This is a genomic window from Cohnella soli, assembly GCF_042655525.1.
Taxonomy (GTDB): domain Bacteria; phylum Bacillota; class Bacilli; order Paenibacillales; family Paenibacillaceae; genus Cohnella; species Cohnella soli.
Map to the genome: position 1 here is coordinate 525566 of NZ_JBHSMI010000028.1, position 115343 is coordinate 640908.

Annotated in this window: 69 protein-coding genes and 1 riboswitch (2 of these 70 running past the window's edge); of the genes, 52 read left to right on the plus strand and 17 right to left on the minus strand. The window is 52.0% G+C overall.

From position 1 onward, the window contains the following. The 3 genes from ACFPOF_RS18495 to ACFPOF_RS18505 all read right to left on the minus strand — a co-directional run. Positions 1-553 carry the 5' portion of an acetamidase/formamidase family protein gene (locus ACFPOF_RS18495; RefSeq protein ID WP_378135289.1) on the minus strand. The gene continues 374 nt to the left of window position 1, outside the view, so only the first 553 of its 927 coding nucleotides appear in the window; it begins with the start codon at positions 551-553; its stop codon lies off the left edge, out of view. Between the two features lie 188 nt (positions 554-741). Beyond that, on the minus strand, positions 742-1269 hold the full coding sequence (locus ACFPOF_RS18500; RefSeq protein ID WP_378135291.1) for an RDD family protein: 528 nt from the start codon (positions 1267-1269) through the stop codon (positions 742-744). 130 nt (positions 1270-1399) lie between these two features. Next, a complete protein-coding gene (locus tag ACFPOF_RS18505) occupies positions 1400-4120 on the minus strand; it encodes a response regulator (RefSeq protein ID WP_378135293.1) in 2721 nt (906 codons plus the stop codon). A 143-nt stretch (positions 4121-4263) separates the two neighbouring features. On the opposite strand from ACFPOF_RS18505, the gene ACFPOF_RS18510 reads away from it, so the two are divergent. Together ACFPOF_RS18510 and ACFPOF_RS18515 are read left to right on the plus strand one after the other, a co-directional pair. Then, complete coding sequence (locus tag ACFPOF_RS18510; RefSeq protein WP_378135295.1) at positions 4264-4659, plus strand: DUF948 domain-containing protein; 396 nt, start codon at positions 4264-4266, stop codon at positions 4657-4659. 64 nt (positions 4660-4723) lie between these two features. Then, positions 4724-5506, plus strand: a complete 783-nt coding sequence (locus ACFPOF_RS18515) for a sigma-70 family RNA polymerase sigma factor (protein ID WP_378135297.1) — start codon at positions 4724-4726, stop codon at positions 5504-5506. Positions 5507-5572: 66 nt separating this feature from the next. Here the strand turns inward: ACFPOF_RS18515 and ACFPOF_RS18520 are convergent, their stop codons facing one another. Beyond that, a complete protein-coding gene (locus ACFPOF_RS18520) occupies positions 5573-5827 on the minus strand; it encodes a YtxH domain-containing protein (RefSeq protein ID WP_378135299.1) in 255 nt (84 codons plus the stop codon). Between the two features lie 106 nt (positions 5828-5933). After that, positions 5934-6275, minus strand: a complete 342-nt coding sequence (locus tag ACFPOF_RS18525; RefSeq protein WP_378135300.1) for a winged helix-turn-helix transcriptional regulator — start codon at positions 6273-6275, stop codon at positions 5934-5936. A gap of 139 nt (positions 6276-6414) precedes the next feature. On the opposite strand from ACFPOF_RS18525, the gene ACFPOF_RS18530 reads away from it, so the two are divergent. The 12 genes from ACFPOF_RS18530 to ACFPOF_RS18585 all read left to right on the plus strand — a co-directional run bounded on the left by ACFPOF_RS18530 (position 6415) and on the right by ACFPOF_RS18585 (position 30092). Further along, positions 6415-7053, plus strand: coding sequence for a carboxylesterase family protein (locus tag ACFPOF_RS18530; RefSeq protein WP_378135302.1), 639 nt, complete (start codon positions 6415-6417; stop codon positions 7051-7053). A 318-nt stretch (positions 7054-7371) separates the two neighbouring features. Then, a complete protein-coding gene (locus ACFPOF_RS18535) occupies positions 7372-12726 on the plus strand; it encodes an immunoglobulin-like domain-containing protein (protein WP_378135304.1) in 5355 nt (1784 codons plus the stop codon). Between the two features lie 892 nt (positions 12727-13618). Next, positions 13619-15322 carry a sensor histidine kinase gene (locus tag ACFPOF_RS18540; RefSeq protein WP_378135306.1) on the plus strand — a complete coding sequence of 568 codons (1704 nt, stop codon included), beginning with the start codon at positions 13619-13621 and terminating at the stop codon, positions 15320-15322. Beyond that, entirely contained in the window at positions 15315-16892 is a 1578-nt protein-coding gene (locus ACFPOF_RS18545; protein ID WP_378135308.1) for a response regulator, read from the plus strand. The genes ACFPOF_RS18540 and ACFPOF_RS18545 overlap by 8 nt, the downstream gene beginning before the upstream one ends. 102 nt (positions 16893-16994) lie before the next feature. Continuing rightward, positions 16995-18731, plus strand: a complete 1737-nt coding sequence (locus tag ACFPOF_RS18550) for an extracellular solute-binding protein (protein WP_378135310.1) — start codon at positions 16995-16997, stop codon at positions 18729-18731. An 89-nt stretch (positions 18732-18820) separates the two neighbouring features. After that, positions 18821-19720: an ABC transporter permease gene (locus tag ACFPOF_RS18555; RefSeq protein WP_378135312.1), complete on the plus strand. Its 900-nt coding sequence runs from the start codon at positions 18821-18823 to the stop codon at positions 19718-19720. Between the two features lie 20 nt (positions 19721-19740). Continuing rightward, entirely contained in the window at positions 19741-20634 is an 894-nt protein-coding gene (locus ACFPOF_RS18560) for a carbohydrate ABC transporter permease (protein WP_378135314.1), read from the plus strand. Positions 20635-20730: 96 nt separating this feature from the next. Beyond that, positions 20731-24078 (plus strand): hypothetical protein, encoded by a 3348-nt coding sequence (locus tag ACFPOF_RS18565; protein WP_378135316.1) that lies wholly within the window; start codon positions 20731-20733, stop codon positions 24076-24078. Between the two features lie 23 nt (positions 24079-24101). After that, positions 24102-26954, plus strand: a complete 2853-nt coding sequence (locus ACFPOF_RS18570; RefSeq protein WP_378135318.1) for a hypothetical protein — start codon at positions 24102-24104, stop codon at positions 26952-26954. Position 26955: 1 nt separating this feature from the next. Beyond that, the gene (locus tag ACFPOF_RS18575; protein ID WP_378136046.1) at positions 26956-28038 is read left to right on the plus strand and encodes an SGNH/GDSL hydrolase family protein; all 1083 of its coding nucleotides are present in this window, start codon (positions 26956-26958) and stop codon (positions 28036-28038) included. 27 nt (positions 28039-28065) lie between these two features. Continuing rightward, positions 28066-28983, plus strand: coding sequence for a phytanoyl-CoA dioxygenase family protein (locus ACFPOF_RS18580; RefSeq protein WP_378135320.1), 918 nt, complete (start codon positions 28066-28068; stop codon positions 28981-28983). Beyond that, positions 28983-30092 carry a glycosyltransferase WbsX family protein gene (locus ACFPOF_RS18585; protein WP_378135322.1) on the plus strand — a complete coding sequence of 370 codons (1110 nt, stop codon included), beginning with the start codon at positions 28983-28985 and terminating at the stop codon, positions 30090-30092. Before ACFPOF_RS18580 ends, ACFPOF_RS18585 begins: the two co-directional genes overlap by 1 nt. 78 nt (positions 30093-30170) lie before the next feature. On the opposite strand, the gene ACFPOF_RS18590 is transcribed toward ACFPOF_RS18585, so the two are convergent. Both ACFPOF_RS18590 and ACFPOF_RS18595 read right to left on the minus strand, forming a co-directional pair. After that, the gene (locus ACFPOF_RS18590; protein WP_378135324.1) at positions 30171-31703 is read right to left on the minus strand and encodes a sulfatase family protein; all 1533 of its coding nucleotides are present in this window, start codon (positions 31701-31703) and stop codon (positions 30171-30173) included. An 82-nt stretch (positions 31704-31785) separates the two neighbouring features. Next, positions 31786-32691 (minus strand): AraC family transcriptional regulator, encoded by a 906-nt coding sequence (locus ACFPOF_RS18595; protein ID WP_378135326.1) that lies wholly within the window; start codon positions 32689-32691, stop codon positions 31786-31788. Between the two features lie 81 nt (positions 32692-32772). Here ACFPOF_RS18595 and ACFPOF_RS18600 point away from each other — a divergent pair, with 81 nt between their 5' ends. After that, positions 32773-33645 carry a helix-turn-helix domain-containing protein gene (locus tag ACFPOF_RS18600; RefSeq protein WP_378135328.1) on the plus strand — a complete coding sequence of 291 codons (873 nt, stop codon included), beginning with the start codon at positions 32773-32775 and terminating at the stop codon, positions 33643-33645. Positions 33646-33660: 15 nt separating this feature from the next. Here the strand turns inward: ACFPOF_RS18600 and ACFPOF_RS18605 are convergent, their stop codons facing one another. The 3 genes from ACFPOF_RS18605 to ACFPOF_RS18615 all read right to left on the minus strand — a co-directional run bounded on the left by ACFPOF_RS18605 (position 33661) and on the right by ACFPOF_RS18615 (position 40338). Then, entirely contained in the window at positions 33661-36864 is a 3204-nt protein-coding gene (locus tag ACFPOF_RS18605; RefSeq protein WP_378135329.1) for a glycosyl hydrolase, read from the minus strand. A 133-nt stretch (positions 36865-36997) separates the two neighbouring features. Continuing rightward, on the minus strand, positions 36998-38506 hold the full coding sequence (locus ACFPOF_RS18610) for a response regulator (RefSeq protein WP_378135331.1): 1509 nt from the start codon (positions 38504-38506) through the stop codon (positions 36998-37000). Beyond that, a complete protein-coding gene (locus tag ACFPOF_RS18615) occupies positions 38503-40338 on the minus strand; it encodes a cache domain-containing sensor histidine kinase (RefSeq protein ID WP_378135333.1) in 1836 nt (611 codons plus the stop codon). The genes ACFPOF_RS18610 and ACFPOF_RS18615 overlap by 4 nt, the downstream gene beginning before the upstream one ends. Before the next feature lie 209 nt (positions 40339-40547). On the opposite strand from ACFPOF_RS18615, the gene ACFPOF_RS18620 reads away from it, so the two are divergent. From ACFPOF_RS18620 to ACFPOF_RS18725, 22 genes are all read left to right on the plus strand, one after another. After that, positions 40548-41447: an ABC transporter permease gene (locus ACFPOF_RS18620; protein WP_378135335.1), complete on the plus strand. Its 900-nt coding sequence runs from the start codon at positions 40548-40550 to the stop codon at positions 41445-41447. A gap of 15 nt (positions 41448-41462) precedes the next feature. Continuing rightward, positions 41463-42344, plus strand: coding sequence for a carbohydrate ABC transporter permease (locus ACFPOF_RS18625; RefSeq protein ID WP_378135337.1), 882 nt, complete (start codon positions 41463-41465; stop codon positions 42342-42344). Between the two features lie 31 nt (positions 42345-42375). After that, positions 42376-43962 (plus strand): extracellular solute-binding protein, encoded by a 1587-nt coding sequence (locus tag ACFPOF_RS18630; RefSeq protein WP_378135339.1) that lies wholly within the window; start codon positions 42376-42378, stop codon positions 43960-43962. Between the two features lie 104 nt (positions 43963-44066). Beyond that, a complete protein-coding gene (locus ACFPOF_RS18635) occupies positions 44067-45077 on the plus strand; it encodes a hypothetical protein (RefSeq protein ID WP_378135341.1) in 1011 nt (336 codons plus the stop codon). Between the two features lie 162 nt (positions 45078-45239). After that, on the plus strand, positions 45240-46781 hold the full coding sequence (locus ACFPOF_RS18640; RefSeq protein WP_378135343.1) for a DUF3800 domain-containing protein: 1542 nt from the start codon (positions 45240-45242) through the stop codon (positions 46779-46781). Between the two features lie 226 nt (positions 46782-47007). Further along, positions 47008-48219 carry a TerD family protein gene (locus ACFPOF_RS18645; protein ID WP_378135345.1) on the plus strand — a complete coding sequence of 404 codons (1212 nt, stop codon included), beginning with the start codon at positions 47008-47010 and terminating at the stop codon, positions 48217-48219. A gap of 277 nt (positions 48220-48496) precedes the next feature. After that, entirely contained in the window at positions 48497-52831 is a 4335-nt protein-coding gene (locus ACFPOF_RS18650; protein WP_378135347.1) for an AAA family ATPase, read from the plus strand. A gap of 91 nt (positions 52832-52922) precedes the next feature. Continuing rightward, complete coding sequence (locus ACFPOF_RS18655; protein WP_378135349.1) at positions 52923-63188, plus strand: S-layer homology domain-containing protein; 10266 nt, start codon at positions 52923-52925, stop codon at positions 63186-63188. A 743-nt stretch (positions 63189-63931) separates the two neighbouring features. Next, positions 63932-64642 carry a response regulator transcription factor gene (locus tag ACFPOF_RS18660; RefSeq protein ID WP_378135351.1) on the plus strand — a complete coding sequence of 237 codons (711 nt, stop codon included), beginning with the start codon at positions 63932-63934 and terminating at the stop codon, positions 64640-64642. After that, complete coding sequence (locus ACFPOF_RS18665) at positions 64635-65987, plus strand: sensor histidine kinase (protein ID WP_378135353.1); 1353 nt, start codon at positions 64635-64637, stop codon at positions 65985-65987. Before ACFPOF_RS18660 ends, ACFPOF_RS18665 begins: the two co-directional genes overlap by 8 nt. Before the next feature lie 78 nt (positions 65988-66065). After that, complete coding sequence (locus ACFPOF_RS18670) at positions 66066-67175, plus strand: ABC transporter ATP-binding protein (protein ID WP_378135355.1); 1110 nt, start codon at positions 66066-66068, stop codon at positions 67173-67175. 27 nt (positions 67176-67202) lie between these two features. Beyond that, positions 67203-70160, plus strand: coding sequence for an extracellular solute-binding protein (locus ACFPOF_RS18675; RefSeq protein ID WP_378135357.1), 2958 nt, complete (start codon positions 67203-67205; stop codon positions 70158-70160). Positions 70161-70240: 80 nt separating this feature from the next. Further along, positions 70241-71128: a carbohydrate ABC transporter permease gene (locus ACFPOF_RS18680; RefSeq protein WP_378136048.1), complete on the plus strand. Its 888-nt coding sequence runs from the start codon at positions 70241-70243 to the stop codon at positions 71126-71128. A 3-nt stretch (positions 71129-71131) separates the two neighbouring features. Beyond that, on the plus strand, positions 71132-72001 hold the full coding sequence (locus ACFPOF_RS18685; RefSeq protein ID WP_378135359.1) for a carbohydrate ABC transporter permease: 870 nt from the start codon (positions 71132-71134) through the stop codon (positions 71999-72001). Between the two features lie 39 nt (positions 72002-72040). After that, positions 72041-73579 (plus strand): 6-bladed beta-propeller, encoded by a 1539-nt coding sequence (locus ACFPOF_RS18690; RefSeq protein ID WP_378135361.1) that lies wholly within the window; start codon positions 72041-72043, stop codon positions 73577-73579. Beyond that, entirely contained in the window at positions 73500-74114 is a 615-nt protein-coding gene (locus ACFPOF_RS18695; RefSeq protein WP_378135363.1) for a YIP1 family protein, read from the plus strand. The genes ACFPOF_RS18690 and ACFPOF_RS18695 overlap by 80 nt, the downstream gene beginning before the upstream one ends. Continuing rightward, complete coding sequence (locus tag ACFPOF_RS18700) at positions 74111-76417, plus strand: DUF5696 domain-containing protein (protein ID WP_378135365.1); 2307 nt, start codon at positions 74111-74113, stop codon at positions 76415-76417. Before ACFPOF_RS18695 ends, ACFPOF_RS18700 begins: the two co-directional genes overlap by 4 nt. Then, positions 76414-77295: a carbohydrate ABC transporter permease gene (locus tag ACFPOF_RS18705; RefSeq protein ID WP_378135367.1), complete on the plus strand. Its 882-nt coding sequence runs from the start codon at positions 76414-76416 to the stop codon at positions 77293-77295. The genes ACFPOF_RS18700 and ACFPOF_RS18705 overlap by 4 nt, the downstream gene beginning before the upstream one ends. Positions 77296-77303: 8 nt before the next feature. Then, complete coding sequence (locus tag ACFPOF_RS18710; RefSeq protein ID WP_378135369.1) at positions 77304-78218, plus strand: carbohydrate ABC transporter permease; 915 nt, start codon at positions 77304-77306, stop codon at positions 78216-78218. A 31-nt stretch (positions 78219-78249) separates the two neighbouring features. Then, complete coding sequence (locus ACFPOF_RS18715; RefSeq protein ID WP_378135371.1) at positions 78250-79662, plus strand: DUF4874 domain-containing protein; 1413 nt, start codon at positions 78250-78252, stop codon at positions 79660-79662. A 218-nt stretch (positions 79663-79880) separates the two neighbouring features. Continuing rightward, positions 79881-81233, plus strand: a complete 1353-nt coding sequence (locus ACFPOF_RS18720) for an extracellular solute-binding protein (protein WP_378135373.1) — start codon at positions 79881-79883, stop codon at positions 81231-81233. A 109-nt stretch (positions 81234-81342) separates the two neighbouring features. Then, positions 81343-83589, plus strand: a complete 2247-nt coding sequence (locus ACFPOF_RS18725; RefSeq protein ID WP_378135375.1) for a glycosyl hydrolase family 28-related protein — start codon at positions 81343-81345, stop codon at positions 83587-83589. A gap of 175 nt (positions 83590-83764) precedes the next feature. On the opposite strand, the gene ACFPOF_RS18730 is transcribed toward ACFPOF_RS18725, so the two are convergent. The 4 genes from ACFPOF_RS18730 to ACFPOF_RS18745 all read right to left on the minus strand — a co-directional run bounded on the left by ACFPOF_RS18730 (position 83765) and on the right by ACFPOF_RS18745 (position 87289). Continuing rightward, positions 83765-84745 carry an ROK family protein gene (locus ACFPOF_RS18730; RefSeq protein WP_378135377.1) on the minus strand — a complete coding sequence of 327 codons (981 nt, stop codon included), beginning with the start codon at positions 84743-84745 and terminating at the stop codon, positions 83765-83767. Continuing rightward, on the minus strand, positions 84742-85389 hold the full coding sequence (locus tag ACFPOF_RS18735; RefSeq protein WP_378135379.1) for a D-sedoheptulose-7-phosphate isomerase: 648 nt from the start codon (positions 85387-85389) through the stop codon (positions 84742-84744). Before ACFPOF_RS18735 ends, ACFPOF_RS18730 begins: the two co-directional genes overlap by 4 nt. An 86-nt stretch (positions 85390-85475) precedes the next feature. After that, positions 85476-86321 carry a helix-turn-helix domain-containing protein gene (locus tag ACFPOF_RS18740; protein WP_378135381.1) on the minus strand — a complete coding sequence of 282 codons (846 nt, stop codon included), beginning with the start codon at positions 86319-86321 and terminating at the stop codon, positions 85476-85478. A gap of 68 nt (positions 86322-86389) precedes the next feature. Beyond that, positions 86390-87289: an AraC family transcriptional regulator gene (locus ACFPOF_RS18745; RefSeq protein WP_378135383.1), complete on the minus strand. Its 900-nt coding sequence runs from the start codon at positions 87287-87289 to the stop codon at positions 86390-86392. A 145-nt stretch (positions 87290-87434) separates the two neighbouring features. Here ACFPOF_RS18745 and ACFPOF_RS18750 point away from each other — a divergent pair, with 145 nt between their 5' ends. The 6 genes from ACFPOF_RS18750 (at position 87435) to tnpB (ending at position 99276) form a co-directional block, all read left to right on the plus strand. Beyond that, a complete protein-coding gene (locus ACFPOF_RS18750) occupies positions 87435-90332 on the plus strand; it encodes a family 78 glycoside hydrolase catalytic domain (protein ID WP_378135385.1) in 2898 nt (965 codons plus the stop codon). Between the two features lie 239 nt (positions 90333-90571). Continuing rightward, positions 90572-90670, plus strand: a riboswitch (cyclic di-GMP riboswitch). Positions 90671-90799: 129 nt separating this feature from the next. Further along, on the plus strand, positions 90800-92089 hold the full coding sequence (locus tag ACFPOF_RS18755) for a GGDEF domain-containing response regulator (RefSeq protein WP_378135387.1): 1290 nt from the start codon (positions 90800-90802) through the stop codon (positions 92087-92089). Beyond that, entirely contained in the window at positions 92086-93162 is a 1077-nt protein-coding gene (locus ACFPOF_RS18760; protein ID WP_378135389.1) for a HEAT repeat domain-containing protein, read from the plus strand. Before ACFPOF_RS18755 ends, ACFPOF_RS18760 begins: the two co-directional genes overlap by 4 nt. Beyond that, positions 93155-94600 (plus strand): glycosyltransferase family 2 protein, encoded by a 1446-nt coding sequence (locus ACFPOF_RS18765; protein WP_378135391.1) that lies wholly within the window; start codon positions 93155-93157, stop codon positions 94598-94600. Before ACFPOF_RS18760 ends, ACFPOF_RS18765 begins: the two co-directional genes overlap by 8 nt. Before the next feature lie 16 nt (positions 94601-94616). Further along, complete coding sequence (locus ACFPOF_RS18770; RefSeq protein WP_378135393.1) at positions 94617-97967, plus strand: hypothetical protein; 3351 nt, start codon at positions 94617-94619, stop codon at positions 97965-97967. A gap of 199 nt (positions 97968-98166) precedes the next feature. Then, positions 98167-99276: an IS200/IS605 family element RNA-guided endonuclease TnpB gene (tnpB, locus tag ACFPOF_RS18775; protein ID WP_378135395.1), complete on the plus strand. Its 1110-nt coding sequence runs from the start codon at positions 98167-98169 to the stop codon at positions 99274-99276. A gap of 115 nt (positions 99277-99391) precedes the next feature. Here the strand turns inward: tnpB and ACFPOF_RS18780 are convergent, their stop codons facing one another. After that, complete coding sequence (locus ACFPOF_RS18780) at positions 99392-100528, minus strand: amidase domain-containing protein (RefSeq protein ID WP_378135397.1); 1137 nt, start codon at positions 100526-100528, stop codon at positions 99392-99394. 80 nt (positions 100529-100608) lie between these two features. Continuing rightward, complete coding sequence (locus ACFPOF_RS18785; protein ID WP_378135399.1) at positions 100609-102090, minus strand: oligosaccharide flippase family protein; 1482 nt, start codon at positions 102088-102090, stop codon at positions 100609-100611. Positions 102091-102282: 192 nt separating this feature from the next. Here ACFPOF_RS18785 and pdaA point away from each other — a divergent pair, with 192 nt between their 5' ends. From pdaA to ACFPOF_RS18805, 4 genes are all read left to right on the plus strand, one after another. Continuing rightward, positions 102283-103092, plus strand: coding sequence for a delta-lactam-biosynthetic de-N-acetylase (gene pdaA, locus ACFPOF_RS18790; protein WP_378136050.1), 810 nt, complete (start codon positions 102283-102285; stop codon positions 103090-103092). 249 nt (positions 103093-103341) lie between these two features. Next, complete coding sequence (locus ACFPOF_RS18795) at positions 103342-106683, plus strand: AAA family ATPase (protein WP_378135401.1); 3342 nt, start codon at positions 103342-103344, stop codon at positions 106681-106683. A gap of 101 nt (positions 106684-106784) precedes the next feature. Further along, positions 106785-108674, plus strand: a complete 1890-nt coding sequence (locus tag ACFPOF_RS18800; protein WP_378135403.1) for an RCC1 domain-containing protein — start codon at positions 106785-106787, stop codon at positions 108672-108674. A gap of 72 nt (positions 108675-108746) precedes the next feature. After that, positions 108747-109502, plus strand: coding sequence for a hypothetical protein (locus ACFPOF_RS18805; RefSeq protein WP_378135405.1), 756 nt, complete (start codon positions 108747-108749; stop codon positions 109500-109502). A gap of 195 nt (positions 109503-109697) precedes the next feature. On the opposite strand, the gene ACFPOF_RS18810 is transcribed toward ACFPOF_RS18805, so the two are convergent. Continuing rightward, complete coding sequence (locus ACFPOF_RS18810; RefSeq protein WP_378135407.1) at positions 109698-110288, minus strand: transposase; 591 nt, start codon at positions 110286-110288, stop codon at positions 109698-109700. Positions 110289-110579: 291 nt separating this feature from the next. On the opposite strand from ACFPOF_RS18810, the gene ACFPOF_RS18815 reads away from it, so the two are divergent. The 5 genes in view from ACFPOF_RS18815 to ACFPOF_RS18835 are tightly spaced (at most 45 nt apart) and all read left to right on the plus strand, a layout consistent with a single transcriptional unit that may run on beyond the window. Further along, the gene (locus tag ACFPOF_RS18815; RefSeq protein ID WP_378135409.1) at positions 110580-111332 is read left to right on the plus strand and encodes an ABC transporter ATP-binding protein; all 753 of its coding nucleotides are present in this window, start codon (positions 110580-110582) and stop codon (positions 111330-111332) included. Positions 111333-111356: 24 nt separating this feature from the next. Continuing rightward, complete coding sequence (locus ACFPOF_RS18820; protein ID WP_378135411.1) at positions 111357-112157, plus strand: ABC transporter permease; 801 nt, start codon at positions 111357-111359, stop codon at positions 112155-112157. Positions 112158-112202: 45 nt separating this feature from the next. Then, positions 112203-113249, plus strand: coding sequence for an ABC transporter substrate-binding protein (locus ACFPOF_RS18825; RefSeq protein WP_378135413.1), 1047 nt, complete (start codon positions 112203-112205; stop codon positions 113247-113249). 19 nt (positions 113250-113268) lie between these two features. Next, positions 113269-114393: an acyl-CoA dehydrogenase family protein gene (locus ACFPOF_RS18830; RefSeq protein WP_378135415.1), complete on the plus strand. Its 1125-nt coding sequence runs from the start codon at positions 113269-113271 to the stop codon at positions 114391-114393. Next, positions 114390-115343: the 5' portion of an LLM class flavin-dependent oxidoreductase gene (locus ACFPOF_RS18835; protein ID WP_378135417.1), read on the plus strand. Its footprint extends 447 nt past the window's final position; only the first 954 of its 1401 coding nucleotides appear in the window; the start codon lies at positions 114390-114392; its stop codon lies off the right edge, out of view. Before ACFPOF_RS18830 ends, ACFPOF_RS18835 begins: the two co-directional genes overlap by 4 nt.

The window sequence follows — 115343 nt, forward strand, 5'->3', positions numbered from 1 at the left end:
TAGGAAGATACAAAACACTGCCTTTCACCAATTCCTTGCAGTCGATATTCCCGCCGCAGTTTCTCGGTGGGGAAGTAGAATGTATTCCTTCCTCATCTGGCGGCATCCCCATAATACCCAAAAAGGGCTTTAACGCAACCGTGAAAATTCTTCCATTCACTTCACACTGCCCAACCATATTCTTCTTGTCTAATCGCCAATCTAGCGTAATTTCATCATAACCAGTCAAATTCGTCTTGATATTTTGCCAGTTCGGCCATTGACCCGCAGAAGTAAACCCGTAGGATCCGGGAATGATTTCATTGATTTCCACTTCTAAAACCATTCCTTGTTTGGCGCCATTGATTTTAATGGGGCCGATTAATGCGTGTCCAGCGTTTTCATACCGTAAAAATTTCTTCGTTCGTTTGCCATCGATATCACTGCCCCAGCCCCCATCAAGAGTTTGAAATCGAACGGAATCCCCATCGTTAATCGTCAAAATCGGTGAGATATTTTTTGTAAACCAACCAAGTAATGCATCTTGATTTAAGACGATTTGATGAATAGCCATGAATTCGCCTCCGTTTTAGGGTGTTTTCTACATATTCGACAAAAAATGTCCCCAAACTCTTAAGGCTGACCTTTCTTTATGTATTTTCTTTGAACAATCCTGCCGTTAACGTACTAACGGCTGCTTCGTGGCAGCCGTTCAAGTATCCCGTTAGCGTATTTCTTTCTTAGCATGAGATCGATGAATCCTTAATTCTTGTATCTTATTACGGTCCCTGCGACAAGGTCATATACACTTTGTTTATTTTTGCTCCATAATGGACTTATCAAATAGATCAGCGCCAGAACGTAGACCACTGCCAATAATGAATTAACTAATGATTCGGGGTAATCAGAAGGAATTACCATGTGCCAAATGGCGAAATGGGCTAATTCCCAAGGGGCGAATTTAAGGGCTGAACGAAAAAGCGAAGAACCTAGTCCGATTGATTGACCGTTAATTCCAGTCACCATAACCCCCACTTTTCTTTTCCCCCATGTCGCGTGTGATTTCGATCCCTCACATATGGCAAAATAAAGATATACAGGCAGTGTAATGAATAGAAACCCAGTGAACTCGGCCGACAGAGGATTTGTCGTAAACAACGGAGTCAACAATGGCCGTATAAGAAAAGATAAGCCGATTAGTAGGATGATGTAGCCCGTAATGATAACATAATCCCATAAAAAGGCGATGATGCGGGTGCCTAAAGATACAGTTTTTAACTCTCCATGCATATGAACGACTTTCCCCCTCCAAAACAAAATAAGGAACATAATACTATTTGATTATTCGGGATTTTATTCAACTATCCTCCGTTAACGATTCTAACCTCTCCAACTCTGTCGCGAATTAGACAATGTTTCATCAATTGCCAATCTGCTTAGTCAGCCAAACCCGCAGTAGCGAGAATAATTGCTCCATTTGAAGAGGCTTACTAATGTAATCTGAGGCGCCCGCCTCTATGCATTTCTCGCGATCGCTCATCATGGCTTTGGCCGTAAGTGCAATGATGGGTATTTCCTTCATAGCCTTATGCTGCCGAATAGCTCTCATCGTTTCAAAACCATCCATAATCGGCATCATAATATCCATCAGCACCACATCATAATCGCTATTCTGCTGAATGATTTCTAAGCAATGCTTCCCGTTGTTTGCGACCGTAACAATGAACTCTTTGTTTTCCAGCGCTTTAACGAGTGCTAGAACATTTCGGGTATCATCTTCAACCAGAAGCACTTTTTTTCCTTTGAACAGAGAGGCGTCTGACGTTGAACTTGGAGCCTCCGATTCAAAAGCCGGTGCTGCCTCCTGATGAAAGGGGAGAGATACAAGCTTTTCTTTCTCCTTATCGGAGTAGCTTGGGATGTAAAGCGTGAATGTGCTTCCTTGCTGATCCTTGCTTTCAAGTACGATGCTTCCGCCCAGCAATCTCGCAAATTCGCTGCAAATGGACAAGCCGAGACCAGTTCCGCCGTATTGGCGATTCGTTTTGCCATCTGCCTGATGAAAGGCTTCAAAAATAACCTGTTGCTTGCTGGAGGGGATGCCTATTCCTGTGTCGGTTACCGAGATCGCTAATACAGTGTCACTCATTTTGGATGGCAGATACTTCCTGACATGCTCGGGGTCGGCATTTTGAATTTCAAGTGTAACCGTGCCCTTATTCGTAAATTTGAAAGCATTCGATAGTAAGTTTTTCAAAATTTGCAGAAGTCTCTGACCGTCTGTACGCAGAATGGGAGAGACATCTTCATGCACGATGACGTCGAATGCCAGATCTTTCTTCTTGGCTACAGGATTAAACATAAGACGCATATGATCTGGAATTTCCGAGACATTCACTTCATCCCACGTTAAGAGCATTTTACCGGCTTCGATTTTGGACAAGTCAAGAATATCGTCAATGAGCGTTAATAGATCATTACCGGACGAATGAATGACTTTAGCATACTCTTCTTCCTCATGGGACAGCGTGTCATTTTCATTTTCCAGAAGAATTTGCGATAAAATCAAAATACTGTTTAGCGGAGTGCGAAGCTCATGCGACATATTGGCTAAAAAATTGGATTTATATTGCGAGCTTTGTTTCAATTGCTCGGAATAGGTGAAGAGCTCTTCTCTCGCTTGTTCTAATTCCTTCGTTTTTTGCGAAGCGAACAGATTTTGCTTCTCAAGATGCTCGGTGGTCATGAGCAATTCTTCTTGCTGCATCTGAAGCTCTTCCGACTGTGCCTGAAGCGCTTCTGTTTGGGCTTGCAGCTTTTCAGTCAGAACTTGTGATTCGCTGAGCAGTCGCTCGACTTCCATACGGCTGGCAACATTGTTGATGACATCTCCAAAGTGAATCTCAATTTGCTCTAACAGCTTTAAGTGCTCTGATGTAAATGATTCTAAGGAAGCGAATTCAATAACTGCCACTACTTTGCCTTCGAACTCAACGGGTACAACCAAGATGCTATGAGGCTGAATATCCCCAAGGCTTGATTTAATGCTGATCGGATGATCTATGGTCGAGTTTAACAAAAAAGTTCGATTGTCTAATGCGGCTTGACCAATAAGGCCTTCACCCATGCGGAAGCTAGTTACACCTGTCTTATCATCAGATGCAGCATAAGATCCAATTTTGACAAGGCGCTTTTCATCTGCATATTCTCTTAGAATATAAAATAGTCCATAAGAAGCGTTAATCGTAGGTGCAAGCTTCGAAAGAAAGGAATCCGCCAACGTATTTAAGTCGTTTATTCCCTGACTCATATTCGCGACCTCTGCCACCTTGGTTTGAATCCGATTCTGTACGTTTATATTCTCAAGCAAGTTATTGGTAGCATCTGCGAGATCCTTGATTTCATCCTGGGATTCAACATGAATTCGGGCAGATAAATCACCTCCGGAAGAAGCGATATCCGTTATCGTCTTTACGACTTGTTTAATGGTTTTTACAATGGTACCGGACACGAAGAAGACAATGATAAAAGCAGCAACGGATACGAGGAACAGCATCGTATAAAGGCTGAAAATGAGAATATCATTTCTATTTTGTAATTGTAAAATTTGATCTTTTGTCGATTGGATCTCTTTTTGACGTAAGTCCTCAAGTTTTCCGCGCAGCGATTCTATGTCCTGTTTGGATATAACCTCATTAAAGAATGTAATGACCTCATCCATCTTATTTTCTCTTCGTAATGTGATGGCGGGCTCACCTATTGTGTTGATCCAGTTCTCAATCGCTACTTTTATTTCCTCTAGTTCCTTCCGTGAAGATGGGTCATCAGATACGTTGTCATAGAGCGTATTGTAATTAGCCAGCCACTCTGTTTTGCTTTTTGTATAGGGCTCCAAGTATCCCTCATCACCCGTAATGATATAGCCTCGCTGACTCGTCTCCATGTTCATGGCATTGTAACGAATCGATGTAATCAGATTAAAAACCTCTAAATCATGGCTGGTTATCGTTCTGACTTCTTCCTGTAAGGAAGAGATTCTTTCATGTACGACAAAAATGAATGCCCCTAGACAACAAATAATAAGAACGAAGCCTAGGGCCATTTTCGAACGAATATTAAATCGGATATCTCTTAGGATCATGAACTTTGAACTCCTTCCCAAGTAGATGTTTGGTCATAATTATCTTTGTATTATAGCACGCAAGAAGGAACGAACCTGGCTTGCCTGTTTCAATTCGCTTGATATGGGGTAACTAATGAAAAAAGAAAGCGGTGATGCTAGGTATGGAACTCACCATTCAGATTAGTGCTGCAGTTATAGCGATTGCCGTTATCGTTTTATTGTGCTTTCTAGTCTGGACCTTTAGAACGCTTACAGAAACGTTGAAGGAGACGAAACAAACCATTGTGCAAATCAGAACAGAGGTTACGCAAATGAGTATGGACGTAAAAGAGGCTGTTCATAATACGAATCTCATTACGAGAGATGTCCGCTTGAAGCTCAGCTCGCTTGATGGGCTATTTAACTCCTTTAACGATATCGGTAACGTCCTACAATCCTTTACCGGAGCAGCCAAAGAATGTGCGGCAAGTTCAGCAAAGGAGTCCGGTATTTTGGTTTCAATCTATGATGGAATCCTATCCGCAATTCGAATTTGGAATAAAGTCAAAAAGATATAAGCTATAATACTAGGCACAAGAGGTGATTCTCTCACCAAGCTATTTGGTAGGTAGGAGGAGATGTATGAAATCGAATTCATCCTGCTTGGATCAAAAAGAAGTCATCGAAAAGATGAAATATTATCAAAAAACGGGATGCAATGATACGGCAACTTTACTGCTTCAGCACTTTGAACCTATCGTTAAGATTGCTGCCAGCAAAATATCCCGCAGCCGGCATGATCTTTATGAAGATCTCTACCAGGTTGGCCAATTCTCGCTGCTTAGGCTGTTTAAGCAGTATGATCGATCACGGAACATTCCCTTCGAGGGCTTTGCAATGAAGAGCATCATCGGTCATCTTAAAAACTATTTGCGCGATAAATCATGGTATATACAAGTGCCAAGACGGATAAAGGAGAAAGGATTGCTTATTCAGCAGACGATCGATCACTTAACGGTGGAGCTCGGCCATTCACCCAAAGTAGAAGAAATAGCAGAGTATCTTGATCTTTCTGTGGAAGAAACGATTGAAATACTAGCCAGCCGCGAGTCCTATCACTATGTATCGCTCGATACGCCGCTATCAAGCGAAGGGGAAAATGCAGCTACCATAGTCGATCTTATCGGATCAGAGTCAGACGACTATCTCCATGTTGATAATCGACTGGATTTGGAAGAAGCGCTGGAGCAATTAAAGGATAACGAAAAAGAAGTACTGCTTCTAGGCTATTTCAATGGGAAGTCACAAAGAGACATTGCAAGCCAGTTAGGCATTTCGCAAATGAGCGTATCCCGTATTCAGTCGCGGGCTTTGGAGAAGCTAAAGACTTTGTTATCGGACATAGGTAGGGATTCGATTGATTGATTATTTTTTATAGCAAAAACCCTTTCCTTATTTTTAGGGAAAGGGTTTTTGGTCTATTGTGATGTTCTAGTTTGGTCTCTTCGCTTGGTCAACAACATCTGTGGCTTCCTCTTTGAGGGTGCCCGCGAGTTCTTTTAAATTTTTGCCTACTGTCGCAGCAACGTCTTTCGTCTTCCCGGTTATGGATTGGAATTTAGTCGAGAGATCCTCACGTAACTGCGTACCTGATTTTGGAGCTAGCAGAAGAGCTGAAATAAAACCGATTGCACCTCCTACAGCCATGCCTAGCAATACGCCATTGACATTGTTTTCTTTTGACATTTGTCATCTCTCCTTTTTTCTTAATTGCTGATCGGATGGACCAGGGGCTGTTCAAGTTCTTAATGATATGTACACATTAAATAGTTATTTGAAACAGAACTCGACATTAAACGTTCTGACTTTCCTCTTCGTTGTTAATAAGCTGATCGCTATACATTCCGCCCCACTCGGCAAGTGTCACCAGAATGGGATGTAACGAAAATCCAAGTTCGGTTAACGAATACTCTACTTTCGGTGGAACTTGATTATAGGTCGTTCTTTTTACAATACCGTCATTCTCCAACTCTCTTAATGATTGTATGAGCATCTTTTGCGTAATGTTGATAACGAGTTTTTGCAATTCGCTCGTTCGCTTTGGACCAAAATGCAAATGATACAGAATGAGTCCCTTCCACTTGCCTCCGATTACTTTTAAGCAGACTTCAAGCTGGTTGTAACAAAAAATCATCGGTATTCAACTCCTTAGTCTATGCAATTATTACTTTTAGGTTGGTATATCACAAATAAGTGCGTACTTCTCAAGACTTCACAGTCAATATACCATTAATTCGAAGCCGATGATTAATCGCAAGTAGGGAGGAATGAATATGACGCAACGAAACGTATTGGTGAATGACGGGCAAAACCTGAATTACCTATTGTATTTTCCGGAGACTATGGTGACGAATCAGATATTGCCCTTGATTATTTTTCTCCACAGTATAGATGAGAGGGGAAATGACTTAGAATTATTGAAAATTCATTCCCTTCCGCACATCTTGGACAACAAAAGCGACTTTCCTTTTATCGTTGTATCTCCGCAATGTCCTGCACAATCATTTTGGAACAATGAAACGGATAAAATAATCGCTCTAATTGACGAAATGATGAGTAATTACTCTGTAGACCCAACAAGGGTGTACTTAACGGGGATTAGCATGGGCGGTTATGGCGCTTGGGATTTAGCCACAAAATACCCCGAGAGATTCGCAGCAATTATGCCTCTTTGCGGTGGGGGAACACCCGAAAAAGCATCAGTTTTGGCCAAACTCCCGGTATGGGCATTTCATGGCGCCAAAGATGAAATCGTACCCCTGCAAGAAACGCTTAACATGGTTGAGGCGTTAAAACAATGCGGAGGAAATGTAAAGTTAACCGTATTTCCGGATGCTGGACATGATCTGACAGATACTTATAACGACCCGATGCTTTATGAATGGTTGTTACAACACACAATAGTGGGATGAGTGATTTCTTTCGCGGCCTGGAAGCGGCTAGACTGAAGAACATGATAATACAAAAAAACCAAGCTCTGATGCTCAGGAGCTTGGTTTTTGCATCTAGTCCAAAAATGTAAAAAAGTAACGACGAGTTTTGAGAGATTTTTGAGAGAATGCTTATGCTAGACTCAGGTGCCAAGTAAGTTTGGGTATTATGCCCAGGTGGGATTTCGGAGAGTAATCATTTTTTACTTTTAATTAAAGGAAGGAAGATGTGGATTGAAGCGGGGTAGACAAGGAATAAGATTAGGTATAACAACGATCAAATGTTGGATTTCTACTGTCATGGTATTTTTTTTAATTGCGGCCAATCTTCCCGGGTATGCCTTCGCAGGCTCTCTTGACAAATGGACTATCCAGAGTCCGCTGCCAACGGGTAATCAACTATCAGGCATCACTTATGGAAACAACACGTTTGTGGCGGTGGGGATCTCTGGAACGATTATAACTTCAAGTGACGGGACGAGCTGGACGAACCAAACGAGCGGCACTCCGAATCAACTAAACAGCATCACTTACGGAAACAACATGTTTGTGGCGGTGGGGGCAGCTGGAACGATAATAACCTCAAGCGACGGAATGAGCTGGACGAGCCGAACGAGCGGTATTGCGGCTATGTTGATCAGTGTCGCCTACGGCAATGGCATGTATGTGGCGGTAGGCGAAAATGGAACGATTGTGACTTCCAACGACGGAGTGAACTGGACGAGCCGATCGAGCGGTATTACGGATAATTTAAATGGCGTCACCTTCGGAAACAACACCTACGTGGCTGTGGGGAACTTTGGAAAGATTGTAACCTCCAGTAACGGAACGAACTGGACGAGCCGAACGAGCAACGTTACGTATCATATAAGGTCCATCGCCTACAAAGTCGGCAAGTTTGTGGCGGTGACACAGTCTGGACCGGTTGTACTCTCAAGCGACGGAATAAGCTGGATGTACGAATCCAGCGGCACCGCGAATGCTTATTATAGTATCATTTATGCCAACAACACGTTTGTGGCGGTGGGAGTCTCTGGAAAGATTATAACTTCAAGCGACGGAACGAGCTGGACGAGCCAAACGAGCGGCATTGCGAGTAATCAAAATCTATATGGCATCGCCTATGGAAATAGTACGTATGTGGCGGTGGGGACTAGTGGAAACATTGTAACCTCCAGTAACGGGGTGAACTGGACGAGTCAAAACAAAGGCACTACGATGGGAGTAAATGGCGTCGCCTACGGGTTAGGAAAATATGTGGCGGTGGGATTCTCCGGAGACAGTATTACCTCCAGTGATGGAGCGAACTGGACGAGCCTCATAAAAATCACTTCGGCTATCCTGAACAGTGTCACCTACGGAAGCAACATGTTCGTGGCGGTGGGGTCCTCTGGGGGGATTTTTACCTCCAGTAACGGAACAAACTGGACGATGAAGACAAGCGGGACTTCGAGTGATCTACTAGGCGTCACCTATGGAAATGGCACGTATGTGGCCGTGGGTGCAAGCGGAAAGATTGTAACCTCAAGCGACGGAACGAGCTGGACGAGCCGAACGAGCAATACTACGAATTATCTAACTGGCGTCACCTACGGAAATGGCATGTATGTGGCGGTGGGGTATAACGGAACGATTGTAACCTCCAACGACGGAGTGAACTGGACGAGCCGAACGAGCAATACTACGAATAATCTAACTGGCGTCACCTCCGGAAACAACACCTATGTGGCGGTGGGGAACACGGGGACGATTCTCGTCTCCAGTGACGGAGCGAACTGGACGAGCCGAACGAGCAATACTACGAATCACCTAAATAGTATCGTTTACGAGAATGGCACGTATGTGGCGGTGGGAAACTCGGGAACGATTTTAACCGCCAGCGATGAAGTGAGCTGCAACGCCGGAGTGAGCTGGGCGAGCTGGACGAGCCAACCGAGCGGCACTACGGGCCACCTAAAAAGTATTACGTACGGAAACGGCACGTTTGTGACGGCGGGTATGGGTGGACTCATAATGACAAGCGATATAGCGACACAAAATAGCGCCGTCAGTCCGAGCACGTGCAATTTCGACAAGAACACGGCAAATACCTCGGTTGGACACTATCAAGATGTATCCGCGACGCTGACGCTGAACGGCAATACGCTGAGCAGTATCTCGAACGGCGCTGCCGTATTGGTGCTGAACACGGATTACACAGTATCCGACAACACGGTGACGATCAAGAAAGAATATTTGGCGGAGCAGGCGCCCGGCACGACAAACTTGACGTTTATCTTCAGCGCTGGCAATACGCAGACGCTGACAATAACGATCAGCGATACGGGGCCGCAGAGCAGCACGATCAGCCCGAACACGGGCGGTTTTGACAAGAACATGGCAGACACCTCGACCGGACACTACCAGGATGTATCCACGACGCTGACGCTGAACGGCAACACGCTGAGCGGCATCGCGAACGGCGCGACGGCGCTGTTGCTGGACACGGATTACACGTTGTCCAGCAACACGGTGACGATCAAGAAAGAATACTTGGCGCAGCAGGCGCCCGGCACGACGAGCTTGACGTTTACTTTCAGCGCAGGCCATACACAGACACTGACGATAACGGTCAGCGATACGACGATGACCGACGCGGAAGCTGTAGCCGCTGATAAGGCTGCGCTAGAAGTTAGCTTTGGAAGTGGTGACAGCGCAACGAACGTGACGAAAGACCTGACGCTGCCTGTAACAGGAGCAAGCGGCACAACGATCACGTGGTCGTCTAGCGATGCGACTGTTGTAGATGAAGACGGTAAAGTGACCCGCCCGCCCTACACAGCGGGAGACAAAGAAGTAACGTTGACGGCAACCATTACAAAAGGCGGCGAAGTGGAGACCAAAATCTTCACGATCACGGTGAAGGCAAGCTTGCCGACCGACGCAGAAGCCGTAGCCGCCGCCAAGTTGGCATTGGTAGTCGGCTTTGAGAGCGGAGACAGCGCTGCGAGTGTCACCGCAGACCTGACTCTGCCTGTAACGGGAGCAAGCGGTACGACAATCAGTTGGTCGTCCAATGATTCGACCGTTGTAGATGAAGACGGTAAGGTGACCCGCCCATCCTACACAGCGGGAGACAAAGAAGTAACACTCACCGCAACCATTACAAAAGGTGGCGTAACCGAGACAAAGACGTTCACGGTAAAGGTGAAGGCAAGCTTGCCGACCGACGCAGAAGCCGTAGCCGCCGCCAAGTTGGCATTGGCAGTTAGCTTTGGAAGTGGCGACAGTGCAACGAACGTGACGAAAAACCTGACGCTTCCTGTAACAGGAACAAGCGGCACAACGATTACGTGGTCGTCTAATGATTCGACTGTTGTAGATGAAGACGGCATAGTGACGCGTCCATCCTACTCAGCAGGAGACAAAGAAGTAACGCTGACCGCAACCATTACAAAAGGTGGCGTAACGGAAACAAAAACGTTCACGGTAAAGGTAAAAGCGAATCCGCAAACCAACGCGGAGGCTGTAGCCGACGACAAGGCAGCGTTGGAAGTTAGCTTTGGAAGTGGCGACAGTGCAACGAACGTGACGAAAGATTTGACTCTGCCTGCGGCGGGAGCAAGCGGCACAACGATCACGTGGTCGTCTAGCGATGCGACTGTTGTAGATGAAGACGGCAAAGTGACCCGCCCATCCTACACAGCGGGAGACAAAGAAGTAACACTCACCGCAACCATTACAAAAGGTGGCGTAACCGAGACAAAGACGTTCACGGTAAAGGTAAAAGCGAATCCACAGACCAACGCAGAAGCTGTAGCCGACGATAAGGCTGCGCTGGAAGTTAGCTTTGGAAGTGGCGACAGTGCAACGAACGTGACGAAGGACCTGACGTTGCCTGTGACGGGAGCAAGCGGCACAACGATCAGTTGGTCGTCTAACGATGCGACTGTTGTAGATGAAGACGGCAAGGTGACCCGCCCATCCTACACAGCGGGAGACAAAGAAGTAACGTTGACGGCAACGATTACGAAAGGCGGCGTAACGGAAACAAAAACGTTCACGGTAAAGGTAAAAGCGAATCCGCAAACCAACGCGGAGGCTGTAGCCGATGATAAGGCAGCGCTGGAAGTTAGCTTTGGAAGTGGCGACAGTGCAACGAACGTGACGAAAAACCTGACGCTTCCTGTAACGGGAGCAAGCGGTACGACGATCACTTGGTCGTCCAACGATTCGACTGTCATCGCTCCTGACGGTAAAGTGACCCGCCCATCCTACACAGCGGGAGACAAAGAAGTAACACTCACCGCAACCATTACAATAGGTGGCGTAACCGAGACAAAGACGTTCACGGTAAAGGTGAAAGCACAAACGGCACCTGCCAATGATGGCGGTAATGCGGGATCAACGCCAAGTCCAAGCGGAGATACGGTTATCGTATTGGTGAATGGCAAACAGGAAAGCGCGGGAACGGCTACAACCGGCAAGCGCAACGACCAAACGGTCCTTACGATTACGGTTGACCAGAAGAAGCTGGGAGACAAGCTGGCTGCGGAAGGTCAAGGTGCAGTCATTACGATTCCGGCCAACAAGAAGTCTGATGTAGTCATTGGCGAACTGAACGGCCAAATGGTCAAAAACATGGAAAATCAAAAGGCCATTTTGGAAATCAAAACGGATCATGCGACTTACAAGCTTCCTGCGCAGCAAATGAATATTAACGCGATATCCGAACAAATTGGGAAGTCGGCGGCCCTGCAGGACATCAAGGTACAAGTTGAAATCGCCGCGCCAACGAACGACTCGGTGAAAGTGGTAGAGAATGCGGCAGCGAAAGGAACTTTCACGCTTGTCGTTCCGTCGGTTGAGTTCACTGTTAGAGCTACGTATGGAGAAAAGACAATCGACGTATCGAAATTCGATGTTTATGTCGAGCGGACGATCGCTATTCCGGACGGTGTCGATCCGAAAAAGATTACGACAGGCGTAGTGGTTAATTCCGATGGCACGGTACGCCATGTACCGACCAAGATTGTGCTGATCGATGGCAAATATTATGCCGTTATCAACAGCCTGACCAACAGTATGTATTCTGTTGTGTGGCATCCGGTTGAATTTAATGATGTTGCTGGTCATTGGGCGCAAATCGCCGTGAATGACATGGGATCGCGGATGATCATCGAAGGAACGGGAGGCGGCCAGTTCAGTCCGAATCGAGACATCACGCGCGCCGAGTTTACGGCGATTATCGTTCGGGCACTGGGGCTGAAGCTGGAGAACGGTTCAATGTCCTTCTCGGACGTAAAGACAACGGACTGGTATAGCAACGCAATCCAGACAGCGTATGCCTACGGTCTGATCGGCGGGAATAACGACGGGACATTCTGCCCGAACGACAAGATCACGCGTGAACAAGCGATGGTGATTCTCTCCAAAGCGATGAAGATTACCGGATTGAAAAGTAAGCTGTCCGCTCAATCGGGAGACGCAACACTTCGATTGTTTACAGATGCTTCAGAAGTATCCGCATGGGCGCAAAGCAGCGTCGCGGACAACATTCAGGCTGGCATTGCTTCGGGAAAAAGCGCTACTAAGCTTGCACCGAAGGATTTCATGACCAGGGCTGAGGTTGCAACCATTATTCAAAGACTTTTGCAGAAATCAGACCTGATATAACTTAATCCAGCTTCAGCGGTTTTTGCCCAATGTGGTGCAAAAACCGCTTTTTTCTGCGGCGGCACAAACAACTAACAATCATGTCGCTGCTGACGGAAACTGTACAACTCCTCGGGTCGTCACTCTAAGTGGGTTTCGCCTGACTGCAGCTCACCGTGCGGCGCTTCTCATCACTCAAAGTGGGTTTCGCCTGACTGCAGCTCACCGTGCGGAGCTTCACATCGCTCTAAGTGGGTTTCGCCTGACTACAGCTCACCGTGCGCCGCTTCTCGTCACTCTAAGTGGGTTTCGCCTGACTACAGCTCACCGTGCGGCGCTTCTCATCACTCAAAGTGGGTTTCGCCTGACTGCAGCTCACCGTGCGGAGCTTCACATCGTTCTAAGTGGGTTTCGCCTGACTACAGCTCATCGTGCGCCGCTTCTCGTCACTCTAAGTGGGTTTCGCCTGACTGCAGCTCACCGTGCGCCGCTTCTCGTCACTCTAAGTGGGTTTCGCCTGACTGCAGCTCACCGTGCGGCGCTTCTCATCACTCAAAGTGGGTTTCGCCTGACTGCAGCTCACCGTGCGGCGCTTCACATCGTTCTAAGTGGGTTTCGCCTGACTGCAGCTCACCGCGCGGCCTTCTCATCGCTCTAAGTGGGTTTCGCCTGACTACAGCTCATCATGCGCCGCTTCTCGTCGCGGAAGGCGGCGGCTGATTTTGCGCTTACTCGCTCCCTTGCATGCCCACAATCCACAATAATATTGGAAATCCGTTGTCTGCGGGGGCGTAATTGGCCCCCTGTATTTACGTCAATATTATGCACTCCACACATTGGAGTGCATGGTGCCGCTAACAAGTTAAATCAAGTATAATAATGGAAATCTTCCATGTCGAAGGCGGGGTACTTTGTGAGATTTACAGTTTTCCCCAAGCTGCTCTTGTCTTTCCTGTTCATCCTCGCGCCGCTGTATGTCATCAGTATCTTCATGATTAACTATGGATCCGACTACGTGCGGCAGCAAATCACCTACTCGATGCAAGAACGGTTGAATGCGTTCAACAGCGAACTGGAGAACAACGTTAGCAGAATGATTGCGATGATGAAGGAGCTGTCCACGTATGAGGAGTTGGATCGGCTGGCCAATATGGATGAGGTGCTGACCGTCTACGAGAAGAATTCATCGATCAGGCATGTGCAGAAGGAATTATCCGTTATTCGTTCGACCAGCAGCTTCGTTTCCAATGCAAGCGTTCACATCCCGGCGCTGAACCGGACGGTCGACATCAATCTTTACGACGAATTGCGTCAAGATGAATATGAGGCGCTTCATCAGGTAAACAACATCTACGAGACTCCCATCGTGTCCTGGAAGTCCGGCTTGTACATCAGTCTCGCTTACCCTTCGTTCCTGGGGCCGGCGCCCCCGCACTATATTATTTCGATTGAATTGTCCCGCGAAATGCTGATGAGCGCGTTATCGAAGCTGTCGAGCGGCGGGGAAGTGATTCTGCTCAGCGAGCGGAAAGGGTGGCGCATCTCGGAAGGACAACCCTTGGTCTCTGAGAGCTTCTCCGGCGTGCGAGAAATAGACGCTGGGGTGCAGGAGCTGAAGTTCGGCGGACAAACGTACATTGCAGCCTACCAGAACTCCGCGATGATGGGAACAACGTTAATGTTGGTTGAAAAGGAACAGAACATTTTGGGTCCGCTGCAGCAGTTCAGAGTCTGGTACTGGCGGTTCTCGGCGATCGCCATTCTGATCCTTGTGCTAGCCGCCTATCTCATCTACAAGCTCATCCATTCACCGACCCGCAAGCTCGTCCACGGCTTCCGCATGGTGGAGCAGGGCAAGCTCGATGTGGTTGTGCCCTTCCGCAGCAGCGATGAGTTCGGCTACTTGATTACACAGTTCAATCGCATGGTGCGCAAGCTGCAAGAGACCATAGTAGAAGTCTACGAGCAGAAGATCAGCACGCAGCACGCCGAGCTAAAGCAGCTGCAGTCGCAGATCAATCCTCATTTTCTGTACAACAGCCTGTTTATTCTTTATCGTTTGGCCAAAAAATCCGAAGATGAAGTGCAGATGGCGTTCACGCAGCATTTATCCGATTACTTTCAATTTATTACCCGGACCAATGCGGAAGAAGTGACGCTGCTGGAGGAAGTGAAGCATGTGACCAGCTATATTGAAATTCAATCGATTCGTTTTGCCGGGCAAATCCGCGTCGAGATGCAGGAGATTCCGGAGCCGCTCCGACAGTTTCCGGTACCCCGTCTCATTTTGCAACCGATTGTCGAGAATGCCTATAAATATGCGCTCGAGAACCGTGTCGGCGGCGGGCGACTGCAAATTACCTATGAGGAGGCGGATGAATTGCTGCGCATCCATGTGGAAGATAACGGGGATTCGCTGACGGATCAGAACATTTCCATGCTTCGCGGCCGGCTGCTCGATACCGGACAGTCCGCGCTGGAAACGACAGGAGTCATGAACGTTCATCAGCGGCTTAGGATCCGGTATGGCGCGGACAGCGGGCTTGCCGTGGAGCGAAGTGCGCTGGGCGGCTTGAAGGTCACAATCCAGATTTTCGTAGGAGGATCAAATGTATAGAGTACTTGTCGTGGATAATGAACCGATTATAGTAGACGGATTGTTCAGCCTGTTCCAGGAGCTTGATAGCTTGGAATTGGACGTCATGAAGGCCTATTCGGCCTTCGAAGCCATTGAATGCCTGAAAGAAAATAAAGTGGATGTCGTCGTGGCCGATATCCATATGCCAGGTCTGTCCGGAATCGAGCTTCAGCAGATCATCAGGGAGAGGTGGCCCAAATGCAAGGTGATTATGCTGACAGGCTACAACGATTTCAATTATGCGCAGACTGTCATCCGGCAAGGCGGCTTTGATTATATTCTGAAAACGGAGGGAGACGTCAAGATCATCGACTCCCTTAGCCGGGCAATCGGCGAGCTGCAACAATCGGAATCCATGGAAGACTACTTGAGTCTGGCCAAGGAACAGCTGCTTGAGGCGAGGCGGCTCCTGCAAAATGAGCTGCTTCTCCAAATTGTCGAGGAGATCGTTCCGTTCAACGAGAAGCTGCAGGAGCGGCTACTGGAGCTAGACATCGTGCTGCATGCCGACAGGCCGCTGTTCGCGGTTGCCTGTCGCGTGGACGAATGGGGGGAATCGTATTCGTTATCCGATCGGATGCTCATGATGTTCGCGGTAGAGAACATCGCGAGAGAGTATTTGGCAGACGCCAACTTCCAGTCGCTTTCGCTCGATCGGCACAAATTCATCTGGCTCGTTCAATATAAGCAGGAGCAGGAATGGGATGGTTTCGGCAAATATGTACGGAACATGCTGAGCGAGATTCAGACGACGTCTCAGAAGCTGCTGCGCACGACACTGTCATTTGCCGTTTCCGAGCATGCGATACCTTGGGGCGAACTGGCCCGTCGGACTCGCCTTCTCAGGCAGACGCTGGAGCAGGGGCTTGGTCTGGGCAAGGGCGTTGTGATTCGGGAGAACACAGCATCCATCGAGCACGTATCGCAGCAGATCCGGGTAGGCCGCTCGTTGGTTGAACTGGAGCGATGTCTGGAAGCAAGAGACGTCGCATCGTTCCGAAAGGGATGCAGGGCCGTCCTGGAGAAGGCCATCCAAAGGCACTCGCTCTACACGGAGGTCTACTACAGTATAGCGGTCATGCTGTGGGCGCATGTGAATCGTCTGAAATTGAACCCGGAAGAAGGGATGAAATCGATCGAATCCCTCCTGACATGGGAGGCGGCGGCTGATTACTTGACGGAAATTACCAGCCGAATCATCGAACAGCGGGGAGTCGAGCAGCTTCAGGAGTCTCATGAATTAATCGACAAGCTGCACCGCTATATCGAGGCGAACCTAGTGCAAGACTTGTCGCTTACCCGGCTGTCGGGCGTCGTTTATTTGAACGGGGCCTACCTGTCGCGTGTCTATAAACAAATGACCGGCATCGGATTAACGGAATATATCGCGGATAAGCGGCTGGACAAAGCGAAACAGCTCTTGATCGCGTCACAGTCCAAAATCAAAGACATTGCGGAAAGTGTCGGATTGGAGACGGGTTACTTCATCAAACTATTTCGCAAGCGCGAGCACATGACCCCGCAAGAATACCGCAAGCTAAAACTCTAGAAATATGACCATAAAGTATAAAGAGTTCTATATCTGCGAGAAACGTCTCCTTGTAACATAAAGGATGAAAGAATCGCACCAAGAAAAGGGGAGGCTATGAAATTGACCAAAAGATTGTCGTTGCTTATGGTATTGACAATGGCGGTGGTGCTCGTTCTCAGCGCTTGCGGCGAGGGCGGCAAGAACGGGGGCGACAACGCTGCGGCAACCGGGAGTCCGACGAAAGATGCAGCGTCAAGCGCCGGATCGAAGGACGAGCCGGTTAACCCGCTGGGTAAATACGATCCGCCCATTGAAGTTTCCACGGTTAAAATTTTTCAAGAAGTCGAGAAGTTTTACAACAATGAAACGGCAAACAACAGCATCTGGTCGCAAGGCGAACTGAACGAACTCGGCATCAAGATCAAGCTGCTCTGGTCGGTTATCGGCGCCAGCCCCGGCGGCCCCGGCGAGCAGAAGATGAACGTGACGATCGCTTCCAACGACTTGCCTGACATTTTTCAAGTTAACGGGAAGCAGCTTCAATTGCTCGTGGAAAGCGGCCAGGTGGAAGACTTGACCGAGGTCATTCATAAATACGCATCGCCCAAAATGAAAAAAGCGCTTGCCATCAACAACGGACAACCGCTGGATATCGCCAGCTTCGACGGCAAAGTAATGGCCTTGCCGGTTCCGCGCGGGAATGAAGACGCTTACATGATCTGGGTGCGGAAGGACTGGTTGGATCGGCTCGGTCTGCCGGAACCGCAAACGATGGACGACGTCCAGAAGATTGCGGAGGCGTTCACGAAACAGGATCCGGACAACAACAGCAAGAACGACACCTATGGCATTGGACTCACCAAGGATCTCTATACCGGCGGCATTCACGATCTGGCCGGCTTGTTCGAAGGATACCACGCATATGTGAACAAATGGGTGAAGGACGATGCCGGCAAGCTCGTATACGGCGGCATTCAGCCGGAAGCGAAAGCGGCGCTTGGAACGATCAAGAAGATGTTCGAATCGGGCTGGATCGACCCGGAATTCGGCGTGAAGGATGCGGCCAAAGTCAGCGAAATGCTCGTCAGCGGCAAGCTGGGTATGTTCTACGGCATGCATTGGGTTCCGTTCTGGCCATTGCCTGACTCGGTCAAAGCCGATCCGAAGGCGGATTGGCAGCCGTATCAAATCGTTTCCGCGGATGACAAGCCGGCCGTTCCTTCGGTAAGCATGGCCGTCGATACGAACGGAGCCTCCTTCTATGTCGTGCGCAAAGGATTCCAGCACCCGGAAGCGGTCGTGAAGCTGGCCAACTATACGCTTGAGAAATTTTACGGGTTCGACACGGGCATGTACGATAAGAACTTCATCAATGTGTACAATGAAGACGGCACCATAATGGAAGGCGGCTTCAAACGCCACCCGCTCGCCGCCGTCGTATTTCAGAGCCCGACGCAGAACTTCGATATTTACGAAGGCGTCAAGGCTGCGCTGGAAGGGAATCAGGACGCATTGAAGGATTTGAATGTCAAAACGAACTACGACGGAATTAAAGCTTATCAGGAAAAAAAGGATATCGCGAACTATTCGGCGATGAAGTGGGTCGGCCCGACGGGCTCCTCGTTCGCAACTCTCAGCAGCTATAAGGAGACGACGACCGATCAGTACACCGGCCCTGTGACCCCAACGATGGCGCAGAGGAAGTCGACGCTCGATAAGCTGCAATTGGAAACCTATACGAAAATTATCGTCGGCGGCGCAACGCTGGATGCGTTCGATAAATTCGTAGAAGACTGGAAAAAACTCGGCGGCGATGCCATCACGCAGGAAGTCAACGATTGGCTGAGTACAAAGTAGATAATCGGTATATTAAACAAGATGAAGGAGAAGCCGGGGTGACCTTACTTCTCCTTCGAAGTCTTGCCGGATAGGGGAGGCATCGTTCCATGGTTTCACCGAAGATTCGTCACATGCTGCCGCTGTATGTCATGATTTTGCCTCCGCTCATCGTGCTCATTCTGTTCAGTTATTTGCCGATGGCAGGGAACATCATGGCGTTCCAGCGATTCATTCCGAACAAGGGCTATTGGCATTCGCCGTTTGTCGGGTTGGATAATTTTACTTACATTATGGCGCTTCCGGATACGCGGCAGGTGCTGTTCAACACCATCATCATCGCGGTCCTGAAAATCATGTTTAATCTCCTCGTTCCGATCGTACTCGCCATCCTGATCAATGAGATTCGGTTGACCATTGTGAAACGCGGCGTTCAGACGCTGATCTACTTGCCTTATTTCCTCTCCTGGGTACTGCTGGGCGGGATTCTGATCGACTTGCTCTCTCCCTCGAACGGGCTGGTCAATGAAGTGATCCGCTTTTTCGGAGGCAAGCCGATTTTCTTCCTCGGCAAGCCGGAATGGTTCCGCTTTACGCTCATTGCCTCGGATCTGTGGAAGGAGAGCGGCTTCAACACCATAGTCTTTCTTGCGGCAATTACCGGAGCGAACCCGGCACTATATGAAGCGGCCATCATCGATGGCGCGAACCGGTGGCGTCAAACGCTTAGCGTGACCTTGCCTGCCATGGTGCCGATTATAGTCCTCGTTGCCACGCTTAGCCTGGGCAATGTATTGAATGCGGGTTTCGAACAAGTATTTAATCTTTACAGTCCCCAGGTATACAGTACGGGCGACATCCTGGATACGATGATTTACCGAATCGGACTGGTTGATCTGCAGTACGGCGTCGCGACTGCGGTCGGATTGTTCAAATCCGTAGTGTCCACGCTGTTGATCGGCATATCCTATTATGCCGCTTATAAGCTGGTCAACTATCGGATTTTCTGACGGGAGGAGCGCACAGGGTAATGGTTGCGAGAAAATCGCTAGGAAGACAGATTTTTGAGATTTTCAACTATACATTGTTAATCGGATTCGCGATTGCCTGCATATTGCCTCTCATCCATGTGTTGGCGATCTCGTTTAGCAACAAGACGAATGTGGCTGCCGGAGCGGTCGGGCTATGGCCTCTCGACTTTACGATCCATTCATACTCTTTTGTTTTTCAGCGGGAACAGTTTTTCAAGGCTTTATTGATTTCCGTGGAGAGATTGGTTCTGGGCACAGGGCTCAATATGCTGTTCATCGTGCTGACCGCCTATCCGCTCTCCAAGCAATCGCATGAATTCCGGGGCCGAACGGCGTTCGCCTGGATTTTCGTGGTCACCTTGTTGTTTAACGGCGGCTTGATCCCGATGTACATGAACGTCAAGATGTTCGGCATCATGGACTCGATTTGGGCGCTTGTGCTGCCGGCTGCGATCCCGGTCTTCAATTGCATCCTGCTGCTTAACTTCTTCCGGGGCTTGCCCAAAGCACTGGAGGAGGCAGCCTTTGTCGATGGAGCTTCCCATTGGCATACCTTGTGGAGCATCTATCTGCCCTTGTCGAAGCCGGCGCTTGCCACCATTCTCCTGTTCAACATGGTCATGCATTGGAACTCTTGGTTTGACGGAATGATCTTGATGAACTCTCCCGATCATTATCCGCTCCAGAGTTACTTGCAGACCGTTGTCGTCAGAGTCAGTTCGACGACCTTCGCCAATATGAGCGCGGATCAATTGGCTATACTCTCGGAAATTTCGGACCAAACGGTGAAGGCAGCACAGATTTTCATGGCCGCATTGCCGATCATGCTGGTGTATCCGTTCTTGCAGCGATACTTTATGACCGGAATTGTGCTCGGAAGCGTGAAAGAATAAGGATCGGGCAATCCTGACCGTCAAGTTTCCATGGCGCAAGCAAGCGAGAATCCTCGATCTTCAGGCAAGAGATTAATACTGATGGAGGAATGCACGATGAGAAGAATGATGCAATGGAGTGTACTCGCGGTCCTTATCTTTTTGATTTCCAAGCAAGGTTATGTCAGCGCCAGCACCTCCGGCGACGCCTATATCAACTACGATGCCGGCACCAAAACATGGACGCTGGGAACGGATAAGGTAGAGAAGAAGGTTCAGTTGAACGGCAGCGGCCAACTTCTGATGACCAGCTTCAAAAACAAACTGACCAATCTGGAATACGTGCAGGGAACCCAGAATTCGGACGAATTCCAGATCACGGTCGGATCGACTGCCTACAACGGCTCTTCGACGGGCTGGACCTACGATTCCTATTCTACGACTACCTTATCGCAAGGAGAACTGCAGTTGTCCGTGACCATTCATAACGCGGTTATCGAGGTCACGCGTTACTACATCGTATTCCCCTACACCGGCGCGATCAAGGAATGGTCGGTATTCAAGAACATCTCGGGAAGCGTGCAGAACTTCTCCTCGCCCTACATGTTCAAGCACCGGTTAATGCAGAATGACCTGGCCAACGTCGACTTGCAGTATATGACCGGCGGCGGCAACTTTACCGGCTCGGGCATTCTCAAGTCGGCGGCGATGACGTCGACCTACGCCCGTACATTCAATTCATACGACACTCCGGAAGTGATTACGGTGGATGGCCAGAATAGGAACAATTCGGGCTCCATCACGCAAGGGACGAGCGTTTACGACGCTTTCTTCGCCTTGCGCAACAAGTCACTGAACGAAGGGGTCTGGCTCTCCTTCGATTATAACGGCCACTGGTATGCTCAGATCGGCAACTACGGAACGAAGATCAATCTGGGCGGCTATATCAGCATGACCAACTATTCGGTGAATGCCAATGCTTCCATTACGGCGCCGAAAAGCATTATGGGCGTTTTCACCGGCGATGTGGACGATATGGGCAACACGATTCTGGACTACACGTACCGATACTTGTGGGATTATACCCGGGGCGGAGGCGGGGGGGCCTGGCAATGGCGTGTGAGTCCGCAAATGCCTTTCGCTTATGAAGCGGTAAAATACGCGCGATACGTAGGCGGCGGCACGGTTCATATCGATGCGGATTGGTACAATCGCAAGGGAGATTGGCAGCCGAGCTGGGCGAGCGACGATTTTCAGGCGCTGAACGCGTACCTGGCCAAGAGCGGCATGAAGATGAAGGTATGGTCTCCCTTCTGGAGCGCGGATTACGGTTCGGATGTCGTGAAGAACCATCCCGACTATTTGGTGGGCGGCGCAACGCTCGGCTTCTACGGGATGAGTCTGAATTTGGCCAACGAGGATGCATACAACTGGATGCTGAACAAGGCCAACTCGCTGCAAACCGCGTGGGGGGCCTATCAATGGCGATATGACGGCTATGCGGCCAATCAATCGAACGGCAGCGACAACGACATGCTGCAGCAGTCGAACAACTTTTTCCGGCTGCTGAAGGCATTCAAGGATGCGAATCCCAATGCGTTGATCGACGGGTGCTCGTCCGGCGGCGAAATTTTGCTGATGGAAGCGGTACGGTTCTCCGATACGCAGCAATTGACCGACGGCAACGCCATGCACTATGCAGGCTATTATCAATCGTTGAAGCTGCCTTTGGACAAGCTGGGACATACGTTCTATTCGGAGACCGGTCTGGCCTCCGCCCGGTTCAATTTTTTGGATGAAATTACGCCGACCGCCAAGGAAAATTCACGCAAGTTCATCGACTTCTACAAGTACTTGGGCGAGCAAGGCTTGGCTGGCCGTTGGGTCAAGGTTTACCGTCCTACCGTTACGGCGGGCTACGATCAGACCTATGTCATCCAGAAGACGAACAAAGACCAGGACAAGGCTATGCTGATGTTCAGCTCTTTTACGCCTTTCTTCGGTCAAAATTTGACGGTTTATCCGAAAGGTCTCCTGGATGGAACGACTTACACCGTTCGCTGCCCGAAAGGCAGCTGCGCCTCGCAAACCAATACCGGCGCCTATTTCAAAACCAATGGCATCAGCCTGAGCAATCTGCAGGCAGGAGAAGCGGTTCTGTTCAATGTGACGAATTATCCGGGATCGGGCACGGATTCCACGAATCCAACGGCGCCGGGTTCGGCAACGAAGAAAAGCGCGATTAATATGGGCAAATTCGGCATCGAACTGAACTGGACGGCGGCGACGGACAATAACTGGCTGTCCTACTATGAGATCGAGCGCAATGGCGTCGTCATCGATAAAGTGGCCAAGGGCACCTTCTACTTCTATGAAGGAGGCAGCACCGCCGATACGTTCAAAATCAGAACCGTAGACGGCGACGGCAATACGTCCGCTTACGCGACGGCTTCTCTGCTGACGGGCGGCCCGTCGGATCCCGGCACAACGCCGATTCCGAATGTGTACCAAGCTTCGACGGGCTTCAGCTCCGTGCAAGGTCAGGGCAACTGGGCTTATCTTCAGCAATATACGCCGATCGCCGGCATCTCTTACTGGACGAACATGGAATGGGATGCGGCCAACAGCCTTTGGAAAGGGGACGATCCGTACGCCAGAATTGCCGCCAGCTGGATGCATCCCGAGGACAAATATAATGCCGTGCGCAAATGGGTAGCGCCGAAGGCCGGCAAAATTATGATTAAAGGTTCGATCACGCTTTCCCAGCCTAACCAGGGAGGCGACGGCGTCGTCGTGCGGATCAAGAAAGGGGGAGAGTATCCGTTCCTGGACAGCGACGTATGGGGGCCGGTTACGATCCCGGGCACGAGTACGACGGCAACGAACCACCATATTTTGCTCGACGTCAGACAAGGGGAAGCGCTCTATTTTATCGTGAATAAAAACGTCAATTACTACTTTGACGGCGTGAACTGGGACCCGTTCATCGCATACGGGGACGATTATCAGGCCTCGGCGAATTTCTCGTCCACCCAGGGCAGCGCCAACTGGTACTATCAGGAATGGAACGGCACCGCCTACAGCAATTTGGCCACTTATGACGCGGTGAACCAGCAGTGGGTCGGAAGTCAGCCCTACGTGCTCGTCATGAAAAACGCCCAGCATCCCGACACGAACGATTCGGTGCGCAAATGGGTCGCCCCGGCGAACGGCTATGTCAATGTCAAAGGGAACGTCCGGATGTACGCTTCCGGAGGCGACGGCGTGAAGGTTACGATCAAGCAAAACAACACGACGGTCTGGGGAACGCAAACGATCGCGGGAACCGATACGACGACAGGCATCGATCATGATTTCACGGTGGCGGTCGCAGCAGGGGATGCTCTCTATTTCATCGTGAACAAGAACGGCAACAACTACTTCGATTCCACCTTGTGGGATCCGAGACTGTTCTTCTATCAATAAAGCCATAAAGGGGTTGTATAGCCATGTCCGGTTCTTCCGGCGACGCCTACATTGTCTACGATGCCGAATCCAGTCTGTGGACACTGGGGACTGAGACGGTAGAGAGAAAGATTCGACTGACCGACAACGGACAACTTCTGACGACCAGCTATCGGAATAAACGGACAAACCGGGAATATGTGCAGGGGGATGCGCTTCCGGACGAGTTCCGGATTGAAGCGAATGCCGTTGCCTATACCGGCGCTTCGACAGGGTGGACGTACCGATCGCACGCCGTCTCCACTCTGTCCCAGGGCGAATTGCAGCTGGCGCTGACGATCGGCAATGCCGTGCTGGATGTTACGCGGTACTATGTGGTGTTCCCGTTCACGGGCGCAATGAAGGAATGGTCGGTTTTCCGGAACCGTTCGGGCCGGGAACAGCGCTACTCGGCCCCGTCGATGTTCAGGTTTCGCCTGATGCACGCCGATATCGCCGATTTCGACATGCAGTATATGACGGGAGGCGGGCATTTTACCGGTTCGGGGATTCTGAAGACCGTGCCGCTGACCCCCGCTTATGTCCGCACGTTCGATTCGTACGATAAGCCGGAAGTGATCGAAGTCGACGGCGCCTGCCGGAATGAAACCGGATCGTACGAGCAGGGAACGTCCGTTTACGATGCGTTTTTCACGCTGCGCAACCGGAAGTTGGAGGAGGGCATCTGGCTCTCCTTCGACTACAACGGCCATTGGCTCTCCACGATCGAGGCGGACGTTGCCGGCGTTCAATTGAACGGGTCGATCAGCATGACGGAAAAGCCTATTGCGCCTGAAGCGAGCCTAACGTCGCCCGTAAGCATCATCGGCGTCTTCAGCGGCGATCTGGACGATATGGGCAATACCATTTTGGACTATACGTATCGTTACTTGTGGGACTATACCCGCTTTAACGGCTGCATGGGAGGAACGTGGCAGTGGCGGGTCAGTCCGCAAATGCCGTTTGCCTTCGAGTCGGTGAACTATAATCGTTACATCGGAGGAAAGACCGTTCATATCGATGCGGATTGGTATGGCCACAGGGGAGATTGGAAGGCTGCCTGGGAAGGCGACGACTTTGAGGAATTGAACCGGTATGTGAAGAAGAGCGGCATGATGATGAAGGTATGGTCTCCTTTCTGGCATGCGGACTACGGCTCGGATGTCATCGAGCGTCATTCCGATTATTTGGTTGGCGATGCAACGGTGGGATTTTACGGCCTCAGCCTGAATTTGGCGAACGAAGAAGCCTATCAATGGATGCTGGGCAAGGCGAACGAACTCCAGCGGGAGTGGGGGCCTTATCAGTGGCGATACGACGGGTTCGCCGCGAATCGATCTGGCGGCAGCGACAATGATATGCTGCAGCAGTCCCATAACTTCTTCCGATTGCTGAGGGCGTTCAAGGAGGCCAACCCTGAAGCCTGGATAGAGGGCTGCTCTTCCGGTGGAGAAATTCTCTCCATGGAGGCCGTTCGTTACTCCGATACGCAGCAATTGACGGACGGCAATGCCAAGCACTATGCCGGCTATTATCAATCGCTTAAGCTACCTCTGGACAAACTCATTCATGCGTTCCAAACGGAGCCGGGAATGGATCGCGCCACTCGCTTCAATGCTTTGCAGCCGGAAGAGTTAGAGCTTAAGGAGCGCATTCGCCGATACCATGATCTTCATCGTTACTTGACAGAGCAAGGTCTCTATGGAAGATGGGTCAAGGTGTACCGGCCTGCCGTCTCGGAACCGCACGACGCAACCTATGTGCTTCAGAAGACGAATCGGGACCATAGCCGTGCGATGATCATGTTCAATAGTTACGCGCCGTTCTACGATCAGCAAGTAAAGGTGTATCCCAAAGGTCTGTTGGACGATATGCAGTATACGGTAAGCTGCCCGAGGAGCGGGTATCGTTCCCCTGCGGAGACAGGCGCACATTGGAAGCTCAACGGCGTTGCGCTCCCGAATTTGCAAGCGGGAGAGCTCGTTTTATTCAATGTCCCCCATTACCCGGGATCGGGGTACGATTCGGAAGCGCCAAGCGCGCCCGGCTCGCCGACGATGCAGGAAGCCGTCTATATGGGGCGATTCGGCATCGAATTGAATTGGTCGGAAGCGACGGATAACCATTGGCTGTCCTACTATGAGATCGAAAGAAACGGCGTCGCGACGGATAAGGTGTCGAGAGGGACGTTCTACTTCTGCGAAGGAGCCGGCATCGTCGACGTCTTCCAAGTCCGCGCCGTGGACGGCGACGGCAATGCCTCGGCTTACGTGCGGGCGGCGCCGCTGCCGGGCGATCCGGTGAAGCCGGCGGCGGCGCCGGACATGCCGAGCCGTTACGAGGCTTCTGTCGATTTCAGCGCCGGACAAGGCCGAAACAACTGGGCGTATTTGCAGCAGTACGCGCCTATGACGGCTTATCCGGACTGGTCGAATATGGCGTGGGATGCGAACAGCCGCTGCTGGCAAGGCGTGGGGTCGCAAGCGAAGATCGGCGCGGATTGGATGCAGCCCGGCGAGAACTATCATGCGGTGAGAAAATGGGTCGCGCCTTGCGACGGCGTCGTGAGCGTAGCGGGAACCGTCTTGCTTCAGCACGGCGGCAAAGAGGGAGGCGCCATTGTTCGCATCAAACGGAGCGGCGAATATCCGTACCTGGATGAGAACATCTGGGGGCCGGTTGCCTTGCGGGCGGACGACTCCGCGTCGGCCGAACACGCGATGGAGCTTGACATGAAGCATGGAGATTGTCTTTATTTTATCGCCGGCAAGAGCGATCACGAACATACGGACAAGGTGATCTGGAACCCTCAAGTGACGATTGTAAATAAACGCAAAGGAGAGAATCACGGTGAATAAGATGACCGTACGAACGCCGCTTATCCGGACCCTGCATGCCTTAAGGGAAGGGGAAGTCCGCGTCGGCTTCCTGGGCGGGTCCATCACGGATGCCCGCCCCGGACACAATTGGTCCGATAAGATCATGAACTGGCTGGCATGGCAGTATCCGAACGCACGATTCATTGCCGAGAATGCCGCAATTGGAGCTACGGGGAGCGATTCCGGACTGTTCCGGATGGACAACGATATTATCCGTCGCAATTGCGACCTCGTCTTCGTGGAGTATGCCGTCAATGATTATTACGTCCCGGTGGAACAGCGGAAGAAAAGCCGTGAAGGGTTGATTCGGAGGCTGTTGTCGCGCAGCACCTGCGATGTCGTGTTGACCTATACCTTCCTTCAGGCTATGTATCCGGAGATGAAGGCCGGCAAAGTACCGGATTCCATCGCTGAATTCGAGGAACTGGCCGATCGTTATGCCATCAGCTCCGTCTGGATGGGGCTGCATGCATTCGAAGAAGTGCAAAGAGGCGCCTTGCTGTGGGAAGAGTGGCTGCCCGACGGCCTGCATCCTACTCATCGCGGCAGTCTTAGCTATGCCCAAAGCGTCATGAGGTTCCTGGAACAAGAATTGAACAGGTCCGATGTTTCAAATTTCACGGCATTGCCGAGGCAGCTCCCGGCACCTATTGAAGCGGATCATTGGGAAGATATCGATTTCGTTCCGCTCGATGAAGTGACCACCTCTGGGCATTGGGTCGTACATCGCAGCAGCACGATCGTATGGATCGATGAAATGCTGGTCACTTCCGCCGTCGGAGCGAAACTCCGTTTTTCGTTTGAAGGAAGAGGTTTGGTGCTCGGTTTCGATTTCGGCACGTATGCCTCCGAATTTACTTATACGGTGGACAATGGTGAGCCTGTGCGCGTCAAGCGGAACCGTGAATCCTGGTGCGTCGATGAAGGATGGTACCGATTTACGCTGCTGTCCGATCAGTGGGCCCGCGGTACCCATCGGATCGAAATCGAGGTGGTCCATGGCGAGGATGTCAATTGCCGCGGTACCCGGTTTAAATTGGCCTGCATCGGCGTCATTAAATAATGAATTCCATGGAGAGGGGACAAACCTATGAATAATCGCGAAGAACGCCTGGCATTCGTCGATTCAACGCCGTTGCTCGAACATCCGGAACAGCTGAGAGAACGGGCCGAACGGGATGGTTACCTGTTTATGAAAGGAATTGTGGATAAGGCAAAGCTGCTGCAGCTACGCCGGCAGATATTTGAATTGCTCGCTTCCCTCGGTCTTCTCGACGCCGAAAAGCCTCTGTTGGATGGAAAGGCTGACGTCGACGCGGTGAATCGACTGGAGCTGGATCGCGCCGATGTCGGCACGACAGCCGACATCTATTTAGCCGTACAGCGGCTGCCGTTGTTTCAGGAAATGCTGCACGACAAAGGATTGCTGCATGTCATGCGCCAACTGTTCGGAACCGAACCGTTCCCGCATCCGAAGACGATCGGCCGAATTATGCTCCCGCACGCTTCATTAAGCGCGACGCCGCCGCATCAGGATTTCATACACATCCAGGGAACGTCCGCTACCTGGACGACCTGGTTTCCGATCGGAGATTGTCCGAGGGAGCTCGGAGGCCTCTCGATGCTTGCAGGCAGCCACAAGCACGGCATATTTCAGGTGGCAGCGCACAGCGGCGCGGGAAACCTCGAAGCGATTCTGTGCGATCTTGATCTGGCTTGGGCGGAAGGAGACTATGAAGCGGGCGACGTGGTCTTGTTCAATAGCCTGACTGTGCATAAGGCGCTTCCCAATCAAACGCCGGGCGCCATACGGCTCTCCTGCGACTTCAGGTATCAGCCGGCCGATGAAGTCATCGATCCCCGCGCCCTGAAGCCGCATGTGGCGACTTGGGATGAAATCTATGAGGGCTGGGGCGACGAACCGCATCAATATTACTGGCGGGACACCAGCTTGTCCTACTCGGAATGGGATGAATCGATCCGCTGGCAGAAGGAGAAAATCTGCTAATGCAAAAATATGATGTTGCGGCCTATGTTTGGCCGGCATATACGGGGGACGAGCCCCGTACAAGGATGTTTTGGCCGGAGGGCATCGGCGAATGGCAATCGGTCAAAAATGCCGTGAAGAAGCGTGCGGATCACAACTGGCCGCGCAAGCCGCTATGGGGTTATGTGAACGAAGCGGATCCTTACGTGATGGAGATGCAGATCAATGCCGCCGCCGACCATGGCGTAAATGTGTTCATCTATGATTGGTACTGGTACGACAAGCGTCCTTTTCTGGAACAGTGTCTCAACAACGGATATTTGAAGGCCAAGAACAATGACCGGGTCAAGTTTTATCTGATGTGGGCCAACCACAATGTCAATAACGTGTGGGATATTCGAATTTCTCATCTGGACGACAATATCATCTGGGATGCGGCCGTCGATCGTCAACAATTCGAAAGGATCGCGGACCGCTTGATCGAGATGTATTTTAAGCATCCGTCCTACTATACGATCGATCGTAAACCGGTATTTATGATCTATGATCTGGCTAATCTGATGAAAGGCTTGGGGGGGGCGGACGAGACTCGAAAGGCGCTGGACTGGTTCAGAAATCGTACGGTTCAATCAGGTCTTCCCGGCCTCCATCTGCAGCTGACGCTTTGGAATGAGACGAACTTCGATCTTAGCGGCGTAGACGGGGACAAGACGGCAACGACAACCGAGATGGTGAGCCGTTTAGGATTCGACAGCCTATCGCACTATCAGTTTATTCATTTTGTCGATATCGACAGGGATTACACGGAAATCATGGAGGATGTCGTGAAGGAATGGAGGCGGATCGATGCGAATTACAACGTCCCGTATTACCCGCATATCTCGATAGGGTGGGACAACAATCCGCGATTCCAGGAGTTCCGTCCCGGGATTGTCAAAAACAATACGCCGGAAAACGTGCGGAAAGCTCTGATTAAAGCCAAGGCGTATGCCGATGCGCATCCTGGCCAACATCCGTTGATTACGATCAACAGCTGGAACGAATGGACGGAAACAAGTTATCTTCAACCGGACGACTTGTACGATTACGGTTATCTGGAAATGGTGAAAGACGTATTCGTCCAAAAGTAAGTCTGCAGGATAGATGGCAAAGGGTTGATTCGTCCAAGCTGTTTCATCAGCTTGGACGAATCAACCCTTTTTCAAGACTCAGGCTCCGGTAATTCGCGGCAGATCGAGCCGTCCGGTCCGGGCTAACTCCATCAGCAGCTGTTCGGTCAGTTCCGCGCGAATGTGCTGATATTGCGGATCGTCCCACAGATTGCGAGTTTCGTGCGGATCGCGCTCCAAATCGATTAAAATCCCTTCATGCACGAGCGCAAAAATCGCGAGTTTATATTGTCCAGTAACGATAGCTCGCATCCGGCACATGGAAGCCGGCAGCCAATCCTCATCATATTCGATATAGGCAGGCAAGTCGGGCAGCGGTCGGCCGTCTCTCAAGAATGGATATAGAGAGCGTCCCGGCAGTCCGAGAGGTTGGGAATGGCGAAAGCCGCGCGTGTCCATTTCACGCTGATCGATCCCGGCATATTCCAACACCGTCGGGACAAAATCGAGCAGGCTGACGACATGCCCGTGCGTGCGACCAAGCGCTTGGCTGCCTTGCGGATCCCGCCAAATATAGGGTACGCGAACCCCTTCTTCCCAAGGCCATTCCCCCTTGGTCAACAAATGATGCGAGCCAAGATACTCTCCATGGTCCGCCATAAATATGATCAATGTGTGTGGCAGTAGACCCGATTGTTCCAAAAAGTTAACCATACGGCCGATCTCCGTATCCACGTGTGTAATCGCGCCGTAGGTTTGAGCGATAATCTCGCGCAATGCCGACTCCGTGAAATGGCCAGCCTGCTGATACTGGGGCATATTTCGGTACGCAACCAAGTGTTCCAGCATATCGTTCTTCTGCTCCCAATTGTCGGGGAGCGAAAGGCTCGCGGGATCATACATCTCGCTGTAAGGATTGGACGCGACAAACGGGAAATGCGGGTCGGGAAACGAGCACCACTCGAAAAAAGGTTGTCCGCTGGATTGACAGTCCTTCATGAAAGCGATGCTGTGGTCGGCGATCCAGCGGTTATAGTGCAGTTCCTCCGGAACATCGATGCGGTAGCACATCGGAGCTTCCGGATGGGAATAATAAGCGCCTGCCTCCGAGTACTTCTTCATAAACCCGGGCTGCTTCCGCTCCATTTCCTGCGCGTATTCTCCCCATACGTCGATGTGACCGCCGATAAAATCCGCGGATTGATAGCCATAGTAGTTTTCCGGGAGCTTCGCGATTTCTCCGTTTTTCCATTTCCGGTTGTCCTCCATGGACCATGGCCGCTCCGGGTCAATCGGGTTGGCAGGAGACATATACGATTGATGATGCAGCTTTCCGGCAGCGTGTGTCCGGTATCCATGCCGGGCAAGCACCTGCGGCAAAGTGGGAATATGCTCCGGCAGATTCGTGCCGTTCGTAAAGCAGCCGTGCTGCTTGGGCGTGAGTCCGGTGAGCAGTGTTGCCCTGGAAGGCATGCAGACCGGATTGTTGCAGTAGGCTCTGTTGAAGTTCGCGCCCTCTGCCGCCAAGCGGTCGATGTTAGGCGTTTTGACGTCGGGATTGCCGTTTGCGCCAAGCGAGAAAGACTGCATCTGGTCGACGATCAGGACGAGAATATTCAGCGGCTCACTCATGAGAACACCTCCATCCCCCATGATACATGGAAGAAAGAGGCGGAAGGGAGGCAGATGTGGTGAAGTGAGGTGGACGAAACGATCAATTGATCGTAATGGCTTGACGGTATTGCTGCGGAGAGAGTCCTTCCCGATTTCGAAACAGCCGACTGAAATATTTGGCGTCCTCATAACCGCAGAGGAAGGAGATCTCCTCGATGGACAGAGAGGACTGCAGCAGCAATTCGCCGGCTTTCCGCATCCGCAGCATCGTAAAGTATTGATGAGGGGAGTAGCCGGTGTGCACTCGGAACAGCCTGCGGAGGTGGGACGCCGAGAAGTGCGATTCTGAACAAATCCGATCAAAATCGGATTTATCGAATGCGGATTCCTCTACGAGCCGGTGAACGCTTTCGAAGACACGCATGACCTCCTCCCGAACCTTCCGACTGTCGCTACCCTGCGGACGATTCAGTTCCATAGCACGAATGTCGCCCTGATAGAGCGCGGTTGCTAACGATTCAACAAACCGGAGGAAAGCGGCAGTGTGGGCAAGCTTGCGGTATGCGCCATTGCTCTGAAACGCCGCAACGACCTCCTTCAATTGTTGCTGGATGGAGGCAGGCAAGGAAGGGATGACGAGAATCTTCGGCACCCAGAAGGAGCCTTTGTCGACCGTAACCGTGTCCGTATGATGGCACCACAGCTCGGTTGAAAGCTGCGGGCGGGGTTCCCAATCGAAATGCACCGCATATTGCGCAAAGTCCGGACCTCGTTCATCCACAAAGGAATGGACGATTCCAGGGGGAATCAGCAGCAAGGCGTTTTTCTCGTAGGGCAGTTTTCCATTTTCCGATTCGACAGCTCCAGCGCCCTCCTCGATCAGAATCCATTCATGATCGTAGATATACCGTTTGACATGATGCCGCGGATGCTTCGTGAAATGGGCAAAGCGAATATGCGGATAGCAGGAGCGATAACGCAGCAATCTGGAGAAGCCAGGTGTCATGGAAATGCTCCTTTTTTTGTTTTTATGGAGGAGTAGCCGGATTGATCTTATAATAGTAAGAAAAAAGGGGGGGGGGCCGTCTTGTCCGTCCATTTGGGAGCTTTAAGCGGCCTGATGCCGCGCGTCAATTACGCCGAGCGATCGTTCAAAACCGGATTTGCCTGGGGCCCCCGGACGATTCCGGACTGTCAGCTGCTTTACGTTGCCGGCGGCGCGATCGAAGTCGCGCTCGGTCCCGAGTCGTTCGTGCTGGAGCCTGGGCACTGCGCCTATTACGGATCGGACAGCCCGCATCGGCTGACCATTGCCAAGGATACGTCCTATTTCAGCATTCATTTCGATTGGCACGTCGAACATCTGTCGCCCGTGCATCCGATCGAAGGATTGATCGAATGCTCCCCTCAAGATCTGTCGCGGCAGCCGGTTCCTTACGACATCGGTCTGGATGACGGACGGACGGTTCGCCTCCCCCACCGGTTCCAAGCGCTGTCGCTCGAACCGCTGTTCGCATCCATCGCGCTCGAGTATCAAGAGCAGGATACCGGGTATGAATTCGTTCTTCGCTCCCAGCTGATGGCCCTGATTGCCGGCATCGTCAGGCTGAGCATCCGGGTATTTCCGCCCGACTCCGAATACGGGAAAATCGCCCCCGCGTTGGAGACGATTCGGTTGAATCCCGGCATTCAGTGGTCGACCCCGCAGCTTGCGAAGATGTGCGGATACCATCCGACTTATTTCGCCGATTTATTCGGCAAGCTGATGGGTCAAAATCCGAAGGCCTTTCTGCTGAACGAAAGAACGAAGCAAGCGAAAAGAATGCTGCTGACAGGCGAGAAGCTCGCCACGATCGCAGAGCGGCTCGGCTACGGCACCGTCCATTATTTCTCGCGCAGCTTCAAAAAGATGACCGGCCTCTCCCCTTCCCAGTTCCGTATGTTCCCGGAGGAGGGTTAACGAAATCGCGCCCCGTTATTCCAGGCCGACAACCTCCACTTCAAAATCCCGGAACAAGCCGTAATCGATCCGGTCGTAGGATTCCGCGGGTGGCGGCCCGTAAACTGGGGCGTTCTTCCAGTTGCCCGGCCAAGCGACGTTCCTCGGATTCGAGGGGTCGAAATGCGGACCGAGCAAATTTTTGAAGCTGCCGCATACCCGCACGGAAATGTCGTTGACTTCGCCGGGACGGATGAAAGCCGTGACGTCGAGCCGGCTGCGGCGTTCCATACCGATCAATCCGGCCTGGTTCCCGTTGACCGCGACCGAAGCGATCGTGCCGCGCCAATCGGAGAGAACGACTTCAGCTGATCGGACCTGCGGGTCGATCCTGACTTGTTTGCGGTAAGTCATCGCCGATCCGTAGAACGGGTAGCCCTGCCCGTCCCAGGAGCCTGTCGAGAGCGGTCGGCCAGGGCCGATCGCCCACCGCCCTTGTTCCGCTTCGACCGTGAATTCCCCGGTCACGTACACGGGTTCGATTTCCATGAAAATAGAGAACCGCTTGGCTTCCAGTCGAACGATGTTTTCCCCGGCTTGAACGACGGCCCCGATGTCGGCCTGACCCATGCGATGATCCAGCCAGCACGTTCCCGGTTCCATCGGCACGAGCTGCCCGTTCACTGAAATGAGGTACAGCTCAGGCCTCTCCACGATCAAGCCGATGGGGGACAGAACGGCGTCTTGACGAATATGGAAGCGGTAGTCGACCGCCGGCCCGCTGCGGTCTCCGAATGCGCGATCCCGGTCGAGAAGCCGTCTCTTGAATTGAACCGCATTGTCCCAAGGATTCGTATCGAAGCCGTGATGCTCGAAAACGAGGCGTCCGGCATGCATGGTGCTCACGTTTCGGTACGTTTTCAAGCCGATTGTCGCATCGCAGTACATAATCGGCAGCATATTGCCGCGGTCGGGCGTTACCGTTGTCGCGGAAACGGCTGGCGCCGTATGGGAAGCCGGTGCTCTCAGGCTGGGGAAGCCTGCGGATTCGTCCTCCGCCGCTGTGGCATTTCCCGTTGCGGGCACGCGGATGAGCAGCGATCCGGAACCGTTGATCCGCACCGGTATTTCCATGCGTCCGTCTTCGGACCGCCGCATCGGCAAAGGATGGCATTCGCCCGTCATCGGGTCCCATTGCTCGGCCGCCTCGCCGTTTACGATCAGAACGTCCGCAAACGGTTCCGGCTTGCTGTTGACTAGGAAATAAACGGCGCTGCCGTCCTCCCACTCCCGCCGTAAGCAGGCGCTGCCTGCGATCTCCGTCCGTCCCGATGCCCATGCGATCCGCGGGGCGAACGAGCGCCTGATTGCCGCATCGAGCTGGTCGAAGCCGGAACAGTCGATCCAATTCGGATGCCCCGAAAGCGATAGCGCGTCGAATCGCTCGCCTTCCACCCGCTCGGGCGTTCCGCCCAAGCTCAACACTTTGCCCCCCTGATCCATATATTGCCGCAGCAGTTCAACCGTTCTTCGCTTCAACTGTACGACGCCCGGCGGAATGAGGACTAGTCCGTAAGATCGGGCTCCTACGGTTAACGTGCCGTTTGCAGCCTCCCCATGCCGCTCCAGTAGGAATTCGTCTCCCCAGTCGTAGTCCCACCAGCCGTCGCAAAGCCGCTGAGCCATCTGGGCCGTATCGGAAATTCCCCGCCGGTACGATTCGTTGTGTTCATAGTCATGCGGAGTGAACAGGAACGAGGACGTCGTCGGATTGAGCAGCAGCATCCGGTTGACCGTTTTTCCTTGGGACAGCGCATACGACAGACGGCCGAAATAATCGTTCACCGCGCCGAATGCTTCCCACCAGGGCTGACGCCAATCGAACGATTGCGGATGATCACGCTTGCGCGCTCCGACGATGGTGGAGAAGCTCAAGTGCGGATTCAGGAAGTTGATGCCATGGACGAATAGCCAGTCGCCGATCCGTTTGTAATCCTCAAAGGAAGAATCCCAGCCGCCGGCCCCGTACGCCTCGCAGAGCACCCGTGGACGGTCGAACTGGTTGGCCGCGCTATGCGCCTCGCGGATGCCCAGCATGAGCAAGGACTCGTTCGCGGGAAAATGCTGCTCATCTGCATGCTCGGGGTGGAGCAGCTTCGTCATGAGCATGTCGATGGCTGGCCAGTGCATGTATTCGTACATCGACATGACGGCCGGGGATGCGCGATGGAACGGGTGCGGCCAATTGTGCTCCAGGTAATGGCCGGTATAGGCGATGCCGTGCCGCTCGCACCATGCGGAAATCGGCTTTACGGCATTTTCGGTCCATAGATGATGCATCGTGCTGTAATAGTCGTACCTCACCTTTTGCGCGTCGTGCGGAAACCCCTTGACGACCGCATCGCGGAACAGACACGGCAAATAATCTTTGAGATCGTAGCCGTTGCGGTGCTCGAATTCCGCAGCGAACCAGAAGCTGAACGGGAGGAAGCGGTCCCCGTCCTGGAACAAGTTCCCCGGGGAAATTTCCGGTTCGTCCGTGAACAGCGCGGGAATCGATTGGCCGAATCGGTCGCCGAAACGCTGCCGATAGGCTTCGTGCGTCGTTTGCAGGAACCGCTCCGTCACTTCCGGCCGCAACAGATCGACGTAAGCGAAACCTCCGAGCCAGCTGTTCGTTTCCGGCGTCCCCAACTCGAAGAGCCAGAAGCGGTTCCCATGCAGCCCCCATTCGGATGCAGGCAGATGCGTCACGTCATGAAGCGCTTCCCACTTCGTACCACCGGTGGACGGCCGAACGGCAAAAGCGCGGATCGGATGGCCCGGACGGTTCAGCATCGGAGACGATACGGTCCCGAGCGCTTGGGCGGCAGCAAGGTCCAACTCCTTGAACAGAACGCAGTTGGCCAGACAGTCCGGGAGCTCCGAAGGAACGTGACCACCTGCGAATCCTGAAGGGTACGAGTTCTCGTCGTAAATGTACAGTTTCAGGCCGAGCCGCTCCGCTTCCGCAAGCGCTTCTCCCCATAGGGAGAACCAGTCGTCAGACAGGTACTCGGTCACGAGACCCGGTCGCGGATGGACGAAAGCCCCCCCGAACCCGTGTCCGGCGAACTCCCGAAGCTGCTCGCGGATTCGCGCAGGCTCCATGTCATCGTTCCAAACCCACAAGGGCGCGGGCCGATATTCGGCGGATGGCTGCTGGAACATTTTCTGAACGTCAGGCTGCTTTAACGTCATGCAAATAGACCCCCGGTCGGATGGATGTCGATAACACCTCCACCATAACAAATTCGCCGGGCGTCGTATTTGGCTTTTCCCCGTCTTCTTGATGCCATTTCGACAGATAAAGTATTAGGCGAGAAGAAGACCGCTAAATATCCGTTTCCGTCGCTTGCATGCCCACAATCCGGTTGCGGTAATCGCTCGGATGATAGCCGGTCGCTTCTTTGAATATTCTACTGAAGTGCTTCCAATCGCTGTAACCGACTTGCGATGCAATGTCGTACACCTTCGCTTTCGGATCCGCAAGCCGCTTCTTGGCTTCGGATACGCGAACGTTCGTCAAATATTCGAGAAACGTCGTATTTGTCCTTGCCCGGAACAAGCGGCTGAGATGGCTCGGGCTGACATAGACGGCCGCAGCCACTTCGCTTACGTTCAGCGCTTCCGAGAATCGGGAGTGAATGATGGACTTGGCGAGCGCCACGATACCATACTCGGAATGATCGGGAACGACGGCTTCCAACCAACTGTTGATTTCATGCAGGAACAATTGAACGAATTGGTCTTTCGTCCTTGACCATAAAATCTTTTCGGTGAGTTTCGGAATCCGGTTGAAGAGCGGGATGCTCGCCGACGGATAAAATTTGACCAGTTGGGCGTATAGAAACTGAAGCAGCTCCTCGACCGCGGGAAGCGGGGAAGCCGCTTCGCCACCGAAAATGCGCAGCAATCCTTCTTTGAGCTCCGAGAGAATCGTTTCCGCGTCGCCGACTTCGATTGCGGATTCAAGCGATGTTCGCGCCTGAATGGAAAGCGGCAGAGCCGCCTTCGAAGCGAAACGGTAGATGCCGCTGTGCTGATGAATGCGATACGCAAGCGCGCTGCATGCTTCTTTCTCCAAGGCGCGAAACGGCGCCGTCCCGCTGATAGCAGACAGGCCGAAGCTGATCTTAAGCTTGATGCTGGTGGACCAGAACTCGCGAATGGCTGCCGCCAGCGAATTCAGCTTGTCGTCAGCCGCTTCGTGGGTCTCGGCGCCGACGCCGATTAGCATATTAAAGCCGTCTAACGCGGAACTGGCCGTGATAAAATAAATATCCTCGATCGCATCCGCAGCCTCGTAAATGACCTTCCTGTACATCCAGAGGATCATTTCGTCGTTTCCGAGCTGAGACCGTCTTTCCCCGCCGCCTTCATCCAGATCGCACGCCATGATCATTTTCGCCGGATACGCAAGCGCGTCGAACTGATCCTCGCGGATAAATCTGCCGTGCTTGCGGTCGGTTGATATCCGTTGGTTGATCCTTTGAAACATGCTCGCGAGATCTTCCTTCTTCACGGGCTTGAACAAGTAATCTTCCGCTTTCAGACGGATCGCTTGCTGCATGTAGGAGGAATCGTTATAGCCGGTTAGCAGCACGACGGGTATTTCGGGATGACGGTACCGGATCGTTCCCGTTAACGATAAGCCGTCGATCCCAGGCATATGAATGTCGGTTATCACCAGATCCACGGGGCGAACAGACAGGATGTCCAACGCTTCGGAACCGTTCAAAGCGCTGAATATTTCACCGTCCGCCGCTTCCGGCAATTCGGCGATCAGCGCGGCCAAGCCCTTGAGAATCGTATCCTCGTCATCGACGATCAGCACGTTCATCGCGTAAGCCCCTCTCCGTAGTCGAATTTAAGCGGGATTTTCAACGTAACGATCGTCCCATTGTGAGGTTCGCTTCGGATATACATTTCTCCCTCTTCCTTGTAGATCAACCGAAGTCTGCGATACACGTTCAGCAAGCCGACGCTGCCCGATTGGCCCGACTCGGCTTCCAGATCGCTCCATATCTCGTTGAGCTTCTTCGGGGGGATGCCGCTCCCTTCGTCGATGACGGAGATCATCAGTTGACCATCGTTGGCTTTGATTCGAATGGTCACGGCGATCATTCCGAACGGGCTGCTGCCATGAATGATGGCGTTCTCGACGAGAGGCTGGAACAATAGACCCGGCAAATAGGCGGAAAGCGCCGCATCGTCGATATCGTATTCGATGTGCAATTGATCTCCGAAGCGAAGCTTCTGCATGTGCAAATAGTTTTTCATGAACGCCATTTCCACGGCCAGGGAAACCATCTCATGATCCCGGACGGCGTGATAGCGGAACAAATCGGCCAAAGCGATCAGCCCTTGCTCCGCGGATTCCGCTCGGCCGCTCTTGACGAGATAGCGGAGCGTTTCCAGCGAGTTATTCAGAAAATGGGGGTTGATCTGGCTTTGCAGCGACCGGATTTCCGCTTCCTGCTTCAAAATTTTCGATTGATACACTTCGTTGATCAGCACGTGAATCCTGCCCGCCATTTTGCTGATCGCTCCCCACACCCGTCCGACTTCGTCGGTCCGCATCGGGGGGATCGGCATCTGGAAGTCGTTTTTCTCCAGTCCCCGAAGGCTGACGACAAGCAGTCTGAGCCTCCGGGTCATGCTATACGCCAGCAAAATGGCGGCAATGACGGCCACGGTTGTTCCCGCCGCTATGCCTGAGATTGTCCACCATTTGACCTTGCTGACTCCTTTGGTGAGGTACTCGGCCGGGATGACGGCGATCACCTTCCAGCCCGTCTGATCGGATTTGGTATAGCTGACGAGATGCCGGACGCCGCCGATCGAGACGAATCGGGAACTCCCGGATCGCGACCAATCGCCTCCGTTCAGGCCGAAATCCCCTTTCCAAGCCTCGCCCGCCACGACGCTTCGGTCGCCCTTGGCGTACATGAGCCGATCGTGGTGATCGAGCACGAAGAGGCGGGTGTCCGGCCCGAAGTTCACGTCGAGCAGCATGGTGTTGATCAGCTGCAAGGAACCGTCAACCTCTAGAAAGCCGACAACGTTCTGGCTGTCTTGGCCGCGGATGGGCTGGACGATCTTGAACACGGCCGGGGAGCCCGGCGAATCCTTCAGCGCTTCGGTGCCATAAATGACGGGGACCGGATTTGTCTCGTCGACTTCCGGATACCAAGACTCTTTCCTGGAATTCCGTTGATCCAGCCACACCCCGCCGTCTCCGATCTGATAATAGAACGCGCCGGATTCGCGCGTATAGAGCGTCACTCCTCTTACATATTCCCTCTGCTCGATGTTCAACTGCCGAATGGCGTCGTTGAGCAGGATGGCAGTCCTCAGCGGCAGCGGTCCGGGCTCTCCGTCCGAGTCGGCTTGCTTGAGCGCCCGACGGATCGCGGCGATGTTTTGTTTTGCCAAAGCCGTTCGGGTGACGTACAGAAGCTCCCCTTGATAGGTATCCAAATGCCGGCTCGTCTGACTAAGAAGCTGAGGAATATACGCTTTTATTTGGTTCTCCATGGAAAGGCTATAGTAGTAATAAGAAACAATGCCTACAGTGGATATTGTTCCTGAAATCAAGAGAGAGTAGACGACGATCAGCTTGGTGGCGATCGGCCAATTGTCGATGGTCCATCGTTTGCCAGGACGTTTCAATAGATCCCCTCCCTGAACCGGAACCAACACAACGGTGCGGTTTCCTTTCTCTGTTGTCTTCAGTTAATCACGATCGACGGGAATACGCAATTTGCGGAACGCGACAAGATCGAATCGTCACCCCATGCGCAAGGATTGACCTATTTCCAATCGGTGTTCCTTTCCCTAACATTAAGCGTAGACAGTCGATTGCGGAAGGGGAGGGACGCGTGCTTTGGAAAACGATATGGAGACATAAAATTCTCTATCTTCTGTTTATACCGGTCATCATTTACTTTATTACGTTTCGTTATTACCCGATGTTCGTCCAGGTGCTGCTGGCGTTTAAGCAGTACAACCTATCGGGCGGAATCTGGGGGAGCAGTTGGGTCGGCTGGGACAATTTCAGTGCGCTGCTTCATCACAAGGATTTCAAGAGGGTCTTTTTCAATACGGTGGAAATCAGCCTTCTACGCATCGGTTTCGGATTTTTCCCGCCGATCCTGCTGGCCATTCTGCTGTTCGACCTGGCTTCCTCCCGCTTTCGTAAAGTGAGCCAAACCGTGCTTTACATTCCGCACTTCTTTTCCTGGGTTATCGTGTATGCGATCTCCTATGCGATGTTATCGAACACGGGGTTCGTGAATCAAGTTTGGCAAGGGCTGACGGGTCATACGATTTCCTTCCTGACATCCGAGTCCTGGTTTCGGCCGATTCTGATCGGAACCGGAATCTGGAAGGAGATCGGCTGGGGAACGATCATTTACTTGGCGGGATTAAGCGCCCTGGACCCTTCGCTGTATGAAGCGGCGAAGATCGACGGGGCAGGACCGATCAAACGGATATTCCATATTACGTTGCCGGGCATCTCCTCCATCATCGTTTTTCTGTTTACGATCCAGATCGGATCGATCTTGTACGCGGGCGGAGAACAGGTTCTGCTCTTCTACAATCCTGTTACGTATTCCGTAGGCGATATTATCGATACGTGGATTTACCGTCAAGGGGTTGCGCAGCTGCAGTACAGCATGGCAACGGCCATGTCCCTGTTCCAATCTTTCTTCGGCCTGCTGCTCGTCCTGGCGGCGAACAAAGCGGCCAGAAAATACGCCGGCACGGGCATTTGGTAGAAAGGAGGCGTGGCTATGAAACCGTTCCGGGGCGAACGCCTCTATCAGATTTTCTCTTTCTCCATCATCGGGCTTCTGGCGCTGGCTTCGGCGTATCCGATCGTATACGTGGTCTCCATGTCGCTCGTCAGCGAGCAGGAGTGGATTCAGCGCAACGGATTCATCTTCATTCCCTTCCATCCGTCTCTGATTGCGTACGAGCGGTTGTTCGCCGGAAGCGTGTTTACGGACGCTCTGACGGTCAGCGTGATGAGGGCCGTGATCGGTACCGCGCTTACGCTGACGATGACGATGATCGGCGCCTATGTAGTATCCCGCAAGCGGCTGCCGGGGCGGAAGGTGTTTCTGTTCCTTATCTTGATCACCGTCCTGTTTAACAGCGGGCTTATTCCGACCTACCTTGTCGTTAAAGATTTGCATCTGCTCGACACGTTCTGGTCCCTCGTTATCCCGGGGTTGATCGACAGCTGGAGCTTGCTCGTGTTGAAGCAATTTTTCGAAGGGATCCCAAAAGAGATCGAAGAGTCGGCCGAAGTCGACGGGGTGAACGACTGGACCTTGATGACCCGTGTCATCTTGCCGATGAGCAAGCCGGCACTGGCGGCCATCGGGCTGTTCATCGCCGTGGCCCATTGGAACAGCTGGTTCGACGCTTTTATCTATATCAACAGTCCGGATTGGATGCCGCTGCAATTGATCATGCGGAACATGTTCGCAAATGCGAACATCGGCTCCGATTTCAATCCGACTTCCGTGCTTAACCCCGCGCAGCGCGTCTCGACGGAATCGCTCAAGATGGCGGTCGCGGTAATCGGTACGGTACCGATCTTGCTGGTTTATCCGTTCCTGCAGAAACATTTCACCAAAGGAATGTATCTGGGCGCGGTGAAAGGATAAATGCAGAAATGAATAATGGGGGAGTAGCAAAATGACGAAAAAACTTACAAGCGCATTATTGACAGTGGCTTTGTTCAGCACGACGGTTTTGACCGCATGCAACAGCGACAAGTCCAATACGGGGAGTCCAAGTCCGTCGTCCGCGAGCCCAACAGCAAGTCAGGGAACTGCGGAGACATCGACTCCTCCCGAGAAGAAGGTCACGATTTCCTTTGTCGAGAACGGTTGGGTCAATACGCCGACCGACGATAACGATCCGTGGAGAAAGTGGATGAACGAAACGTACAATGTCGATTTCAAAATGTCCGCTTATCCCGAGTCCGATCTGGAAAGCAAGCTCATGGTGCAATTCGCTTCGAACGATCCGCCGGATATGATCTATGCCTGGGATCTCAATACGATCAAAAAGCTGTACAAGCAAGGCGTGCTGCTCGAGGATTGGACGCCGTATTTGGATAAGCTCCCGACCATGTCCGGTACTTTCACCAGCCAATCCAAAGCGTATGTGAACGAGGGCGGCAAAATGATCGGATTGCCGACGCTGCCGAATCCCAACACGTTTTCGTTCAAAATCAGGCAGGATTGGCTCGATAACTTGAAACTGCAGAAGCCGACAACACCGGAGGAGTTGCTTAACGTTTTGCGTAAATTCACGCACGACGACCCGGATGGAAATAAGAAAAACGACACCTGGGGAATCAGCTCGGCTGGCGCGGGCACCAATCTGGGCGAACTGAAAAACCTGGAGATGATGTTCGGCAAAAGTCGTATTTTCGCAGGCAACACTCAAGCGGAAAGCGGCATTGTTAACGGCACTCATAAAAAGTTGCTCGACTTCATCAAAACGATCGTGGATGAGAAGCTCATCGATCCGGACTGGTATACGCAAGGCTGGGAGCAGCGCAAGCCGAAGCTGTTCGCGGGCAAGGTGGGCGTAACGTTCTATCCGGGCGTACTCGTCAATGAGATCGAAGGTGGTACCGGATCGACCGGGTCGACCATTAACTGGTTCGAGAATTTGCCTATGCCGAAAGCAGGACCGGATGGCGGCAATCTCCCGCCAGGATCGATAAACAGCGGTATCATCACCATTTCTAAGGCGGCCGCGCAGGATCCGGAGAAATTGGAACGCATCCTGAAGATCATCGAAAACTCGACTTACCCGAACGACGGCTACTGGGCACTGAGGTGGGGAGTCGGCGTCAACGGTCAGAAGGTTATGGATGTCGAAGGCGGCGGCAAGTTCGTCAGCCTCAAGGGAGAATTATATCGTCAGGACAACAAAGGCGCATACGATTGGGGAACTTGGGTCGCCACGGGCAAGGACGGCGTAGTGGAAAGCACGAACGAACAGCCGGCAGAGTCGGACAAAAAGCAGATGAGACTGGATAGCGAGACGATGCAAATGCCGGCCAATCCGAACGATATGGCGATGCTGTCTCTAGATCCTCAGATCGTGTCCGACTTGGATACGCTGCAGAACGAGTTCGACATCAAGTACATTCTAGGCGGAAGCAAGGATTACGACGGGTTCGTGAAGAAGTGGCTGTCCTCCGGGGGACAAACTTTGCTTGACGAGGCGACTAAGCAGTTCAAAGCAGCCGGACTGATTAAATAACCGGATAAGCTTGATGATGCCCAAGGCTCTGGAGCTGGCAGACTCCAATTCCGGCCTTGGGCATTGCCCTTCGCGGGGAAATGATTGAATGGGAAGGAGCGCGATTGAAGTTGGAAGACGGAATGAATTTTACGGCGTGGCGCACGGATAATAAATTGGGAGCTCCGGTCATCGCGCCGTCCGGCGTGTCGGGCCAATTCGACAGTCATGGCGTCGATAGCCCTTTCGTGTTTTACCATCAGGGCCGCTACATGATGACCTACGTCGGATTCGATGGCTTAGGTTATCAGACCGGACTGGCGGAAAGCGACGATTTGATACATTGGAGAACCCTCGGAACGATTTTGCGTCGCGGCGAAGGCAATGATTGGGACCGTGTCGGAGCGGCGGGCACGTGGCTGCTCAAGGAATCGGACGATATTTCCGAGCTTCCCGTTCTGAAGAAAGTGGAAGGGAAGTACTGGATGGTCTATCACGCATACCCCGGAGAAGGGTATGAGACCGGACCGGCCGAGATGGGCTTGGCTTGGTCGTCGGACGAGGAATTGAGAGTATGGCACAGGTTGGAGCGACCCGTATTCTCTTGGAAGGACGGGGCGGAGTGGGAAAGAGGCGGCCTGTACAAGGCCTGCCTGATCGAATATGAAGGAATATTTTACCTCTTCTACAACGCCAAAAACGCCAATCGAAGCTGGCGGGAGCAGACGGGTGTGGCCCTGTCGCAGGATATGGTGAATTGGCGGCGGCACGAGGGCAATCCTATTCTTCCGATCATTCCGGAAACCTGGCAGTCGATCTTCGTGTCCGACCCGTGCATCATCAAGGACGGAAACCGGTGGCTCATGTTCTATTTCGCCTACGACGGTTCCCATGCGCAAGAGGGCATCGCTGTGTCGGACAACTTGCTCGATTGGAAGCGTAGCGAGGAGCCCCTCCTCCGGCACGGTGCCCCGGGAGAGTTGGACGAACTCCATGCCCATAAGCCTTCAATCGTGCGCCATGAGGGTGTCCTCTACCATTTCTACTGCGCGGTACGACCCGTTCGCCCCGAAGATCGAACATTAGGGGACGAATATCGAACGATTACCGTTGCGACTTCATCTCGGATCGAGTGAGCAGCCGATAGCTCCACACCACATTAAGAATAAAGCCGTCTCTTCAAGTTGGAGAGCGGCTTTTTTTATTCCCTTATGATAGAATGGGACGGAAATATTGGGCATCATCCTAGGGCAACATGAGCTCGGACTTTGAAAGAAATGGATAGGAGCTAAAATTTGATGAATATTAAAGATACCATTTTACGTTTCTCTAAGAGTTTTGGGTTTCCTATTCGAAAACAAACTCATGTAATTTCCGAAGAACAGATGGACTTATTCATACTTCAGTCGTTTAATGAATTATCAAAAAAAGATAAAGAAAGCAGTGAAAATTATGATGAAACTCTATTTATACAAAAATTTGATAGCGAGCTAAAAGAGAAATTGAAATTAGATATAACAGCAGTATTAGGACGTAAAATAACAGATAATGAGGCAACTCTTCAAGGTAAGCAGATAGCACAAATGCTGTTAAACGAGTTTAACAGAATCAATAAGGAAATATCCGTAGAAAAATTTGATATTCTTCGCAAAGAAGTTATTGATAGCGGTAACGATATAGATGCAAAACTTAAATTCTATTATGATGAAACAAATAACCCAAGGAAATTCTGGATAAAACAAAATAAGTTTAATGCCCCCGTGAATAAAAATTTTGTTTTAGGGGGAGTGGTTTTTGATGAAAATGAATTTATTGGCGATCCAGATGATCTAATAGCCAAACTGAAGTTACCGAAAAATGTTATTGATATAAAATCACAATTAATATTAGAGTCAACTTTTGTAGACTCTTTGAAATCTAAAGAACTTAATCTCATCTTGAAATGGATTTTTGAAAATGGAATTTATATACATTTTATTAATGTTGATAATTTGCATATTATCGTTAATGACATTTTGCAAATAATAATTGATAAAAATTTAGATAGTGAAAAAGTTAGAGGATTAGAGCTTATGCATGGACACACTCTGTATAAACTTATGTCTAGTAATATAGATCAAATACGTGAATTACTAGCAAAGTATGACTACCCTAAAATTCAGAAGGAAGCTGTAATAGATTTTTGTGAAGATTGGGCTACACTTTTAAAACACTTGAAATCTAACCTTCCTTCTCCAAAAGATAAAATTGAAGAAATGAGTAGAGCAGTTATATATGATGGATTGTGGAATCTCTTTGACGAGATGAAAAAGGATAATCATTTTATTGGGTTAGGTAAAAATAAGTATATTGTTAAAGATTATTCGGACTATTATTTGATTAAGCCTGAACTATTTCTAAATTCGTTTCATACGTTTGATAACGAAACAGAAGTAGAAAAAGTCATTTATGCATCTGCAGATCTGGACTCTGAAGAAAATAGAAATTTTGTATTCAAAAAATCTCACGAAGAAAAATTCATTCAAATTAGTGATGTGGTAGTAGGAGTACTAAGCCGATTTTTTAAGTATATAGAAGAGTTAAGTATTGAAATGGAAAACGGAAAAATGGTTCCCAAATTAATTCATTCGGTTTTAGAATTTGATGATTCCCAGAAGGAAAATTTCTTGCTTCTGGTTAACGTATTGAAGAAATCTCAGGATAAGAATAAATTGTTTTTTTACAGCGAAAACACATTTGTACAAAAGAACAATTTAGATTTTATTCTTAGTGTTATTGACATCACAGACGAAGTGGTCAATTTTACGTTTGCGGATTCCCACGGCAACAAGCTCCGGTAGCTGAAAAGGAGTCAAGAACTATCGTAGCTCTTGGATACGAATATTTTAAAGCCGTCTTTCCACTAGTTGGAGAGTCGGCTTTTTCATATACGAGACAAATTCAAGTTCACACCGTTATTCCATCCAATATTATACAAATCAATTATTTTATCGACATAAACTTCTTTTAATTCCCAATTTCCGTTGATACAATAGCCATGTAGCCTTATAAAGGGGAGTGGTGTAAATGAATCAAATTCTTCAGATGGGAGCCAATACAGCTTTAAGTTCCACCAAAGGTAGCGTTACCGTCAGCTATGAAATCTCATCTTCGAAAGACATTTCACTAACAGCATTCCTTTTAACGGATTCGGACAAGGTACAAGGAGACAGTGGGATCATATTTTATAATCAACCAGAAAGCTCTTCCGGTGTAGCTACCCTTATACCATCCGAGAAAGTAAATCATACACACGTACATAAAATAAATTTTGATATGAGTAAAGCCCCCGAAGGGATTACTAAAATTGCTATAACGCTTACCGAGGATAATAGCACGGGATTCTCAAATGTAAATCAGTTAAAGGCAGAGATATGTACCGATAATTCGATTATCCAGTTCATCCCGCCTCGTTTCACAAATGAAAATGGAATCGTCGTATTAGAATTGTATCTAAGGAACGGTCAGACAAAGGCAAAATCAATCTGGCGTGGGTTTGATTCCGGGCTTGAAGGGTTATGTAAAAATTACGGCGTCGAGGTTGAGTCTGAAGTAGCTGTGTCCAAAGAACCTAATACGACTGTTGCTACTCCTGAACCTAAGAAGAGTCAGAGCGTATTGCCACCGATCAACTTTGAAAAGGTAAAGGGTAAGGTAAATCTGGATAAAGGCCACACGCCAGTGATAATGGATAAAACACCAGAAATTACTGCCACGGTATCATGGAAGACCGGGACAGATTATGATATCTATGCTTTGGTCTATACAAAGGAAGGCGAGCAGATAGATGTCGCTATGTTTGGGGCGAAAGGAACGCCGCCTCTCAGAAGTTTTGGCAACGGAGCGGTGGAACATATGGGGGATGTCGGTAGAAGTAGCGGATCAACTAAGACTGAAGTGATTAAACTAAGGTTCACCGATGACATTCTTGCAGTTGTTCCTGTCGTTTATTCTGCTCAGTCAAACGGAACAGGCTCGTTTTACAGATACAAGGTATCCATGAGCATAGATAATCATCATGGAACCTCCGTTACCATATCTGCTAATCATGCCAACCATAATGATAAGATTTATTCCTGCGTGCCCGGAATCCTTCATAATACGCCAGATGGCGTTATTATAAGCCCATTGGAGCTTTACAGTGCACCGAAATCAGAAAATAGACCTAAACTTAGAATGGGGTCTTCAAATATGGTAGAGGTTGTGATGGATAAAGGGCCTAGAAATGACTACAAGTAGTTTATAATTAATTAAGGGCGAAGGCACCCAGTCAGGGTGCTTTTTCGTTTCTCCTATTGAAGATTCAACAATTTTCTCTCCTCAAAAGGATTTCCGAGTGACAATGTTGAACGTCTTAGACAGCACGGCATCATGAAGCAACGCCGACTGGCTCGGTCTGCAGACAGATAGGGAGAGCATAATCATCGACGACAACAAGAAGAAGTTAAGAGACTATCTGACGGGCTCCCCACTTGAGCTTGCGATGTTTATAGACCTGGCAACGATGATAGCGGAGATGGTGCGTCGCGAACACAGGCAGACGACAGTGATCGGTTGTGTGACCCCTGCTAACGTTTATATATTATGGAATGAACGATCTGCGCGCTTGTCCGAGCGTATGGAACGGCATGCACCTTATCGCGCTCCAGAGCAATCGGGGCGGCTCAATCGCGTGTCGGATGCGCGCAGCGATCTCTATTCGTTAGGCGTCATTTATTACGAGTTGTTGACCGGCCAATTGCCGATTCGCCCTGAGCGCGATGAGGACTGGGATAGCGCACATATTTTGCAGGCTCCGCGGCCGTTGTCCGAGCTACGTCCGGAAGTAGGCGAGCCGTTGCAAGGCATGATCATGAAGCTGTTGGCCAAGTCCCCCGATGATCGTTATCAGAGCGCTTACGGGGTGCTCGACGATTTGCAGCGGTGTCAGAACTTGCTTGGCAGTATAGGCAAGCTGGTTCCTTTCGAGATCGGCCTGCTGGATGCAAGTCGCTTGTTTCGTCCTTCGGGTTTCATGTACGGGCGCAGCGACGCGATCAGGCAACTGGAGGCAGGGCTCGAACAAGCGGCTGGCGGAGCGCCGGCGTTTCGCTGGCTGACCGGCGGCGAAGGAAGCGGCAAGACGGCGCTTGCTCAAGCCTTTCGGCTAACTGTTGCTCAGCAGGGAGGACGGTTTGTAGAAGGGACAGTCTCTCACTCACAGCAAGCAGCGCCTTATGAGCCGTATCTTCAAGCTTTGCGTCAATTGATTCAGCAGCTTTGGAGCGAGCCGGGCGAACTGGTAAAGCTGCTGAAGGAGCGTCTTCGAGCTGAGTTTGGGCAAGAAGCGCGGATGATCGTTTCGCTGTTACCCGAAGCCGGGCCGTTGTTTGACTGTCAGGCGGATACGCCAAGCGAGGCGGACAAGGCGATGGAAAGTATGAGCTTCGAACAGTTGCTGCCACGGCTCATTCGTTTTTTTGCCGCGTGCACCTCGCCGCTTGTCTTGTTTATCGATCACCTGGAACGAGCTGATGCTGGCACAATTGCCGTCCTTCACACGCTTGCGCTAGATCCAACGGCATCCGGGCTGCTTGTTATTGGAGCCAGTCGGACGTACCGGAACGAGACCGCGCGAAATGACGCTGCAGCTGAAGAGAACTTGGAGCAAACCCGAGCGCCCGCAATTTCCTGGTTGTCTAAGAGAATACGCGCTCATCCTGCGGAGGAAATAGCGCTTCTACCGCTTGGCTACGAAGAGGTCAGGCAGGTAGTCGCGGATGCGTTGCATGACCATTCCGCCCTCACCCGCGTGCTTGCCAGAGCGGTGTATAACCGGACCGGCGGTTCGCCGCAAGCGGTGAAGCTGTTGCTGGAGACGTGGATTCGGGAGAAGCAACTTATGTTCGATGACCGGGCGCGGCGATGGACATGGGATGCGGAAGTCGTGAGACTGACGAGCGATTCGGCGGTGGATATAGAGCGGATGGAGGCGAGCTTCGGCAAACTTCCGTATGACACGAAGGCGCTGCTGGCTATGGCCGCGGTCATCGGTTCGTCTTTCCGCTTATCTCTGCTATCCGAAGCGTACGGATGTACGACGGAATTGACGCTTCATAGGTTAAGAGAGGCCGAAGTGGAGGGCATCATTGGCCATGTGGGCGAGTCGGAATCCGGTGACGGGATAGAGAATATGTATTTGTTCTTGCATGACCATCTGCATCAACTGGCGTATGCGTTCGATGCAGAACGCAACGCGCAGCGGCATTGGCGGGTTGGGAAGCTGCTGCAGGCCCAACTGCGTGAAGGCGGTGACGCTTCTCTGCCGACGGCGGTCGATCATTTGAATCTGGGCGTTCATGCGATGCCAGAGCAAGAGAAGCGGCAACTGGCGGTGCATAACTTGCAAGCCAGCTTGAAGGCGATGGAGGACGGGCAATATGTGCAAGGGAAGCGGTATGCCGAAGCCGGACTGCGCCTTGTAGAAGAAGAGCCAAAGGAGCTTGTACCGGAAACCGTATATGTTCAATTGAAGGTGAATTGGGCATGGGCGATGTATATGTGCGGCCATTCCGAGCCGGCGCAGATCAGCTTATTGGATTTGCTGGAACGCGGCGGGAAGTTGAGCCGGACGGAACATTTGCAGATTTGGACGCCGCTTATTCAGTTTCACACGTTTGCGAACGACGGTTCTGCCGTCCAATACGGACAAAAAGCTTTGCAGGATTATGGCTGGTCATTCAAAGAAAAGCCTTCTTTGCTGTCGATTGCCAAGGAAGTCATGCAGACACAGCTCTTTCTGTATCGCAAGCGCGGCAAGCTCCAAACGCTGCAGTCCACCCATCACGATGAAGAGTATGTGGCATTGTGCGGTCTGATGCTCCGGCTTGCTTTTCCCATGATGCTGCAAAATGCGGAAGCGCTCATTGAGCTATATGCCCGATTTATTCGTTACGGGATTCGCACGGGGATTAATGAGTCGCTGATTTGCATTATCGGCGCCTACGAATCTCTGTTGCAGAGAGTGCTTCCGAATTATGCGCAGGTGGAGGTTTTCGCCGAATTGGCGGATCGCCACGATATGGACTTGTCCGGATCGCACTTCAAATATCGTTATGCGTTTATAAGCGGAATTTCTAATCAACTGAAAGACCCTGTGGAGGCGTCGCTTTATCTGGAGCAGGCGCTACGTCGCGGCATGGAAGCCGGGGATATCGACTTTGTCAATATGGCCGTGATCACCTGCCTGATTACGCATAATGGAGATTTGTACGCGCTTGACGAGCTGCTGGATTATTTTGCGAAGCATGTACGACGGTATGCGAGCGACAAGACGCTCGAAATTGCGCAGATTGCTGAGAGCTATGCGGCGGCGCTTCGGGAGGAGTCGGCGCTGGAGCGCTTTATCGCCATTCCCGAATCGGCAAGCGGAGTCGTTGGAGCAGGCAATGAGAAAGAGGAAGAGGAAGAGGACAACTACAGTTATTGCTGCAAGCTGGAAGCCGCGTGCCTGGCCGGCCGGTATCGAGAAGCGCTGTACTGGGCGGGGCGTGGACGGACCAACGAGCTGGCAGCGGATTGGGGTCGCATCCGCAAGCATCGCGTATACGAGTCGCTAGCTTTAGCCGCTTTGTATCCGAAGGCGAGTGTGGAAGAACGCAAGCGCATCCGGCTAGCGCTTCGCGCGCATTTGCGTAAAATGGCGAAATGGAAAGGCATTTTCGGCGTTAATTCCATTGCTCATCGGTTGATGAAGGCGGAGTGGGAGCGCATTTCCGGCAAATCGCTGGAGGCGCTGCGCGAATATATGGCCGCGGTGAAGCAGGCGCGTTCGGAAAAAAACGGGCTGATGGAAGGGATAGCCTGCGAGCGGCTCGCGCTTTACTATGAACAAGATATGATAAGTCGGTCGGGGGCGATGATCGCAATGATGGATGCCTGTACAGCTTATTCCGTATGGGGTGTTACGTCGAAAGTTACGCAGATTCGTACGCGACATGCCGAGCTGTTGCAGGTGGTTTCCAAGCCTTATGAAATTCAGGGAAGAGTCGAGGGCGATCGTCCGCGCATTCGTTTACCGCAGCCGGATCATGCGGCGGCACGCGAGGACGAGAAGTCCGGCGACGATGAACTGCTGGAGCAAATCGTCAACGGCGTTGGCACAAGGCGGAGCAACTGGCAGGAAAGCTTCCTCGAGGCTGCGCTGCGTCAATCGGGGGCTGAGCGAGGCGTCGTATTAAGCTGCGGGGAGAACGGCTTCGCGATCGAAGCACTGTCGGATATGCCGTCGGATGGCGAGACGTCCGAATTATATGCGGAGAGCGTGGCGCGCCATGCGGCGATGACAAATGAACCGGTCGTGCTCCCTGACGCGCTCCAAAGCTACTTTGTGAAGGACGCCTATATCTCGTCATGCCGTCCGCGGTCGGTTCTATGCATGGCGATTGCCGTTCCGGGCGCGCGAGCTTCCTTTATCGTCTATTTGGAAAATCGGCATGTGCCGGGCGTCTTCGCGAACCGGGACTTGAATGTGCTTGAGCTGATCGCGACTCGAACGATTTATTTCAGCATGCTGGATAACGAGGCCGCCGCCGTATCCGAAACGACAGGAGCGGAGGATAGGGCGGGAAAGGACCTCGGTTCGCTCGATTCAGCATCGGCTTCGTCTACGTTTGTCGAGCCGCTAACAGGGCGTGAAATCGAAATTTTGTCCGCGCTCGCGGAAGGCTTGTCCAACAAGGAAATTGCGGAGCGGTTCGGTATTGCCGAGTCGACGGTCAAGACGCATACGACCCGCATCTTCGGCAAGCTGGGCGTGAAGCGGCGCGGGCAAGCCGTCGCCCTGGCCAAGCAGCGGCAAATGATCGAATAATGCTGGCGTACGACTTTCGTAGGACTACAATCTCCTATTACACGCTCTATGATGTTGAGTAGAGTCGTAGAATAGGAGATTTTTGCGTCCAATGAAAGGAAGGGAAATTGTGGAAAGTTTGATGAGGTTCAAAAAAATAATCGCTTGTTTGTTGATGTTCGTGCTCGTAGCCGGTATCGGGCTGTCGGCGTTCGCCGCGCCATCCGGGGCGAGCGGCAACGGATCAGGCAGCAATCATGCGCAGTTGATGCAATTTCTTGAAAGCGAATATGGCGCCGAACAAGCTTCGGAGATGCTGGAGACGCTCCAGAAGCTCGGATTGGTCGATACGAACGGATCATTCCTCAGTTATCCGATCCATCTGAACGGCAAGAGCTATACGTTGGATGAGATTAAGCAGGTGCTCGCCGACGATGCAACGGATTTGACGCAAATGGCTGAAATAGACGGCATGCAGATCAGCCTCGGCATGCTCAAGCAAATGATCGATATTGAGGATCGGCTTTCCGAATTCGCCGATGCTTCGAATACGACAGGAGTCAATTTGACGCCGGCGCACTTGTCGAGCCTGCAGTCGCTTGTGGCGCAATCCGGGAGCGAAGGTCTTGGCTTTGCCGCGGCCAATCTGAGTGCTCCCGGCGAGGACAGAGGTTACGATGACGATGTCATTGTAACCGTCATCGGTTATCAATATAAGCCCACAACGGCTACAGACAGCCAGCAGCAGGCAGGCACATGGGGCGATCTCACGATTACGTTCCAATTAAACAGGTCGCAGCCGCGCGCGGTTACTTTCGACTACGATTTACTGCAAGGCTCATTCCTCACGCAGCGTCCCAAGACGAACGGAACGGTAACGTTCCAGCCGGGGGAGACGCAGCAAACATTGGTACTCAAAGGCTGGAGCAATGCGTTCGGTGAAGCCTACGATGCGAGAAGGAACGTCTGGTCCCCTCAGGAATGGGGAGGCGTGAACTTTAACCCCAACATCACCTGGGTGCAGGCCCAGCAGATGTTCAGAGAACAAGTGTGGGCAGGCTTGGCTCGTGCGGGTTATATTCATTTTCACAATTACAAAAACCTGGATGAGATTAACTTCGATCATTGGAATATCGAAAATTGGTACAAATATGACTATCGGCCGTTCAATCACACGTATGAGGGTGGAGCGTATTTAGGTTATACGCTTGCGCCGGGCAAAGCGGGATTGCCGAAATATAGTTACTTGTCTACCCCGGCTACCAAGGATCTGATGCCTGATTATTTCTACTATGGTAAAACGGGCGGGTTTGGTCTGCCAAGAAGTACGATGAACAATTACGACATTCGGGAGATCAGCGCGCAGGCGGGAAGTTATACGACCGGGCAGTTGATCCCGATGCAGGTTACGTTCGATAACGCGGTTGTACGCAAAGGGTATTGGCCGTGGACATACTTGCAGGATCAATACACCAGCTTGAGCGGCCTGCAGCTCGCGAGCGGCAAAACGGCGCTGCCGGACATCGTCAGTTATTCGAACGACAACTCCTATTTATCGAAAGTCGCCATGTCGCAAATATTCGGATTCGGCGCGATTGTCGGCAAAGGCGACAAACCCGAAGATTTCAAAGTGGTCGCGGCGAAAAATTTCATTAAAGGCGAAATCTACGACCTGCCCAAGAGCAACACATCGGCGATTACGATTCCAGCTGCCGCCAATATCAACGAGATGACATGGGGCCAAGATTTTACGAATCAGCCGAACATTACGGTCAGCTACGCGCGGGCAGATGCATTCAAGGCGCAGCCGCTGACGCTTGATAAGACAACGTACAAAATCGGTGAGACAGCGACATTTACGGTCAATATGTATGACGGCGACGAATCGGACTGGATCATCGACGGATCGCTCACGCCTGAGGATATCGGCAAGCGGCTGAAGGTGTCGATCGGCAACAAAACATCCGGGCTGATCGAGCTCGATTGGAAGCGCGGCGTCGACGGCCTGCCGGTCGATCCGCCGGTACTGGAAGGCAAGCTGCTCATGACAAAGGCGCTGATGGATACGTTGACGGACGGAAGCGCGTCCGTAGCCGGCACGCAGCTTCGGGCGAAAATTTACTACAACCAGAGCCCTCTGAACGACGGAACGAATCCGGATGACTTCAGGTTGCTTACGAGCTCTTTTGTTCCTTTTGCGGTTCCGGCTGTCAAATACATTCTGCCCGGCAATTTGCGCATTGTGTATCCGACAAAGTGGCCGTCCGGCACAAGCAACGCACTTACGTTGACTGATCCCGATGCGACGAAGCTCGGCTTTACGTATCCAACGGATGCGACGTATACGACGCCCGATCAGTTCGAATGGCGCAGCAGCGACGAGACGATCGCTTCGATCAAGGCGGACGGCACGATCATTCCGAAGCGTCCCGGGGCGGTCACGTTCACGATCGTCGCCAGAAACAACGGGGAACTGGCAACGGAGACGGCGGTAGTTTCGCAGACGATCACGATCGGCGCGGGCGGTGCGGCGGCGATTGTCGTACCGGGCTTCGCTTACCGGGTGTATGCTTACCAGCACGAGGCAGCCGATATCGTCTGGACGACGAACGTGATGAGCAAGTACGCGGAGCTGGCTGCGCCTGGCGAGGAGCCGCAAGCTGCGAACTTCAAGCTTGAGCTGTACGACGGCGAGCTGAACGAGTCGCAGCTTGCCGGGCAGACGCCGCTTCAAACCTGGACGGCGCCCGTAACGGCTGAACTGGTCAATGCAACCGGTTTCAGCATACCGGGCGCGTACACGACGAATCTTTCAACCGAGTACAAACCGAGTTACACGGTCAGAATCAGCGCCGACAATCCGGAATACCCGGATGTCCCTAATCCGGTCTTGTCCGCGCTTGCGTACATTGTGGTGAAAGCGGCGCCCGCAGTTGTAACGCTCGACAAGAAGATGGGGCAATTTGTAACCGATGATATCGGCTCGTTAACGCTGAACTGGAAGCTGGAAAACTTCGATCCGCAGAACAAAGGCGATTTCGAGTTTCAGGTAACGAAGAACGGCGTGCCCATTCCGGACAGCCGCATGACGTTCGACAGCGCTTCGGGAACTTTCAGCAATAGCGGCGCGACAGAGAACGGAGGCACTTATCGGCTCGCTATTGATCCGGTGACCGGCACGAAGCAAATCAAAGACGTATATGCGATCACGCTCGCGGCCAAGAACAAGCTGGATTCGACCTGGTCGTACGATTCCTTGTATTTGCAAGTGTACAAGCACGACGCGCTGAAGATCGAGGTGGACGGTCAAGCGGCGACGGCGCTGAAGATGAGCAATATTGATCGGATCAAAAATATGACAAGCGATCAAATCGTCGACCTGCACCGGGACATTCGCCTGAAAAACGATCTGCAAATCAACAACAGGGATTTTCAGGATTTAGGCGCAATTACCGACCAGATCGCCTGGAAGTCGGGTAACAACGATGTGGCGGGGCTGTATTTCAACAGCAACGGAATTGTCGATAATATCGAAAATTTCCAATATGCGTCTTACCAGCCCAAACAGAAGCTGCTGCTGTCAGGTTTGGCCAATGGACAAACGAAAATTACGGCAACGCATGCGAGCACGGGCATGAAGACCGAACTTGACCTGACCGTCGAGACGTTGAAGGACAAACTTTATTTGTTCCAGTTCTATCCGAAGGCGGCCACGACGATTACGTATACGAACGGCGCCGGCGTCGAGGAGTCGGTGACGAGTAATGCGAACGGCGAACTGGCGCTGTACGAGGAAAGCGGCATCGTAAGCGATGTCTATGTGACATCGTCCTTCAATAACACGACGTATACGGGCATTATCGATCGATACATGCTGCGGACGAAAGAAGGCAATGCGGCGAATCTGGAGCTGTACCCGATCAACATTTTGCAACTGCGCCAGTTGGCGAAAGTCGAAGTGTTCTTCAAGAAACCGGATGGCAAGCCGTATACGGGCAAAGTGACGTATCGCGGCGGGGTCTACAAGAACGGCCATTATGCGGAAGAGACGGAGATCGGCGGCGCGGGCGTAACGACAACGCTTGGTGCCGACGGCAAGCTTCAGCTCATTTTCGATACGACGAAATTTTACTCCCGGGAAGCGGGAGAGACGAATGCGGCGAACTTGTCGGCGAAGGATCAGATCGAGTTTATTTTGGAGATGACGTTCGAGGGAGATCAGTATACGCCGCAATTGTTCACCTTCGACGGCAATACGAATCCGGTCGATATGATTGCGTTCGGCGAAAAAATTTCGCAGCTGACAGCCAATCCGACGGCGGACAAAGCGCCGCTGATCGTCAGTCAATACGTGACAAGCGGCGGGGCTTCGCAAAGAACGTATGTGACGAATTATAAAGGGAAGTTCGGTCCGAATAACGATAACCCGAGCATTACGCTGACGACCGAATTGCTCTGGTGGGGCGAAACGGTAGACGATACGGCGTATGCGGAGTTGCTGAACGCGGCGGGACTGACGCCGCAAGGCCAATCGTACGAGACGATCAAGTACCCGTTCTCGGATATGTACATTACCCGGCACAGGCAAGTGTTCAACAAAGATACGATCTGGCTCAAGAAGGCGGAGAGCGGTTCGGTTCATTTCAAGCTGTACAGCAAACCGGGCAGCTTCCGCAAGAGCTTCACATCGGCGTCAACGCTCGTCAACATGATCGGCGTAGTCGAGATTAGCGCGGCCGAGCTGCAGAGACAGCTAGCCAAGCTGAAGAAAGATATGGAAGCGACGAACGGCAGCTCCGGCAAGCCGAGCAATAACGACAAGGTGATGCTGGAAACGCTGGAGCTGATGAGCGGCCTCAAGCTGGATGCCGGTCCTCTCTCGATGAGAGTGTATCCGACGGACGACCCGCTTGTGTATAAGACGGTCATCTCCGCATCGCTCGGCAATATGCCGGAGACACAGGGCAGCAGCGGTGTCGATTTCTTCAAGTCGGACAACAATTATGCGCCTGGCGCCGGGGACATGTATGCGATGGCGATGGGCAAATATTTGGCTGATCAGCAACGCTCGCTTGCGAAGCTGAACAAGGAGTCGTATTCCGACAAAAGCGTGCTATTCCATGCCGCCGGGTACTATACGGGTGAAATCAAATATAACCCGAAGACGGCCAAATGGGAGGCTGTCGTGCATGGCGGCGGCTTCACGGCGGGCGGCGGGTTCTCCTACACGCAGACGTGGAATATGATGGCGAGTTTCGTGCCAGTCACGTTCTCGCTTACGATCGGCGGCGGGCTTGAAGTGGACTTCAAAGCATCGGTGCTATTCGACGAGAAGCCGTCTAATGCGTGGAAGGATCCGACTGCGACAAGCGTGAACGATTATTTGACATCGCTGCGCATTATCGCCTATGTGGAAGCGTTCGGCGGCATCGGCTTCGACTATTCGGTTATTGCCATGAAAATCGGCGTGTTCGGACGAGTGACCGTCGAGAACAAGAGCACATGGCTGAACCGGGATTACCTGCAGGATGCGGGCCAGCGCGTGCTGTACGGCAACAAGCTGGCATTGGAAGGCGTCGTCGGGATCAGGGTCGTGCTGAAGTTTCTGTTCATTTCGATCCAGCACGATTTTGCCTCGCTCCGGTACAGTCATTCGTGGGTGTTCAGAAATTGGGATAAAATTTACAAGTATTGGAGCGACAATCACCCTGATCCTCTGACGGCGGCGAATATGCAATTCGCGATTGCCGCTTACATGGAATCTATCGGGGAAGACCCTATGCAGGTGATCGAGTCGCAAACGGTGGAGGACAGAAGTTATCTGGACCGTTACACGCGTTCATGGAATGAATCGGCGGGGGCCGATGAGGAGAACGACGGTTCCGCGTCCTCCGAGGGTGCGCGGTCTGCTATGGCCTTGTCGGCCGGGGCTGGGATCGGGGCGTTAACCTCCGCCGCACCTGCTGCACCGGATGTGATACAGAGCAACGCTTACCCGTATTCGAATCCGCAAGTGGCGCAGGACGGAACCTTGCTCGTCTATTTATCGGACGGCGGCAGTGCGGCGGTTGAGAATACGATCGCGTCCTGGGCGACCCGCAATGGCAGCGGCTATTTGCAGAAAGGTCGAATCGCAACGAATGTGGCGCACCAGGGCTATGGAGATTCGAGCTTGCAAATCGCCGGTGAAAGCAACCTTGTCGCCGCTGTCTGGGTCACCCAGAAAGACAGAATCAACAAGGCGGCAGGCGAAGCGCTGACGAATGAAGAAATGTTGCAGATGAGCAACAGCGCCGAAATTATGGTCGGGATCTATAATGGGGTAGGCTCATGGAAAACGTATCAGTTGACGTCTAACCAGCACGCGGATGTGGCCCCCGTCGTCGCGATAAAAAACAACAAAGTGTTCGTCGCTTACCGCAGCGTTAATTCGTCGAACCCTGACAATCCGCTTGATTTCTCGGGATCGGACAGCATCGTCTACACCGTGTTTGATCCTATCACGAATAAGTGGAGCGATACGGAAACGCTGTACAACGGAACGAATGGCACAGTAACGGGCATGTCGGCAGAAATGTTGTCGGACGGGACGGCGGCAGTCGTGTACACGGTCAATAAGGGCGATGTCGACGGAACTGCTGCTGGCCAGGATGCGGTGGCGGCATCACGCAACGAAATCATCTATGCAGTCGTCGACACAGCGGATGCCGGGGCGGTCGGTGCGACAACGTGGAAAGCGAAGGGCGTTGTGAAAAATCTGCAACTGACCAATGACAGCAGCGCCAACGAGAACCCGCACATCACAAGCGCCAAGCTTCCCGACGGCGTCGAACGGTTCATTATCGCCTGGCATGCGACAAGCGAAGCGGAAGGCACAGTGACGCAGGACGTTAAGCTGGCCGCGATCAACGGCAACGGCGAGGTATATACGGACTTTGTCGACAGCTTAAATGCGCTGAATAACCACCAGGCGGTGAAGGTCGGCCCGAACTTTACTTTTTCCAAACGACGCAGTGTGTGGGATAACATCGATCAGTTGTCGATTGTGTGGAAAGAAGCGGATGCCGATATTAGCCCAACGCAAGTAGTGACTCGAGATACGTTGAAGTCCGTGAAGTTTGGGACCAAAGACGGCGAGCTGTATTTGTCCGGCGTCAATACGATAGCCGTCATGCCCGATTATACGGAGATCGATACGATTAACGTCTATGTGACCGATCCAATTCGCATGCGGGCGGTCATGCTCGGCACTACGTATACGACGGATACGCAAGTTGTCGGTACGATTACGCCGAACAATGGCGACGGAGACGACATCCCGGTTCATGTCTCCCAAACCGTCAGTGGCATGTATACGATACTCGGCACGTATCAGAACGCGTTCGAGGCGGACAAAACGCTGTTTAACCCGGGAGAAGTCGTAGCGGGCTACGACTTGCCGGTGCAGTTCCAGGTGGTCAACAAAGGCGTAGGCGATATCGACAAGATTGCGATTACGATTGACGGACAGCGGACCGAATTTAGCGATATTGCGCTTGCGCCCAACAGCAGCGGGACGTTTACGGCCTCTTACGCGGTGCCTGCTGCCATTCGGGATGTGCCTTATCAGGTTGAGGTTACTTTTGCTCAAGTTCCGACGGTCATGGCTGCACAGACATTATCGACGTCGGGCGAGCTCAAGCTGGATATTCCGGATGTCGGCATTTCGCAGGTTCAGGTGCTGAAGGAGGAGAACGGCAAACGAACGCTGTCCGTACCGGTCTATAACAAAAATGACACAACACTCGCGAACAAAGGCAGAGTCGTTAAGCTCGGCTTGTACAGGAGCAATCTGTATGAAGCGAGTGAATTGCTGGGCAACGTCGTCGAGATTTCCGATCAAGCGGAACTGGATATGATCGACCAGGGCGCTTATGTCCATCAGTTAGAAGTCGATCTGAGCGACATGTTGAGCGAGCTTGGACAGACGGAAATTCCGGAAAAAGGCATTACGCTCTATTTGCGCACGTGGGTAGAGGACGCGAGCGGCAAGACGATCTCGGAGTTCGATCCGACGAACAACGAGACGAAAGTGACGCTCGATAATTTGTCGGTCAAATATAACAACAAGAACGTGTTGCTGACTTTGGATCAGTCCAATTCGGCCGCCGTCACAAGCGTTAATCTGATGATGCAAAATATGAATATGGCGCTGGTAGCGTCAGGTAATGTGCTGCTTAATCTGCTGGATGCAGACGGAAATATTATGGAGACGAAATATTTGGCGACCGACCGTGCACAGCTGCTGTCTTTCTCCGCGGAGGAGAAGAAAACGGCCTATGTGCAGTTCAGTCAAGCCGGGGATGCCGTGCAAGCCGTATTTTTCTATGATAGTTCGGATGCGATGGATTCGACGCTAAGCGCCGTGACGCTTGCGGGAATTCCGCTCGATTTCGCTCCAGCCCAGACTACGTACCAGTTGCAAGCCAACGATCTGCGAAAAACGCAGCTGATGGCTGTGGCGGCGGGAAGCGGTTCGACGGTTACGTTGCTGGACGGCGCAGGCAATCCGATCGCTTCGGATCAAGGTTTCGTATCCGGAAATCTGGCGCTGACGCTTTCCGAAGCGGGGGCAGTGAACGAGTTCACCGTGCGGGTCGAGCCGGAAAGCACAGCGGGGACTGCAACGGACTATCGTTTCGAGATTACGAATACGCAGACGGAAAGGCCGACGCTTGAACTGCTGGTGAAAGGGACGAAGGGAACGGATGGCAAGTATACCGGCAATGTCGAATTGGCGCTTTCTCCGTACAATGTAGAAGGCTTCGCCATTGATCGGGCGCAGTTCCAAGTGAATAGTGGCAGTTGGTCAACGGTAGCTTATGACGGCAGCTCGGAAAAAGCTTTGACGACGCTGTCGGCTGAAACGAGCTACAAGGTTACGGCGAAGGTTATATTGTCCTCCGGCTTGGCTTACGAGCTGGACAACGTGAGCTTCGAGATCGGCTCGGCGCCGGTTGCGGTGGCTGTTGATCCGACGAAGTCAACGGTCACCGTCTCCAAAAATCAAGTCGAGGTCGACGGAAACGACAAAGCTACAATTACGGTAGTTTTGAAGGATAGCGCAGGCAACGCATTAAGCGGTCGACAAGTAGCGCTGGCTGCGAGTGCGGGAAGCAGCGCCGCGATTACAGATCTGGCGGCCACTACGAATTCATCGGGAGAAGCTCGATTTGCGGTCGCGAATACGGTCGAAGAAACAGTCGCGTTCACGGCTACGGATGTCGCCAGCGGAACGGCACTGACTGCGGTGCAGGTCGCGTTCGTCAAAACGCCGGTTACGCCGTCGACGCCGGTGGACGTGTCGAAATCAAGCGTAACAGCTTCCAAAGCCCAAGTTGAAGCTGACGGAAATGACAAAGCTACAATCACGGTAGTCTTGAAGGATAGCGCAAGCAACGCATTGAGCGGCCGGCAGGTAGCATTGGGTGCGAACGTGGGAAGCAGCGCCGCGATTACAGACGTGTCGGGAACGACCGATGCGTCGGGAGAAGCCCGGTTTACTGTCGCGAATTCGGTCGAGGAAACCGTCGCATTCACGGCTAAGGATGTCGCTAGCGGAACGGTGCTGACTGCGGTGCAGGTCGCATTCGTCAAAACGCCGCCAACGCCAGGCACGGGAACAGGCCCAGGTTCCGGTTCGGGCACGGATCCTGATCCGAAGCCGGAACCCGGCGATAACGCCGGCGAAGCATGGAAGTTTTTCCGAAACGGGCTGATTGCCTGGAAAGAAACGTTGAGCTCCATTGCGGCCAATCTCCAGTCCGCAGACGGCGACCGGATACAATTTGCAGATACGCAGAAGCACTGGGCGCTAGAGGCCATCCATCAATTGGTGCGGCTCCATGTTGCCAAAGGGTACGCGGACGGCCGCTTTATGCCGGATCGATCGATCACAAGAGCGGAATTCGCCGCCATGCTGGACAGGTTGTTCGTGTTTGCATCGACGGATGCCAAGTCAATCGCATTTGCGGATGTAAAAGGGCATTGGGCAGAGAAGTCGATCGCAACATTGGCACGGCTTGGCATCGTCAAGGGTTATCAGGACAAAACATTTAAGCCGGATGCGACCATTACGCGGGAAGAAATGGTTGTGATCCTGATGAGACTGGTGAATATGGCCGCACTTCCGCAATCGGGCCGCGCGGATTTCAAGGATTTGTCGCTTGCGGGCAGTTATGCGACAGATTCGATTTCAGCAGCGGCGAAAGCCGGGCTGATTCAAGGGTACAACAACACCTTCGGCCCCAAAGCTGAAGCAACCCGCGCAGAGACGGCAACTTTGTTATTGAAGCTGCTACTATTGGAGCCGGCGCTTCGCGAACTGCTGGAGCAGTAATCTATCAATTAGCCGAAAAACTGGCGTCTGTACTCGGGCGCCAGTTTTTTGGCTTTCTATGCTATGATAAAAAACTCAAGGGTAAGCGTCCTCCGACGGACTTAATTTGATCACGGTGACGACCGCCATTTACCAGGAGGAGTTATTTTAAAAACGTTTCTTGTCATCTTACAAATTGTGTATTTGCTCTGCATGATTCCTTGGCTATTTGTTTGGGGGATTTCTTTCATGAGCTTCGATCAGGGCTTTCACTGGACGAATATTCGCCTTCGTTACGGGAATCGGGATTTATCCAATTGCAGCCATGGGCTGTTCAGTATTTGCCTGGATTCTCCGCAATCGCCGCAAGCGTACGTTAACCAGCATAATACCTGGTTAACCTCTTTTGATTGCTATAGCCTAAAAAGCGGAAGAAGCGGTCGGCAGTAATTTACTCATGACTTATTTTATCTAGAAATTCTGCGATAAACTGTAAAGCATCCTCGCCATTTGATCGCCTATATAGGATTCCTGTCGAATTTGGATTTCCTCCAAAAAATTCACACCAAATTCATATGCTCGGTCTTATAATATTTGTGTCTACACGGTTGCGAAATTGCGACGTGCCGGGCGTTTCGGAATAGCTTTCCATCCCGAAGCCCCCCGCACGTTCTTTATTTGCCATTCGGCGATGTTCCGAATATCCGAATTATGCTATTATGCTACCATAAAAATGTGATTTGACTGTAAAGGATGGCCTTCGAGTGGAAAAGAAAAAGCATGTGCTGATTATTGATGACGAACCGAAAATTGTCGAAGTCATTAAAGCCTACTTGGAGCGGGACGGTTGGCGAACGACGATTGCGTACGACGGGGACACTGGTTTGAAGTGTTTTCAACAAGATCAGCCTAATCTTATTATTCTTGATCTGATGCTTGCCGGCATGTCAGGCGAAGAGCTATGCAAACGGATGAGGGAACGTTCCACAGTCCCTATCATTATGATAACTTCGAAATCAAGAGAGAATGACAGGATTAATGGGTTGTATCTTGGCGCTGACGACTATATCATAAAGCCTTTCAGTCCGAATGAATTGGTTGCCAGAGCGCATGCCGTATTCCGCAGAGCCGCATTGTACGTCGACCAAGGCCATGGAGGAAAATTAACGTTCAATCAAGGTCAATTGGTGTTCGATCATCAGAAAATGAAGGTTATCGTAAAGGGAAGAGATGCTAACTTGACGAAAACCGAATTCAAAATATTGTCGGCCATGTCGGTTGCGCCGGAAAAGGTGTTCACGCGCGCGGATTTGCTCTACCATGTCCAGGGCTACCGGTTTGTCGGCGATCCCCGATTGATCGATGCGCATATTAAAAATATCAGGCAAAAAGTGGAGGAAAATCCCCGGGAAGCGAAAGTGCTTGTCACTGTCATTGGAGCGGGCTATAAATTCGGGGGAACCCGCGATGGATAAACAAAAGAAGAATATACATACGCTCCTTGTGTGGTGGGGGGCGGTTTTTCTGGTATTTGTCATGCTCTGGGTTAGCGGCTTGGCTTTTTTTTATTTTAGGTGGGATTCGCGATATCCCGGCTTTGTGCAGCAGCATCTCGAGGAATCGTTCCGTAAGATAGCCGATCGCATACGCGGTGAGGTTATCCCCGGACGGCAAGGGCTGACTGAGGAGGCGAAACGGATCGTCCTGGAAGTCGCGCAAGCGGAAAACGTCTATATTCGGCTTACCGATCCCGAAAGTCATATTTGGCTGGATACCGTACCTGACGTCCCCCTGATGACTCCGGGGGTGTCTCTCGATATATGGGGAAATTCGCAGCTTATCGGGCGATTGGGAGTGTTCTGGACGGGGAAGGAAGAAGGGTATCCGACGTATCATGCGAAACGCGATTTGCAAAAACAGTTGTTTGCGACAGGCGGATACGGAATGCTTGCTGCATTCCTTTTGAGCGGATTGCTGGCATATGCGATGTCGCGTCCGGTAAGGAGGTTGGCAGAGCGCACGGACATTCTTACCCAAGGCAGCATGCTGTTGTATATGCCGGAGCAGGGAACGCAGGAACTGAAGAAAATAGCGCATGCGGTCAATCATCTCTCGAGCTTGCTCGCGGAGCAGGAACGCTGGCGCCAGATTTTGATGGAGGATCTAGGCCATGAGCTAAGAACGCCGCTATCGATTGTGGGGAGTCAATTGGAGGCGCTAGTAGATGGAGTGTTTGACCTGGAGCCGGAGCGTCTGCGGACGATGCTGGATGATATTTCACGTCTCACTAGACTCGTGCAGGACATGGAGAAAATATTGCAGGCGGATGGAGCGATATTTGAGCTATTGCAAGAACGGATGGATCTGGTGCCTTTGTTGAAGCAGGTGCTTTATTTGCTGCAGCCTATTTTTGAAGATAAGGACATTCAGGTTACGCTAACGACGCCGAAAAAACCTTGTCCTGTCCTGATCGACGTAGATAAAATGATACAGGTCTTCGTTAACCTCCTTTCGAATGCAGCCAAATTCAGCGAACCGAAAGGAAAAGTAAATGTATGTATAGAGTTGGGCGTCGTCGGCGAAACGATATCCATCCACATTCAAGATAACGGGATAGGTATTCCGCAAAATGAGATAGATAAGATTTTCGAACGCTTTTATCGGGTGGATAGATCCCGTTCGCGAGACACGGGCGGGAGCGGACTCGGCTTGACGATTGCCAAACGTTTGGTCGAAGCGCATAAAGGTACGATTTCCGTCAGGAGTCAAGAGGGGAGCGGGAGCACGTTTTCCGTTACATTACCGCTTGCAAGGACGTAAATTCACACTAAATTCAAAGGCAGCTGATTATAATCGACTTATGCCGATGTGCCGACTATTCCTAGAAGGAGCGATAATGTGGCTAGAGTGATGTTGAATCATGTTTCCAAACGATACGGCCGATCAAGTCCTCCGGTAGTGAAGGATTTTCATTTGGAAATAGAAGATGAGGAGTTTATGGTTCTTGTAGGGCCTTCCGGTTGCGGTAAATCGACAACATTGCGAATGGTTGCCGGTTTGGAGCAAGTGAGCGCCGGTGAAATCTATATCGATAACAAAATGGTCAACGATATTCCTCCCAAAAAAAGAGATATCGCGATGGTTTTTCAAAACTATGCTTTATATCCGAACATGGACGTGTTTGAAAATATGGCGTTCGGGCTTCGTCTCCGGAAGATGGAGAAGACGTTCCTGGAGTCGATGGTCAAGTCGACTTCCCGTACGCTTGAAATCGAGCATTTGCTGTCCCGCAAGCCGATGCAGCTTTCCGGCGGGCAGCGGCAGCGCGTTGCGCTAGGCCGGGCGATTGTGCGCAAGCCGCAGGTATTCCTGATGGACGAGCCGCTGTCGAATCTCGATGCCAAGCTGCGGGTGCAGATGAGAGCGGAGATCGTGGACCTGCACCGAAGGTTGGGAACGACGATGATTTACGTGACGCATGACCAGACGGAAGCCATGACGATGGGGACAAGAATTTGCGTCATGAAGGATGGCTATATTCAACAAGTCGATACGCCGGAAAACGTCTACATGCGGCCGATCAATATGTTTGTAGCCGGCTTTATCGGCTCGCCGCCGATCAATTTCATTTACGGCAAAATTCTCGAACAAGATGGAGATCTTAAGTTCGATACGAAGCGATTTATTTTGAGCATTCCCGAACAGTTCTGCCAAGCACTGAGACAGCGCAATTTGATCGATCGCCAAGTCGTTCTCGGCATACGGCCGGAATACGTGGCATTGTCCGATAGCATGGATCGTCGAGACGAACCGATTAAGGCGACGGTGTCCTTCTCCGAATTATTCGGAGCGGATCGTCATTTGCATCTCGATCTCGGAATTGACGAGAAGGTGATTATGCGCGTTCCGGCAAATGTAAAAATACCTGAAGGCACTGGAATTGAAATCGTTTTGAATACGGAATATATGTTATTTTTCAATCGCGACACCGGGGAGGCCATCCGTTAGTTTCTTTTTTTGAAAGGGGTTACATAAATGTCTTTTTTGATACAAAAGCGGATGGTTGTCATAGGTTTTGTGCTTGTGCTGATCATTCTGGCCGCGACTTTTTACTGGCCGGGACAGAAGGTTCATCCGGTAAGGGGCGAGCCGCTGTTTAACGATGCCGATAACCCTTGGAATTTGCAAGGAAACGATTATTCGCAGGTTCTGAGCGGGTGGATGAAGCAGGGTGCCCAAGATGCGCAGGGACAAGATGTTCTTATGCCAGCCGCGGAATACAGCAATGCCGCCGAGGGGATTTCAACCATTAAAGAAGCGAAGGAAGGGAAAACGGATGTTGTTCTACTGAAGCGCGAGAACGACTGGGTGGAATATGCGTTTACGATTCCCGAAGCGGGGCTCTATCAACTCCGGGCGCAAACGATGCCGCTGCCCGGTTCGCTGGAGCCGGTCCGCTTCCGCTTAAAGGTCGACGGGCAATTTCCGTTCGACGAAGCGAAATATTTGGCGATTAGCCGCAATTGGAAGGACGGCATTTCCCCTGTCAAGCAGGATGAAAGGGGCAATGATATACGACCGCCGCAGCTCGAAGATCAGCAATGGACGGAGCAACTGGTTGCCGATGCTAATGCCGAATATTACGAACCCTTTCGGTGGTATTTAAGTGCGGGCCAGCATGTGCTCAGGCTCGAAGCGAGCCAAGGGGCATTCTATTTATCGCACTTGGCCTTTGCCGCACCGGAAAAAGTAGCTTCGTATAAAGAAATAAAAGCCTCCTATGCGGCTGAATCGAAAGGCAGCATAGATGCAAACTGGTATGACACGATCGAAGCGGAGCAGATGACGCTTAAATCGGATTCGTCGGTTCAGATGCAGGCATCTTACGACGATCTGGCGAATCCGCCATCCAATGGGAAAATCGTCTTGAACGTAATGGGCGGCGATCATTGGAAGCAGGGCGGCAAGTGGGCCGAGTGGTCGTTCGAGGTTCCGGAGGATGGTCGATACGAGCTGCAAATGAAGGTTAAACAGTCCTATTCAAAAGAGATGTCCAGCTTCAGGCAGATTAAAATCGACGGAAAGGTGCCGTTCCGCGAGCTGCTTGCTTACCCGTTTGCGTATAGCCGCGAATGGCAGCTTGAAGCTTTGTCGGACGGCAAGGGGAAGCCGTTCGAGTTTTACCTTGCGAAAGGAAAGCATACGCTTTCCATGATTGTAACCCAAGCGCCGCTGAGACCGGTAACGGAAGCGATGAAAGAGGCCATTGCCGAGCTGCAGGACATTAACGGCACCGTAAGACTTGTCACAGGCATTCGCGACGCCGGCGTCGTGGACAAAAACCGGGATTGGAATTTGGAAGCTTCGATTCCCGGAATTACAAATCGTTTTGAACGGCTGGCCTCCCTATTGGAAGAGCAGGTTTCCTACTTGCAAACGCTTTATGGCAATGATGCGAATGGAGCTTCCGGCATACGCAACTCGATCGACCAATTGCGGCAATTGACGGAGAAGCCCGAGATTCTCGCCAGCCGGCCGGAAATGCTGCCGAGTATACAAGAAACGCTTGGCATGTATATGAATCAAGCGGCTTCGCAGCCGCTCGCATTGGACCAAATCTTTGTGTCGAAGCCGGGGGTCGATCTGGCGCATTTGCTGCCCGGAAGATGGAAGATCATGCAAAATACGATTACCACATTCGCGCGGACGTTTTCGCCGAATTACAACTACAAGGGCCAGCGCAATCCGGAAGCGATCACGGTTTGGGTTAATCGCGGACGAGATTATGTGACGCTCATGCAGCAATTGGCCGACGAGCTCTTTACGCCTGAAACAGGCATTAGCGTCAATGTCAATCTGATGCCGAGCCAGCAGCAATTATTTCTCAGCCAATCGTCGGGGCGTCAGCCTGATGTGGCATTAGGGCTGGATGCGGCGACTTCAGTTGATTTGGCCATGAGAAATGCGCTAGTCGATCTCCGGCAGTTTGCGGATTACGGCAATATCGCCAAGCGGTTTCATCCCGGCTCGCTCCTGCCATTTCATTACAATCACGGGGATTACGCCTTGCCGGAGACGCAATCGTTTAACGTGATGTTTTACCGGACCGATATATTGCGGCAGCTGGGGATTAAACCTCCGGAAACGTGGGATGAGCTGTACGACAGCCTGCAGACCATTCAGCAGCAAGGCTACGATTTCTTCATGCCGAGTGGGAATGGCCTGCCGTTTTTCTACCAGAACGGCGTCTCCTTCTATACGGCGGACGGCTTGAAATCAGGTTTGGATACGCCGGAAAGCTTTCAAAGCTTTCGACAGTGGACGGACTTGTATACGGTATACGGCATCCCGAAGGAAGCTAATTTCTACATGCATTTCCGAAATGGTTCTATTCCGATTGGCATATCCGATTTTAACACGTATTTACAGTTGACGATGGCGGCCCCGGAAATATCCGACAGCTGGGAAATGGCGCCGATCCCCGGCATGAAGAAAGAGAGCGGGGAGGTCGAGCGATGGGCGGGCGGAAGCATTCAAGCGGGCATTATCATGAAATCGTCCAAGCGTTCGGAGGACGCATGGCAGTTTCTCAAATGGTGGACCTCGACTGAGGTTCAGGCCCGATTCGGCAACGATATCGAATTGTACAACGGACTCGAATTTCGCTGGAATACGGCCAATCAGGAAGCGTTCAAACGGCTGCCGTGGCCAGCCAAGCAATTATCCGCCATATTGGAGCAATGGAAATGGTTCAAAGAGATACCTAACGTACCGGGCGGTTACTTTACGGCCCGCGAGCTCTCCTTTGCATGGAATCGCACAGTGCTAGGCGGCGTAAATTACCGGGAATCGCTCGAGCAATCGATTCGAGAGATCAATCGGGAACTGCTGCATAAACAGCAGGAGTTCGGACTTGTCGATAAAGACGGGACGACGCACGGTGGATTGGATATTCCGGTTGTCGACCGGGCTTGGGAAGGAGTAGAACCGTGAATACCGAACTCGCTGAGAAGAAATTATCGGCATGGAATGCAGCTGCAGCCACCGAGAGAGTGAAAAAGCTAGGCCTGGAAATGCGGAAGAGCTGGCTGTCTTATCTGTTCATCGCTCCCTTCTGCATTACATTCGTCGTCTATATTATGATCCCGACGGCGGCGGCCATCATTCTGTCGTTTACGCGCTTCAATTCGGTAGAGCCTCCTGAATTCGTAGGCTTGCTGAACTATAAGGTGCTGCTGACCCAGGATTTGATTTTCTGGAAATACGCGATACCGAATACGTTTCTGTTTGCGGTTATCGTAGGACCCGTAGCGTACGTTCTGTCCTTCGGGCTTGCATGGCTGATTTCCCAGCTGCCCGCAAAAATCAGATTATGGTATACGCTGGCTATGTATACGCCCTCGTTAACCTCGGGCATCGCCATGGGCGTCATTTGGCTCGTCTTGTTCAGCGGCGACCGTCTCGGCTATTTGAACAGCTTCCTGCTGCAACTCGGGGTAATCGATACGCAGCAGCTTTGGACGACCGATCCCAGGTATTTGATGAAGATCATGATTATCGTCACGCTATGGTCGAGTATGGGGGTCGGATTTCTGGCCCTGCTAGCCGGTATACAGAATGTCGACCCTACCTTGTACGAGGCGGGGAGGATCGACGGCATCAAGAGCCGGCTTCAAGAAATTTGGTACATCACGATTCCGGCGATGAAGCCGCAAATGCTGTTCGGCGCCGTCATGTCGACCGTCGGTACATTCAAAGCGGGAGCGATCAGTACAGAACTGTCCGGATCGAACCCGAGTCCGCAATATGCCGGACATTTACTCATCAATCATATAGACGACTACGGATTTATCCGTTACGAGCTCGGTTACGCCTCCACCATATCGGTCGTTTTGCTGTTAGTTATCTATTTAACTAGCAAGCTATGCTGGAGATTGTTCGGTTCGAAGGAGGATGAATAACCGATGCGGGGGCTTTCTTTGAGGCGGATGTTTCGTATCAGCAGATTTCAAGTGTTTCTGGTAGCGGGTCTTACGTTGCTTGCCGCGTTTATGCTGCTGCCGATCGTTTATATTGTCAACCATGCGTTTAAGCCGTTTCATGAATTATTCTTGTACCCGCCGACGTTTATCGTGAAACAGCCTACGTTGCAAAACTTTTACGATTTGCTGCTAGTCACCCAGACGTCCATCGTTCCGATGAGCAGATACTTGTTCAACAGCATCTTTGTCACCGGCTTGAATGTGATGGCTACCCTATTGTTTAGCGTATTATGCGCTTATCCCTTGTCAAAGCATAAGTTTCCGGGCAAAAATCTCATCTTCTCCACCATCATTCTGTCGCTGATGTTCGCGCCGGAAACCGTGCAAATTCCGCGTTATTTCGTCATAAGCGAAACGGGGATCATGAACACTTATTTGGCTCATGTTCTTCCGCTCGTTGCGATGCCGGTCGGCGTGTTCCTGATGAAGCAGTTCATTGATCAATTGCCCGACGCATTATTGGAAGCCGCCAAATTGGAGGGCGCAAACGAATGGATGGTTTTCCATCGTATCGTCATTCCGCTGTGCATGCCTGCCGTGGCGACAATCAGCATTTTGGCGTTCCAGTCGTCTTGGGGCAATGTGGAGACATCCACGTTATTTACAGAGGATGAAACGATGAAGACGCTGCCCTTTTATGTGTCGACATTGACCAACGGACTGGCCAACAATGTGGCAAACCAAGGAGTAGCCGCCGCCGTTTCGCTCCTATTGTTCATACCGAATTTCGTCATTTTTCTCCTGCTTCAGCGCAAAGTGATCTCGACGATGGCGCATTCGGGCATCAAATGACGAAAGCTATGATCAAATGCAATTGGGGGGGTATCGAACTTGTTTATACGTAAATGCTGCATGGCTGTCATGGTCGCGGTATGGATTTGCATGGCCGTAGCCGGAACAGCTGCCGCCGCTCCTCCTTATAAGACTTTCTCTTATGATGCGGAGGGGCGGAGATTTGCGGTGCAGCCGGCCTACATACCCGAAGGGTATCTAGGTTTTCAACTGGTGCCGCGGCAAGAAGAATCGAATGGCGGCGGGCCCCCCGGACTTAACGGGCCGGAAGACTTGTTCATTGACGAGAAAGATCACTTATACATTGCCGATACGGGGAACAACCGGATCATTCATCTGGATGCGAACGGCGCTTTCGTATCGGTCGTCGGTACGGAACCGGAAGGGAAAGGGAAGCTGCTCGAGCCTAACGGCGTGTATGTAACCAAAGAAAAAACGATCTATGTGGCGGATACGAAAAACAAACGGATTGCCTTGTTCGATCCGTCCGGCAAATTCGTTCGCGAATATTTGCGTCCGCAAAGCGACTATATTCCAGATACGCTGCAATTCGAGCCGACGAAGGTCGTTGTCGATAAACGAGGTTATATGTATGTTACTCTGCGCAACGGCTACCAAGGGGTCATGCTGCTGAGCCCGGAGGGGAAGTTTCAAGGCTACTACGGTGCAAACCGCGTGCCGTTCAATGCCGTAGATTCGCTCAAACGGACGTTTTATACGAAAGAACAGCTGGCTAAAGAAGTGACCAAGCTGCCCGGAACGGTAAGCAATGTCGCGATGGATGCCGGGGGCTTCGTGTATACGTCCAGCGTGGCGGTCGCACAAGGGCAAATCAAGAAGCTGAATTATGCAGGCAAGGACTTATTGGGCGAGAAGGTGTACGGAGGAGAAGAGCTGAAAATCGGTGAAGAGCGATTGTTCGTCGATTTAGCGGTCGACGGCAAAGGAAACATCAGCGCGATTGACGCACAGACCGGCGTTATTTATCAATACGATGCAAATGGCGATCTATTATTCGCATTCGGAGGGAAGAACGAAGGAATCAACAAGCTAGGTCTGTTCAATTATCCTTCCAGCATTGCCGTCAATTCCGCAGGAAAGCTGTATATCGTCGACAGAACCGCGAATATGATTCAAATTTTCCATGCCAGCGAATTCGCAGAGCTCATTCATCAAGCTACGTCGCTTACTTTGGATGGCAAATACGACGAGGGTTCCGGTCTATGGAATCAGGTCCTTCGCTTGAACAGCAAATATTTCAAAGCGCATCTCGGAATGGCCAAAGCTTACTACCAGAAAGGGCAATGGAAAGAGGCGCTGCAGGAATTCAGAAAGGCCGGATCCGTTGCCGGATACTCGGAAGCTTACTGGCAGTATCGTATGGTTTGGCTGCAAAAGCATTTTACGGAAGCGTTTATCGGCGCTGCAGCCGCATTATTGACCGTATATGCCGGGTATCGCTGGTTCCGCCGCAAACGGTTCGAAAGGAGGGGACAGCATGGGGACACAATTGCTGCAGGCGCTGCGGATCTTGAAGCATCCGGTGACCGGGTTCTGGGAGCTTCGTTACGAGAATAAAGCGGGAATCGTTACGACCTTGCTAATGATATTCGCGGCCTATTTCGTAACCCTCGGCTCGCAACTGACGACAAGCTATATTTTCTATCCGGTGGAGAACAAGTTCATTGACCCTTTCGTCATCTTTATCAAAATCGTCGTTCCGTTCGCGACATGGGTCGTGGCGAACTATCTGGTCAGCTCTATTATGCGAGGTCAGGGAAGGTTCATCGACGTTATGAACGGCAGCGCATATGCGCTGATGCCCTATATTTTATTCACCATGCCGCTGGCGATATTATCGAATGGGCTGACGCTGTCCGAAGCGGCCATTTATTCGTTCTGCCGGGCCGTTATTTATGGATGGTGCGCATTTTTGTTCTTCGTTTCCGTGAGAGAAGTGCACAATTATGAAATTGGCGAGACGGCGCTTAATATCGTCCTGTCGATTTTGTTCATGCTTGCGATTTGGATATTGCTTGTCATTTTTACGGGATTAACCGGCCAATTGTTTGACTTTGCCAATCAAATCTGGGAGGAGGTGTCGATTAGATGAAGCGGGGGATCACGATCGGCATTGTGGCGATTGCGCTGGCGCTGGCAGGCGCAGGAATTCTCTCAAGCTTCGGTTGGCATGCGAAGACCGTGGCAAGCGGCCTTAAAGACAGCCGTACGGAAAATGCGACCGGGGAGCTGGAACAGTCAGGCTTAACGAAGCTGGAAGCGGCGAACGGCGAGCAGTCCGGTTTGACGAAGCTCGAAGCGGACGACAGCGTCTTTAAGCCGATCGGGGAAAGCGCGGGCTTGCAGCTGTCGGTAAACGGAGCCGGGCAATTGTCGATTTACGACAAACGGAACGGTGTGCAGTGGAGAAGCAACCCGGATGCCGAGGCGATGAGCAGGGAAACCGTGCAAGGGCATTGGCGGGGCAATTTGCAATCGGCCTTCTATGCGGAATATGTCGATCAATCGCTTGCCGTATTGAAGCAGCAAGTCGGCAACGCGCAAGAGCTGGAGGCGCAAGTCTCTTTCCGGCAGATGCCGGAAGGAGTCGAGTTAATGTACGACTTGCGCAAAATCAAGATCAGCTTTACTTATATCATTACAGTAAAAGACGATTATTTGGAAGTAGCCGTTCCGGCCGACCGGATCGTTGAAGCGGGAAATTACCGGCTGACAAGCTTATGGGTATTGCCGTTCCTGGGAGCTGCACAGACCACGGCCGACGACGGCTATATGTTCGTTCCGGAGGGCGTCGGCGCCGTCATCCCGTTCAATAACGAAAGACAGCTGCCGTTTCGATACTCGACACGCATCTACGGTCAGGATCTTGCGGTCGGGATGACAACCCAGGAGTCCCCAGGCGCATTGATGCCCGTTTTCGGCATGGTTGCCGGTCATCATGCCGTTATGGGCATTATTTCGGAGGGGGCGTACTCCGCCAATGTGAACGCCACGCCGAGCGGGCTGTACACGACTTTTAATTGGATCGCGCCGCAATTCATCTATCGGCAGAATTATTACAAAAGAACGAGCATGTTCGGCGAAGGCTACCAACTATTCGAAAAGGAGCGGAGTCTCGGGAATAGCGCCGTCCGCTATTACTTTCTGAGCGGCGATAAGGCCGATTATGTTGGAATGGCCGCCGTCTACCGGAATTATTTGATGGAAACGGAAGGTTTGAAGCGGATTCAAGGCGCCGGCGATGAGCTTCCCTTGGACTTGCAGCTTCTGGGCGGCGATCTGGAGCCCGGTTTGTTTAAACGAAGCTTCGTGTCGATGACCACCTTCGATCAAGCGCGTGAAATCGTCAAGAAGCTTAAGGGCTCAGGAATCGGGCGAATGAATGTTTCCTATCTGGGGTGGTCGCAAAATGGGCTGCACGGCTCACAGCCGAAACGTTTTCCTGCGGAGCAAGGTTTGGGGGGGAACGACGGATTGAAGCGGCTGGTCGATGAAGTGCAGCGGCTTGGAGACCGCTTTTATTTAATGAATGATTACACGGTTGCATATTCGAAGAAGAACGGTTTTAACCCCCGAGTTGATGCCGTCCGAGACATTGATGGAAGAGTGGTAGAGCAGCAGCAGCCGTTTGGCAACCGTTTTTCGCTCGTAAACCGAAGCACGATGCATTATATTCGGCCGCGGCTAGCAATGGATTATATGACGGAAGATCTTGAGAAGTATAAACAGTTGGGGATCGACGGCCTGGCGTTTGACGGCCTTGCCTCGTATTTGTTCTCGGATTACTCTCCTTCGGAACGTAACACTCGGAAGGATACAGCGGACATCTACAAAGACATGCTGAAGAAAGCGCAAGAAACATTAGGCCAAGCGATCGTCAGCAACGGGTACGCCTACGCGCTCGGACATACCGATCATATCAGATCGCTTCCGATCGAGGCCAATTATGAGCTGCTGGCCGAGAAGACGGTGCCCTTCTACCCGATTGCGCTGCACGGCCTTGTCTCCTATTCGGGCAATCCCGGCAATTTACGCAATGAGAACCGACTGGAGTTTCTCAAGTCGCTCGAATACGGCGCAGTCCCTTCGTATCTTCTAACCTATGAAGATTCTTCGTTGCTTGACGATACGCTCAGCAGGGGAATTTACAGCAGCCGCTTCGACGTATGGATCGGCTCGATGACCAAAGAGGTTCAGCAAATGAACGAGGCGCTTGGCGACGTGCAGGATCAGTTGATCGTCGGACATGCGGAAGTGGCTCCAGGTGTGTTCGCCACGACATACGAGCGCGGCAAAACGATTCTTGTAAACTACAATTCAAGTCCTTATATAAAGGATGGCTTGCAGGTTCAACCGCTCGATTTTATTGTCCTTAAAGGAGGGAAGAGCGGGTGAACGCCATACTGAGAAAGATGTTTCCGTATGAGAAGAGACAATCGCTCGTCGGCTATTTATTTTTGCTGCCGTGGCTGATCGGGCTTTGCGCATTCGTGCTCTACCCCCTAGGGTATTCTCTCTATATGAGCTTACACAAGGTAAGAATCACGTCGGACGGTCTCAGGATGAAGCCTGTCGGCTGGGATAATTATAAATACGCCTTTCTGCAGGATAATCAGTTTGTGCTGATGTTCGTTGCCGTATTGAAAGAGACGTTGATGTATATCCCGATTATTACGGTCTTTGCCTTATTTGTGGCAGTACTGCTTAATTTCAAGTTTCCGGGCAGGATGCTGTTCCGGGCGGTCTTCTTTTTGCCGGTCATTTTCACCACGGGGCAGGTATTGACGGAAATTTTCAATCAAGGCGCCGGTGGACTTGATATTTTGGTGAAGTACGACGTGGCTTCGTTTATTCAATATAATTTGCCGCAGTTTTGGGCGGAGCCGTTATTGAATGTGCTGCGCGCGTTTGTCCTGATCTTATGGTACTCGGGGGTGCAGATCATTATTTTCATCGCCGGTTTGCAAACGATCGGCAGGACCGTTTACGAAGCGGCGACAATCGACGGCGCTTCCCCTTGGGAAACGTTTTGGAAAATAACGCTGCCGGCCATTTCCCCTTTTATCGTATTGAATATCCTTTACACGATCGTCGATCTGTTTACGTTTCCGTTTAGCCCGATCCTATCTTGGATTTCGTGGAATATGAGCAACTCCAGCACCGGATACGGCTATGCCAGCGCGCTCGGATGGATTTATTTCACGTCTGTTTTTCTATTGATTATGATTGTCCTCGGCTTGACGAAAAAATTCGTCTTTACGAGAGAAAGGTAGGGAGAACAATGAGCGCTAGACGAATTGCCCTTGGTTTGAAGCACGTGCTGCTCGGCAGGAGCGAGCGAAGCGGGCTGCTTGCCAGACTGCTGCTGTATCTCGTATTGCTCGACGTCGCACTGCTGTATTTGACCCCGATCCTCTATATGATTTCTACCATGTTCAAAAATTCGACGGATTTGCTCGATCCGACCGTTCGCTGGATCCCGCGGACGTTGGAGTGGGGAAACTTGCGTATGGCCTGGGAAGGGCTGCGGTTTCCCAAGACGTTCGCGAATGCGATCGTTTTGGCCGGAGCCGGGGCGGTCTTTCAAGTCGTCTCTTGTTCAATCGCCGGCTACGCCTTTGCGCGCTTCCGGTTTCCGTTCCGCAATCTATTGTTCGGACTGCTCATTTTCAGCTTCCTGATTCCGCCGCAGACGATGATGGTGCCGCTATTCGCGTTGATGAAAGAAACCGGCTTATTGAATACGAAGTGGGCGATTCTCGGACCGGATTTATTCGGACACGGCATTCGCGGCTCCTTGTTCGTCATTATTTTCCGCCAATTTTTTCGCACCCTGCCGTTCGAGCTTGAGGACGCGGCGCGAATCGACGGCGCCGGCCCGTTCAGGCTGTTTCTTAAGGTCATGGTGCCGCTGGCCGTTCCCGCGATCGTCGTCGTGTTTATTTTCTCGTTTATTTGGCATTGGAATGAAACCTATTTAACCGGCATGATGGTCGGGGCCAACAACATGACATTATCCAACAGCCTATTTAAAATGACGGAGGTGTTAAAGGAATTAACAGGCAGAACCTCCGAAGTGAACGAGACCGTGAAGATGGCCGCGTCGTTCCTCATTATTTTTCCGCCGCTGATCCTATATGCGATAACGCAGCGCTGGTTTATTGAAGGCGTGGAACGAACAGGTCTTGTGGATTAACCAATTTAATGACAAAAAGGGGAAAAACTGAATGAATCGCGTTCAAAAAATGACTTTGCCTGCTCTTTCGGGCAGCAGAAGCGCCGAGCTTTTGCACAATCCGGACAGAGGGTTCCGCCTGGAGATCGCGCTCGACGTCGGGCGAAACTATAATGCGCATGTTCCTGAAGTGTCGGGCACCACAACTTTTTTACACAAGCATTATGAAGATTACAAGGGCGATCGTCCTAAGCTTGCCCAAACGTACTTTTATCTCTCCGCTTACGAGAACAAAGATTTGGACGACGCCGCTTTCGAAACCATGCAGCTTTTTATGGACGAACTACGGCAAATGGGGATGCGTTCTCTTCTCCGGTTCAGTTACCAGACGGGATATTACGGACCCGAGTGCGCGGACCGGGAGCAGATGTTTAGGCACATGGAGCAATTGGCGCCGTTTATCAGCAAAAACAAAGATGTCATTCATGTATACCAGGCGGGGTTCATCGGCTCATGGGGAGAGTGGCATTCTTCCAAATACGAGTTCGATCGCAAAGAAGTGCTGGAGAACATTTTGCGTATGGTGCCTGAGGAACTGCAGGTGCAAGTTCGGCTGCCCGAATACAAAGCTGATCTCGGAAATGAACACCCGCAGTATAAGCGGGTAGGGTTTCATGACGATTTTATCGCCATTAAGCCGAACAGCGGGGACGGAGGATTAATTCCAGGTTCATCCCAGTACGAGCAGTTCTGCGAGGAGTCGCCTTTCCTCTTGATAGATGGCGAGCTTCCTTGGGGTGAATGGTCGTTCGGGGATGGTTGGTATATCGACCCTTACGGGACGATTATGCGCCTGGTAGAACATCACTACACCTCCTTGAGTCTGATCCATAACCACCGAGAGGAGTATTATCGGCAAGGTGGCGACGAAGGCAAATATTCGATGGAATATTGGAAGGAAATCGGCATCGATCGGGCGTGGTTGCAGCTGAACAGGCTTCCGTATTCAGACGCTTGGTTTCTTGACGAACACGGAAATGAGATTCGCCGGTCGACTTTTGAATACATCCGCGATCATCTGGGCTATCGCTTGCAGGCCGATCAGTTGGAGATTGAGCTATTGAAAGAGATTAGAACATTGACGCTTGTCCTGGAATTGCGGAATTACGGCTTTGCCGCGCCGCATGCCCTGAAATCCGCGGCATTCGTATGGATCGATAAACAAGGAAATGAAATATATGCTTCTTCTGCCGGGAATCCGAGGCTTTGGCATCCGTACGAGCCAGGAGACGCCAAGAGAAGCGTGCTTGCGCATGTCATTCAAGCGAATCTCCCCTTGCCCGAGAATGCAGGCGTATACCAATTAGGCTTGAAGATCAGCAACTCTGCAGGACACCCCGTCCGTCTTGCCAACGATATCCCGTTCGTTCAAGGGGTAAACGTTCTGACCGAAGTTGAATTGTAGGCAAAATTCGGAGCGTACGGTTGAAGGTGCGAATTCATACTAAATTCATACCAAACCTTTTATACTTGAGTTGCTTGATTAAGCGCTTTCAAGTTTGGCGGCCAAACGTACATGTACCGACGCATTTTGGGGGGGACGGAGGGGGTTCAGGCGGTTTATTGGAACAGGAATTTGCAAGGAACAGAATAAAATACAAAGATCCTGAGGTGAACGTATCCATGAAAAGAATTATTTCAATAGCGCTGCTATCAGCGCTCATTCTCATCATGATCGCCGGATGTTCAAGCAATGACGCCAAGCAATCATCGACGACAGAACCTCCTTCATCCGTGGCATCGGCTACACCTGCGGCCGAACCAGAGAAAGACAATGGAACTCCCAATCCCGCTTCATTTTCCGGCGAAATCAGCTTTATGACGCCTTGGCCTCACCTGCAAGCGCAGTTGGAAGAGGTTGTGAAGGCGTTTAACAAAACGTATCCGAACGTGAAAGTCAACCTTGCATTCGGCGGAGAAGCGGATTTGACGAATCTGGTTACGAACGGAATCGCTCCCGAGCTGTTCCTGACGGGCACTCCTTTATCGAACATCAATTTCATTAATGACGGGATCTATGCGGACTTGACGCCGTATCTGGCGAAAGATCCGGACTTGAGCGATAAATTCCCCGACACGAATAAAGCGCTGGATACCTACGATCAGAAAATGTACGGGCTGCCGTTCGATACGATGACGTTATTTCCGATTTACTATAACAAAAAAATACTCGATCAGTACGGATATACGGAATTTCCTGAGCTAAAAACGCTTGGGGACATCGATGCTTTCTTCAAAAAGTTTTGGATCGTCAAGGACGGAAATCAGGAGATGACCGGCCAACTGCCGCATATCATCTATAATTCCATGACAGCATTCACTACTTTTGCCTATGCGAACGGGGCAGACGACAAAACTTTCTGGAATGCCGAAACGAAAACGGTAAATTTCAGCGATCCGAAGGTGGTCGAAGCGCTCGAATGGATGGTCAGGTTTAAACGGGAAAATATCGATGATGCGCGCATGCAAAAAATGAACGCATCGTTCCCTGAGGGTACCGATGCATTCATTAACGATAAACAAGCGATGGGCTTGCTGCTGCCGGCTTCGGCGAAGTACTATTTGTCCAAGAATCCGGATTTGCAGCTGGGAGTAGCGTCTATGCCGGAGGATGCGTTATATATTTCCGGGCAAAGCGTGATGTTGGTCGGCCCGAGCAAAAATAAAGATCTTGGCTGGGAATTCATGAAGTGGCTGACGTCGACGGAGGAAGGGACAACCTCTTTTGCGCAAAATTTGGGCTTTATCCCGGCGTTGAAAGACAATTCCTATGTGGCATCGCTGACGGATCCGTTAGAAAAACAAGCGGTCGAGCTTTCTTCCAAAGCGAAGAAAGTTCAGTTTATTATCCCTGTCGATATTTCCGCAGAATTCGATAAGCTTTTCGGGGATGTCATGGCCGGCAAGATGGAGCCGAAAGCTTTCCTAGATCATATGACGCAATATACGCAAAATTTGATTAATGAAGCGAAGTAGTTTTCAAGTTCAATAGGATATCTATCGCGGATGAGGCTGTAAACCAACGATAAACGCCGGCGTCTATGACGCCGGCAGGCATTTATCCTTGATAACGGGAGGCGATGATATGTCGGAACAGAATGAAAAGCAACATCAGCCTGATTCTTCCAGGGAGAAGGGCGATCAAGGGGTGTTGATCAGCCGGAGAAAAATGCTGGCCGCTATCGGGATCGCGGGCGCTACCGCAGCGGTTGGCACTTTGTTCCCCGGCGGTATTGGCTACGCCAAGAAAGAAAGCAAAGATAGCGTTGAGCTGCTGGGCGGCGCAGTCGTCAGCGTGGCCGATATTTCGAATTTGAAACGGAAGGATTTGCAGGATGGGCAGCTATTCCAGCTTTTCGGGTATCATCCCGGTACGGATATCGGCGGCGGCTGGATGTATTACGATGCCAGCCGTCCGAAAGCCGATCATAACGGCGGCACTGTGTTCAGCCTCACCGTTCCCTGGAACGGGCAGCAGACGACGCTGGCCAACTATTTGAAAGGAACCGGCGAGACGAATGGCAGCGGGCAAGGTTGCCTGGTTCGGCTGACAGAATCGATATCTCCCGTGCAATTCGGCGCGCGGATCGACGGGATAACCAACGATAAGGCAGCCATTCAAGCCGCCATCGATTACGTTTCCGGTAACGGCGGGGGGACGGTGGAGTTCCCGTCCGGCACGGCTTTGCTGGATGGTCTTGAGCAAATAACAGTTACGACTCCATGGGGATGGACGGAGCCTTATTGGATGCTTCTGAAGGGCAAAAGCAACGTACGCGTCAAGGGGCAAGGCTGGAGCACGATTCTGAAAATAGCCGGCGGGCTTGTAGCGACCAATGCATCCCTCAGTAACACGAAAGGATTCATGGTATTCTGCGACGGCGGAAATTTCAACATCGAAAATTTTAGCGTCCAAGATTTGAAGATCGATTTTAATGGAGAAAACAATTTGCTCCCTCCGGTAAATGCTTACGGTAGCCAGTCGCTTTGCCCCGGCATCTGGTTTCTCGGCGGTAAAAATTTCAGCGTCAGAAACGTATGGTTCGATAAAAATCCGGGGCAACAGACCGTAGTATTCGACCGGGCCGTGGATGGAGCTGAGGTGGTTAACTGCTTATTTACGCATAACGGAGGAACATTGCCCGGCAACGCCCAGATCAACGATCACTCCTCGATATACTGCTTGGCCGATCATTATATCATATCGGGCAACCGGTTAATCGGGCGGGGCGGCCGCATCAGCTACGAAAGCACGGCTTTGGAAATTCACGGCCGGCACGGCCAAGTATTCGGCAATCTGGTCGACAGCTATCATGCAGGAATGATTCGCGCGTCTTTCGGCAAGGATAGCTTCAATGTTTCCGTGTATGGAAATACCTTCTATGAAGTCAGTTACGGCTTGAACATCGATGCCGGAGCCGGCAGCCGATTGGTAGTCGATTTTTACGAGAACAAAATTACGAATCGCAGCTTAAGACCTTCTCCCGGCAGAGTGAACACCGCCGTAGGGGCCACCATGTACCAATTTGCTTATGTAACCCCGTCGTCCGGGAATTATACGGAAGTCAACATCCTCAACAATGAGTTCGAACAGCTTGCGCCGGACGCCTATTGGTCGATTTACAACAAGGGGGAAAACTCCGTATTTGAAGGCGGTAAGTATGACTCCGTCACGTATAAAGGCAATAAAGTCACTGGGTACCAAGGAGCAGTCATCCGATCGTTATACCTTGCCCCGGCCCGATATGATTTCAGCGATAACTTGTTCATCAATTGCGGCTTCGCCGGCGAAGATGCCCGTCCGGTCGTTCATTGCGATAATGTCGACGCTGCCTGGAGTCAGCGCATTCGGAAGATTTCGCTCACCGGCAACAAATTTGTTGACGTCAAATACACGCATGTTTTCGTTTTTTATAACCCTCTTACTCCGGAGAAAATGGAATTCAGCGGAGAGGTTTCCGGATGGCTGGCTCCCTATAGCGGTCATGATCCAAGCGGATCGGATTTCTGCCGCTTCGATTACTCGGTCGGAGAAGTGAATGCGAATGTGCCGATCGCCTTCAATGCAAATAGCGTTCATGGGAAAATCAAGCTGTCTTATGCCGAGGAAACCTATTTCTTCAAACAAAAAAATACGGCTGTGCCATGGAATTACGCCGGGAAAACCGAGGCGGCTCCAACCGCGCCCCGATATTTCGGCGATAGACGCGGCGATTATTATGAAGCGGTATCGCCCGCTGTCGGCGGGTTCATGCGCTACGTCTGCGTAAACGACTCTTCGGGAGAAGCGACGCTAGGCACATGGAAAGGAGCCGGAAGCATTGAGGCTTAGTGGTATTGAGGGCATTTGGTCAAACAGGAGATGAAGCCGCAAGATGAATAGCTTGAAAAAAGGATAAATCATACAAAATCGGGCGGATCGGCAACTGGACGAGCATATGTGTATGATAATTCATACAAAATCGAGCGGATCGGCATCTGGACGGGCAATCGACGAGAAAATCCGGTCAAGCGCCGAGCATAGAGCTGGCGATGGAAAGACTGGCGTAGTCGCCCACATTCTCTCCTAACCCAGCGGGCATAATCTGACATACCTCCAAGCTGAGCGGCAACGCTTCACGCGCCAACTCTCTCCGAACGACCGGCTCCAGAAGAGCCTGCTGGCGTCCGTAAATGCTGCCGATAACGATGCGCTCCGGGTTGAGCACATCGACGAGAATGGCCAGCGCTTGTCCTAACCGACGACCGACGGTTTCGAAAATGTCCAGCGCCAGCCGATCGCCTTGCCGCGCGGCTTCGCCTACTTTTTGGGTCGTGATGGCGTCCAGATCGCCGATAGAGGGACAGAAAGCGGGAGCGTCCCCGTTCCCTCCTTCCGCAAGCGCGGTTTCGGCCCGCTCGCGTGCCAGCAGCGCGATGCCGCCTCCGCTGCAGAAGCCTTCGAACGATCCGGCTTTGCCGTATCCGACCGGGCCGTCGCTGGCCAGGCGAATGTGGCCAGCCTCGCCGGCCATATCGTTCGTTCCCGTATATAGTCGGCCGTTCAGAATCAGGCCGGCGCCCATTCCCGTGCCGAACGTCAGGAAAATCATATTGTCGCAGCCTTGTCCCGCTCCCCATTTCCACTCCGCCATGGCGCAGGCGTTGGCATCGTTCTGCAGCCCGACGGGCACGCCGAATCGTTCCCGCATCGGCCCGACGCAATCGATGCTGTCCCAGCCAGGCAAATTCGGCGGAGACAGGACGATCCCGAAGCGGCTGTCAAGCGGACCTCCGCAGCTGATGCCAATCGCTTGCAGCCGTCCTTCCGAACGGTTCTCCTCCAACAGCCGTTCAAGCGTATCCGCCAGCAACTTTAGCGCCTCCTGCGGTGTACGCGGAGTCGGGAAGCTATGACGGGCGAGCAGGTCGATGCCGCGTTCATGGACTTTGCCTAACGTGACGGCACATTTCGTGCCGCCGATATCCAATCCGCCCAGCAGCGTCATATCGTAAAGAACTCCTCTTCAATCCGGATGCAAAGCGCATGGTAGATCGGCAGATGGCGTTCCTGAATGTCCGGCGTACGATCGAATGGCACACAGATCGCCGCGTCGCACAGTGCCTTCATCTGGCCGCCGCTGCGCCCGGTCAATCCGATCGTTCGCATTCCGAGCGCGCCAGCAACCCTCAGCGCATGCAGAACGTTCGCTGAATTGCCGGATGTGCTGATGCCGAGCAGCACGTCGCCCGGCTTGCCGTACCCGTAAACCTGCTGCGCAAACACCAAGTCCGCCGAATTGTCGTTCGCGAAGGCGGACGATAACGCGGTGTGGCTGACGAGCGAGATCGCCGGCAGGCCGCCTTGCAGGTGCTCGGAGATATACGTTGCAGTCGCTGCATCCACTTCGGTCAGCTTAGCCCGGAACGATTGCGGTACTGGCCTCTTCAGCATAAAGCCTTTCATCAGTTCGCCCACGATATGCTCGCAATCGGCGGCGCTGCCGCCATTCCCGCAGATAAGCAACTTGCCGCCGCTCCGATAGCAGTCTCGCAGAATAGCGAAAGCTTGCCCGATTTCCGCCGCGCACACCGGGGCCAACTCCGGGTATTTGGCATACAAATCCTCAAATATCGAATGGAAATCTTGCATGCAAAAAATCCTCCCCATCTCAAATGCCGTAGTATAGGCCCATTGTAAGAGGAGGTGTTTAGTCGTTACTTTGCGTTATTACGGATTTAGTTTGCGTTTTTGCGAATCGAGGTCGGAGACTGTCCGAATTTGGTTTTGAACGTACGGAGGAAGTGGGGGAAGGAATTGAACCCGGAGGCATAGCAAATATCCGTAATCGGGATATTCGATCCGGTTAGAAGCGATAAAGAGAAGTTCAGCCGGAGCTGCTGGACGTAAGCTTTGAACGATTGACCGACGGCTTCTCGGAAGTGCTCGCCGAAATAACCCGCCGAGAGTCGGGACTGCTTGGCAACATCCTCGATCAGAATCTGCTCACGGAAATGGTGATGGATATAGACTAAAGCTCGCATCAAGTCTTGGCCGGCCGCGGGCTGCTCAGGAGCAGGCGACACCTCTGCCGCCAGCCGGAGGAAGTCGATGATCAGCCTTTCCAGCGTAGTTCGCACGGCTAACTCCTTCATCGGCAAGTTGCCGGCATGTTCCCGCAGCAGGCGCGACATTTCTCGCTCCACTATCTCATAAGGACAATCGTCTGCGGCAATCTGAAGCGCTCCCCCACATCGAAACAGCGCTTCCCTAAGTCCTTCGCCGAGGAAGTTGTCCGAGAACTTGATATTGTACAGATGGATCGTTTGCCCTTCGTCAGGGACCACTTCATGAAGATCGGCGGGGGTGAGCAAATAAAGGCTTCCCGGCGAGAGCGAATAAGAAACGCCGTTCAATATTTGTTTTCCCGTCCCCGAGACGATAAGCTCGATTTCGTAAAATTCGTGCCAATGCAAAGGGTACAGAGCGCTAACGGTATCCGTAGTGATTTGAAACCGCGAACGGTCTGGTAAAAAGCTCTCGGAAGTTAGACGATGCGGAAAACGGAAGGTTCGTTTCGTCAAGTGGAGTCGCTCCTTGCCCGGGATCGGTGATCGATTGATTCCATCATACTTGAACCCATTTTGAAGCGCTAGCTAGAATCGTTCGCTGCTCTGATTGACGACCGGTACTGACCGGGAGTTTTCCCCGTCGCCTGCTTGAACAGGCGGTGAAATCGCTTGAGATCGGGGATGCCGCAGCGGGCTGCAGCGTCAGCGACGGTTAGGGTGGCCAATGAAGGATCGGTGAGCAGCTCGCGGCTGCGGTCGATCCTTTCTTTAAGGAGCAGCGCCGAGAAGCTTAATTTGGTTTGCGCCGATAGATCGCGCTGCAGTTGCCTTGCGCCAATGCCTGCGTGCCTGGCGACCTGCGCAATCGTCACTTTCTCGTGCAGCCGTTCGCGAATGTATTGCAGCGATCGCTCGATTCGATAAGCAGCGGCGTCAGCAAGAGCGGTGCCGGCTTCCGGTTCCATGGCGCGCTCAATTCCGATCAGAAGCTGCAGCAGCAGGCCGACGAGCATCGTCTCGAAGCCGATTCGCTTGCTCGCGAACTCGGCGTACAGGGAGTCGAACAGCCGTTTGAATTCGCCTGCCTTCTCATGCAGCCTCAGCCATTGGCCAGGCTCCGATAGGAGCATACGGAACCGGTACAGTCCGAACTCGTCAGGCAGAAGCGAGGTCAAGAACCGAAACAGCTTCTCGTCGAAAATGCAGTTGACGATCATCAGCGGCTCTTTGGCGCTCGGAGAAGACGGGCGGAAGATGTGCGAGACGCCGACGGGCAGGAAAAATAAATCGCCCTGGGAGACGCGGATCGTCTCGTCTCCGATGTAATGGAAGCCGCTGCCCGACCAGACATAACAGATTTCGATGAAATCGTGCTCATGCTCGGGTAAATCGAATCGCTCGCTGACCCTGTTTACGTAAATGTTCAGCCCGTCGTGAAAGAACATCTCTCCTGTTTCCAGCCAGACTCCTGCTTTTTTCATCATTCATTCCCCGTTTCGGTTGTCGCCTAGCAGTCATGAAGTCATCATAAGCCTAATTGAAGTCGCGATCAATCCATAACGTTGTTCGCCCGATTTTCTACAATAGAAGAAAGACGATCTTCGATGATGAAAGGTGTGTGCGGTTATGGACTGGAAAGCTTTATGGATATGGGGAGACGGGGAGGAAAGTCCGCGCAATGAGTGGCGCTGCTTCCGGAGGACGTTCGATGTTCCAGCTGAGGGAGCGGAATTGGCCTCGCTGCATATTTCGGCGGATTCCAGATATGTGCTATACGTCAACGGAACGCAGGTGGGGCGGGGGCCAGTGCGGTCGTGGCCATTCGAACAAGCTTTCGACACGTATGAGGTAGGACATCTGCTCAAGCCGGGAAAACCTAACACGATCGCGGCGCTTGTGCTTCATTTCGGGGTATCTACCTTCTATTATTTGCGAGGGCGCGGCGGTTTGTTGGCACAGCTCGACTACGGTACGGGAGAGGTCGGATTGACGACGGATGCCTCCTGGCGCACCGCCATTCACCGCGGACAGCATCCGAGATCGCCGAGGATGTCGTGCCAGCAGGCTTACGCGGAGTATGTAGACGCAAGGGACTGGGACGGCGGTTGGATGGAGATCGGGTACGACGATTCAGGATGGATCGGTTCAGTCGAGCTGGGCGAGATCGGAATGGCTCCGTGGACGTCCATGAAGCCGCGCGACATCCCGATGCTGACCGAGGAAATCGTCTATCCGGTTCGCGTCGAAGCTCTGGCCAAGGTGAATTCATTTAAGCTGTCGACGGTCATTGACGTTCGAGCCATCATGTCTCCGGGAAGCGAGGATCATGCGAATCACGTGCAGTTCACCGGTTACGTCGCGACGAACGTTCGGGCGAGCAGGGCGGCGCGGGCGACGCTGGGCTTTCTCGCTTGGGGAGAGTGCTTGAAGCGCTTCTCTTGGAACGGGGACATTGTCGGGGAGGACCGCTTCTATGGGATTATGCCGGAGCGGTATGTGGACGTCGAACTGAAGGAAGGGGATAATCTGCTGCTGATCGATGTGTCCTCGCAGGCTCATCACGGCAAGCTAAACATCGGTGTGTATGCAGACGATCCGATGGAACTGAACTTCGTCTATCCTTGCGCGGTCGAGGCGGAGTCGCCATTTCTGGCGATCGGACCTTATGATACGTCGGTTTGTTATGACCACAAACCATCGCGCACAGTAAATTGGGAGGACGAGACGTACTTATCCGTGTTTGACGCCGTGAAGGTAGCAGAGGACTTGGAGCATGAGCGATACTCCCCGTGGGCGAAGCCGATTCCGCTGAAGCTCGTGGCGGAAGCGGACGTCTTCGGGCTGTGCGCATGGCGGAAAGATAACGTGAAGCTAGCCGTTCCGGCACAGCTTCAGAACGCGGTCATCCCGAATGGGGAAGCTGGGGTCGTACCCGTATTCGAAGGCTTTGACACTGAAGTGCTGTTCGACCTGGGCAAGGAGTATTCAGGCTATCTGTCGTTCGAGCTCGAAGCGGAGGCCGGGACGGTTCTGGACTGGTACGGATTTGAATACATGGCCGGCGAGTACCGTCAGTTGACGTACGGGCTCGACAATACGGTTCGATATGTGACCGAAGCGGGACGCCAGTCGTATTCGTCGCCGGTGCGCCGGGGATTGCGGTACTTGGCGCTTAACGTGCGCGGTGCCGCTAAGCCTGTAAAAATATACGGCGTCACATTCACGCAAAGCAATTACCCTGTCGCGGAGGTCGGACGGTTTGAATGCTCCGATCCGCTGCTGAACGATATTTGGGAAATTAGCCGGCATACGACGAAGCTGTGCATGGAGGATACTTTCGTCGACTGTCCGGCTTACGAGCAGACGTTCTGGGTCGGCGACAGCCGCAACGAAGCGCTCGTCAGCAACTATTTGTACGGCGTGCAGGATATGCTGAAGCGTTGCCTTCGCCTCGTACCCGGCTCGAAGGATCAATCTCCGCTCTATGTCAATCAAGTTCCGAGCGGATGGAGCAGCGTGATTCCGAACTGGACGTTTTTCTGGGCGATCGCCTGCCAAGAGTATTACGAGCAGACAGGGGACAAAGCGTTCGCAGTCGAGATGTACGAGCATGTTCGCTTCACGATGGAGCACTATTTGCAGAAAATCGACGAGAACGGGCTTTTTAACGTTAAGGGATGGAACTTGCTCGACTGGTCGCCGATCGATCAGCCGAACGAAGGCATCGTGACGCATCAGAACCTGTTCCTGACCCGGACGTTGGGCGTAGCCGCGGAAATGGCAGAACTGGCTGGGGATGAGAGTGGCGCGTCCCGGTTCCGCGAAGCCTCCGATCGGTTGGCGGCTGCGATTAACGAGCATCTATGGGACGAAGAAAAGCATGCCTACATTGACTGCATTCATGCGGACGGCCGCCGTTCGAGCGTCCTTAGCATGCAGACGCAGGTCGTCGCTTCGTTGACCGGCGTCGCCCAAGGGGAGCGCAAACGGCAGATGGACGCTTATCTATTCTCTACGCCCGCGAATTTCGTGCAGATCGGAAGCCCGTTCATGTCGTTCTTCTATTACGAGGCATTGGCCAAGGTAGGAGGCGTATCGGTCATTCTGGACGATATTCGCAAAAACTACGGCAATATGATTCGCCATGGCGCGACGACCTGTTGGGAGCAGTATCCGAACTTCGCCGAAAACCGCGCTAACCCCGACGAGCTGACGCGTAGTCACTGCCATGCGTGGTCGTCCGCTCCGGCTTATTTCCTCGGCCGCGAGATACTTGGGGTACGCAGTCTCTCGGCTGGCTGGACCGAAGTCGAGATCGCTCCGGTTCCGTGCGGGCTTACTTGGGCTCGCGGCAGCGTGCCGCATCCGGCCGGCGGCCGAATCGATGTGAGCTGGACCGCGGACGAAGCGACGGGACGCATGCAGCTCGCCGTCTCCCACCCGGCAGACGTGCTTGCACGTATTAAGCTGCCTGAAGGCTTCACGGGCGACATTAAGATAACGAAGCTGGAGCGTCTGAGCTGAAAATAAGATAAACCAAACAATAGGCTGCCCTATAAACGGGTAGCCTCTTGTTTGGTTTACGGTGTCAAGAGCATCGCAATCAGGGTATTTCATTGTTGACTAGTGAGCAGTATTTTCTCGGCCACTCGATTGAGAAAAGTGTTCGAATAAAAGGGAAACCGAAAATTTTGTCGAAATAAGTATTCAACAGATGAGCTATGCTGATCTGCATTTCCGAAACTAACGAAACCAAAATACTCGTACGATAATGGCAAACCCGTCGAAAGGCGGGGACGCAAAGCTAAAGGGGCTTACGGATTTGCTATATAAGCAAATGCCGATGCCAGCCAGCCGCCGAAAACGACGGAGACCTCCGTCTATTAGCGCATGGCGCTTTAGGACGGAGGTTTTATATTCACGCAACTTGTCGGATTTAACAGAATAATGTCGGATGCAAGTTTTGCGTCCGCCAAAAGGTGATGGTGAACTTGAACCGTTTGGAGATGAAAAAGCACCCGATCATATTAATAGTTAGCCATAAAATGGATTGGGATATTGCGGATGAAACAAACATCGGCTTCAAGATTGAGGTAACGGAAGGGGGCCGGATCCCGGACTTGCTGTCCCGTCTTGATTTTGTCAATCCAGACTGCCTAGTCATAGACTTGGACGCTTCGACGGCGGAATTAAAAGAGGATTTGGACGCTTGGACCGAATTGAGGGAGATCTGCGAGATGAGGTATATTCCGCTCATCGGGGTAGCCGAGAAATCGAACCCGGAGCTGGAATGGGCGGTGCTCGCAGACGCGTTTCTCCATCCGGCAGATCATACCGGACTTCAACGGCATGTAAGGAAGCTTCTAGAGAGGAGAGAGCGGATTCTCGGTCAAATTCTGATCGATCCCCTAACGGGAGCGTTTAATGACAAGTATTTGCGGCGTGAAGTGGACTTACAGTTAAGCGATATCAAGCGGTCCTACGAGACGTTTGCATTGGTTTATGCGGAAATCGATCAATCGGAATCGGATCCGGGGCTCCGGCGCGTTGCGACGCGGAGTCTAGCGGATTTCATCCAGAAGAGCATACGTCCCACCGATCGTTTGGCGCATCATCCCGAGGGGGGCTTTGTTCTCGTGTTGCCGAAGACGGTTAAAGATGATGCTGCAAAACTCATGAAACGATTGATCCAGTTGTTCTCCGAGATGCCTATCGATACGAATGACGGGCCAAAGCATGTCTCCTTCTCCGCCAAGGTAAAGGAATTTACCGACCCTGGCATTTCGGTTGACGAATGTCTGGCGCTTATGCCGTTCACGGAAGCCGATCCGCAAGAGCGGCAAGGACTCGTGCTCGACTCGTCGGATGACGGAAAGATGGCGGTTCGGAAGCTAATGGTGGCGATCATAGACGATGATCGGCTGATTCGCGAGTTGCTGAAGCAGCAGTTGGCCGATATCGGCGAAGAGCTCTATCACGTTGAAGTCAGGGCTTTCGAAGATGGAGAGGCATTTTTTAACGATCCTTGGCACCGTCAAAACGAACGCTTTTTAGTCATTATCGACCGGATTATGCCCAAGATGGACGGATTGGAAGTGCTGAGCCGAATTCGAGCAGGTTACGACAGGCGCAGATATCTTTGCGTAATGGTTAGCAGCAGAGGGGCGGAGACTGAGATTGCACTGGCTATCCAGAAAGGCGCTAACGATTACGTGGTGAAGCCATTCAGCTTGAAGGAGCTAAGGGTGCGCATCCAACGGCTCATAGGCGGTATGCGATGACCAGTTTACTTATCATTCTGCTGCTGATCGTTATTTTGCTCGTATTTTTGCTAGCGGCCTATGTCTATTTAGTATGGCAAAAAACGTCGGACCGTCGTCGAGCGGACAAGAAGAAACGTTGGTTGGCGGAGCGGACATCCAGTCTGGAACAGTTCCTTTTTACCGGTTACGTCGCACGGCTGATCGTTCCGGTCAAGGAATATCAGTATGAGGCGTTGGAGGATTTGTTAAGCGATTTTCTAGCCAACTACAAATTCGATAAGGACGAGGATCCGATACGCGACTTTGTGGATCAATTTTTTGTGCCGCAGTACAAACGTCGGCTTAGGCATCGGCGTTGGAGCGTCCGGATGAACACGTTGTATTTCATTGATCTTTTCAATATCAAGGCGATGCAAGAAGATTTGCATATGCAGTTATCGGACAAGCGGACCACCCCGGAAGAGAGCTTCGAAATTTACCTGTTGCTTGCGAAGTTTGGATCGGCAGATTTGATGCAACTGATTCGCAACCCGGGAAAGATGCCCGCTTTCTTGTTGACCGAACTCGTAAGCCGTCTGATGAATCAGGATAACGTCGATCGGTTCATTGACGAGTTCAACCGATTTGATCGTTCTTGGCAGGGGGCGATCCTGGAAGTCGTTCGGGACCAAAACTTGCGTTCGGAAAAACTGCAGCAGCAGTTGGAGGAGTTGCTTGAATCGGAAAACCGCGAGCTCCGGGTCAAATCGCTGAAGACGCTTGCTTCACAAGGTTATGTTTCTTCTATCGACCGGGTCGTACGACTGTTGGAGCGATACGGAGAAAAGGGGAAGTGGGACAAGCCCGAGACTATCGGGGAAAGGCTTATGGCTGCGAGGCTTATGGGCAGTATTCGGGACGATCGGTTCATGCCTGGCCTCAAGAGATTGATTGCTGACAGAGCCTACAACGTTCGTTCGGAAGCGGCCAAATCGATTCGACAATATCGAGGAGGGAAAGGAATACTTCAAAATATTGCCGAATCCCATCTCGATCCGTATGCCCGCTCGATTGCCCAAGAGTGGATGGAAAGGAGCCCTGATTATGATTGAGCCGGCTGATATACTGCGGTATGCGCTCCTGGTCCTTCAATATGCGATCATGGTTTATTTTATCGGTATTTGCAGTTTTTATTTGATTCTGTTCGTTTTGTCGTTTAACAAGATGAGAAAAGAACGGGGTCTGCATCAAGTAGAGCCGTACAAGAAAATGAAAAAATCCTCGTTTACGCCGCCTCTGTCCATCATCGTGCCCGCCTACAATGAGGAAGCGGGCGTAATCGGTACGATCCTATCGCTCGTAACCGGCAACGGGAGACTGGATTACCCCCAGTACGAAGTTATAGTCGTCAATGACGGTTCCAAGGATCGAACGCTGGAAATCGTGATCGAGCGGTTCAAGATGACCCCGGTCAAAGACAAAGTATATCTCAAGCGCAACGGCATCGAAACGAAGCCGATCCGCAACGTCTACCATTCGGAAATTTATCCGCAGATCATTCTCATCGATAAAGCCAACGGTGGCAAAGCGGACGCCTTGAACGCGGGAATCAATATAGCCAAATATCCTTACTTTGCTTCGATAGACGGGGACACGGTACTAGACCCGGACTCGTTCCTGAAAGTCATGAAGCCCATCGTCGAGAATGCCGACGAAGAAATTTTGGCGGTCGGCGGCAACGTATTGATCGCGAACGGGAACAAGGCGGAACAGGGACGGGTAACGGAAACGAAGATTTCCCGTAATCCTCTTGTTATTATGCAGAGCATCGAGTATATGCGGGCGTTCCTGATGGGACGAATCGGATTAAGCCGAAGAAATTTACTGCTCGTGATTTCCGGCGCTTTCGGCGTGTTTAGAACTTCCAGGGTGATTCAGGCGGGCGGTTACAAAGTGGATACCGTAGGTGAAGACATGGAGCTGGTCGTTCGGCTTCATCGAATGAATCTCGAGCAAGGATGGGGAGCCAGGATCGAATATGTAGCCGATCCTGTATGTTACACTGAAGCTCCGGAATCGCTCAAATACTTGCGCAGACAGCGCGATCGCTGGCATCGCGGCCTGTTCGAAAGTTTGTGGACGCATAGGCGGATGATGATGAACCCGAAATACAGAATGATCGGCTTAGTGGCTATGCCCTTTTATTTCTTAGTGGAGTTTCTTGGTCCATTAGTCGAATTTTTTGGCTATACTTCATTGCTCGTCGATTTTATAATAGGCAGGGTGTACTTGGAATACGCGCTGATGCTATTTTGCCTGATGGTCGTGTACGGATCGTTCCTCTCAATCGGAGCGGTGCTGATCGAAGAGTGGCGGCTAGGCAAATATCAACGGGTGTCGGATCTGAACTGGTTACTGTTGTATGCGATATCGGAAGCTTTCTGGTATCGCCCCTTGCTGACGGTCTGGCGCGTATGGGCCACAATCATCTTGCTACTCGGACGAAAACAAGGCTGGGGAGAGATGAAGCGCAAAGGGGTTTCGGCTTAAAAAGGGGGAACGTTTCGTGATACGACGGTTTCGCATTAAATGGCTGCTTGGGCTGATCTTATTTCTTGCCGTATTATCGGTGCCGCTCATCGTCTGGCAGCTCCAATCATCCGAGGTGCTCCGAGTGGCTATCCTCGACAAGACGGTGCCGGACAATACTTACCGAGAGCATAAAGGGTTAACATGGCTTCTTAATTATTATAAATACGTTCATCCGGACAAAACGGCGTATTCCGTTAAAGACGACTATTTCGGCTACGTGCCCGGCGAGAGCGATGCCAACTCCGTGCGCGAACTGGATACGAAGGACGATTACGATCTGCTCTACGTTACGGATACGTACGGCGTATATAAGAACGATTTGACAGGCAACGTCGTTGAGGGCAATCGCTCGGACAAGATCTACGGCGGATTGCAGAAGGACGACATCAAGCAGATCAAGAACGCGATTTACAAGGGAACGACGCTTATCGCCGAATTTAATACGTTCGGAAGCCCGACCGAAGCGGATGTCCGAGAAGAGATGTACGGGCTATTGGGGCTTCGTTGGTCTGGCTGGATCGGCAGATATTTCGCGGATTTGTCCGAGGGCGGGGAAGTGCCGAAATGGGCGATCGACAATTATAACAATCAGACGGGGGAGAAGTGGGCGTTCAAGGGCGCCGGGTTTCTCTTCGTCAATGACAAAGATTACGTTGCCGTTCTGGAGGACGGGAAGGATACGCGGAGCCGGGGCAGCGAGTTCGTGCTCACCGATAAGGGCAAAGCTTTCGTCGGCAAATCGGTCCGCACGCGTTACAATTACTGGTTCGATGTGATCGAAGCAGGTGAAGGCAACGAAGTATTGGCCAATTATGAGCTGAATTTGACGGAAGCAGGAACGCGGAAGCTTCAGCAGCTAGGCATTCCTTCCACGTTCCCCGCCGTCACCAGGAACGATGCGCAGATGTATTCGTCTTATTATTTCGCGGGCGATTTCGCGGATAACAAGGAGGTATCCGGTTTTCATCAAGCTGCCTGGCTGGATCGGGTGTATTCTGTTTTGGCGCGGGACTCGGGCGGAAGCCAGGAGAAGTTTTATTGGAAAGCATATCGGCCTTTAATGAAGCGGATTTTCCAGGAGATATCCGAGAAGAAGAAGCACCCGGAAAGCAAGCAAGTAAGTCCTGAGACGGCAACTATCGAGGGTATGAGCATCCCGGCGAAAACGGGCGGGCAGTACTTGCAAGTGTACAAGAATGGCAAATGGAGCGACATGCTGATGAAGGGCGTCAACATCGGCATAGGCAAGCCCGGCAGCTTCCCTGGCGAAGCCGCGATCACGAAAGCGGAATATTCGCGCTGGTTCAAGGCGATCGGGGAGATGAACTCGAATACGATTCGCGTCTTCACGCTTCATCCCCCGGCTTTCTACGAAGCGTTGCTGGAGTATAATCGCAAGGCTGCCAGCCCGATTTATTTGCTGCAAGGCGTATGGGTCGACGAGGAGAAGCTCGTTGCATCGGGAGACGCCTACAACGAAGAGATTATGAAGGAATACTTCCATGATATTCGATTGATGGTCGACGTCATCCATGGCAAAGCCGACATCCCCGCCAATCCAGGACACGCATCGGGAGCCTATCGGGCGGATATCTCGGCCTATGTACTTGGCTGGTTACTCGGCATCGAATGGAACCCGGAGATGGTCGTTTCGACCGACGACAAACATAAAGGTATGGCCGATTACGACGGGCGTTATTTCAAGACGGAGAAAGCGACACCGTTCGAATCGTGGCTGGCTCGTACGATGGATGAAACGGCATCCTACGAGGCAGACAAGTATCAGTGGCAAAGACCGATGAGCTTCATCAACTGGGTGACGACCGATCTGCTGAAGCACCCGTCCGAGCCGCTGGAAGAAGAAGATTTAGTATCCATCGACCCGAATGTAATTCATGCCAAACCAGAGTATAAGGCCGGTTATTTCGCTTCCTACAACGTCTATCCGTATTATCCAGACTTCTTGAACTATGAGACGAAGTATACGGAATATGTGGACCATAGGGGCGAGAGAAACAGTTATGCGGGTTATCTCCACGATCTTAAGAAGGCGCACAACATGCCCGTGTTCATCGCGGAGTTCGGCGTCCCGGAATCGCGGGGGATGACGCACCGGAACGTAAGCGGCTGGAATCAGGGCGAGCACAACGAGCAGGAGCAAGGCGACATCGAGGCTCATCTGTTCGAAGATATTTACAAGGAAGGTATGGCAGGCGGGCTCGTGTTTGCATGGCAGGATGAATGGTTTAAGAGGTCTTGGAATACGATGGATCTGGACGATCCTGACCGCCGTCCATTCTGGCCCAACGTGCAAGTAAGCGAACAATTTTTCGGAATGCTCGCCTTCGATCCGGGTACTCCGGATTCGGCTCTGTATCCGGACGGGGATGCCGCCGATTGGGAGCGTGTGAAGCAGTCGCCCATGCCGTTGAAGGGGGCTTCCGTGCAGCCTGGGGCTGGAAGCAAGCCGGCAGCGGAAATCAAGCAAGCCTTCGTATCCAGCGACGAGCGCAGCCTGATGTTCCGAATCGACTTCGGCCCGAACGCTCTTCCGCTTGACTGGTCTTCGACAGGCGCAATGATCTTGCTTGATACGATTCCGAATCAAGGCCAACATCGCATTCCCGGGGGCAGCGGTCTGACGACCGACGCGGGAATCGATTTCGCCATCGATTTACGAGGGCCGGGCAAGTCGAGGATTTGGGTGGATAGTTATTACGATTCGACCTATTACATGTATGGATCGCAATTGAACATGATGCCGAAGCTCGATTATGCGAACGTCAAGGACAACGGTATTTTCAATCAAATGCGGCTTGTGTTAAACAAAGGAATGGACGTTCCCAATGTTCATGGCCAAACGTTGCATTTGCCTTTGGACACTTACGAGACGGGTCAGCTGCGGTTCGGCAACGGAAATCCGGACAGCCCGGATTTCGATTCACTGACCGATGTGGCTTACGACAAGCAATCGGGAGTCGTCGAAGTTCGAATTCCGTGGCAATTGTTGAACGTGAAGGATCCTAGCACCCGTGAAATCATGAGCGACCTCTGGAAGAAGGGGCTTGAAGGCAGCGAGTCGACGGATGGCTTCAAAATCGCGCTGGTTACCTATCGTTCGGACGGGCAGGCAGGCACCGACATGCCGGGGAGCAAAGACATTGGGTACGCCATGCCCGGATTAAGCGGCAATACGCTTCGATCCGAGGATATGTACACGTACCGGTGGGATAAATGGGACGTACCGACATACCACGAGCGGCTGAAAAAATCGTATTACATTATGCAGAAGGTTTTCGGTCAGTTCGGAAGGCTCAATGATTAGTATAGAAGGCAGTAGGAGACCCGAAATGGGGACGCGAGCATTTGGCGTCCCCATTTTTATCCCACTTGCCGAGAAGACTCCCTCTTCCACGGAGTAAGAGGGGGATGAATCGGCAGGTTTTTGTTTTGTATTCATGCGAACATATGTGCTACAATGGAGGGGTGATCCATCCTCCGGAGGAGAAGGTGAGAAAGAACGTATGGTGCATCATCAAGCGTTTCGTTTCCGCCTCTACCCGACGGCTGCGCAGATCATCCTCATCCACAAGATGTTCGGCTGTTCCCGATTCGTGTTCAATCACTTCTTGACCAAATGGAATGCGTCGTACAAGGAAACGGGAGCAGGGTTGTCGTATCACAAGTGTGCGACAAGCCTTCCAGCGCTGAAGCAAGATTTCAACTGGCTCAAGGAAGTCGACAGCATCGCGCTGCAATCTGCTGTCCGTCAACTGGCTGACGCGTTCGACCGCTTCTTCCGCAAGCAAAATGATGCGCCCCGCTTCAAGAGCCGTAAAAACCCGGTGCAGTCTTACACGACGAGATACACGAACGACAATATTGCCGTTCGAGACACTGAGCTAAAGCTACCGAAGCTGGGATGGGTGCGTTTTGCCAAATCGCGGGAGCTTGCAGGCCGCATCCTTTCGGCTACGGTCAGGCGGAGCGCGACGGGCAAATACTTCGTTTCCGTCGTCTGTGAGGTGGACATCGCGCCGTTGCCTAAGCTGAACACGGCTATCGGCATCGACTTCGGGCTGAAGAAATTTGCCGTGAGTAGCCGTGGAGAAGAAACGGACAACCCCAGGCATTTGCGGAAGCAGGAGAGACGGCTGGCGCGTTGGCAGCGCCTGCTTGCTCGTCGCAAGCAGGGAGGCGCAAACTGGCACCGCGCCAAACGGAAAATAGCCGCGATTCATGAGAAGATCGCGAATAGCAGACACGATTTCCTGCATCAATTGACTACCCGATGGATACGTGACAACCAAACGATCTGTCTGGAGGATCTACAGGTGACGTACATGCTGCAAAGCGGAAATCTGGCCAAGGCGATATCGGAAGCGTCGTGGTCGACGTGCCGTGCGATGCTGACGTACAAAGCGAAGTGGTATGGCCGCACGATCAGTGTGGTAGCCAAAGACTACCCATCGAGCCAATTGTGTTCGATATGCAATCATCGCAACCCTGAGGTGAAGTGTTTGTCGCTTCGGGAGTGGGACTGCCCTGAATGCGGAACACGCCACGATCGGGATCGGAACGCGAGTGTGAACATAGAGAGAGAAGGCTTACGATTGGCGGCGATGACTGCCTGAACTGTCGGAACGGCAGGGATCGCTTGGTCAAGTTCGGACCGGTAGGTTCGATTACCCAAGAATCCCCCACCTCAGCGGCATCGACGCAGGTGGGGGAGTGTTCAAGTGCGCCTGATCACTTGATGGAGAACAATAAATAATTCGTTTTCTTATCCCAGCCGAGGTCGAACGGAACGCGATACCTGTCCGTCGTATGGCAATTGACCAGCGGATAACCGTTGTCGTCGAAACCGACGATGACGGAAAAGTGATCCACGTCGCCTTTCTTTAGTTCGTATCCGATCAAATCTCCCGGCCTCAATTCCCGGATGGCACCCAAAGGGTGTTCATTCGTCTGTTTGACGATGTGCTCGAACGTGCCTTTATCCTTCAGGCGGGCGTAACCGGAATTCAGGAGAAAATGTTTGAGCCCGTCGGTCCGGACCCATGCCTCGCTGCCTCCCGCGGGACCGGCGTACCATCTGGGCGTCAGCGGAAGACCTCCCCCTTCTTCCGGATCTCCGAGAACCTGCGAAACGAAATTGGTGCAGTCCCCGCCCACCCCGGTGTAATCCCGGTATTTTTGGTTATAACGGTTATTGTTTCCTGCCCCCCAAGCTAATCCCGCATATTTATCCGCATATCGAACAGCTTTGTCACGGTCATACCTTGCTCGCGTTTTTTCGGAATCGTGTCGTTTCGGCTCTTGGTCTTGTCTGTCTTCGCTGCCGGCGTTCTCGGGATGGAATTGGTGATCGGCGATCAGAGCGGGATTTTCATCGAGAGGATCGAGGTACCACTCCCGCGAAATACGCCATTCGTTTTTCTTTTTTTTAAGCGTCATGACGTGTCGGGTGCCGAGTCCGAATCGCTGGGGCTGCAGCATATTTTTCATATTAACGTACCCCAGCCGCTGACGGACGATGAATACGACGTTCGCCGTATCAGCTTGCACTTTGTAACGGACGATCCGGATTTCGTTGTAGCAGTCGATAAATTGCAGGTTCCTTTTTAGCGCCCACGCATCCAAATAGCGATGCCGTTTCTTTTCGTGTTCAAGAGCGGCCATGCTCGACTTATCGGACCGGATGTAGTATGTATCCAGATCCACTTTTTCCCCTAAGATCAGGTAATGCCCCCTTGTCTCGATCGCCCTGTTCAGGAACACCGTCAGTTCTTGATTGTCCGGCTGTCGGGCCGACGCTTCGCTGACTCCAAGCGGGAATTGAAATGCAACAAGTGCAATCAGTCCGATTCGAAACCAAGTGCGCATGCCGTTCTCCTTCTAAGTTCGTCTCTCCGAGTGATCTACTTATGTTGTTCAATCCCAAAAAGGACTATGCGGGGCGAGCGTTACTTGAAATTGAATTCGTTGGGGCTGCGTGACTTAATGTATAAAACGGAAAAAGCGCAAAACAAGACAACGCTGCAAAGCGATGCAAAGAGGACGAAGTCGGAGGCAGCGGCAATCATACGGTGCAATCCGAATACGGAGAATATGGCTAGGATGAATACGGACATATCGGATATAAGCGGCAATATGCGCTTGCGTGCATGATGGAAAACCTGAAGGGCTCGAAGGTTCCAAGCGACCGAAACAGACTCCATCGCAATGATTCCGATCGAAATGCCCAAATAACCGAATCCGGGAATCGCGGCCAATAGATAAACAGTGACCAGGTTCAACGCGATGCCGGCAATGAGCCCGGCAATGGGCAAGGATTTGCGGTTTTGCGCCCACAAAACGCTGGTGGAGATTTCCCTTAACCCCGCGAGCAAAGGAAGCACTGCCAAATACCGGATTGGCTGAGCCGATTCGATCGAACCGAAAATATAAAAGGATAGCTCGGGAGCATAAATGTAAAGGAATGCCCCCGAGGCCAATCCCCATAACCATCCGAGCTTTAACGATGCGAACATCTTTTTGCGTAGTTCGCTAGTGCGTCCCGTCTGCCAGTCCGCAGCAATTCCCATTGTCCAAGTATGGGACAGAGCGGCCGTGAAGATGGTCGGAACATAAACGAGAACGACAGCCATCCCCGTCATGACGCCGTACATTCCGATCGCTTCATGGGCGGAATAACCGGCCTTGATCAACCGGTTCGGAATCAGCAGCATGTCCGCGAAATCGGAAACGGGAACGAGCAATCGGGTAAAGGTGATAGCAAGCGAAGCTTGGAGGAGCGCCGGCAATGCGCCCCTCCATCCGGATCGACTGCTGGAAGAGCCTGGTTCATTGCGGGCGGAGCGCGGAAACAGTGCGATCAACAGCAAGAACGCCGTTAAGGCGCCCGTCGCGGTTCCGAGCACGCTTCCGCCCACCGCTTGCGACAAACCGCCCGATAACAGCAGCGGAGGCACGGTCATCAGCAATACGACCCTCACTAGCTGTTCCAGCATTTCGGAATAGGCGATTGCTTGAAATCGTTGCATGCCCTGTAAATAACCTCTCAGCAAACTGAGCAACGGCACAATGAACAACGCCGGGGACAACCATCGGATCGCTAATCGCAGATCAGGGTATCCGATGATTTCGGTAATCCAGTCGGAGTATTGGTACAACAGGAAACTCCCGATACAGCCGACAATTAGCGTTACAGCCGAGACGATTTTGAATAGAATCCATCCCTGCTCCTCATCTCTGACAGTCGCCAAAGCCAGCGCCGTCGGTAAGCCTCCCGTGATGACGATCAGAATGAGTCCATAAAACGAATACGCCGCCTGATAGAGGCCGACGCCCTCTGCGCCGATCGATCTGGTGAGCGCAATACGTCCGAGCAAACCGAGCATTTTTACGACGAATAAGGCATTAAATCGAAAAAAGGTCGTTTTCAACGCTCGACCACCTCATTTATGACCGTCTCCTCAAGCCTCATCTTGTCCATTCATATGAATGGACTGCAGGTTCTATGAAGAGATGACGCACACGAGCGGCCTTTTCGCTGTTACGACGAATAAAAACGGGAGAATTTAGTCATCTTACTGAAAACAATCGTATCTGGAGGGCAAACCATTTTGCGTTATCGGATGATTTCGTTTGTTATTCTCGTAGCCATTTTGCTTACCGGATTTCAAGCGACAGCGAATGCGCAAGACCGTTCATTTCATTTCGGTTTTAAGAAAAGCAGGAATGGGTCTCTTCCGTCCATTGACGAGGAGGGCTTCAAAAGCATTCTTCAAAAATACGGAGCGGTTTTTACAGGGGATACCCGAAAGAAGGAATTGTATCTCACATTTGATAATGGTTATGAGAATGGTTATACGGCGCAAGTCCTGGATGTGCTAAAAGCCAAGCAAGTGCATGCGGCCTTCTTCGTGACCGGTCATTATGTGAAGGATCAGCCGGAATTGGTCAAGCGGATGGTGCAAGAAGGTCATATTGTCGGTAACCACTCCTGGAGCCATCCGGATATGACGCAAATATCGGACCATCTCATTAAAGAGGAACTGGCAAAGGTCCAAACGCGTGTCGCCGAGTTGACGGGACAGAAGGAAATGCGGTTCATGCGGCCTCCGCGCGGCATTTTCAGCGAACGAATGCTGAATTCAAGTCGTACATCCGGTTACACGAACGTGTTCTGGTCTATAGCGTACAAGGATTGGGAGGTCAATCAACAGAAAGGCCAAGAACACGCATACCGCATGGTCGTGTCGCAGCTTCATCCCGGTGCGGTGATCCTGCTTCACAGCGTATCCAAAGACAATGCCGAAGCGCTTGGCCGCATCATAGAAGATGCGCGCAAGCAGGGGTACGTATTTCAATCCTTGGACAGATTGGTCAGTAAGGATAACGCAGGAGGTGAATTAAAAAATGAGCACGAAAACCAAATCCGATAAAAACAACCCAAAGCATAGTCCGTCGCGGTCTAATAACCCAAACGATCAAGGAAGTCCTAGAGTGAAAAAATAATACGAAGAAAATAAAAAGCTTTCTATTATCGCCCGCGAGGACGACGATAGAAAGCTTTTAGGTTTCCTGTAAAAGGTTAACCCTTCGGCAAAAAATTGGTTCTAGAGGAAGGCGATATGGCAGAGGATAGAGAATAAAATGAAATAATATCCTTTGAGCATGGGAGTGAGGTCGGTTTGGAAGGTTGCAGATTTCAATTTCTAGGCAGTTTGAAAATCGCTTTCAACGACGAGGAGTGTATGGCCACCCTGTCGAGTAGCAAAGTCAAGCTGTTGGCATACTTGGTTCTGGCTTTCGACGCGTCTCGAAGCAGGAAGCAAATTGCCTTTGATTTCTGGCCTGATTCCACCGAGAAGCAAGCTCTTTCCAATTTGCGAAAGCTTCTTCACGATTTACGACAAACTCATCCGCAAATCGACCGCTATCTTAATATCACGCCGATAGTCATTCAGTGGAAGGGCGATCAGCCCTTCTTTTCCGATGTTCACGAGTTTGAACAGGCTGCAAGAGGAAGTACATACGCCGAGCTGGTAAAGGCGCAACAATTGTACAAGGGGGAGCTTCTGCCGGGATATTACGAAGATTGGATCGCCGCGAAACGGGAGCTGTTGGCGCAAACGTTTTTGAATGTGGCGGACAGGCTGATTACGATTTTGGAAAGTCAGCGGGAGTACGCTTCGGCCATTTATTATGCGAGGAAACTGTTGGCTTACGATAAATTGAGGGAGGAAACATACCGCACGCTAATGCGGCTTCATTCCATTAATAAAGATACTTCAGCGATTTCCCGAATTTTCCGTCAGTTAAAAAGCGTGTTGCACAACGAGTTGGGAATCGAACCATCACGGGAAACGCTGCAGTTATTGGAGAGGCTCTCCGAGAAAGCCGATGATCTCTCGATTACTGCCCGCAACCCTGCGAAGCTGATCGGCAGAACCTTCGAGTGGGGAACGATGCTGAGTGCCTGGAAGAAGGCAACGCTTGGCACAAATACGCTGCTTCTCCTAAAGGGCGAGGCGGGAATCGGCAAAACCAGACTGGCTGCGGAATTTAGAGCATGGGCGGAAAGCCAGGGGGATCAGACCGCATGGGCCAGCTGTTATCCGTCGGTGAAAACATTGTCCTACACCCCGATTAAAGTATGGCTGAGAAGTCTCCCTTTGCCGCAGCTTAGTCCGGTTATGTTGTCGGAGTTAACCCGATTGCTGCCGGAGCTGACGGAACGCTACCCCGACTTGCCGAAACCGGGCCTCATACAGGAAAATTGGCAGCTTAACCACTGGTTTGAAGCCATCGAGCAGGTGCTGCTGAGTAAGCAACCGGTTTTGCTGATCCTTGACGATATCCAGTGGTGCGACACGGAGACGCTCCAGTTGCTTTCCTATTTTCTTCGCGGCGATTCCGAATCTAAACTGCTCGTTATCGCAATGATGCGTACGGAGGGGGAACCGGGAGATGCCATCGAACAGCTAATTTCCGACCTCTCTTTTGAACGTAAGTTCCTTGAAATCGACCTTGTCCCGCTTAGCGAGGAAGAAACGAGAGGGCTGATGGCGGTGGCTGTTGGAGACGCGCTGGCGGAACGCCATGCATCCGGCTTACACACGGAAACCGGCGGCAATCCGCTATTTATTGTGGAAACTTTACGAGAGTGGCAAGCGACCGGCTTCGATAGCGATTTTCGTCTATCTCCCGTGGTGAAGAGCGTCATTGATCATCGATTGAGTAAACTTTCGCCGGATCAACAACAGCTTGTTTCCGCCGTTGCCGCCATCGGCAGGCCCGTATCGGCGGCCCTTATGGCCAAGGTGACGAACTTGGAGGATGAAGCGGTTCATGAACGAATTGAAGCTTTGGTGCAAGTGAAAGTTTTGCAAGAGGCCGGAGCGGGAAAATATGATTTTTCCCATGACATCATCAGGGCAACCGCATACAAGCTAAACAATGAGAGCAGACGCCGCCAATATCACGGGCAAATTGCGCGCAGTTTGGTTGCTTTGCATTACGCTCAGCCCGAAGCCTTTGCCGCGGAAATCGCGTTCCATTACGAGCTTGCCGCCGTGGATCAAGAGGCCGTTGTTTATTACGAAATGGCTGCATCCTCCGCTGAGAAAATATACGCCCATGAAACACGGATCCAATGTTACAAGAAGCTGTGCGATTTACTGCCCCCAGAGCAAATCGTGCCCATCCTGATGAAGCTCGGCGATGCTTTGATCATTGTTGGAAATTGGAGCGAGGCGGAAAAAACATATAAAGATTGGTTTCAGCGTTTCGGATATGCGGTTACGATCAAGGAAAGATCTTTCTGCGACGTTGCGTTGGGGAATTGCTTGCGTCTTCAGGGTAAAATCGAGGAAGCGAGGTTTCATTTGGAACGGGCGCTTCATCATTTTCAGCTGATGGAGGACTATGCCGGACTTAGCCTCGTCTTTGGAGCGCTCGGGTGGATGTATTATTTCATGGCTGATTACGACAAATCCTTGTCCTTTTTACTTGAAAGAATGGAACTGCCCGATGCAGGGAGCCGAATCGAAGACGATTGCCGATTTTCGGGTTTTATAGGATACCTGTTTTATGACCAAGACGAATATGTTCAAGCGATACATTGGTTCAAAAATCAAATCAGGCTCGCGACTGAACTCCGGGACGAGTATTACGTCGGGGAAGCGCTGGGCGGATTGGCGATGGTCTATTTCGAAACGGACGACATGGATCTGGCTTTCGATCATCTGGTCGAAAAGATCGAGATCGATAAATCGATCGGAGCCCGAATGAGCTCGGCGATGGCCATCGGCATGATGGGCAAGTACTATCATTTGCTCGGAGCCCGTATTCAATCCGAACAATGCATTGCTTACTGCCTGGAAGAAGCGGTCTTGATCAGAGATATGCATATTGCGGCTGTCGTTCTCGGCATAGAAGGCTGCAATCTGATGGCGGAGATGAAGTATGAGGAGGCCGGCCTAATGATCGAACGCTCGATCGGGCTGGCCAAGCAGAATCAAATCCCTTTCTTCGAATGCGATGGGCTTTATTTCAAGAGCTTGCTGAAGCAGAGGGAGAAACGATACGAATGTGCCTTAGAGGCTGCCGAAGAAGCGCTCCGGATTGCCGAACGGCTGAAACGAAGAACCGTGCGAGTCAACCTTCTACTGCTGCTTCTGAGTTTGAAAACAGATCTTGGGCGGATAACATCCGTTGAAGCTGCGGATCAATTGGAACGGATGCTGGAACAGTATCCCCACCGTCAAGATCAGGCTGCCATTCGTTTCGCGATATGGAAGCTGAATCCCGAATCGTCCGCACATCGAACATCGGCGCTCTTGTTAAACGAAGAGCTCTACCGAAAGTCAGGCAAGGAACAATATCTGATTCGATGCCGCGAATTAAAAGCTTGCATTCCGACCGTCGCAGCGAGACAGATGCCTCGGGCTGCAGCAGAAGTCGTGGCAAACAAAACGATCCCCGCCTATATTTTGGCGGAAATCGATCAAAAATTGGACCGGTCCCACTGAAACGCTTTTGAAGCGCTCCCTTCTTTAGAATCAATCTGAAGAAGGGAGTTTTTCTATCTTGAAAGGATTTGATCCGTGTGCCTGCCAGAAGGTGGAGATTAGTGACGATCCTATTATCGGCAGCTCTTTTGTTAGTTGGGAATTCCGTTGCTTTTGCTGCCGATCCGATTAAAGTTTTACCGATTATCATCCCTATCGAAATCAACCCGGGAAATCAACCGCCAGCCAATTTCGTTCCCATTGCGCGACCGAAAACGGTTCCCACTGTCATTGCGGGTGAAGGACACACCGTTGTCTTGAAAAGCGACGGAACCGTATGGGCATGGGGAGCTAATAACTATGGGCAACTTGGAATGGGCACCGTTGGCAAAGACAGCTCTACCCCCGTTCAAGTGAGTAACTTGAGCGATGTCGTCGCTATTGCGGCAGAGGGAGGACAGTCTTTTCTCAAAACCGGACATACGGTGGCCTTGAAAAGCGACGGAACGGTGTGGACTTGGGGAAACAATGAAAATGGACAACTCGGAATAGGGACATTGGATAAGGGGAGTCCCGTCCCCGTGCAAGTACCCAACCTGAGCGATGTCGTCGCGATTACGGCAGGCTCCCTCCATACGATGGCTCTAAAAAGCAACGGAACGGTATGGGCGTGGGGATACAACTACTATGGACAGCTCGGCAATGGAAAAACGGGCAGTAGTACTGTCCCCGTACAAGTGTCTAACTTGAGCGGCGTCATTTCCATTTCAGCAAAGTATATGCAGTCCAGTGCCGTGAGAAGCGATGGAACGGTGTGGACCTGGGGGAGCAATTTCTACGGTCAGCTCGGCTACGATACCGGTAAAAAAAATAACCCCACACCGAAGCAAGTGCCTAAAGTGAAGGGGATTGTATCCATTGCGCAAGGACAACTTTTCACCGCTGCCCTTGGGAGCGACGGAACGGTTTGGACGTGGGGACTCAATCTATTCGGTTCACTGGGAAATGGAACAAGCGGCCAACAGACTGAATTTTACGAACCCCAACAAGTGCTCTATTCCTTGAATCCTAGTAGAGAGCTGAGCGGTGTCGTCTCTATTTCTGCAGGACAGGGTCATACTCTTGCCCTCTTAAGCGACGGATCCGTATGGGGGTGGGGGCAGAACGATTATGGCATGCTCGGAAACGGTAACTTAACGCATCGTCCGCTTGCAAATAAGATTGAATTAAACGGGAGTATTGTTGCCGTTGGAACTGGCAAGTTTCATTCGATTGCCGTAAGAAAAGACGGAACTGTATGGACCTGGGGATTAAATGGTTCTTACCGGCTTGGATACCAAGCGTCGCCTCCGGAGCCGCCGGAAGGGATTTCCAATGTTCCTCGTCAAGTTGCAGATTTGATTGTTACAGTAGCAGAACCAATCGATAATACGCCGGTGCAAAACACCCCCTTGTCGGACATCGAAGGACATTGGGCGAAAGAACCGATCATACAGGCTTTGAACAAAGGCATCGCGAGCGGTTATCCCGACGGCACGTTCAAACCGGATCGCAGCGTCAGTCGCGCCGAACTCGCCGTCCTGCTGACGAATGCACTGAAGCCTTCCGGCAAAGGTGCCGAGTTAACCTTCAAAGACAAACAAACGATCGGATCCTGGGCAGCTAAGCCGATCGCGTATTGCGTGGAGCTCGGCATCATCAATGGCTATTCCGACGGAACGTTTCGCCCGAACAAGACGATCACCCACGCCGAGATGGTCACCATGATCGTTCGAGCAGCCGACTTGCCGATCTCGGACGATGCGGCGACCGGGTATCTGGATGATGCGGATATTCCCAAGTACGCACGAAGTTATATCGCAGCAGCCAAACTGTACGGCATTACCGCGTTCATTACCGACAACAGGTTCGGGCCTAACGCACCGTCGACCCGCGCCGAGTCGGTAACCGCTATCGTGAACATGTTGAAAGCGATAAAGGTGGCAGCAAAATCGGAAGTTCCGGTTTTGTAACGCTTTTGAAGCGCTACCCTCTATAGAATCGATCTGTAGGCGGTAAATTATCATTCGGAAGGGTGACTTTTATTGAAGATCAAGTTGAAGAAGTCGAAAATGGCGAAGATTCTCTTATTCATCGGCGTCATCTTATCCTGCTCGTTCGGCTCGGCTTACGCTGCTGTCAATATGGAGCCGATCAATGCTTTTTTTAATCGGGGAGTATCGTTCGTACTGAACGGAGAGCAATGGCAGCCCAAAGACCAGGCCGGCAAACCGATGGCGCCGATTAACTATAAAGGCACCAATTATTTGCCGGTCCGCGCTTTGGCCGAGGCGCTGAAAATCCCGATCGACTATGATACTGCCAATCAGAAAATCTACATTGGGGGAAAACCTGCAGGACAAACACCGATTTTTGCCATGCCTATCGAAATCGATAACATTTATGCCGTTCTGTCCAAAGATGCTAAGGAAACTCTCGTAAACGGGAAACAATACAAACAAGTGCTGAAGATCGAGCAATATGGCGATGTCATCGTTACCCTTAACCGCAAATACAAGCGACTGGTTTTGGATGGCGCCGTCATCGAGCCCGGGGAGCATGAAGTGGAATTTTCCCTTTATAACGCGGCAGATACGGCGGGAAATACCGCAGATACGATCTTGGAAAAGCACTCGGTTAGTCCGGAAGACAAAGTGAAGACGATGATCTTTGATGTAACGGGTCTGGACAAAATCAAAATCCATGTACAAAGCCCGAATTTAAACCCTTATATTTATGCGAGAATTTTAGATACTTCCTATTTTGATAGCGGTGAGTCTGCTGCAAATGGGTCAAAATAGAACGTTGAGTGAGTTGAGACATTATAAATTATCGAGAGCACCCAGTTAGGGTGCTCTTTGTCTGCTTCATCATGAGGAGAAGCATCCTTTGTGAATCTATTTTTTTATAAGAATTCTGAGAATCGATAAAAGCGGCTGATCTTATCTGCTAATCCCGCTTCGAAGAGTTGAACACTCATTACCGAAAAATAAGTTTCAATGGAACCCGCCGAACACGTCCATCCAGCCCTTTTGAAGTTTAAGTTTCGGGAGGTCGAGCTCTGCGAATTGTTTCATCTGCTCCGTGTTTAATCCGGCGGGAAGGATGGCGGGATTAATGTCGTTCGTAAGTGCGTGCTTCATCGGGCGCACGGTAACGACTTCGGTGGAAGGGTGGCGTAAACGATAGTAAAGCGTTGAGCGGCTTAGTCCGAGCAGTTCGGTCTGCGTACGGATCGGGAGGCCCCGTTGATCTCGGCGTACGAGATCGCTGCGATTTTCCTTCGGTACGCTCATGGCAGTTACTTTCTTTAGCCAATCGAGTTGAAGGTTCAGCTTATCCAGTTCCTCCTGCATCTCGTCGATACGCTGCTCGTAGGAGGCCTTCAGCTTCTCGGTCTCTTTGGAATCCCTCTCGTATAGCTTGGAGAGGTTGGACAGGGCATAGTTCTTCCACCTTTGGAGCAGGATCGGATTTATACCGAACTCCTCGGACACTTGCGCGACTGTTGCGTCTTCCCCCAGAAGCCTGCAGACGATATGAGCTTTCTGTTTCGGTGTAAACCGCCTTCTTTGGGTCTTAGCCATACTTAAATCGTCCCTTTGGATGTCCAAATTTGGTGTTTATCGAGATGTCTCAGCGGACTACTTGTCTTTATTCTAGAGGATGAATTCTAGAAATTCAACATTAATTCCAACTTGACAGGTTGGAATTGTGTGCATTAAGATGTGGAATATCCAACGGGGCTCGCAAGGCTTCGCGACATAGGATGCTGACCAGTTAAACTGGAAGTGCCGCTAGAAACATCGCCCGTCGACGGGGGACGTTTTGGCGGTTTTTGTTTTTTTTAGCGATTATTGCGTAAAGGGGCGGGACAGGTGCAAGTTCTTCGATTGAACGGCGTGAGTAAAGTTTATCCCAACGATACTGTCGCCGTTCAGGACGCAAACCTGGAGGTGGGAGAAGGAGAAATGATCTCGTTCGTCGGTCCTTCCGGTTGCGGGAAATCGACGATCTTCCAGATGGTGGCAGGCCTCTCGAAGCAGACGGCAGGGGAGATCGAGATTCTTGGCGGGTCGACTGAGCAAGCCAGAAGGGACAATGCGATCTCGTTCGTGTTTCAAGAGGCGACGTTGATGCCGTGGGCTTCAGTACGAGACAACGTAACGTTACCGCTGAAGTTACGGAAGGTTCCTCGCAAGCAACAGGAGGAGGAAGCCGAGCGCGTGTTGGAGCTGGTCGGGCTGAAGGACTACTCGAATGCGTTGCCCCGGCAATTGTCGGGAGGCATGCGAATGAGGGTATCGATCGCGAGAGCGCTCATCGCCAAGCCGCGCATTCTGTTGATGGATGAGCCGTTCGGAGCGCTGGACGAGATTACGAGACAGACCCTTCAAGAAGAGCTTTTGGCCATATGGCAGAAAAATAAGGGAATGACGGTACTCTTCGTCACCCACAACGCGTTCGAAGCAGTGTATCTGTCCAATCGCATTCTGGTCATGACGCCGAGACCCGGGCGAATCTCGCGCGAGATCGTAGTCGACGTTCCGTATCCCCGGGGAGAACAGTTCCGCAGCAGTACGGAATTCAGCCGCTTCGTGGGTCTCGTAAACGAATCGCTTAAGCATTAGACAGGAGGTGCCAACAAGCGCATCATGAATCGATCAATTCATCGCCTGGTTTATCGGACAGGACCGCCGCTCGTCGCTTTCGTGCTGTTTATCGGAATCTGGCAAGCAGCCGTCTCTATCGCCGAGCTTCCGGCTTATCTGCTCCCGAAGCCTTCGGATATCGTCTCGGCCGCGGCCGACAATTGGTCTCGGCTGCTCGGCTCGGTGTCCACGACGCTGATCGAGACGATCCTCGGCTTCCTGTTCTCGGTCGTCGGCGGCGTGCTCGGAGCTATCCTGCTCGCCAGCTCCAAGCTCATTGAGAGAAGCATCTATCCTTACGCAATCGTGCTTCAGACGATTCCGATCGTGGCGGTCGCGCCTATCATCGTCATCTGGTTCGGGGCGGGAATCCGTTCCATCGTGATCGTCGCGTTCCTTATCGGCTTCTTCCCGATGCTGTCGAACACGCTGATCGGCCTCAACTCGACGGACAAGAACCTGAAGAATCTGTACGTTCTCTTTAACGCTACCAAGTGGCAGACAATGTGGAGATTGCGGATCCCCGCGGCGCTGCCTTATATCGTCGGGGGCTTGAAAATCTCCTGTTCCCTCTGCGTGATCGGAGCGATCGTCGGAGAGTACGTGGCGGGCGTCGGCGGGGGCCAAGGCGGTCTCGGCTATGCGATTACTTACGCTGCGATGCGCATTCAGACTCCTTACCTGTTCGCTTGCGGACTGGCGGCGTCCATTCTCGGAATTGCTTTTTATCAATTCGTTAACTTTTTGTCCCGCAGGTGGCTGGGCTCTTGGCATGAATCCGAGATGCGCAGCGAAAACGACTAAACGTTAGGAACGTTAATCCCTAAATATGAGAGGAATGACTCGACCATGTCTATGAAAAGATTGAATCTAATCGCCGCCGCATCGCTATTTGCCCTTATGCTCTCGGGCTGCGGCCAGAACAACAATAACTCGAATGGCTCAAGCTCGCCTTCAGAAGGAGCTTCCGCCAGCCCGTCCGCATCCGTTGCCTCCCCCGAACCCTCCAAGGAGCTTCGCAAGGTCACGGTCCAACTTGGCTGGTTTGCCGAACCGGAGTACGGCGGCGATTACGCCGCGCTCGTGAAGGGGTACTTCGCGGAGGAAGGGCTCGACGTTGAGATCAAGTCGGGCGGACCGAAGGTGAACGGACGTCAGATCGTCGCCACCGGCAAGGCGGACTTCGGCTTCGCGAAGGCGGACACGGTGCTGCAAAACCGCGAAGAAGGCTTGCCGATCGTCGCTGTCGCAGGCGTGCTGCAGAGCTCCCCGCAAGCGCTCATTTACCACAAGGGCCAGAATATCAAATCATTCGAAGATCTGAACGGCCGCACCGCGTTTTTCGTGCCTGGCGTTCCGGCTTACGAATATGTGAAGAAGAAATACAACCTGCAGCTCAAGGAACAAGTTACCGACGGCACGCTCGTACGTTTCTTGGCGGACGAGAAGTCGCTCTTGCACGGATTCTCGACTTCGGAGCCGATTACGCTCAAGGAGCAAGGCGTCGAAGCGGAAGCGCTGCTGCTGTCCGAATCCGGCTACAATCCTTATGAGATCACGGTCATCGCTTCGGAATCTTTCATTAAAGAGAATCCGGAAGTCGTCAAAGCTTATCTGCGGGCGGTTAAGAAAGGCTGGGAGTACTACTTCGACCATGCCGAGGAAGTCAACGAGCGAATTCATCAGGACAACAAAGACCTGCCGGTAGCGGCGATGAACGAGCAAGCGAAAGCATACAAGCCGTTCATCTATGTCGGAGACGCGCTCACGGAAGGCTGGGGCATCATGAAGGAGGCTCGTTGGGAAGAGAACAAGAAGCAACTTCTCGAGGTCGGTCTTCTGAAAAAGGACGTCGATGTGAAAGAAGCGTTCACAACCGAGTTCCTGCCTAAGTAATGAACGGGGGTATTGTACGATGAGCATTCTTGCTAACTCTTTGAAGGATCAGATTTGGATCGACACGGCGTCGGAGCTGTCGAAGGAATTCGCCAAAACAGCGGCGCAGACGGATCGGGAGGCAGCGCTGCCGAAGGAGAACCTTCGGCGGCTGTTCGATTCCGGCTTGGATCTCGCCATTCTGCCGGTCGAGAAGGGAGGGGCGGGCATCTCGTTCAAGACCTTCGGACGAATCGTATTCGAGATCGCCCGCGGGTGCCCGGCTACGGCTTGCATCTGGCTGATGAACACCGCAGCGGCTGAGACATTGATCGAGCTTTCCTCTCCCGAGACGTCCGCCAAGTATTTGAGAGATTTCAAGTCGGGCAAGCGCTTTGCGAATGCGCTCAGCGAGCCATCGTCAGGCAACCTGTTCCTGAACCCTGTCCAGGAAGCGGAAAGGCTGGACAATGGCGATTGGAAGCTAGAGGGCGCCAAGCGCTTCGTGTCGGGAGCCGAGCTCGCAGACTACTTCCTGATCAACGTAAGCATCGACGGCGCTCCGGCGTTTTTCGGAGTCGAGCGAGACGACACTCTCGAGATCCATGACATCTGGGACGCGCTCGGCATGCGCGGAACGCGAAGCCAGCTTATCGACTTCCACGGCGCCCGGCTCAAGAAAGAGTTCCGGCTGGGACGGGGCTCTGAAGGGCGCCAAAATCTGATCGGCCTTGGTCTTCCGTGGCTGTCGCTTGGAATCGCCCAATCGGCTTACGATGCACTGAAGGATCTTGTGCAGCGAAAGAAGCTCGGGGCCACTGGCAAGCCGCTGTCGCACGCGCAATGGATCCAGTTCGAGACGGCGGCCGTCCACGCAAGGCTTACGGCCGCGAAGCTTCTGGCCGAGCATCTGTTAGGGCTGGCGGATCAAGGCTCCGTGGAGACGAATGTCGTCGGGATGGAAGCGAAAATTTTGGCGAACCAGATTGCCAAGGACATAGCGGAGTTGGGCGTTCGCGTTGGAGGCGGGCTGGCCTATACGAAGGCGCTGCCGTTCGAGCGGCATCTGCGGGATTCCCATGCCGGCGGCTTGATGGCGTACTCCAGCGAGCTGTGCCATATTTTCGTCGGGCAGTATGAGTTGAACGTGAGAGATACGGAATGAGCGAGGTGCCTAAGAAGGAGATCAGGCTCAACGCCTTCGACATCAACGCGGCCATGCATAACGCCCACGGCTTGTGGAAGCATCCGGAGAACGAACGTTACCGGTACAAAGATCTCGGTTACTGGGTCGAGCTTGCCCGCCTTCTCGAGCGCGGCAAGTTCGATGCGTTGTTCCTCGCAGACGTGTTCGGCTTTTATGATATTTATCGGGGCAGCCGCGACGCCGCGCTAAGGGATGCGATCCAAGCGCCGATCAATGATCCGTCGCTTCTTATTCCGACGATGGCATATGCGACGGAGCACCTCTGCTTCGCGGTGACGGTTCCGACAACGTACGAGCATCCGTATTCCCACGCGCGGCGTATGACAACGCTCGACCATCTTACTAAAGGCCGGATCGGATGGAATGTCGTCACCTCCTTCTTGCCGAGCGCTGCCCGCAACTTCGGGCTAGACCGGATGATCGAACACGACGAGCGTTACGACATCGCGGATGAATATATGGAAGTCGTCTACAAGCTGTGGGAAGGCAGTTGGGAGGACGAGGCCGTCCTTCGCGACGCCGCCCGCGGCATCTATACCGATCCGGCGAAGGTTCACGAGATTAACCACGAGGGCAAGCATTACAAGGTGATCGGCCCCCATTTGAGCGAGCCGTCGCCTCAGCGGACTCCCGTGCTCTATCAGGCCGGGGCATCCGGAAGGGGAAGAGCGTTCGCAGCGAGGCATGCGGAATGCGTGTTCATCGACGGACACTCGTTCGAGAGCATGAAATTTTACGTAGACGAGATACGCGCCCAAGCCGTGGCCAACGGGCGAAGGCCGGATGACGTCAAAGTGTTCATGGCGCTGAGCACCGTGGTCGGCCGAACGCCGGAGGAAGCGGAGGAAAAGTTCAGAGAGCTGACCCGAATGAGCAGCGAGGAAGGACCTCAAGCGATCTACGGCGGC

Excerpts from the sequence above, each read along its gene's own strand:
- ACFPOF_RS18500 (WP_378135291.1), bottom strand. The coding sequence starts at position 1,269 with ATGCATGGAGAGTTAAAAACTGTATCTTTAGGCACCCGCATCATCGCC.
- ACFPOF_RS18505 (WP_378135293.1), bottom strand. The coding sequence starts at position 4,120 with ATGATCCTAAGAGATATCCGATTTAATATTCGTTCGAAAATGGCCCTA.
- ACFPOF_RS18510 (WP_378135295.1), top strand. The coding sequence starts at position 4,264 with ATGGAACTCACCATTCAGATTAGTGCTGCAGTTATAGCGATTGCCGTT.
- ACFPOF_RS18515 (WP_378135297.1), top strand. The coding sequence starts at position 4,724 with ATGAAATCGAATTCATCCTGCTTGGATCAAAAAGAAGTCATCGAAAAG.
- ACFPOF_RS18520 (WP_378135299.1), bottom strand. The coding sequence starts at position 5,827 with ATGTCAAAAGAAAACAATGTCAATGGCGTATTGCTAGGCATGGCTGTA.
- ACFPOF_RS18525 (WP_378135300.1), bottom strand. The coding sequence starts at position 6,275 with ATGATTTTTTGTTACAACCAGCTTGAAGTCTGCTTAAAAGTAATCGGA.
- ACFPOF_RS18530 (WP_378135302.1), top strand. The coding sequence starts at position 6,415 with ATGACGCAACGAAACGTATTGGTGAATGACGGGCAAAACCTGAATTAC.
- ACFPOF_RS18535 (WP_378135304.1), top strand. The coding sequence starts at position 7,372 with ATGGTATTTTTTTTAATTGCGGCCAATCTTCCCGGGTATGCCTTCGCA.
- ACFPOF_RS18545 (WP_378135308.1), top strand. The coding sequence starts at position 15,315 with ATGTATAGAGTACTTGTCGTGGATAATGAACCGATTATAGTAGACGGA.
- ACFPOF_RS18555 (WP_378135312.1), top strand. The coding sequence starts at position 18,821 with ATGGTTTCACCGAAGATTCGTCACATGCTGCCGCTGTATGTCATGATT.
- ACFPOF_RS18560 (WP_378135314.1), top strand. The coding sequence starts at position 19,741 with ATGGTTGCGAGAAAATCGCTAGGAAGACAGATTTTTGAGATTTTCAAC.
- ACFPOF_RS18565 (WP_378135316.1), top strand. The coding sequence starts at position 20,731 with ATGAGAAGAATGATGCAATGGAGTGTACTCGCGGTCCTTATCTTTTTG.
- ACFPOF_RS18570 (WP_378135318.1), top strand. The coding sequence starts at position 24,102 with ATGTCCGGTTCTTCCGGCGACGCCTACATTGTCTACGATGCCGAATCC.
- ACFPOF_RS18575 (WP_378136046.1), top strand. The coding sequence starts at position 26,956 with ATGACCGTACGAACGCCGCTTATCCGGACCCTGCATGCCTTAAGGGAA.
- ACFPOF_RS18580 (WP_378135320.1), top strand. The coding sequence starts at position 28,066 with ATGAATAATCGCGAAGAACGCCTGGCATTCGTCGATTCAACGCCGTTG.
- ACFPOF_RS18585 (WP_378135322.1), top strand. The coding sequence starts at position 28,983 with ATGCAAAAATATGATGTTGCGGCCTATGTTTGGCCGGCATATACGGGG.
- ACFPOF_RS18590 (WP_378135324.1), bottom strand. The coding sequence starts at position 31,703 with ATGAGTGAGCCGCTGAATATTCTCGTCCTGATCGTCGACCAGATGCAG.
- ACFPOF_RS18595 (WP_378135326.1), bottom strand. The coding sequence starts at position 32,691 with ATGACACCTGGCTTCTCCAGATTGCTGCGTTATCGCTCCTGCTATCCG.
- ACFPOF_RS18605 (WP_378135329.1), bottom strand. The coding sequence starts at position 36,864 with ATGACGTTAAAGCAGCCTGACGTTCAGAAAATGTTCCAGCAGCCATCC.
- ACFPOF_RS18610 (WP_378135331.1), bottom strand. The coding sequence starts at position 38,506 with ATGAACGTGCTGATCGTCGATGACGAGGATACGATTCTCAAGGGCTTG.
- ACFPOF_RS18625 (WP_378135337.1), top strand. The coding sequence starts at position 41,463 with ATGAAACCGTTCCGGGGCGAACGCCTCTATCAGATTTTCTCTTTCTCC.
- ACFPOF_RS18630 (WP_378135339.1), top strand. The coding sequence starts at position 42,376 with ATGACGAAAAAACTTACAAGCGCATTATTGACAGTGGCTTTGTTCAGC.
- ACFPOF_RS18640 (WP_378135343.1), top strand. The coding sequence starts at position 45,240 with ATGAATATTAAAGATACCATTTTACGTTTCTCTAAGAGTTTTGGGTTT.
- ACFPOF_RS18645 (WP_378135345.1), top strand. The coding sequence starts at position 47,008 with ATGAATCAAATTCTTCAGATGGGAGCCAATACAGCTTTAAGTTCCACC.
- ACFPOF_RS18650 (WP_378135347.1), top strand. The coding sequence starts at position 48,497 with ATGGTGCGTCGCGAACACAGGCAGACGACAGTGATCGGTTGTGTGACC.
- ACFPOF_RS18655 (WP_378135349.1), top strand. The coding sequence starts at position 52,923 with ATGAAAGGAAGGGAAATTGTGGAAAGTTTGATGAGGTTCAAAAAAATA.
- ACFPOF_RS18665 (WP_378135353.1), top strand. The coding sequence starts at position 64,635 with ATGGATAAACAAAAGAAGAATATACATACGCTCCTTGTGTGGTGGGGG.
- ACFPOF_RS18675 (WP_378135357.1), top strand. The coding sequence starts at position 67,203 with ATGTCTTTTTTGATACAAAAGCGGATGGTTGTCATAGGTTTTGTGCTT.
- ACFPOF_RS18680 (WP_378136048.1), top strand. The coding sequence starts at position 70,241 with ATGCGGAAGAGCTGGCTGTCTTATCTGTTCATCGCTCCCTTCTGCATT.
- ACFPOF_RS18685 (WP_378135359.1), top strand. The coding sequence starts at position 71,132 with ATGCGGGGGCTTTCTTTGAGGCGGATGTTTCGTATCAGCAGATTTCAA.
- ACFPOF_RS18695 (WP_378135363.1), top strand. The coding sequence starts at position 73,500 with ATGGGGACACAATTGCTGCAGGCGCTGCGGATCTTGAAGCATCCGGTG.
- ACFPOF_RS18700 (WP_378135365.1), top strand. The coding sequence starts at position 74,111 with ATGAAGCGGGGGATCACGATCGGCATTGTGGCGATTGCGCTGGCGCTG.
- ACFPOF_RS18710 (WP_378135369.1), top strand. The coding sequence starts at position 77,304 with ATGAGCGCTAGACGAATTGCCCTTGGTTTGAAGCACGTGCTGCTCGGC.
- ACFPOF_RS18715 (WP_378135371.1), top strand. The coding sequence starts at position 78,250 with ATGAATCGCGTTCAAAAAATGACTTTGCCTGCTCTTTCGGGCAGCAGA.
- ACFPOF_RS18720 (WP_378135373.1), top strand. The coding sequence starts at position 79,881 with ATGAAAAGAATTATTTCAATAGCGCTGCTATCAGCGCTCATTCTCATC.
- ACFPOF_RS18725 (WP_378135375.1), top strand. The coding sequence starts at position 81,343 with ATGTCGGAACAGAATGAAAAGCAACATCAGCCTGATTCTTCCAGGGAG.
- ACFPOF_RS18730 (WP_378135377.1), bottom strand. The coding sequence starts at position 84,745 with ATGACGCTGCTGGGCGGATTGGATATCGGCGGCACGAAATGTGCCGTC.
- ACFPOF_RS18735 (WP_378135379.1), bottom strand. The coding sequence starts at position 85,389 with ATGCAAGATTTCCATTCGATATTTGAGGATTTGTATGCCAAATACCCG.
- ACFPOF_RS18745 (WP_378135383.1), bottom strand. The coding sequence starts at position 87,289 with ATGAAAAAAGCAGGAGTCTGGCTGGAAACAGGAGAGATGTTCTTTCAC.
- ACFPOF_RS18750 (WP_378135385.1), top strand. The coding sequence starts at position 87,435 with ATGGACTGGAAAGCTTTATGGATATGGGGAGACGGGGAGGAAAGTCCG.
- ACFPOF_RS18760 (WP_378135389.1), top strand. The coding sequence starts at position 92,086 with ATGACCAGTTTACTTATCATTCTGCTGCTGATCGTTATTTTGCTCGTA.
- ACFPOF_RS18765 (WP_378135391.1), top strand. The coding sequence starts at position 93,155 with ATGATTGAGCCGGCTGATATACTGCGGTATGCGCTCCTGGTCCTTCAA.
- tnpB (WP_378135395.1), top strand. The coding sequence starts at position 98,167 with ATGGTGCATCATCAAGCGTTTCGTTTCCGCCTCTACCCGACGGCTGCG.
- ACFPOF_RS18780 (WP_378135397.1), bottom strand. The coding sequence starts at position 100,528 with ATGCGCACTTGGTTTCGAATCGGACTGATTGCACTTGTTGCATTTCAA.
- pdaA (WP_378136050.1), top strand. The coding sequence starts at position 102,283 with ATGATTTCGTTTGTTATTCTCGTAGCCATTTTGCTTACCGGATTTCAA.
- ACFPOF_RS18810 (WP_378135407.1), bottom strand. The coding sequence starts at position 110,288 with ATGGCTAAGACCCAAAGAAGGCGGTTTACACCGAAACAGAAAGCTCAT.
- ACFPOF_RS18820 (WP_378135411.1), top strand. The coding sequence starts at position 111,357 with ATGAATCGATCAATTCATCGCCTGGTTTATCGGACAGGACCGCCGCTC.
- ACFPOF_RS18825 (WP_378135413.1), top strand. The coding sequence starts at position 112,203 with ATGTCTATGAAAAGATTGAATCTAATCGCCGCCGCATCGCTATTTGCC.
- ACFPOF_RS18830 (WP_378135415.1), top strand. The coding sequence starts at position 113,269 with ATGAGCATTCTTGCTAACTCTTTGAAGGATCAGATTTGGATCGACACG.